Annotated in this window: 105 protein-coding genes, 1 tRNA gene and 1 pseudogene; 41 read left to right on the plus strand and 66 right to left on the minus strand. The window is 37.7% G+C overall.

Going from position 1 to position 114,486, the window contains the following annotated elements; translation table 11 throughout:
• The 19 genes and pseudogenes from H4J70_RS13700 to rlmE form a co-directional block, all read right to left on the minus strand.
• Window positions 1-288: hypothetical protein (locus H4J70_RS13700; RefSeq protein ID WP_182251297.1), on the minus strand; the 288-nt coding region annotated here is incomplete at its 3' end.
• A 456-nt stretch (window positions 289-744) separates the two neighbouring features.
• Window positions 745-924 carry a hypothetical protein gene (locus H4J70_RS13705; RefSeq protein ID WP_182251298.1) on the minus strand — a complete coding sequence of 60 codons (180 nt, stop codon included), beginning with the start codon at window positions 922-924 and terminating at the stop codon, window positions 745-747.
• Window positions 925-1,364: 440 nt separating this feature from the next.
• Window positions 1,365-1,697 carry a DUF6488 family protein gene (locus tag H4J70_RS13710; RefSeq protein WP_182222283.1) on the minus strand — a complete coding sequence of 111 codons (333 nt, stop codon included), beginning with the start codon at window positions 1,695-1,697 and terminating at the stop codon, window positions 1,365-1,367.
• Between the two features lie 63 nt (window positions 1,698-1,760).
• Window positions 1,761-2,312 carry a hypothetical protein gene (locus H4J70_RS13715; RefSeq protein ID WP_182215861.1) on the minus strand — a complete coding sequence of 184 codons (552 nt, stop codon included), beginning with the start codon at window positions 2,310-2,312 and terminating at the stop codon, window positions 1,761-1,763.
• A gap of 50 nt (window positions 2,313-2,362) precedes the next feature.
• Window positions 2,363-3,061 (minus strand): HupE/UreJ family protein, encoded by a 699-nt coding sequence (locus H4J70_RS13720; protein WP_182222281.1) that lies wholly within the window; start codon window positions 3,059-3,061, stop codon window positions 2,363-2,365.
• Window positions 3,054-6,197, minus strand: a complete 3,144-nt coding sequence (locus H4J70_RS13725; RefSeq protein ID WP_182251299.1) for an efflux RND transporter permease subunit — start codon at window positions 6,195-6,197, stop codon at window positions 3,054-3,056. Before H4J70_RS13725 ends, H4J70_RS13720 begins: the two co-directional genes overlap by 8 nt.
• A 72-nt stretch (window positions 6,198-6,269) precedes the next feature.
• A complete protein-coding gene (locus H4J70_RS13730; RefSeq protein WP_182251300.1) occupies window positions 6,270-7,505 on the minus strand; it encodes an efflux RND transporter periplasmic adaptor subunit in 1,236 nt (411 codons plus the stop codon).
• A gap of 2 nt (window positions 7,506-7,507) precedes the next feature.
• Window positions 7,508-8,923, minus strand: a complete 1,416-nt coding sequence (locus H4J70_RS13735; RefSeq protein ID WP_259368058.1) for a TolC family protein — start codon at window positions 8,921-8,923, stop codon at window positions 7,508-7,510.
• Between the two features lie 47 nt (window positions 8,924-8,970).
• On the minus strand, window positions 8,971-9,939 hold the full coding sequence (locus H4J70_RS13740; RefSeq protein ID WP_182251301.1) for a M56 family metallopeptidase: 969 nt from the start codon (window positions 9,937-9,939) through the stop codon (window positions 8,971-8,973).
• Window positions 9,936-10,325, minus strand: a complete 390-nt coding sequence (locus tag H4J70_RS13745) for a BlaI/MecI/CopY family transcriptional regulator (protein ID WP_182215851.1) — start codon at window positions 10,323-10,325, stop codon at window positions 9,936-9,938. The genes H4J70_RS13740 and H4J70_RS13745 overlap by 4 nt, the downstream gene beginning before the upstream one ends.
• Before the next feature lie 102 nt (window positions 10,326-10,427).
• Window positions 10,428-10,640: pseudogene (locus H4J70_RS13750) on the minus strand (transposase); the annotation flags it as partial.
• 216 nt (window positions 10,641-10,856) lie between these two features.
• On the minus strand, window positions 10,857-11,174 hold the full coding sequence (locus H4J70_RS13755) for a VF530 family DNA-binding protein (protein ID WP_182215849.1): 318 nt from the start codon (window positions 11,172-11,174) through the stop codon (window positions 10,857-10,859).
• Window positions 11,175-11,927: 753 nt separating this feature from the next.
• Window positions 11,928-12,012 (minus strand) — tRNA-Leu (locus tag H4J70_RS13760).
• Window positions 12,013-12,024: 12 nt separating this feature from the next.
• Window positions 12,025-12,420, minus strand: coding sequence for a preprotein translocase subunit SecG (gene secG / locus H4J70_RS13765; protein WP_182215881.1), 396 nt, complete (start codon window positions 12,418-12,420; stop codon window positions 12,025-12,027).
• Between the two features lie 4 nt (window positions 12,421-12,424).
• Window positions 12,425-13,195, minus strand: a complete 771-nt coding sequence (tpiA, locus tag H4J70_RS13770; protein ID WP_182215847.1) for a triose-phosphate isomerase — start codon at window positions 13,193-13,195, stop codon at window positions 12,425-12,427.
• Between the two features lie 114 nt (window positions 13,196-13,309).
• A complete protein-coding gene (gene glmM / locus H4J70_RS13775) occupies window positions 13,310-14,647 on the minus strand; it encodes a phosphoglucosamine mutase (protein ID WP_182215846.1) in 1,338 nt (445 codons plus the stop codon).
• Window positions 14,648-14,693: 46 nt separating this feature from the next.
• Window positions 14,694-15,476, minus strand: a complete 783-nt coding sequence (gene folP, locus H4J70_RS13780) for a dihydropteroate synthase (protein WP_182215879.1) — start codon at window positions 15,474-15,476, stop codon at window positions 14,694-14,696.
• 181 nt (window positions 15,477-15,657) lie between these two features.
• Entirely contained in the window at window positions 15,658-17,619 is a 1,962-nt protein-coding gene (ftsH, locus tag H4J70_RS13785) for an ATP-dependent zinc metalloprotease FtsH (RefSeq protein ID WP_070373824.1), read from the minus strand.
• Window positions 17,620-17,750: 131 nt separating this feature from the next.
• Complete coding sequence (gene rlmE, locus H4J70_RS13790) at window positions 17,751-18,377, minus strand: 23S rRNA (uridine(2552)-2'-O)-methyltransferase RlmE (protein ID WP_182215844.1); 627 nt, start codon at window positions 18,375-18,377, stop codon at window positions 17,751-17,753.
• A gap of 117 nt (window positions 18,378-18,494) precedes the next feature.
• Here rlmE and yhbY point away from each other — a divergent pair, with 117 nt between their 5' ends.
• Together yhbY and H4J70_RS13800 are read left to right on the plus strand one after the other, a co-directional pair.
• Window positions 18,495-18,791: a ribosome assembly RNA-binding protein YhbY gene (gene yhbY, locus H4J70_RS13795; RefSeq protein ID WP_070373826.1), complete on the plus strand. Its 297-nt coding sequence runs from the start codon at window positions 18,495-18,497 to the stop codon at window positions 18,789-18,791.
• Window positions 18,792-18,970: 179 nt separating this feature from the next.
• Window positions 18,971-19,324 (plus strand): rhodanese-like domain-containing protein, encoded by a 354-nt coding sequence (locus H4J70_RS13800; RefSeq protein WP_182215843.1) that lies wholly within the window; start codon window positions 18,971-18,973, stop codon window positions 19,322-19,324.
• A 93-nt stretch (window positions 19,325-19,417) separates the two neighbouring features.
• Here H4J70_RS13800 and H4J70_RS13805 read toward each other — a convergent pair whose 3' ends face one another.
• The 12 genes from H4J70_RS13805 to H4J70_RS13860 form a co-directional block, all read right to left on the minus strand.
• Complete coding sequence (locus tag H4J70_RS13805; RefSeq protein WP_182215842.1) at window positions 19,418-19,723, minus strand: helix-hairpin-helix domain-containing protein; 306 nt, start codon at window positions 19,721-19,723, stop codon at window positions 19,418-19,420.
• 142 nt (window positions 19,724-19,865) lie between these two features.
• Complete coding sequence (gene pyrF, locus H4J70_RS13810) at window positions 19,866-20,561, minus strand: orotidine-5'-phosphate decarboxylase (RefSeq protein WP_182215840.1); 696 nt, start codon at window positions 20,559-20,561, stop codon at window positions 19,866-19,868.
• 157 nt (window positions 20,562-20,718) lie between these two features.
• The gene (gene lapB / locus H4J70_RS13815; RefSeq protein WP_182244948.1) at window positions 20,719-21,888 is read right to left on the minus strand and encodes a lipopolysaccharide assembly protein LapB; all 1,170 of its coding nucleotides are present in this window, start codon (window positions 21,886-21,888) and stop codon (window positions 20,719-20,721) included.
• Window positions 21,889-21,893: 5 nt separating this feature from the next.
• A complete protein-coding gene (locus tag H4J70_RS13820; protein ID WP_182215837.1) occupies window positions 21,894-22,136 on the minus strand; it encodes a lipopolysaccharide assembly protein LapA domain-containing protein in 243 nt (80 codons plus the stop codon).
• An 80-nt stretch (window positions 22,137-22,216) separates the two neighbouring features.
• Entirely contained in the window at window positions 22,217-22,504 is a 288-nt protein-coding gene (ihfB, locus tag H4J70_RS13825) for an integration host factor subunit beta (RefSeq protein WP_070373831.1), read from the minus strand.
• A 109-nt stretch (window positions 22,505-22,613) separates the two neighbouring features.
• Window positions 22,614-24,275: a 30S ribosomal protein S1 gene (rpsA, locus tag H4J70_RS13830; protein WP_070376968.1), complete on the minus strand. Its 1,662-nt coding sequence runs from the start codon at window positions 24,273-24,275 to the stop codon at window positions 22,614-22,616.
• Between the two features lie 122 nt (window positions 24,276-24,397).
• A complete protein-coding gene (cmk, locus tag H4J70_RS13835) occupies window positions 24,398-25,078 on the minus strand; it encodes a (d)CMP kinase (protein ID WP_182215835.1) in 681 nt (226 codons plus the stop codon).
• 46 nt (window positions 25,079-25,124) lie between these two features.
• Window positions 25,125-26,468 (minus strand): 3-phosphoshikimate 1-carboxyvinyltransferase, encoded by a 1,344-nt coding sequence (aroA, locus tag H4J70_RS13840; RefSeq protein WP_182215833.1) that lies wholly within the window; start codon window positions 26,466-26,468, stop codon window positions 25,125-25,127.
• Between the two features lie 145 nt (window positions 26,469-26,613).
• Window positions 26,614-27,702 carry a 3-phosphoserine/phosphohydroxythreonine transaminase gene (gene serC, locus H4J70_RS13845; protein WP_182244947.1) on the minus strand — a complete coding sequence of 363 codons (1,089 nt, stop codon included), beginning with the start codon at window positions 27,700-27,702 and terminating at the stop codon, window positions 26,614-26,616.
• A gap of 275 nt (window positions 27,703-27,977) precedes the next feature.
• On the minus strand, window positions 27,978-30,701 hold the full coding sequence (gene gyrA / locus H4J70_RS13850; protein ID WP_182215830.1) for a DNA topoisomerase (ATP-hydrolyzing) subunit A: 2,724 nt from the start codon (window positions 30,699-30,701) through the stop codon (window positions 27,978-27,980).
• A 204-nt stretch (window positions 30,702-30,905) separates the two neighbouring features.
• Window positions 30,906-31,457 carry a DUF962 domain-containing protein gene (locus H4J70_RS13855; protein ID WP_182215829.1) on the minus strand — a complete coding sequence of 184 codons (552 nt, stop codon included), beginning with the start codon at window positions 31,455-31,457 and terminating at the stop codon, window positions 30,906-30,908.
• 203 nt (window positions 31,458-31,660) lie between these two features.
• Window positions 31,661-34,000 (minus strand): S8 family serine peptidase, encoded by a 2,340-nt coding sequence (locus H4J70_RS13860; RefSeq protein ID WP_182251302.1) that lies wholly within the window; start codon window positions 33,998-34,000, stop codon window positions 31,661-31,663.
• 461 nt (window positions 34,001-34,461) lie between these two features.
• Between H4J70_RS13860 and ubiG the strand changes: the two genes are divergently transcribed.
• Both ubiG and H4J70_RS13870 read left to right on the plus strand, forming a co-directional pair.
• A complete protein-coding gene (ubiG, locus tag H4J70_RS13865; protein WP_182215825.1) occupies window positions 34,462-35,184 on the plus strand; it encodes a bifunctional 2-polyprenyl-6-hydroxyphenol methylase/3-demethylubiquinol 3-O-methyltransferase UbiG in 723 nt (240 codons plus the stop codon).
• Between the two features lie 15 nt (window positions 35,185-35,199).
• Entirely contained in the window at window positions 35,200-35,859 is a 660-nt protein-coding gene (locus tag H4J70_RS13870; RefSeq protein WP_220465306.1) for an HAD family hydrolase, read from the plus strand.
• A 147-nt stretch (window positions 35,860-36,006) separates the two neighbouring features.
• Here H4J70_RS13870 and H4J70_RS13875 read toward each other — a convergent pair whose 3' ends face one another.
• The 3 genes from H4J70_RS13875 to H4J70_RS13885 form a co-directional block, all read right to left on the minus strand.
• Window positions 36,007-37,050, minus strand: coding sequence for an NADP-dependent oxidoreductase (locus tag H4J70_RS13875; protein WP_182222261.1), 1,044 nt, complete (start codon window positions 37,048-37,050; stop codon window positions 36,007-36,009).
• Window positions 37,051-37,189: 139 nt separating this feature from the next.
• Window positions 37,190-38,347, minus strand: a complete 1,158-nt coding sequence (locus H4J70_RS13880; RefSeq protein WP_182215821.1) for an iron-containing alcohol dehydrogenase — start codon at window positions 38,345-38,347, stop codon at window positions 37,190-37,192.
• A 76-nt stretch (window positions 38,348-38,423) separates the two neighbouring features.
• On the minus strand, window positions 38,424-39,110 hold the full coding sequence (locus tag H4J70_RS13885; RefSeq protein WP_070373842.1) for a type 1 glutamine amidotransferase domain-containing protein: 687 nt from the start codon (window positions 39,108-39,110) through the stop codon (window positions 38,424-38,426).
• 179 nt (window positions 39,111-39,289) lie between these two features.
• Here H4J70_RS13885 and H4J70_RS13890 point away from each other — a divergent pair, with 179 nt between their 5' ends.
• From H4J70_RS13890 to yfaE, 4 genes are all read left to right on the plus strand, one after another.
• Entirely contained in the window at window positions 39,290-40,201 is a 912-nt protein-coding gene (locus tag H4J70_RS13890) for a LysR family transcriptional regulator (RefSeq protein ID WP_070373843.1), read from the plus strand.
• A 576-nt stretch (window positions 40,202-40,777) separates the two neighbouring features.
• A complete protein-coding gene (nrdA, locus tag H4J70_RS13895) occupies window positions 40,778-43,051 on the plus strand; it encodes a class 1a ribonucleoside-diphosphate reductase subunit alpha (RefSeq protein ID WP_182215820.1) in 2,274 nt (757 codons plus the stop codon).
• Between the two features lie 134 nt (window positions 43,052-43,185).
• Window positions 43,186-44,316: a class Ia ribonucleoside-diphosphate reductase subunit beta gene (gene nrdB / locus H4J70_RS13900; protein WP_182215818.1), complete on the plus strand. Its 1,131-nt coding sequence runs from the start codon at window positions 43,186-43,188 to the stop codon at window positions 44,314-44,316.
• Between the two features lie 82 nt (window positions 44,317-44,398).
• Window positions 44,399-44,710 (plus strand): class I ribonucleotide reductase maintenance protein YfaE, encoded by a 312-nt coding sequence (gene yfaE, locus H4J70_RS13905; protein WP_259364623.1) that lies wholly within the window; start codon window positions 44,399-44,401, stop codon window positions 44,708-44,710.
• 110 nt (window positions 44,711-44,820) lie between these two features.
• On the opposite strand, the gene H4J70_RS13910 is transcribed toward yfaE, so the two are convergent.
• The 17 genes from H4J70_RS13910 to H4J70_RS13990 all read right to left on the minus strand — a co-directional run bounded on the left by H4J70_RS13910 (window position 44,821) and on the right by H4J70_RS13990 (window position 68,083).
• A complete protein-coding gene (locus H4J70_RS13910) occupies window positions 44,821-46,134 on the minus strand; it encodes a diguanylate cyclase (RefSeq protein ID WP_182215816.1) in 1,314 nt (437 codons plus the stop codon).
• Window positions 46,135-46,155: 21 nt separating this feature from the next.
• Window positions 46,156-50,346 (minus strand): response regulator, encoded by a 4,191-nt coding sequence (locus tag H4J70_RS13915; protein ID WP_182215814.1) that lies wholly within the window; start codon window positions 50,344-50,346, stop codon window positions 46,156-46,158.
• Window positions 50,347-50,581: 235 nt separating this feature from the next.
• Window positions 50,582-53,155, minus strand: a complete 2,574-nt coding sequence (locus H4J70_RS13920) for an ATP-binding protein (RefSeq protein ID WP_182215812.1) — start codon at window positions 53,153-53,155, stop codon at window positions 50,582-50,584.
• Complete coding sequence (locus tag H4J70_RS13925; RefSeq protein ID WP_182215810.1) at window positions 53,152-54,312, minus strand: response regulator; 1,161 nt, start codon at window positions 54,310-54,312, stop codon at window positions 53,152-53,154. Before H4J70_RS13925 ends, H4J70_RS13920 begins: the two co-directional genes overlap by 4 nt.
• 46 nt (window positions 54,313-54,358) lie before the next feature.
• Window positions 54,359-55,282, minus strand: coding sequence for a diguanylate cyclase (locus H4J70_RS20915; protein ID WP_182215808.1), 924 nt, complete (start codon window positions 55,280-55,282; stop codon window positions 54,359-54,361).
• 43 nt (window positions 55,283-55,325) lie between these two features.
• Window positions 55,326-57,053, minus strand: coding sequence for a SpoIIE family protein phosphatase (locus tag H4J70_RS13935; RefSeq protein WP_310733516.1), 1,728 nt, complete (start codon window positions 57,051-57,053; stop codon window positions 55,326-55,328).
• 9 nt (window positions 57,054-57,062) lie between these two features.
• Window positions 57,063-57,371, minus strand: coding sequence for an STAS domain-containing protein (locus H4J70_RS13940; protein WP_182215806.1), 309 nt, complete (start codon window positions 57,369-57,371; stop codon window positions 57,063-57,065).
• Window positions 57,372-57,393: 22 nt separating this feature from the next.
• The gene (locus H4J70_RS20920; RefSeq protein WP_182215804.1) at window positions 57,394-58,593 is read right to left on the minus strand and encodes a methyl-accepting chemotaxis protein; all 1,200 of its coding nucleotides are present in this window, start codon (window positions 58,591-58,593) and stop codon (window positions 57,394-57,396) included.
• A complete protein-coding gene (locus tag H4J70_RS13950) occupies window positions 58,583-59,668 on the minus strand; it encodes a chemotaxis response regulator protein-glutamate methylesterase (RefSeq protein WP_182230803.1) in 1,086 nt (361 codons plus the stop codon). Before H4J70_RS13950 ends, H4J70_RS20920 begins: the two co-directional genes overlap by 11 nt.
• A gap of 270 nt (window positions 59,669-59,938) precedes the next feature.
• A complete protein-coding gene (cheD, locus tag H4J70_RS13955) occupies window positions 59,939-60,604 on the minus strand; it encodes a chemoreceptor glutamine deamidase CheD (protein WP_182215800.1) in 666 nt (221 codons plus the stop codon).
• A gap of 28 nt (window positions 60,605-60,632) precedes the next feature.
• The gene (locus H4J70_RS13960) at window positions 60,633-61,478 is read right to left on the minus strand and encodes a protein-glutamate O-methyltransferase CheR (RefSeq protein WP_182215798.1); all 846 of its coding nucleotides are present in this window, start codon (window positions 61,476-61,478) and stop codon (window positions 60,633-60,635) included.
• Window positions 61,479-61,490: 12 nt separating this feature from the next.
• A complete protein-coding gene (locus H4J70_RS20925) occupies window positions 61,491-64,145 on the minus strand; it encodes a methyl-accepting chemotaxis protein (protein ID WP_220470390.1) in 2,655 nt (884 codons plus the stop codon).
• 67 nt (window positions 64,146-64,212) lie between these two features.
• On the minus strand, window positions 64,213-64,701 hold the full coding sequence (locus tag H4J70_RS13970; RefSeq protein WP_182215796.1) for a chemotaxis protein CheW: 489 nt from the start codon (window positions 64,699-64,701) through the stop codon (window positions 64,213-64,215).
• A 15-nt stretch (window positions 64,702-64,716) separates the two neighbouring features.
• Window positions 64,717-65,241 (minus strand): chemotaxis protein CheW, encoded by a 525-nt coding sequence (locus tag H4J70_RS13975; protein ID WP_182215795.1) that lies wholly within the window; start codon window positions 65,239-65,241, stop codon window positions 64,717-64,719.
• On the minus strand, window positions 65,241-67,361 hold the full coding sequence (locus H4J70_RS13980) for a chemotaxis protein CheA (protein ID WP_182215793.1): 2,121 nt from the start codon (window positions 67,359-67,361) through the stop codon (window positions 65,241-65,243). Before H4J70_RS13980 ends, H4J70_RS13975 begins: the two co-directional genes overlap by 1 nt.
• Before the next feature lie 5 nt (window positions 67,362-67,366).
• A complete protein-coding gene (locus H4J70_RS13985; protein ID WP_070373857.1) occupies window positions 67,367-67,729 on the minus strand; it encodes a response regulator in 363 nt (120 codons plus the stop codon).
• Between the two features lie 78 nt (window positions 67,730-67,807).
• Window positions 67,808-68,083, minus strand: coding sequence for a lipid asymmetry maintenance protein MlaB (locus H4J70_RS13990; RefSeq protein WP_182215791.1), 276 nt, complete (start codon window positions 68,081-68,083; stop codon window positions 67,808-67,810).
• A 220-nt stretch (window positions 68,084-68,303) separates the two neighbouring features.
• Between H4J70_RS13990 and H4J70_RS13995 the strand changes: the two genes are divergently transcribed.
• The 5 genes from H4J70_RS13995 (at window position 68,304) to H4J70_RS14015 (ending at window position 72,046) form a co-directional block, all read left to right on the plus strand.
• Complete coding sequence (locus H4J70_RS13995; protein WP_182215789.1) at window positions 68,304-69,131, plus strand: tetratricopeptide repeat protein; 828 nt, start codon at window positions 68,304-68,306, stop codon at window positions 69,129-69,131.
• A 131-nt stretch (window positions 69,132-69,262) separates the two neighbouring features.
• Window positions 69,263-70,495, plus strand: coding sequence for a Xaa-Pro peptidase family protein (locus H4J70_RS14000; protein ID WP_182215871.1), 1,233 nt, complete (start codon window positions 69,263-69,265; stop codon window positions 70,493-70,495).
• A gap of 166 nt (window positions 70,496-70,661) precedes the next feature.
• Entirely contained in the window at window positions 70,662-71,228 is a 567-nt protein-coding gene (locus H4J70_RS14005; protein WP_182230802.1) for a septation protein A, read from the plus strand.
• Between the two features lie 42 nt (window positions 71,229-71,270).
• Window positions 71,271-71,573 (plus strand): YciI family protein, encoded by a 303-nt coding sequence (locus H4J70_RS14010; RefSeq protein ID WP_182215786.1) that lies wholly within the window; start codon window positions 71,271-71,273, stop codon window positions 71,571-71,573.
• Window positions 71,574-71,644: 71 nt separating this feature from the next.
• Entirely contained in the window at window positions 71,645-72,046 is a 402-nt protein-coding gene (locus H4J70_RS14015) for a lysozyme inhibitor LprI family protein (protein ID WP_182215784.1), read from the plus strand.
• Window positions 72,047-72,252: 206 nt separating this feature from the next.
• Here the strand turns inward: H4J70_RS14015 and H4J70_RS14020 are convergent, their stop codons facing one another.
• The 6 genes from H4J70_RS14020 to H4J70_RS14045 are packed head-to-tail and all read right to left on the minus strand — an operon-like array spanning window position 72,253 to window position 76,975.
• Window positions 72,253-72,996: a DUF1461 domain-containing protein gene (locus H4J70_RS14020; protein WP_182244655.1), complete on the minus strand. Its 744-nt coding sequence runs from the start codon at window positions 72,994-72,996 to the stop codon at window positions 72,253-72,255.
• Window positions 72,996-73,700 carry a hypothetical protein gene (locus H4J70_RS14025; RefSeq protein ID WP_182215780.1) on the minus strand — a complete coding sequence of 235 codons (705 nt, stop codon included), beginning with the start codon at window positions 73,698-73,700 and terminating at the stop codon, window positions 72,996-72,998. Before H4J70_RS14025 ends, H4J70_RS14020 begins: the two co-directional genes overlap by 1 nt.
• A complete protein-coding gene (locus H4J70_RS14030) occupies window positions 73,697-74,494 on the minus strand; it encodes a hypothetical protein (protein WP_182251303.1) in 798 nt (265 codons plus the stop codon). Before H4J70_RS14030 ends, H4J70_RS14025 begins: the two co-directional genes overlap by 4 nt.
• Window positions 74,494-74,868: a cupredoxin domain-containing protein gene (locus tag H4J70_RS14035; RefSeq protein WP_182215869.1), complete on the minus strand. Its 375-nt coding sequence runs from the start codon at window positions 74,866-74,868 to the stop codon at window positions 74,494-74,496. The genes H4J70_RS14030 and H4J70_RS14035 overlap by 1 nt, the downstream gene beginning before the upstream one ends.
• Window positions 74,869-74,900: 32 nt before the next feature.
• Complete coding sequence (locus tag H4J70_RS14040; protein ID WP_182222256.1) at window positions 74,901-76,316, minus strand: ATP-binding protein; 1,416 nt, start codon at window positions 76,314-76,316, stop codon at window positions 74,901-74,903.
• Window positions 76,316-76,975, minus strand: a complete 660-nt coding sequence (locus tag H4J70_RS14045; protein WP_182215775.1) for a response regulator — start codon at window positions 76,973-76,975, stop codon at window positions 76,316-76,318. The genes H4J70_RS14040 and H4J70_RS14045 overlap by 1 nt, the downstream gene beginning before the upstream one ends.
• Window positions 76,976-77,502: 527 nt before the next feature.
• Between H4J70_RS14045 and H4J70_RS14050 the strand changes: the two genes are divergently transcribed.
• Together H4J70_RS14050 and H4J70_RS14055 are read left to right on the plus strand one after the other, a co-directional pair.
• Window positions 77,503-77,994, plus strand: a complete 492-nt coding sequence (locus H4J70_RS14050; RefSeq protein WP_182222255.1) for a hypothetical protein — start codon at window positions 77,503-77,505, stop codon at window positions 77,992-77,994.
• Window positions 77,995-78,089: 95 nt separating this feature from the next.
• Window positions 78,090-78,599, plus strand: coding sequence for a YchJ family protein (locus tag H4J70_RS14055; RefSeq protein ID WP_182222254.1), 510 nt, complete (start codon window positions 78,090-78,092; stop codon window positions 78,597-78,599).
• Window positions 78,600-78,805: 206 nt separating this feature from the next.
• Here H4J70_RS14055 and H4J70_RS14060 read toward each other — a convergent pair whose 3' ends face one another.
• Window positions 78,806-79,351, minus strand: coding sequence for a VC2046/SO_2500 family protein (locus H4J70_RS14060; protein ID WP_182222253.1), 546 nt, complete (start codon window positions 79,349-79,351; stop codon window positions 78,806-78,808).
• A gap of 204 nt (window positions 79,352-79,555) precedes the next feature.
• Here H4J70_RS14060 and xthA point away from each other — a divergent pair, with 204 nt between their 5' ends.
• A complete protein-coding gene (gene xthA / locus H4J70_RS14065) occupies window positions 79,556-80,362 on the plus strand; it encodes an exodeoxyribonuclease III (RefSeq protein WP_182215767.1) in 807 nt (268 codons plus the stop codon).
• 16 nt (window positions 80,363-80,378) lie between these two features.
• Window positions 80,379-81,194, plus strand: a complete 816-nt coding sequence (gene rlmA / locus H4J70_RS14070; RefSeq protein ID WP_182230801.1) for a 23S rRNA (guanine(745)-N(1))-methyltransferase — start codon at window positions 80,379-80,381, stop codon at window positions 81,192-81,194.
• Window positions 81,195-81,217: 23 nt separating this feature from the next.
• Here rlmA and yfbV read toward each other — a convergent pair whose 3' ends face one another.
• Window positions 81,218-81,649: a terminus macrodomain insulation protein YfbV gene (gene yfbV, locus H4J70_RS14075; protein ID WP_182230800.1), complete on the minus strand. Its 432-nt coding sequence runs from the start codon at window positions 81,647-81,649 to the stop codon at window positions 81,218-81,220.
• 191 nt (window positions 81,650-81,840) lie between these two features.
• On the opposite strand from yfbV, the gene H4J70_RS14080 reads away from it, so the two are divergent.
• The 7 genes from H4J70_RS14080 to H4J70_RS14110 all read left to right on the plus strand — a co-directional run bounded on the left by H4J70_RS14080 (window position 81,841) and on the right by H4J70_RS14110 (window position 88,553).
• Window positions 81,841-83,055 carry an acetate kinase gene (locus H4J70_RS14080; RefSeq protein ID WP_182222250.1) on the plus strand — a complete coding sequence of 405 codons (1,215 nt, stop codon included), beginning with the start codon at window positions 81,841-81,843 and terminating at the stop codon, window positions 83,053-83,055.
• Between the two features lie 4 nt (window positions 83,056-83,059).
• Entirely contained in the window at window positions 83,060-85,183 is a 2,124-nt protein-coding gene (gene pta, locus H4J70_RS14085; RefSeq protein ID WP_182222249.1) for a phosphate acetyltransferase, read from the plus strand.
• Between the two features lie 546 nt (window positions 85,184-85,729).
• Window positions 85,730-86,110: an ACT domain-containing protein gene (locus H4J70_RS14090; protein ID WP_182215761.1), complete on the plus strand. Its 381-nt coding sequence runs from the start codon at window positions 85,730-85,732 to the stop codon at window positions 86,108-86,110.
• A 14-nt stretch (window positions 86,111-86,124) separates the two neighbouring features.
• Window positions 86,125-86,472, plus strand: coding sequence for an arsenate reductase (locus tag H4J70_RS14095; RefSeq protein ID WP_182215759.1), 348 nt, complete (start codon window positions 86,125-86,127; stop codon window positions 86,470-86,472).
• On the plus strand, window positions 86,469-87,632 hold the full coding sequence (dapE, locus tag H4J70_RS14100) for a succinyl-diaminopimelate desuccinylase (RefSeq protein ID WP_182215757.1): 1,164 nt from the start codon (window positions 86,469-86,471) through the stop codon (window positions 87,630-87,632). The genes H4J70_RS14095 and dapE overlap by 4 nt, the downstream gene beginning before the upstream one ends.
• Before the next feature lie 5 nt (window positions 87,633-87,637).
• Window positions 87,638-88,330 (plus strand): M15 family metallopeptidase, encoded by a 693-nt coding sequence (locus H4J70_RS14105; protein WP_182222246.1) that lies wholly within the window; start codon window positions 87,638-87,640, stop codon window positions 88,328-88,330.
• Window positions 88,323-88,553: a hypothetical protein gene (locus tag H4J70_RS14110; protein WP_182215754.1), complete on the plus strand. Its 231-nt coding sequence runs from the start codon at window positions 88,323-88,325 to the stop codon at window positions 88,551-88,553. Before H4J70_RS14105 ends, H4J70_RS14110 begins: the two co-directional genes overlap by 8 nt.
• Window positions 88,554-88,727: 174 nt before the next feature.
• Here the strand turns inward: H4J70_RS14110 and bamC are convergent, their stop codons facing one another.
• The gene (bamC, locus tag H4J70_RS14115) at window positions 88,728-89,813 is read right to left on the minus strand and encodes an outer membrane protein assembly factor BamC (protein WP_182215752.1); all 1,086 of its coding nucleotides are present in this window, start codon (window positions 89,811-89,813) and stop codon (window positions 88,728-88,730) included.
• Window positions 89,814-90,169: 356 nt separating this feature from the next.
• Here bamC and H4J70_RS14120 point away from each other — a divergent pair, with 356 nt between their 5' ends.
• Genes H4J70_RS14120 through H4J70_RS14135 form a run of 4 tightly spaced genes read left to right on the plus strand, consistent with a single transcriptional unit; the run spans window position 90,170 to window position 92,425 of the window.
• Window positions 90,170-90,697 (plus strand): glycine cleavage system protein R, encoded by a 528-nt coding sequence (locus H4J70_RS14120; RefSeq protein WP_182222245.1) that lies wholly within the window; start codon window positions 90,170-90,172, stop codon window positions 90,695-90,697.
• Window positions 90,698-90,719: 22 nt separating this feature from the next.
• On the plus strand, window positions 90,720-91,193 hold the full coding sequence (gene bcp, locus H4J70_RS14125) for a thioredoxin-dependent thiol peroxidase (protein WP_182222244.1): 474 nt from the start codon (window positions 90,720-90,722) through the stop codon (window positions 91,191-91,193).
• Window positions 91,194-91,253: 60 nt separating this feature from the next.
• Entirely contained in the window at window positions 91,254-91,763 is a 510-nt protein-coding gene (locus tag H4J70_RS14130; RefSeq protein ID WP_182251304.1) for a YgjP-like metallopeptidase domain-containing protein, read from the plus strand.
• A gap of 59 nt (window positions 91,764-91,822) precedes the next feature.
• Window positions 91,823-92,425: an AAA family ATPase gene (locus H4J70_RS14135; RefSeq protein ID WP_182216113.1), complete on the plus strand. Its 603-nt coding sequence runs from the start codon at window positions 91,823-91,825 to the stop codon at window positions 92,423-92,425.
• A gap of 21 nt (window positions 92,426-92,446) precedes the next feature.
• Here H4J70_RS14135 and H4J70_RS14140 read toward each other — a convergent pair whose 3' ends face one another.
• On the minus strand, window positions 92,447-93,520 hold the full coding sequence (locus tag H4J70_RS14140) for an AI-2E family transporter (protein ID WP_182216115.1): 1,074 nt from the start codon (window positions 93,518-93,520) through the stop codon (window positions 92,447-92,449).
• Window positions 93,521-93,529: 9 nt separating this feature from the next.
• A complete protein-coding gene (locus H4J70_RS14145; RefSeq protein ID WP_182216117.1) occupies window positions 93,530-93,775 on the minus strand; it encodes a sulfurtransferase TusA family protein in 246 nt (81 codons plus the stop codon).
• A gap of 153 nt (window positions 93,776-93,928) precedes the next feature.
• On the opposite strand from H4J70_RS14145, the gene H4J70_RS14150 reads away from it, so the two are divergent.
• From H4J70_RS14150 to H4J70_RS14170, 5 genes are all read left to right on the plus strand, one after another.
• The gene (locus H4J70_RS14150) at window positions 93,929-94,564 is read left to right on the plus strand and encodes a hypothetical protein (RefSeq protein ID WP_182216119.1); all 636 of its coding nucleotides are present in this window, start codon (window positions 93,929-93,931) and stop codon (window positions 94,562-94,564) included.
• 5 nt (window positions 94,565-94,569) lie between these two features.
• The gene (locus tag H4J70_RS14155) at window positions 94,570-96,039 is read left to right on the plus strand and encodes a M48 family metalloprotease (protein ID WP_259367738.1); all 1,470 of its coding nucleotides are present in this window, start codon (window positions 94,570-94,572) and stop codon (window positions 96,037-96,039) included.
• A gap of 98 nt (window positions 96,040-96,137) precedes the next feature.
• Window positions 96,138-96,476, plus strand: a complete 339-nt coding sequence (gene arsC / locus H4J70_RS14160; RefSeq protein ID WP_070373889.1) for an arsenate reductase (glutaredoxin) — start codon at window positions 96,138-96,140, stop codon at window positions 96,474-96,476.
• Window positions 96,477-96,540: 64 nt separating this feature from the next.
• Window positions 96,541-96,939, plus strand: coding sequence for a DUF2069 domain-containing protein (locus H4J70_RS14165; protein ID WP_182216121.1), 399 nt, complete (start codon window positions 96,541-96,543; stop codon window positions 96,937-96,939).
• A 52-nt stretch (window positions 96,940-96,991) separates the two neighbouring features.
• Window positions 96,992-98,842 carry a hypothetical protein gene (locus tag H4J70_RS14170; RefSeq protein ID WP_182251305.1) on the plus strand — a complete coding sequence of 617 codons (1,851 nt, stop codon included), beginning with the start codon at window positions 96,992-96,994 and terminating at the stop codon, window positions 98,840-98,842.
• On the opposite strand, the gene hda is transcribed toward H4J70_RS14170, so the two are convergent.
• Both hda and H4J70_RS14180 read right to left on the minus strand, forming a co-directional pair.
• Window positions 98,834-99,550, minus strand: coding sequence for a DnaA regulatory inactivator Hda (hda, locus tag H4J70_RS14175; RefSeq protein WP_182169642.1), 717 nt, complete (start codon window positions 99,548-99,550; stop codon window positions 98,834-98,836). The genes H4J70_RS14170 and hda overlap by 9 nt on opposite strands.
• Window positions 99,550-100,722 carry a DUF2066 domain-containing protein gene (locus H4J70_RS14180; RefSeq protein WP_182230792.1) on the minus strand — a complete coding sequence of 391 codons (1,173 nt, stop codon included), beginning with the start codon at window positions 100,720-100,722 and terminating at the stop codon, window positions 99,550-99,552. The genes hda and H4J70_RS14180 overlap by 1 nt, the downstream gene beginning before the upstream one ends.
• A gap of 159 nt (window positions 100,723-100,881) precedes the next feature.
• Here H4J70_RS14180 and purM point away from each other — a divergent pair, with 159 nt between their 5' ends.
• Genes purM through H4J70_RS14195 form a run of 3 tightly spaced genes read left to right on the plus strand, consistent with a single transcriptional unit; the run spans window position 100,882 to window position 103,372 of the window.
• The gene (purM, locus tag H4J70_RS14185) at window positions 100,882-101,928 is read left to right on the plus strand and encodes a phosphoribosylformylglycinamidine cyclo-ligase (protein WP_070373894.1); all 1,047 of its coding nucleotides are present in this window, start codon (window positions 100,882-100,884) and stop codon (window positions 101,926-101,928) included.
• Window positions 101,929-101,932: 4 nt separating this feature from the next.
• Window positions 101,933-102,604 carry a phosphoribosylglycinamide formyltransferase gene (gene purN / locus H4J70_RS14190; protein WP_259364965.1) on the plus strand — a complete coding sequence of 224 codons (672 nt, stop codon included), beginning with the start codon at window positions 101,933-101,935 and terminating at the stop codon, window positions 102,602-102,604.
• A gap of 27 nt (window positions 102,605-102,631) precedes the next feature.
• Window positions 102,632-103,372 (plus strand): DUF3108 domain-containing protein, encoded by a 741-nt coding sequence (locus H4J70_RS14195; RefSeq protein ID WP_182216127.1) that lies wholly within the window; start codon window positions 102,632-102,634, stop codon window positions 103,370-103,372.
• On the opposite strand, the gene H4J70_RS14200 is transcribed toward H4J70_RS14195, so the two are convergent.
• On the minus strand, window positions 103,369-104,169 hold the full coding sequence (locus H4J70_RS14200) for a class II glutamine amidotransferase (protein WP_182216129.1): 801 nt from the start codon (window positions 104,167-104,169) through the stop codon (window positions 103,369-103,371). The two genes, H4J70_RS14195 and H4J70_RS14200, sit on opposite strands and share 4 nt — an antisense overlap.
• Before the next feature lie 157 nt (window positions 104,170-104,326).
• On the opposite strand from H4J70_RS14200, the gene fadE reads away from it, so the two are divergent.
• The 5 genes from fadE to H4J70_RS14225 all read left to right on the plus strand — a co-directional run bounded on the left by fadE (window position 104,327) and on the right by H4J70_RS14225 (window position 111,552).
• A complete protein-coding gene (fadE, locus tag H4J70_RS14205; RefSeq protein ID WP_182251306.1) occupies window positions 104,327-106,756 on the plus strand; it encodes an acyl-CoA dehydrogenase FadE in 2,430 nt (809 codons plus the stop codon).
• 226 nt (window positions 106,757-106,982) lie between these two features.
• On the plus strand, window positions 106,983-107,696 hold the full coding sequence (locus tag H4J70_RS14210; RefSeq protein WP_182251307.1) for a TetR/AcrR family transcriptional regulator: 714 nt from the start codon (window positions 106,983-106,985) through the stop codon (window positions 107,694-107,696).
• A gap of 112 nt (window positions 107,697-107,808) precedes the next feature.
• A complete protein-coding gene (locus H4J70_RS14215) occupies window positions 107,809-109,176 on the plus strand; it encodes an aldehyde dehydrogenase family protein (RefSeq protein WP_182216133.1) in 1,368 nt (455 codons plus the stop codon).
• A 755-nt stretch (window positions 109,177-109,931) separates the two neighbouring features.
• Window positions 109,932-110,333 (plus strand): DUF3718 domain-containing protein, encoded by a 402-nt coding sequence (locus H4J70_RS14220; protein WP_182230111.1) that lies wholly within the window; start codon window positions 109,932-109,934, stop codon window positions 110,331-110,333.
• 625 nt (window positions 110,334-110,958) lie between these two features.
• Window positions 110,959-111,552 (plus strand): hypothetical protein, encoded by a 594-nt coding sequence (locus tag H4J70_RS14225; RefSeq protein WP_182230110.1) that lies wholly within the window; start codon window positions 110,959-110,961, stop codon window positions 111,550-111,552.
• 725 nt (window positions 111,553-112,277) lie between these two features.
• Here H4J70_RS14225 and H4J70_RS14230 read toward each other — a convergent pair.
• The gene (locus H4J70_RS14230; RefSeq protein WP_182216149.1) at window positions 112,278-114,098 is read right to left on the minus strand and encodes an acyl-CoA dehydrogenase C-terminal domain-containing protein; all 1,821 of its coding nucleotides are present in this window, start codon (window positions 114,096-114,098) and stop codon (window positions 112,278-112,280) included.
• Window positions 114,099-114,486: the final 388 nt, after the last annotated feature.

Genomic DNA, 114,486 nt, shown 5'->3' on the forward strand with positions numbered 1-114,486 from the left:
CATTTTCATCTTCATCTTCATCTCTTTATCTTTCATTTTTATTTCTTTTTTTTCCATTTTAATTTCTTTATCTTTCAATTTACCTTTGGACTTCTCTGCCTGCTTCATACATTTTTTCATCATGGCGATAGCGACAGGATCCTTCATATCAATCTTGCTGTGATCCATTTTGCTACAATCAGCTTTTTCAGCTTTTTTTGCATGTAATTTTGGATCATGTGCTGTAGCCGTCATTGATAAAGTAATGGTTGGTATCAATACCAAAGCTAATTTTGTTAAAGTTTTCATGGTTTACTCCTACGTTAATAAAATATTAATGGGTTATTGTATAAATTCATCAAATGCAATATTTTTTGCATCAATGCTTTGGGTTATCAATAAATCAATGGTTGTGCTCATCATGTCTGATGGCCCATACAAATTAAATTCAACACCTTCGATTTGGAAAATTTTGTTAATATTTGATATTAGTTATTCTTGAACATAACCTTTAGTGCTCAGCCAATCTTTAGTAGCCCCAGATAACACAGTTCTAGTGCCACAAAAAAGTAAATGTCCCTTTTAATTAAACTACCATTTTCAGGGGGTAATTAATTGTTCTTCAATTAAAGACTTAATTGGTGCCATACCAGATCCAGCGCCGATTAATATCATCGTTTTATTACTTGATGGTTTTGCATGAAAATATTAAAAGGGACCTAGCGTCTCTATTTTCTGACCTACGGCTAAGTTACATAAATAACTTTAACCTACATCAGGAAATACACTTTTGTTAGGAGCATTTTGTATCTTAATGTTAAACACCAGCTCTTCTGCACCACCGTTATTTTGACCATTAGCCAAGGAATAACTTAGAATACAGGCATTATTCTCATATTCCAAATGTTCAATATGATGCCAGTAGGGTTTTAATGCTTCAGGCAAACGCTACGGAATATATCCCTCCCTTGTCAGCAAAAATAAATATAATGAAATCCACATTCCCTTTAGAATCAGCAAAGCTTTTTGAGGTTTTTGTCCACTCGAACAATAGAATTAATAACTATAAAAAACTAATTGAACAAGCCTTGGTTGCGTCGAGACAATCTCAGATTTATTTTTACTTAACTATCCTCTCGGCTCTTAGCTACCTCAATTGTGGCCTGAGTACTCATCAGTCTCGTTACCTGAAAACATAACTATAATGGAGTATTACTGATATATTTTATATAAGGTCTCAAAGCATAACCATCAACATCTTTAGAGCAAAATTCCGTTATAACTAACGAATAATCGCTATATTTCATTCATATAAAAAGAAATACGAGCGATTCCATGTAAAAGTACCAAGATAAAAGGAGAATGTTATTCCCCTAATTTTTAAATTAAAACTTCGCTTCAGAATTTACTTTTAATACTTCGCCTGACATTGTCATCAGGAAATAAATTGTTTTATTTTCTGATTTATTGTTAGCACTAACAATATAACGGTTAGCTTCTGCCGCATGTAGTTTGAAACTTTCTGAGGTCAAACTCTTCCAGCTCGAGTCTAATTTTCCAACCTTGAAACCTAAATCTTTAAAAGTCAGTTTTTGGGTAGCTTTAGCTGCAATTTGTGTTGCTACTTTAGGGCTTATTTTTCCGTGTTCAGTATGCGCGAATGCTGAACTTGTGCTACATATCAATGTAATGAATAAGGCTGCTATTAAAGTTTTCATTTTGGTACTCCAATTATTTTAATTAAATTCAAAGTATGTTTGTTTTTTTATTATTTGAGGTGATTATTTGAGGCCATGCTCGGTGTATTCACCTTTTACAATAAGTTGAACAGTGACTGGGGAGTCAGAGGTGTTTTTCCAATACCAACCATGAGAACCAGCAAATGGTGCCGTAAAACTCCCTTTCATTTCACCCAGTGTTGCTATTGCATAACTTTCAAAATAGCCCGTTGTGTCGCCTTCTGGTTCGCCATGTAAATCAAAATACAATGCTGACCTATCTGTTATCCATTCATATTCAAGCTTTTGGTATTGCGCCATGATAAATTTGTATTCAACACCGCGACCAGCAGGAACAATTACTTCAATGGTTTCTGTAGCAACTTTTGATTTTTCGGCGGCTTCTCGTGAAGAGAGTGGAGTAGACGCTTCGGCCTTTACGTTGTGAAAAACGGTTAGTCCAAGTTCATGCCCAATCCCTGTGGGATCAATATTATACTCAGCAGGCAATATAATGGTTAAAAGTGTAATTGCTGCAAAGACTAAGCTAAACAGTGTGTATTTGAGCAATGCTGAATTCGTTAAAGTTATAGTTTGTGGCGTTGTTTTTTGCATCGTTTTATCTCTTAAATTAGGGTAAAGTTTAATAGTAAAAGTTTAATAAATTAGTTAATGAAATAACCAGTTAGTTGAAAACCTACCAACATAAACCCTGCACTCATCAACAAACAATTCGTGTTTGTCGCAAAGCGAGTGAAGCTGCTATGTTTACGCCAAAAATTAATCACTAAAAGAATAAAGGCCAAGGCGGTAAACTGTCCTAATTCAACCCCAACATTAAAGGCAATTAAATTAGTAATTAAGCCGTCATCAGGAAGTTGAAACTCTTGTAACTTGGTTGCTAAGCCAAAGCCGTGAAAAAGACCAAAAATCAGTACAGCAAGCTTGGCATTGGGTGATTTACCAAAGAGTCGATTAAAGCCACCTAAATTATCAAAGCCCTTATAAACAACCGATAGCCCAATAATGGCATCGATCAAATAAGCATTAACTTGTATGTCACTGATCACGCCAAACAATAAGGTTAAGCTGTGCCCTAGCGTAAACATACTGACATACAATAAAACATCTCGACTTCTATATAAAAAGAACAGCACACCTACTAAGAACAATAAATGATCGTACCCCGTCACCATATGCTTAGCACCGATATACAAAAATGGGATAATTTGTACACCAGTGTTTTGTAGTAAAAATGCTCGTGTGCTTTCATCGACACCATGAGCAAAGGCTTCAATCGGTAACCATATAGCTAGTAAAGCGATAAAACTCGACAAGCTATATCGCTGTATAATATTAAACATTAACGGTTTCCTTTGAATGAGTTGTTTCAGTGGAGATTTCTTCGCGATGTAGTAAACGATATAAAGCTGGAAGAACGAATAGCGTCAATATAGTTGAGGAAATCACCCCTCCGATCACCACAGTCGCTAGTGGGCGTTGAACCTCTGAGCCAATGCCCGTATTAAGTGCCATAGGCACAAAACCTAATGAGGCAACAAGCGCGGTTGTTAGCACAGGCCGAAGTCTTGTCAATGCACCTTCGATAATAGCCGTATCTAAAGCAGCTCCTTCGCGTCTAAGTTCTCGTATAAACGAGACCATAACTAGGCCATTTAAAATAGCGATGCCTGATAAAGCAATAAAACCAACAGCGGCTGATATTGAAAAAGGAATATCTCTCAACAGTAAAGCAAAAATACCACCTGTTAAGGCTAATGGAACACCAGTGAAAATAATCATGGAATCTTTAAATGAGCCTAAAGCCAAGAAAAGAAGACCAATAATCATCACCAACGTAATAGGAACCACGATAGATAGGCGCTCTGATGCTGATTGTAATTTTTGGTAGGTGCCGCCATATTCAATCCAGTAACCCGCAGGTATTTCAACAGACTCATTAATTGAAGCTTGAATATCCTTAACAAATGACCCTAAATCTCTCCCTCGAACGTTAGCGGTAACAAACACTCTACGTTTGCCATTTTCTCTATTGACTTGGTTTGCACCTTCAACCAATACCAATTCAGCTAGCTCCTGTAATGGAACATAACTGTTATCGAACATCTGTATTGGTAGGTAAGCCAAGGCATCAACATCAGTTCTTAGCGCTTCTGGAAGACGTACTACTATGTCTGCACGTTGATCACCTTGATAGAACTTACCCGCAATCGTACCGCCTAACGCTGTGGAAAGTTGATCTTGTAGTTGCTTCACGCTTATTCCATATTTTGCTAGCTGGGCAAGTTTTGGATTAATCGTCATTAGTGGTAAACCAGTCGTTCTCTCTACTTGAATATCAGCAATCCCCTCAACATTAATAATAGCTGCGTTTATGCTCTTTCCTAACGCTGCTAAAGTCTCAAAATCATCTCCAAACACTTTGATAGCCAGCTCTGCACGAACTCCTGATAACAACTCATTAAACCGCATTTGTATTGGTTGTAAGAACTCATATCGATTACCCGGTATAGGCTCTACTACGGCTGCTAATTCCTCAACAAATTGTGCTTTAGGTTTATTAGGATTTGGCCATTCACTGCGTGGTTTTAAAATAATAAAATTATCGGCAACACTGGGTGGTACAGCATCTGTTGCAACATCGGCTGTGCCTATTTTTGCAAAGACACGTTCAACTTCTGGCATTTGATTGATTTTTTCTTCTAAGACTTTTTGTAACGCGACAGCTTGCGACAATGATGTACCGGGAATACGCAAGGCATGCATGGCGATATCACCTTCATCAAGGTTTGGCACAAATTCGCTACCAAGTTTATTGGCAGAAAATCCTGCTAAGCCAACAAGTCCAACTGCGAAAACCACAACAAACCAGCGAAGTTTAAGCGCAAATGTTAAAGAGGGACGATAAAGCGCTAAAGATGATTTTATAATGATATTTTCTTTTTCTTTTACAGGGCCTTTGAACAAAATAGCAATAGCTGCCGGAACAAAAGTTACGGATAAAAACATTGCACAACATAATGCTATAACAACGGTTATTGCCATAGGGTGAAACATTTTACCTTCGACACCCGTAAGCGCAAAAATAGGTAAATAAACAGCAGTTATAATAAATACGCCAAATAATGCCGGACGGATGACTTCTTTAGTTGCTTCATAGACCAGTGCTAATCGTTCATTAACTGCCATGGTACGACCATTCGCAGAAGCTGAGCTGAGCTTTCTTAGACAATTCTCAACGATGATAATCGCACCATCAACAAGTAGTCCAAAATCTAACGCCCCTAAACTCATTAGATTGGCACTTACGCCTACTTGTACCATGCCCGTTACGGTCATTAACATCGCAAATGGGATAACCGCGGCAGTAAGTAATGCCGCTCTCATATTGCCTAACAATAAAAACAACACGACAATAACTAATAACGCCCCTTCAAAGAGGTTCATTTTTACTGTATCGAGTGTCTTTTCAACTAAGGTAGTACGGTCATACACAGCGGTAACGGTAATACCTGAGGGTAAACTCGCTTTAACTTCGTCTAACTTTATACCAACCGCTTTAGCAACATTTCGACTGTTCTCACCAATGAGCATGAAAACGGTACTCATCACAACTTCTCTACCATTTTGGGTTGCTGCACCTGTTCTTAATTCTTTTCCTTCTTGTACTTTAGCGACATCAGAAATTCGAATTACACTGCCTTCAGTTGTCCTAACAGGAATATTAGCGATAGCCTCTAAACTTTCTACCTGTCCGGGAATACGTAATAACCATTGAGCGCCATTTTTTTCTATAAACCCAGCGCCCTTATTATCATTATTATTTTCGATCGCTTGAATAATATCTTGCTGATTAAGGCCAAATTCCAGTAGCTTTTTAGGCTCAAAGGCAACAAGTATTTCACGTTTAAAACCACCAATAGGGTTAACTTCAACCACACCATCCACTTGCATTAACTGAGGGCGAATAATCCAATCATGAACCGTTCTTAAATCTGTAGCTGTTATTAACTTCCCTTCATCATTACGTGCATTAGGCTCAGAATCCACGGTAAACATGAATATTTCACCTAACCCAGTTGCTATAGGTCCAAGTTCAGGCTCTAAACCAAAAGGTAAATCTGATTTTGCTGAGACTAAGCGTTCATTCACTAATTGCCTGGCAAAGTAAATATCAGTATTATCACTAAAAATGGCGGTTACCTGCGATAAGCCATAACGTGAAACAGAGCGTGTACTCACTAAATTTGGTATGCCTGCCAATGCGGTTTCTAATGGGTAAGTAACCCGTTGTTCCACTTCAAGCGGTGTATATCCAGGGGCTTCGGTGTTGATCATTACCTGAATGTTGGTAATGTCAGGGACGGCATCGATCGGCAACTTGGTAAAATTCCAAAGACCAAGTCCTGCGAAGGCGAGTACCGCCAACATAATAATTGAGTTTCTACGAATAGAAAATCTGAGTAAATATTCGAGCATTATTTTTCCTTTAAAAGTAAGTCTTTTAGGCGTAAACTTTTTTACTGATCGTTGTAATTAAAAGGGAAACCTTTAGTGGTCATGTGATGCGCCAGATTTTTCAACATCGGCTTTGAGAATATAACTATTCTCAGTGACATATTCAGTGCCTAGGGATATACCGCCTAACACTTCAATTTCATCCCCCACTATGCGGCCTAATTCAAGCATTCTTACTTCATATTCATTACCAACCTTGGCATAAACCACGGTAAAATCACGAAAGCTCTGCAATGCGTTACGCTTTACCGCCATCGCTACGTCAAATGAGCCAATTTCAATTCTTGCACTTACAAAAGAGCCTTCAGATAATAAGGAATCACTATTGTTTACTAAGACACGAAATAGCTTCGCCTGATCATTCCTAACTTTTAATACTCGGCTATCAATTTTACTTGTGTACTGTTCTTCAACACCATTAATGTTAAGCGTTGTTTTTGCGCCAATATTAATTTTGGCTAAATCCAAAGGAAAAACAGCTAGCTCCGCAACTAAGGTTTCATCATTAGTCACCGTAAGTAATATTCGGCCTTTAGATTGCTCACCAGAAGTAACGTTAACCGCACTCACAATGCCTTTTTGAGTTGATGTCACCTGATAAGATTGCAAACTTTCATTACTTTCCAGAGTGAGTAACAATTGACCTTTCTTAATTGCATCACCTAGCTTGACGTGAACTTTTTTAACCAGTCCATCGAATCGAGCGTAAACATTACTGCTAGCATCGGCTGGTAACGTTAAGTTTCCAAACACCTCAATGCTTTCATGGAATGTTGATGGCCCGACAACTTCAGTACTAATTTCCATTGCCTCTGCAATTTTTTCATCAATACTTGTTCGACCTTCAAAATTATCATATTGCCAACTGTAAGTTTTTCCCTGATATTTAGCCGTTAGAGAGACAATAAATGAGTGAGGTTCGTAGATAAACATATCACCACGAAGATACTGGCCTTCTTGAAAAAAATTAATGTTATCGACACCATCACCTAATCGGGTCAATTTTACATTTAGCTCTACTTTCGCAGGGTCGATAGTTTTTCCATTCTCAGTTGCCCACACACGAAACTCAGGGGGCACTCCCGTTTCAAAAATGGATAGTTCAATGGCAAAATTATCTTTTTTCAACAGTCGTCCACGATTCGGCCCTTTCTCTGGCTCCGCTTCTTCTACCTTTTGCTCTGAAACGGCAAGGCTAGAGAAACTTGTACTTAAGCTAACAAAGCACAGTGTGCTGATTAGAGTTAATATTTTAAATGTTGATTTCATGATTATTTCTCGTTATTTTTTTCAATAGATTGAGCGTTAAAAGGTGCATTAGCGTTTTTATTAATGGCAATTAGAGACGTACCCGTTAATCGCTCTATTTCAATATTGTTTAAATGTGCATTTTGATAAGCAGCAATCAAGTCTGACTGCGCATCTAATAATTCTTTTTGAGTATTCGTCCACTCGGTATAGCTATATCGGCCAATTTTGTAAGCTTTTTCAGCTTCAACAAAAGCTTGTTCAAGCACAGGTATAAGGTTTTCAGTCATAGCATGAATGACATGTTGGCTGTGTTTCATTTGTTCAATAAGCACAAACAACTGGGTATTCAATTGATGAACGAGTGCTTGTGACGCTGTTTCTAATTCAGTTTTAGACGCGTGTAACGCATTTATTTTCCCTTGATTTTGATTGCTATCACCAAAAGGAATTGAAATTCCAGCGACTAAACCAAAATCATCGGTTGTTTCGTAACGTCTTAATCCTGTTGTAAATTTCCATAGTGGTTTAGTTTCAATACGAGCAAGTTCAATCTCAGACTGTGCAATTCGCTGTTTTGTAGCGAAAAGACTGACCGAAGGCAATTGTTTTAGATGAGTAAATAGTGAATCAACATCGGTGCTATTGGTTAAAGGTAAGTGGGGTAACGATAATAATGACCCAATGATGTTAGTTTCTTTATGTTGCTCGCTTTGCCCCTGTCCTTGCCACTGAGCCAATAACTGATATTTACTGGCATCTACTTCATGAGTTAAGTCTTCAACAACTAATTCTCGTTTAGCGACTTCAGCTTGTGATTTTAGTTTATCAACTAAAGAAGACTTTCCTGTATTTACACGTTTAGTCACTGCTTCAAATGATTTAACCGCTTGCTTCAAGCTCATTTTTGACAGTTTTAATCGCTCTTCATTGACCAATACTTGGATAAAATATTTTGCTGTTTGTGCGGCTAAATCTAGCGCTTTAATTTCTCGCGCGAATGCAACGGTTGATCCCTGAATCTTAGCATTTGCCACTCTGTTTTTTACTAGAGAGTTATCTAAAATCCATGAGATAGATAGTGTGGATTGCGCACTTTTAAAGCCACTATGATCACCCGTACCCATTGCATCCTCAATGGTAAGTCCAATTTCTGGTCTAACCTGAATACCAGCTTGTTGAGCATACCCCTTATAAATATCAGCTTGATTAGCAAATACTTTTAGCTCTGGGTGCATATGCATTGTTTGAGATATTGCCGTAGATAAGTCAACCGATTTCAGGGGGCTGTCTTCTGAGTATGCATAACCTGAGTATGTATAAGCTGAAAGTGTTGAAGTGATCATCAGTACCACAGCGCTAAATTTTACATAATGCCTTGACAAAAACCGATTGGCGGTCGGTTTTTTATTTGTGAATGATTGAGTAAATAGTTTCATTTTTAATACCTTAGAGTGAGCCTTGGAGTAAGCCTTAAATTATTATTTTAATGATCGAATAGCGTTTCAATAGCGTGATGGAGGCTATCTACTGATGTCATTGATATGACGGCTAATAGTATTATTGTGAGTAAAACCACTTTCATTGGAAAAGGTTTGAGTTGAGTATCATTGAGCAATTCTAATACTCTTTGCTCAATGGATTGACGACAAAAGTGAACGAGTAATTCGCTTTTGAACTGTTCATGTATGGAATATTTAGCCGCTAACTTAGTAAATCTCACTAACGTACTAGCAACATTGTGCGCCTGTTGTTGAGTTTTTACGAAGAAAGAATCAGCCGCTTGCTCCATGGTAATTGCCATCATCGATTTCAATATTTTCTTAACATTAGGTGAAAAATAAGAAGACAATAATGAAAATACCCACTTTTGTAGCGGGTCAGCATAGTGTAAATGAGCAAGTTCATGTTGAATGATGATTTCAATGTCATCTGAATCTAGTTGCTCCATCAAGCCTGTAGATATAAAGCACGATGGTTTAATTAACCCACCTGTGAATGCTGTCGGGATCGATGAATTGATTATAAAGACGTTCTCACTCTTCTTTGTCGCTAAAGTGCGCAACAAAATTATCTGATAGTGATTTTTGTAGGCTACAACTAGACTTCGAACAGCAATAGTGAGACTGAAGCCGATGAAGAGAATTAAACTAATACTATGCCAGCTTAAAAAATAATAAATATTAGGATGATGCCAGTGAGCTAATTCAGTTAACCATACAAACATTGCCCCTGATTGAAAAAGAGGGCTAAATAACAGCGTTACAAATAATGCAATAATCCAAGGTGAAAGCACACATAACCAGAGTAACGATTTACGGGTAGGCACAGTGTAACTTTGAATTTTATTTTTTACCGACCAATATGCAAGCGAAATAAAGCCATTGGCAACGATAAAAGCTAATACGGCAATCGTGAGTAAATTAAATGCTAACGCCCAATGACCATAAATCATTTTTCGGCCTTTGTTTTTAATTTTTTGCGCTGTTGCTCAATCATAGCTTCAAGTTTATCCAACTGATCCTCATCTAGATCAGATGAAATTGAAGAAAAAGCCGCAACAACGCTATTTTCATCTTTAACAACAAAATCATGAGTAACACTTTTAATGAGTTGGCCTATCAATTCTTGACGAGCAACTTTAGGGAAGTATAGATATGCGTGGCCGTTCTTTACCCGACTTAATAGATCTTTTTTAAATAAGCGATCTAACGTGCTTTGAATGGTATTAAGAGAGCCGCCTCGATTTTTCTCGAAATAGCTATGTACCTGCTTAGCGTCAGCAGGCTGTGCCTTCCAAAGGTATTCCAATACTTGTTTTTCTAGTTCACCGAGTTGCATAGACTTTTCACTACCCTATTTAAGTATTGTGATATTGTCACATTAAAAACCGAGTGGCAATCGGTTTTTAGATTTATTCCACTAAATCTTCTACTTTAGATAATGATTACTCATTACAGCATAGGCACGCACGTCAATCGCAAAGACTTCGATAAGAAAGTGTAACTTCTCTTCTACCCACTCTCTGCGGTGATCAAAGCTTTGACCTGACAAGGCATCTTCGCCACATAAAAAAGCAACTCGAACACAACGCACAACACAATGATAATAAGGGGTATCTACTAAACTGATTTGTTGTTTCCTTGGCGTAGCCATAAATCACCTGTGATTATGTCGCTTGGTTATTTCAGTGTAGTGCATCAGTAGGGATGATCAATTCTATTAAAATTACTAGGCTGGGTGTCCTATTAATATTCCTGGGTGTCATATTAATATCCCCCTGTTAATATCTTATTAAAATTACTAGGCTGGGTGTCCTGTTAATATCTTTTGCTGTTAATATATTAAAGTCGCATAAGTCTATTTGTTTTTCTATGTTGGCCAAACGAAGGGAGCGGGCTTGTTGGAAGTCGTTTTTGCTACTGCTGTATTTTGGGCGAGTATCCCCCTTATTAATTTCCCCGTTTCTTTATGCTTACTACAAAATGTTTTCAAGTATAAAATTTCAACTCTACTGCGTGCCCAAGGGGTTGTACGCAGAAATTTCAAACTTGATTTGAGGCGCGGTTTATTGGTGAAACAACGAATATTAAGTAACTCACCCATCTTATCCCAGCCAATTTTCTTCTCTAGATCGGTTAGGATTTGTTCAAGTTTCACGCCGTGGAGTGGATCATTACTTTTATTCATAGTCTACTTAAATTTAAAAATAGCATTGTAACAAGTTTACTAAATATTGACAGAATTATGCGCTTAACTCAGGTAAAAGTGCAGAAAGAACTTTAAGGAAAAGTTAATATTGTCAATGAGCAGACATAGATATTATTCACGACCTAAGTCACCACCCCTTCAAATTAACGCGTTTAGTAATTCAGTTATTTAGCGCAATAAAAAAGGCTTACATTGCTGTAAGCCTTTTCTATAGTATTGGTGCAGATGGAGAGACTCGAACTCTCACGACCTAAGTCAACACCCCTTTCAAATTAACGCGTATAGTAATTCAGTTATTTAGCGCAATAAAAAAGGCTTACATTGCTGTAAGCCTTTTCTATAGTATTGGTGCAGATGGAGAGACTCGAACTCTCACGACCTAAGTCAACACCCCTTCAAATTAACGCGTCTAGTGATTCAGTTATTTAATGCAATAAAAAAGGCTTACATTGCTGTAAGCCTTTTTCATAGTATTGGTGCAGATGGAGAGACTCGAACTCTCACGACCTAAGTCACCACCTCCTTCAAATTAACGCTTCTAGTAATTCAGTTATTTAGCGCAATAAAAAAGGCTTACATTGCTGTAAGCCTTTTCTATAGTATTGGTTCAGATGGAGAGACTTGAACTCTCACGACCTAAGTCAACACCCCCTTCAAATTAACGCGTCTAGTAATTCAGTTATTTAGCGCAATAAAAAAGGCTTACATTGCTGTAAGCCTTTTTCATAGTGTTGGTGCAGATGGAGAGACTCGAACTCTCACGACCTAAGTCACCACCCCCTCAAGGTGGCGCGTCTACCAATTCCGCCACATCTGCATTTTTAAAACTTTACTTTGGAATGTCGTTATCACTCGCTTTTTTAGTCGCTGCAGGAATATCGCTATTCTCTGATGACTGACCTGGCTCTACACTTTCGCTAGGGATTGATGAATCGCCTGGTATAGTTTGCTCTACAGGAGTGTTTAAGTTGTTCCACTCATCGGTAGATTTAATTCTATTTGCCGTCAAGTTACCTAACACTAAGCTGATAACAAAGAACGCGATAGCTAACCATGTAGTCGCTTTAGTTAAAAAGTTACCTGAGCCACTTGAACCAAATATTGTTGCTGAAGAGCCGGCACCAAAAGATGCGCCCATATCTGCGCCTTTACCTTGTTGGATTAGAACTAAACCAATTAAACAAATTGAAACAATTAAATAAGCAATAATTAACGATTGATACAACATTTTAAGATCCTTTGGCTGACGAGCAAATTATTTTGAATTCGTCGACTTTTAAACTAGCACCACCAATAAGACCACCGTCAATATCAGTTTGTGCAAATAATTCTTCACAGTTAGCAGCATTTACGCTACCACCGTATAATAATGGCACTTTATTCGCGATAGTATCATCAGCATTAGCTAAAAATTGACGAATAAATAAGTGTGTTGCTTGTGCCATTTCTGGAGATGCTGTTTTGCCAGTACCAATAGCCCAAACAGGCTCGTAAGCAATAACAACATCTGTAAATTTTTCTATACCTATTTCGTCAATTACTGGCTGTAATTGTGAAGCGAGTACTGTCTCTGTTTGTTCAGCAGTTCGTTCATCTTCACTTTCACCAATACACAATATAGGTGTTAAACCAGCATTCAATGTTGCTTTAACTTTATGAGCAACTTGTGTACTTGTTTCTTTGTAAATGCATCTTCGTTCAGAGTGCCCTACAATAACATAATTTACAGAAACTTCCTTGAGCATATCAGTGGATATTTCACCGGTATATGCTCCACTTTGATGCTCGCTTACATTTTGCGCACCTAAATGGATGTTTGCTTGTAAATTTTCACTTTTAGCACTTATTGTAAATGCTGATAGAAAAGGAGCAGGAGGACAAACAACAACGTCGACATTTTTAGCTAGCTTGACACTATTTAATCCTGAAATCATTTCTTTTATCAGCGAGAAACTTCCATTCATTTTCCAGTTTGCGGCTACTATTGCTTGTCTTTTCATTTATCTTTCCTAATTAAAGCGGCGAGATATTAACTAACCTACGAACAAGATACAAGTGTTTAACTTAATATCTTGTTCATTTGCTTATTATTCAACCGTCTGACGTCTATTTTGTTAACAAGCGGCTTTAACAGCATCAGCAATTACATTTGCTAGCTCAGTAACTTCTATTAATTCTGGTCCTTCAACCATAACGCGTATTAAAGGCTCAGTACCTGATTTACGTAATAACACGCGACCACGCCCTGAGAGTTGCTCATTGACCGTATGTACAGCAGCGACGACATTCTGCGCCGTTAACGGGTCATTGTCACCGGTAAACCTAACATTAACTAACACTTGTGGTAATTTAGTCATTCCTTGGCGGAGTTCATGTAAGGTTTTATCACCACTGCAAACAGCGGTTAATACATTTAACGCGGCGATAATACCATCACCCGTAGAAGTATTTTTTAAATTGATCACATGGCCAGAGTTTTCAGCGCCCAACTGCCAACCTTTTTTGTTGAGCATTTCGGTAACATATCGATCGCCTACTTTGCTGCGAGCAAAAGGTATACCCATATCTGCAAGCGCAATTTCAAGACCCATATTACTCATCAGTGTACCAACAACACCACCACTAATAACGCCGCTTTGTAAATCGTTTGAAGCGATAACGTAGACACATTCATCACCATCAAGCACATAGCCGGTATGATCAACCATCATCAAGCGATCGCCATCACCATCGAGTGCAATACCTAAATCAGCCTGATGTTCAACAACAGCCTTACTGATAGCGTCCATTGATGTTGCACCACATTGGTCGTTAATATTGGTACCATTAGGCGATGTACCAATTTCAATCACTTGTGCACCTAATTCACGAAACACGTTAGGTGCAATGTGGTAAGTTGCACCGTGTGCGCAATCAACAACAATTTTAAAATCTTTTAAGGAATATTGGCTAGGGAAATTACTTTTACAAAACTCAATATAGCGCCCAGCAGCGTCTTCAATTCTTGTTGCTTTACCTAATTTAGCCGATTCAACACAGCCCATTTCTTTATCTAATTGAGCTTCAATAGCCAGTTCTACATCATCGGGTAACTTCTCACCATTTTGTGAGAAAAACTTAATGCCGTTGTCATAAAATGGGTTATGTGATGCACTAATAACGATACCCGCTTCAGCGCGAAAAGTTTTAGTAAGGTAAGCAATTCCTGGCGTCGGCATTGGTCCCAATAAGCCAATATCGATACCTGCAGCAGAAAAACCAGCTTCCAGGGCTGACTCAAGCATGTAGCCTGAAATTCGGGTATCTTTACCGATAAGTACTTTTTTTGTGCCTTGGGCAGCTAGTACGCGGCCAGCGGCATAACCTAATTTCATCACAAACTCAGCGGTGATTGGGTATTGTCCTACTAGGCCTCTTATGCCATCGGTTCCAAAATATCTTCTTTCTGACATTTTATTTGTCCTTTATATTTACTTTTTTAGTATATTTAATGATGAGTTATTTATTTATGGTGGTAGCTTGTAAAACTTTTAAAGCATCGACTGTTTCTTTTACATCGTGAACACGAATAATTTTTGCCCCTTGCTGAGCGGCTATAATGGCTGTTGCTAAGCTACCCGCTAAGCGTTCATTAACCTCTCGATTAAGAAGATTACCGATCATCGATTTTCTCGACAGTCCTGCCAATATAGGCAAATCTAGGCATTGAAATTTAGCCATATTCGACAATAAACTATAATTTTGTTCTAACGATTTACCAAAGCCAAAGCCAGGGTCTAAAATAAGACGCGAAGTATTAATACCCGCTTGTGCACAGGCTAAAATTCTTTCGTGAAAGAAAGTGGTAATGTCGTCTATTAAATTAACGTAGTGAGGATTATGCTGCATGGTTCGAGGTAAACCTTGCATATGCATTAAACAAATACCAACACGTTGATCTTGTGCTAATACCGGTAAGCAACCTTCATTTTGCAGGGCTCGAACATCATTGATGATACCTGCCCCATGAGTGATGCCCTCAGACATTACCGCGGCTTTACTGGTATCAATAGAGACAATGATATTAAAACGCGCATTAATGGCTTTTAATACGGGAATAACACGCGCTAACTCATCTTTAACAGAAACGTCTTTAGCGCCTGGACGCGTTGATTCGCCCCCGATATCAATAATGGTGGCGCCATCGGCTATCATCTGTTCAGCTTGTCTTAACGCAGAGTCAATACGAGAGAATTGTCCGCCGTCAGAAAATGAGTCTGGGGTTACATTTAAAATCCCCATCACCTGCGGGGTTTCAATATTAAGAAAATGTGTACCGCAAGGTAGATTTTTCAACAAAACTTATGCTCTTTGTGATTATTCTGTATAGAAATTTATTTTATAAAAAACAACTTACTGTCAGTAAAGTAAATTAACTTTTATAAAATAAAGCCTCGTTAATCGAGGCTATATTTAAAGGCTATTAATCAGCAGAGGCGTCACTAGGTTTATCTAGATCTGGCGCTACTTCTTTTTTCTCAGCTTTATCTTCTTTAGTATCAGAAGAGGCATTGTCATCAGCTTTAGGTGGCTTCTTTGAATCAGAGTGATTATCCCACTCAGCCATTGGCGGACGAACTTCTCTGCGTTCCATTAAGTCATCGATTTGTCTAGCATCGATAGTTTCGTAATGCATTAACGCATCTTTCATTGTCTCTAAAATATCACGGTTCTCGTTCAATATCTTTTCTGCACGTTGATAATTACGGTCAACAAATGCTTTGATTTCAATATCAATCGCTTGTGCAGTTTCGTCAGACATGTTCAACGATTTAGATGATGAACGACCTAAAAACACTTCACCTTCTTCTTCAGCAAATAACATTGGACCCAATTTTTGTGAGAAGCCCCACTGAGTAACCATTTTACGAGCAAGTTGAGTCGCACGTTCAATATCGTTAGATGCACCGGTAGAAACTTTCTCAAAACCGTAAATCATTTCTTCAGCGATACGACCACCGTAAAGTGACGAAATATTACTTTCTAAATGCTGTTTACTATGACTAAACCTGTCTTGTTCTGGTAAATACATAGTGACACCTAAAGCGCGGCCACGAGGAATAATACTTACCTTGTAAACGGGGTCATGATCTGGCACTAAACGACCAACAATCGCGTGCCCTGCTTCATGATAAGCTGTCATGGCTTTTTCTTCTTCGCTCATAACCATCGAACGACGTTCAGCACCCATTAATATTTTGTCTTTCGCTTTTTCAAATTCATCCATCGATACAGTGCGGCGAGCCGAACGTGCAGCGAATAATGCGGCTTCATTAACTAAGTTAGCTAAATCTGCACCTGACATGCCCGGTGTACCACGTGCAATAACTGATGCTTTAACATCGTCACCCAAAGGTACTTTGCGCATATGCACTTTAAGAATTTGTTCGCGACCACGAATATCTGGTAGACCAACCGTAACTTGACGGTCAAAACGACCAGGACGAAGTAGTGCTGGATCTAAAACGTCTGGACGGTTAGTTGCGGCAATAACGATAACGCCTTCATTACCTTCAAAACCATCCATTTCAACCAACATTTGGTTAAGTGTTTGTTCACGTTCGTCGTGTCCACCCCCCATACCTGCGCCACGTTGGCGACCTACCGCATCGATTTCATCGATGAAGATGATACAAGGGGCTGATTTTTTAGCTTGCTCAAACATGTCACGCACACGAGATGCACCAACACCAACAAACATTTCAACAAAGTCAGAACCTGATATAGTGAAAAATGGTACTTTAGCTTCACCAGCAATAGCTTTTGCCAGCAAGGTTTTACCTGTACCCGGTTGTCCTACAAGTAAGACACCTGAAGGAATACGGCCACCAAGTTTTTGGAATTTAGTTGGCTCTTTTAAGTAATCAACAAGCTCAGAAACTTCTTCTTTCGCTTCGTCGCAACCAGCAACATCAGCAAAAGTTGTTTTTATCTGATCTTCACTTAAAAGTTTCGCTTTAGACTTACCAAAAGACATCGCTCCTTTTCCACCACCGCCTTGCATCTGACGCATGAAGAATATCCATACACCTATCAACAAAATCATTGGGAACCAAGAGATAAAAATAGTGGTTAGAAAGCTAGTTTCTTCCGGCAATTCACCAGAAGCATTAACGCCTTGTTTAACTAAATCGTTAATTAAATCACGATCGAAACCACCAGGAATAACAGTAACAAAGGCTTCACCACTACGTTTTGTGCCTTTGATAACACCATTACGATCAACATTTGCGTCACGGATCTGTCCTTGACGGACATCTTTAATGAAACGCGTGTAATCAACTTGTTGTTCAGTAGTGGTGCTCGGAGTGAACCCTTGGAATACCGACATTAAAACAACCGCTATTACCAACCATAAAATAAGATTTTTTGCCATATCGCTCAACTTAATGACCTCTTGTACTTTGAATGAACTTTTACTTAACCGTCAACTAGCACAGATAAACGGCTAGTTCTGAAATCAACCTAAACTTTTAAGTTGATGAGTCGTAATTTACTATAATTTAACGCTCGGAGCTATTTAAATCCGGTAGCAACCAAATATACTTCGCGTGAACGTGCACGTGACGAATCTGGTTTACGGGTTTTTACTGTTTTAAATGCTCCTCTTAAGTCTTGCATAAATTGCTCAAATCCTGCTCCTTGAAAGACTTTAACAACAAATGCGCCATTTTTCTTTAATACCTGATTACACATGTCTAATGCTAATTCAACAAGATACATACTTCTTGCGGCATCGGCACCGTCATTACCGGTAAAATTAGCGGCCATGTCAGACATAACAACATCGATATCTTTGCCGCCAATACGGTTTAGTAATGCATTAAGTACCGGTTCTTCTCTGAAGTCGCCTTGTAAAAAGTCAACACCAGCAATAGGGTCCATTGCCAGGATATCACAAGCAATAATTTGCCCGCCACTTCCAACGGCTTTGACCGCATATTCTGACCAACCTCCTGGTGCAGCACCTAGGTCGACCACTTTCATGCCTTTTTTAATCAGCTTATCTTTAACGTTTATTTCTTCAATTTTAAAGTATGCTCTAGAACGCACACCGAGTTTCTGAGCTTTTTTTACATACTCATCATCAAAGTGTTCTTGCATCCAACGGGTACTACTATTACTTAATTTCTTTTTACTCATTAATTTAACTTAATTAATTTGTTAATAATGCAAAACGATTTAACGTTTTATTAGTATTACAGAGTAGATGGAGGTAAAATAGTATTAATTCAAGCTAACTTGTAACGAAAATTGTTAATGAGCCTAAATAAAAAACAAATACAGTATTTAAAAGGTCTTGCGCACCCATTGAAACCAGTGGTTTTATTGGGTAACAACGGCTTAACAGAGGCAGTAGTTGCCGAAATTGATTATTCATTAAATCATCATGAATTAATTAAAATTAAAATCCCAACCGATGATCGTGACAGTAAAGCATTAATTGTTGAAGCTATTTGCCGTGAAACAGCGTCAATTAAAGTTCAAGTAATTGGTAAAACATTAATTATTTATCGTCAGTCACCAGAAAAGAAAATAAGAATTCCAAAAATTTAATTTTTACATTCTTATCTAAAAGAGCTTCGGCTCTTTTTTTATGTCTAAAATTTATGACTACACGCAGACTGACATTTAAAGATTACATTATTGACAACTATATTAGGATATCCTAATGTAGCTGTAATAGAAAAACGATATTGACTCTTTTTAATCATTAAATATTAAGGCATTTATAAATGTTGAAAACTATCCCGACACTGATAGCTGAAATTAGAAAAAACATTCAAACTACATCGGCTCATGATGCTTACCTAAGTGCGAAAAAAGAGAAAAGCCTCTTTATTGACGTGCGTGAAGCGCAAGAAGTTGCCACTAGCCCAGTGATAAATTCAGTTAATATTCCACGTGGTGTTTTAGAGATGAATATTGGTAGCTGCACGACTGATGAAGACCAGCGTATATATCTTCATTGTGCAACCGGCGGCCGGGCGAGTCTTGCTGCTGAACAATTAAACCGTTTAGGCTATAAAAATGTTTGGGCTATTATATGTCAGCATAATGATGTTTGTTCTGCACAAGAAAAAAGTTAGCATCGCGACAATAACCCTACATTTTACTTAAGAGTAAAACTGAAAAGGCTAAACAATTGATTTGTTTAGCCTTTTTTATCTCTTCAAGGAATACTAGATCGTTAGTTTTGATTTATTTAACGCTAATATTTGCCCGCCAATACCTTTAACATTCAACAAGTCTTCGACCGAGATAAACTTACCGTTTTCATTTCGGTATTTGACAATGGCTGCCGCTTTTTTCATGCCTATGCCTTTTAATAAGGATAAGGTCTTAATATCAGCATGGTTTATATCAATACGCTCGTCAATTTGATTAACATTGGCATTGGGCTCATTACCACCGACACTTTCAGCAAAGCTTAATGACGAAAAAGTAAAGGTCAGGCAAATAAGTAAGATTTTTGAAAAATTAATCATGATTATATCCTTTTATTGTAAATTCCATTACGCCTCACAAACAATAAACTGTTAATTTATTATTAATAAGACGTTAATAGGTTTAGGATAAAATTTTACTTTTGTCAATTTATAGCCATTAATAAAATTATGCTAATTGACCTTAATTAAGCGATAAATTAATCGACTGCAAAACTTGCTGTGGGTTTTCAGCTTGAGTAATAGGTCTGCCAATAACTAAATAATCAACACCAACGGCCATTGCCTGCTCTGGCGTCATAATACGTTTTTGATCATCACTGGCGGCACCTGCAGGTCTAATACCTGGCGTGATAAGCTTAAAGTCTTTACCTAAAGCGCTTTTCAGGCTTTGAGCTTCCTGTGCTGAACAAACAACACCATCAAGGCCAGCTTCTTTTGTCAACTTTGCTAGCAGCATCACTTGCTCGGCTGGCGTTCGCGTAATACCTAAGCCCAGTAAATCTTCTTCACTCATACTGGTTAAAACAGTGACGGCAATAAGTAATGGGGCGTTATCACCGTATTTTTCTAATGCCTGTTTAGCTTTAACCATCATTTCATGTCCACCACTGGCATGAACATTAACCATCCACACCCCCATCTCTGCAGCAGCGGTTACCGCTTTTGCTACGGTGTTAGGAATATCGTGGAACTTTAAATCTAAAAAGACATCGAAGCCGCGACCCGTCAATTCTTTAACAAACGCAGGTCCAAAATGAGTAAACATTTCTTTACCCACTTTTAAACGACAATCCTTTGGTTGAATCTTATCAACGAATGCAAGCGCATCCGCTTTTTTATCGAAATCTAGGGCAACAACTACTTTTGCATCATTCATACTCAATCCTCAATTCTTAATTCTTAATTCTTAATTCTTTAATAATTTTTGAGTTCAAAGTCCTAAGGTTCAAGAGCAAAGAAAAAGCACGGAGCTGACGAAAGTCAATGAGTACTTTTGAAGACGCTATTGAGTCTTAGGGCGAAGAAATCGGTAATTATTCTCCTTCAAGGCCCCGCACTGGTTTCAATTGTTCCCAGTCATGGCATGAAGGACACGCCCAATAATGTTTACTGCTATTAAAACCACAGGTTCGACAACTATAACGCGGTTTTAGATTCAAATAAGCGCCAATCAATTCTTTGATCATATCTAAATTTTCGGTGTTGTCATGCTCGGTAGAGTTAACCATTTGCATCTTAATAAAATGCTTAAAGCCTTTAATGGTTGGACGCTTTTTCAAAGCAAGTAAAATAAATTCTTTCGCTTTTTCGTTGCCATATTTAGCTTCAAGGTGACTTAAGTATTTTATCAGTGCGCTCGAACCACCGGTTTCATCATAAACTTTTCTAATAAATTTAAAATATTCATCGTCGGCATCTAACTGATGATAACAATTTTGCATTTCATCAATAACATCAGGAAAGAATTCTTTATCCTGAAGATAGATGTCTTGATAGCATCCGCAGGCTTCATTGAACTGTTGATGCTTTTCATAAATTTGAGCTAATAACCAATTAGCACGACAAGAATTAGCATCATAAATCAACGCCAACTCTAATAACTCTATGACTTCAATAAAGTTATCTTCTGCTAAGGCTGTTGTCGCTAATTCACAATAAAAATTAGCTAAGTTATGAAGAAGTTTTTTATCTTTAGTTTTAACAATGGCTTTTTTATGACTGATGCCTTTTGACCAATCTTTAGTAGACTGGTAAATACGCATTAAATAATCAAGGGATTTTAAGCCATAGTGTTTTGATTTAAGTAGCTTTTCAAACATGGTTTCAGCGCGGTCGTATAAGCCGGCACTAAAAAAATCTTTACCTAGCTCAAAAGCAGCTTGTTGCTTATCTTTAGCGGGTAGATGTTTCTGTCTAACTAAGTGCTCATGCACTTTTAATGCGCGGTCGAGCTCACCACGGCGACGAAATAAATTAGCCATGGCAAAATGTGCTTCAACAGTATCATCTTCAACTTTAAGGGCTTCTAGTAAGTAGTCGATCGCTTTATCTTGTTGATTTGATAGGAGGTAATTTAAGCCTGTTGAATATTTTATCGACAAGGCTTGTTTAGCTGAGTGATCATTTTGTTTAACACTATTACGACCCATGAACCAGCCATAGCCCATTGCAACAGGGAGTAATAAGAACAATAGTTCTAACATATAATTTACACTGATTCTTTAGAGGATGATTTTTTAGGTTTTATCATTCGAACAAACTTCCACAATAATGCAAAGAGTAAGCCCAGTACAAAGCCCAAAGTGGTAAATAAACTGACAGCCGCAGCAACTGATAATTCAGTTCGGGCGATGAGATAATTCAATGTTAAGGTCTGCTCATTTTGACTACCAAAAATAAAAGCGATGACTAGTAAGCTGAACAGGAAAAACGCTGTAATATAAATACGCAAAATAAGTTACCTATGATGAAAATTAAGTTAAAAAAAACGGCATACCATTATAGCATGCCGTTTTATTGATAATTTATCAATTACGCTATTGAAAGATTTACTCTTTCACGTAACTCTTTTCCAGGTTTAAAATGAGGAACGTATTTACCTGCCAACTCAACGGATTCGCCAGTCTTAGGGTTACGTCCAACACGAGGAGCACGAAAATGTAATGAAAAACTACCAAAACCACGAATTTCAATACGCTCACCTTTTGACAAGGTTTGTGCCATCATTTCTAAGATTTCTTTAATAGACTGTTCAACATCTCTCGCTGATAAATGACTTAATTTATCGGCTAATCTTTCAATAAGTTCAGATTTGGTCATTTGACCTCCTGTGTTCACTAGTTTGAAGTTAATAGTACCTTCTCGCCAATGGATTTTAAACGAAGAGAAGCGTTATATTTCAAACACTTCTCACCTTCAAGTGTCTAAATTAGTTTTTAGCGTTTTTAAACGCTGCAGCCATTGCACTTAAACCAGTTTCTTCAACTTGGTTTAGGTTATCCATAGCTTCACGTTCTTCAGCTTGGTCTTTAGCTTTGATTGATAAGCTGATAGCACGGTTCTTACGATCCACACCCATAAACTTAGTCTCAACACTATCACCAACAGATAATTCAGTTGACGCATCTTCGATACGCTCACTAGAAATATCAGATACGCGTAGGTATCCTTCAACGCCTTCGGCTAATTCAATTTTAGCGCCTTTAGCATCTACTTCGATAACCTTACCTGTAACAATAGCACCTTTCTTAGTATCTGCAAGGTACTGATTAAACGGATCATCTTCAGTTTGCTTAACACCTAAAGAAATACGTTCGCGCTCAGGGTCAACTTGTAGAACTACAGCTGATATTTCATCACCTTTCTTGTATTCACGAACAGCTTCTTCACCGCCAGCCCATGAAATATCAGATAAGTGAACAAGACCATCAATGCCGCCGTCAAGACCAATAAAGATACCAAAGTCAGTAATTGACTTGATCTTACCTGATACTTTGTCGCCTTTGTTGAAGTTCTTAGCGAACTCTTCCCAAGGGTTAGCGATACACTGTTTAAGGCCTAAAGAAATACGACGACGTTCTTCGTCAATTTCTAATACCATAACTTCAACCGTGTCACCTAAGTTAACAACTTTAGACGGGTGGATGTTCTTGTTAGTCCAATCCATTTCAGAAACGTGAACTAAACCTTCAACGCCTTCTTGGATTTCAACAAAACAACCGTAGTCAGTTAAGTTAGTTACACGACCAGTAAGTTTAGCGCCTTCAGGGTAACGCTTAGCAATTGCTACCCATGGATCTTCACCTAACTGCTTCATACCTAGAGATACACGAGTGCGCTCACGGTCAAACTTCAATACTTTAACTTGTATTTCGTCACCAACATTTACGATTTCACTTGGGTGCTTAACGCGCTTCCAAGCCATATCTGTAATGTGTAGTAAGCCGTCAATGCCGCCTAAGTCTACGAATGCGCCGTAGTCAGTAAGGTTCTTAACGATACCTTTAACTTCTAGGCCTTCTGCTAATGACTCTAACAATGCATCACGTTCTACGCTGCTTTCAGATTCGATAACGGCACGACGAGAAACAACAACGTTATTACGCTTTTGATCAAGCTTAATAACTTTAAATTCTAATTCTTTGCCTTCAAGGTGAGTTGTATCGCGAATTGGGCGAACATCTACTAATGAACCCGGTAAGAAAGCACGAATATCGCTAACTTCAACCGTGAAACCACCTTTAACTTTACCGTTGATAACACCGATAACAGTTTCTTTTTCTTCATATGCTTTCTCAAGCACTTGCCACGCTTCATGACGTTTAGCGTCATCACGTGAAAGAATAGTTTCACCAAAACCGTCATCTGTAGCTTTAAGAGATACGTCGACTTCATCGCCAACGCTTACATCAACTTCACCAGCGTTGTTTTTAAACTGGTTAATGTCAATAACACTTTCAGATTTAAGGCCAGCATCAACGATAACATTGTCTTTAGTAATAGCGACAATCGTACCTTTGATAATTGAACCAGGGCGTGTTTCGATTTCTTTTAAACTTTCTTCAAATAGTTGTGCGAAATTTTCAGTCATAACTTGCATATAAACTCAGTTATTAATCCAGTCAACATCAATGTTTCATGGGGTTATTTAATAGTGCCCAGTGCATCCGTACAGTAGGCTATAGGTTGATTTTTGAAGCTATATAGCTTCGTTTACGTTAACTTGCCATTGGCAAATGTTAAAATCTTAGCGACCACTTCATCAATAGAAAGATCAGTAGAATCAACAATTAACGCACCTTCTGCTGGGATAAGGGGAGCGACCGTACGGGTCTGATCTCGCTCATCTCGCTGACGTATGTCATCCAAAAGGCGCCCGATTTTAACATCAAAACCTTTCTCTTTCAACTGATTAAATCGACGTTGTGCTCGTTCTTCTGCAGAAGCGGTTAAAAATACTTTAACCGGTGCGTTACTAAAAACGATTGTTCCCATGTCTCTTCCATCAGCGACAAGCCCAGGAGCGACTTTAAAAGCACGTTGGCGACGTAAAAGCGCTTCACGCACTCGAGGGAAGGCTGCTATTTTAGAAGCGATAGCACCGACTTCTTCTGTGCGTATGCTATTACTAACATCTTCGCCTTCTAAAATAACTTTTCCTTCACCTTGACTGGTTATTTCAAATTGCACGTCTAAATGAGCAGCAATGGGGATCAAGGATTCTTCATCTTCGATAGTTAAATGGTGATGCAATGTCGCCACTGCAAGCACACGATAAATAGCTCCGCTGTCAAGCAAGTGCCAGCCAAGTTGCTCTGCAACTAAACGTGCGGCTGTGCCCTTACCTGCTCCACTAGGTCCATCTATAGTTATTACCGGTATTTGTTCTATCATATTTTTATCTACACTAAAGCTAGTTAAACTAAGTTAGTCACTTAATTTAAGCTTGATTGAGTGTTAGTCCCACTTGGTTTGCTAAGGTGACAAAATTAGGGAACGAAGTCGCTACATTGTCACACTCTAAAATTTGAATTTCGCCAGTAGCTCGTAATGAGCTAATCGCAAAAGACATGGCAATACGGTGGTCATCATGACTATGAATAGTCCCTGATGTTAATTGCCCACCAACAATATCTATACCGTCATCATAAACAGTACAGTCAATATCTAATTCTTTTAAGCCATCAGCCATTGCTTGGATGCGATCGCTTTCTTTCACTCTTAATTCTTCCGCGCCACGTAACCGTGTTGTACCTTCAGCACAAGCAGCCGCAATAAATATCGCCGGGAACTCATCAATGGCAAGCGGTACATCACGTTCGTTAATATCAATACCTTTTAATGGTGATGATTTAACCACAACATCAGCAACAGGCTCTCCGCCCGCCATACGCTCGTTAATGATGCTCAAATCGCCATTCATCTGCTGTAAAATATTAATAGCGCCAATACGCGTTGGGTTCATACCCACATTACGAATAGTCAACTGCCCTTCTTTAGCAATTAAACCCGCAACCATAAAAAATGTTGCTGATGAAATATCGCCAGGTACTTGAATGTCGCAAGCCGTTAATTGATGGCCGCCTTCAATGGAAACCTTTTTACCCATCGGGGTATCTTCAACCTTTACCGGATAACCAAAAGCGGTCAACATGCGTTCAGTGTGATCGCGAGTAATACCGGGTTCGGTTACCGAGGTAATGCCGTCGGCATAAATTCCCGCAAGTAATACACAAGATTTTACTTGCGCACTGGCCATTGGCAAGTCGTAATGAATCGCGGTTAAGGTTTGACCTTCATCAATACCTTGTGAAATAACCGGTGGCGTACCGTTTTCGGCAGCAGAGATATTTGCACCCATTAATTTTAATGGGTCAACAACGCGTGCCATAGGACGTTTATTTAAAGAACTGTCACCAGCCATTTGCCAAGCAAAATTTTGTCCGGCGAGTAATCCCGACATTAATCGGATAGTTGTTCCTGAATTACCAATATTTAAAGCTTCTTGAGGTGCGGTCAAACCACGCAAACCTTTGCCATGAATAACAACATTTTGTTGCTTGTCAGGGCCTTCTATTTTTATGCCCATCGCCTTAAATGCATTCATTGTTGCTAAACAATCGTCTCCAGGTAAGAAACCCGAAACATGCGTGGTACCTTCAGCTAAAGAGCCAAACATAATAGAGCGATGCGAACATGACTTGTCACCTGGTACAATGATATCTCCGGATACTTTTCCGGCAAGGCCTGTGGTGATAGTTAATGTTTTATTTACTTGAGACATTTTTTTTCCATTAAATTAATGTTGTTTTATGACAATTTTTCAATCACTTTTACTAAATATAATTACTTATGTTGCTCGCCAGCACTATAAACGAGCGATGAAACAAAGATAAAACGATTACTTTGCCTGTTATTACTTGCTGTTATTACTTGCTGTTTTTAGCGGAAAATTCTTTCATAAAAGCAACCAACGCAGTTATACCTGCTAATGGCATAGCATTATAGATACTGGCACGCATACCACCCACCATACGATGACCCTTTAAAGCCATTAATCCCTGCGCTTCTGCTTGTTTTAAAAACTCATCATTCAAGCTTTCATCTGTTAACCAAAAGGGAACATTCATTAGACTACGATACTTTGCTTCAATATGATTTTGATAAAACGCGCTTTCATCAATATAACCATATAAAACATCAGCTTTTTGTTTGTTTATCTTTGAAATTTCTTTAACACCGCCACGCTCTTTTAACCATTCAAACACTAAACCGGCTAAATACCATGCATAGGTTGGCGGCGTATTGTACATTGAATCGTTCTTTGCTAACACCTGATAATTCATGATTGACGGGGTTGTTAATTGAGCATTGCCTAATAAGTCATTACGTACAATAACAATAGTTAGACCAGAGGGACCAATATTTTTTTGCGCACCGGCATAGATAAGACCGAATTTTTTAACATCAATTTCATGAGACAAAATGGTTGACGACATATCAGCAACCAGTGGCACCCCATGAGTTTCTGGAATATCAAACATCTCGATACCGTCAACGGTCTCATTCGGGCAGTAATGTACAAAGGCAGCGTTAGGGTTTAAGCCCCACTCGTTACTTGATAATACGTGAGTTTCGCCATCAACCTTACTGACAACATTGATCGCGTTTATTTCACCATAATGCTCAGCTTCTGCAGCGGCAGCTTTTGACCAAGAGCCCGAAATAATATAATCGGCTGATTTGCCTTTTGGTAGTAAATTTAAAGGGACCGCAGAAAATTGACCTCGACCACCACCATGACAAAACAAGACACTGTAATTTTCTGGTATTGCCATCAAATCACGTAAATCCGCTTCGGCTTTTGCTGCTACTACCAAAAACTCTTTACTGCGGTGACTCAGCTCCATCACTGAACTACCGGTATCTTGCCAATTGACAAATTCCACTTGTGCTTTTTTCATTACCTCTACAGGTAACATCGCAGGACCGGCACAAAAGTTAAATACTTGAGACATATAACACAACACCTTCTATAAAGTTTTAAATACGTTTGTCGATGCACTTGGTCAAACTGTTTTAATTATTTTTATTATAAACATCAATTTGGTCAACATTCTCTTGGGTAAAATAAGACTGCTCATCAAATGGAGATATGCTCCTGCATTTGCTTAATACCGTTCGTCCTGAACATCGTCACTCATTCACATCCATGTGATCGTGACATACCGTTCGTCCTGAACATAAAAAGGGCGGTGATTAGCCGCCCTTTAAACTGAATTTTTAGCGGTAACTATTCGTTATCACTTTCGATGAGTTGTTCTTCATCACTATCAGCTTCTGGCAATACCTCTGTTGAAGTACTGTCAGTTGTCGAATCTATTAACTGCTCAGAAGTTTCTTCCGCTCCTTCGAGAACGTCTTCTTCTTCTATTTCGTCAATACGTTGCAATGCAACAACATGTTCGCCTTCAACCGTTCTAATAATACGAACACCTTGAGTATTACGACCAATAACACTGACTTCATTAACACGAGTACGCACTAAAGTACCGTTATCAGTGATAAGCATTATTTCATCTAAATCTTCAACCTGAACAGCGCCAACTACTGGGCCATTTCGGTCGCTGACTTTAATAGAAACAACACCTTTAGTCGCACGACTTTTCGCTGGGTATTCCGTTAACGCGGTACGTTTACCAAAGCCATTTTCGGTTATTGTTAATATTGGGCCATCATTAACTGGCACAATAAGTGACACAACCTTTTGATCACCTTCTAACTTAATACCACGAACACCAGTGCCGGTTCGTCCGATAGGTTTTAATGCCCAGCGTTCTTCACCTGTTTCTGCGTCTAATTTAATTTCACCCGTTTCACTGTCACGAAGTTTCTCATTAAAACGAACAACTTTACCCGCATCCGAGAACAACATAATATCGTTGTAACCGTCGGTAATAGCAACGCCAATTAAGGTGTCATCATCACGTAAGTTAAGGGCTATAATACCGTTAGCACGTTGGTTTTTGTAAGCGGTAAGTGCTGTTTTCTTAACAGTACCTGAAGCCGTTGCCATGATAATAAACTTGTCTTCTGCATATTCACGAACCGGTAATATTGCGGTAATACGTTCACCTGCATCAAGCGGTAAAATATTAACAATAGGTCGGCCACGAGCAGTACGACTCGCTAAAGGTAATTGGAACACTTTCAACCAGTAGAGTTTTCCGCGATCTGAGAAACACAAAATAGTATCGTGAGTATTGGCAATTAATAAACGTTCAATGAAATCTTCTTCTTTCATCTTAGTCGCTGCTTTACCTTTACCGCCACGGCGTTGTGCTTGATAGTCACTTAACACTTGGTATTTAACATAACCTTCATGCGATAACGTAACCACAACATCTTCTTCTGTGATCAAGTCTTCCATCGATAAGTCATGCGAAGCATTAGTAATTTCAGTACGACGTTCATCACCAAAATCATTACGGATAGTTTCTAGCTCTTCACGAATAATTTCCATTAAACGTTCAGGCGAACCTAATATATGCAATAACTCAGCGATAATATCGAGTAATGCTTTGTATTCAGATAAGATTTTTTCGTGTTCTAAACCAGTCAACTTATGTAAGCGAAGATCTAATATCGCTTGTGCTTGTTGCATAGTTAAGAAATATTGACCGTCTTGAATACCGAAACCTTCTTCAACCCATTCAGGACGTGCTGCGTCATCACCAGCGGCGCTGAGCATATCGGCAACATTACCTAAATCCCAACCACGTGCCAGCAGTTTTTCTTTTGCTTCACTTGGCGTTGGTGAATTTTTAATTAATTCAATAATCGGGTCAATGTTCGCTAATGCAATCGACAAACCTTCTAGTAAATGCGCGCGTTCACGTGCTTTACGTAATTCAAAGATAGTACGACGAGTAACAACTTCACGGCGATGAAGGATAAACTCTTCAAGCATTTCTTTGATATTAAATAATTTAGGTTGGCCGTTAGTTAACGCCACCATATTTAAACCAAAAGAAACTTGCATTTGGGTAAGTTTGTACAAGTTATTTAAAACAACTTCACCGACTTCTCCACGTTTAATTTCAATAACCATGCGCATGCCGTCTTTATCAGACTCATCGCGTAGCGCTGAAATACCTTCAAGGCGTTTTTCTTTTACCAGCTCCGCCATCTTTTCGATAAGGCGCGCTTTGTTTACTTGATAAGGTAACTCATGAACAACAATCGTTTCTTTACCGGTTGTTTCATGAACTTCGATATCGGCACGGGCGCGAATTTTAATTTTGCCACGACCAGTACGGTAAGCTTCTTCGATACCGGCACGACCACTAATAATACCGGCTGTCGGAAAATCAGGACCAGGTATATGTTCTAATATCTCTTCAAAGGTCAAATCACTATTTTCAATCAGTGCTAAACAACCGTTTATCACTTCTGTTAAATTGTGAGGAGGTATATTGGTTGCCATACCTACCGCGATACCTGAGGTACCATTCACTAATAAATTAGGAATACGCGTTGGCATAACAACAGGTATATATTCAGTACCGTCATAGTTAGGTACAAAATCTACCGTTTCTTTATCAAGATCGGCTAAAATAGAATGTGCTATTTTTGACATTCTGATTTCGGTATAACGCATTGCTGCTGCAGAGTCACCGTCAACCGAACCAAAGTTACCTTGACCATCTACTAGCATGTAGCGTAATGAAAATGGTTGTGCCATACGTACTATTGTATCGTAAACGGCAGTGTCGCCATGTGGGTGGTATTTACCTATTACATCACCAACAACACGTGCTGATTTTTTGTAAGGTTTATTGAAGTCATTACCAAGTACATTCATCGCGAATAATACGCGGCGATGAACAGGTTTTAAGCCGTCTCGTACATCTGGTAATGCACGACCTACAATTACGCTCATGGCGTAATCTAGATAAGAATTTTTTAGCTCATCTTCAATATTGACAGGTACAACATTGTTTGACAAATCGGTCATAAGTCGATGGTATCCCTTAACTTAGCAAGAATTTTGAAAGTTTTTTCGAAATTATAATTATTAATTAACACAGCATACTAGCATAGTTTTAATGAGATGCCATACCGCTTTATTATCTAAAAAGCACTAAAAATGGCCGTGCTGAAAAGTCACAAATCCCCAAGTGGTTATTTATTGTTCAGCATTTTATCTGCCTCAATATTGTTAAGATTTTTGTTGTTCAAAAACACGGCGTTTTGCAATCGCTTTTTCAGTAATAGTTTTATCTAAAACTTTACCCAAGCCAAGTAAAAAATAAACTTCAGCGATAACAAACAATGGACCAATAAGTAATTGATTAATATCATCGAGAAAAGCAGGTTTTGCTTTTTCATAGTGATGACCAATAAATTGGATAACCCAACCAATAACGAAAACGCCGATAGCAATTAGAATATGATGTTCTGCTGTCACAACTTCATGAACACTCCACATTAAAGGGCCAAATAAAATAAACGCGAATAGTGCCAGTGGCAACGATAACAATAGATAATAAAACAGCACAATAACCGGTACTATGCCTGCCAAAGTAAAGTTAACCTGTTCAATACCTAAGTAATTATTAATAAATGTTGATTCAATTTCAAAGGAAACACTGGCCAGTAATAAGGCAATTGACCAAATAATCATCGGCACACCAATAAAGTGGCTGTTAATGTTTTTTCTATTTAAATGGACACTTTTATAAGTGGATAGTTGTTCTACTACTGATTTCATTATGACCTCTTAGGGTTTATCTCATCTTACTTGTTAAGCAATAATTTATCGCTATAGCTACTCAACATCAAGATACAATTACAATGCATTTTACGCCAAGTCGCTATATTGTTCTATTGATTCGGTTGCTCATAATAAAAAACCCTGCCGAAGCAGGGTTTTATTTATCAACATAAAGTGAACGGGTTGCCCCTTTCTTTAGGTTATTTGGGTGTAGCTTGTAGATTTAATGTCATACCTGAAGCTGCTGAATAACCGTAGATATCGACATACCATACACCTTTAGCTGGGTCGGTAAAGTTACAAGCTTCATTGTTACCATTTTTATAAGGACGACAATCATAAACAGACGTTGTTGACTGTTTACCTTGTGTTACATATAAATCTGCATCACCTGAACCACCTGAAAGTGTAACCGTTAGATCGGCATAACCATCGGCTAAGTCAAGGGTGTAACGTTTCCATGTTCTTCTTGCAACAGTAACATTATTAATTGTGCTATCAATCGGATTAATCGTATTACCACCACCCGTAGTAGGTTCAGTGTAACTACCCGTTAAACTAACACCAGCAAAATCACTATAGGCTTTAAGTCTTACGTAGTAAGTGCCACCGGCTTGCGTACTTGCACACGATTCAACATTACCTGATTTATAAGGGCGACAATCGTAAACACTGTCGGTTGGCTCAGCACCAAACTTCACATATAAATCTGCATCACCACTACCACCTGTCATAGCAAAATTAATATCTGTTGCGCCAGCAGGTACTTCCATGGTGAAAACTAAATCATTACCCGTTGCAGCCGTTAACTCAGTTTTAACCTGACCATTTTCAAGGACAGTATCTGGTATTGTTCCACCACCACCGCCAGTGTCACCGCCAGAGCCATCACATCCATTCGCGGTAATGTAATCGATCGCATCTTTAGTTTGGGCTAAACCATAACCAAATTTGACATCGCGACCCGCAGCACCTAAATCTTGTGCACTACTATTTAATACGTTACGAATTTCAACGTTAGTACAGCTTGGGTGATGACTCCACACCAAGGCAGCAACACCAGCAACATGAGGAGATGCCATTGAAGTACCACTCATTTTGCCATAATTACCCGCGCCAATATTTATACTGGCGCTTAAGCCAATATTATTTTTCATCGCTGCGCCGTCCGTATCAGATACGGTAACACTTGGGATAGAGGTTGCGTTTGCGTCACCTAATGTGCCACCAAAGCTTCCCGGTGCATTGTTATAAAGAATTGCGCCTACACCCCCGCTGTCTTGACAAGCTTTAACTTTATCGTAAAACGAAATATTGCCACGTTGAATTAAACAAACACTACCTGCAGCGCCTGTATCTATAGTTTCGCCCGTGGCAAAATCATAGAGAGAACCCGTTGCTTGACCTTGGTTTTCCATCGCATTAGCGGTATAACCGACATTAGCGACAGATACTTCAACGACTGAACCTGAACCTTCAGGATAAATAGAATAAACATCAACACCTGGACCAGATATCTCTACTTGGCTATTTTTTTGTGAAAAGTCAGCTAAGGCTTTATTACTGTCAACAGCAGCAACTGACATCACTGCATCGTAAGAAGCAGGAAAGCTTTCTAAATCAGTAGTTGCTGTAGCAACACCATCATTACCGGCTGCAGCTATAAGTAAAACGCCTGCATCATAGGCCGCTTGAATACCATTTTGTTCGCTGGTACTTGAACCAGAACCACCTAAGCTCATATTAATAACGTCTGCGCCGTTACTGACACAATCATTAATAGCACTAACAAGTGTTGAAGAATATCCCCAGCCCGCGGCATTAAATACTTTTATAATGTGCAAATTAGGATCGGTGCCAATAACACCGCGAACACCAATACCATTGTTAAGCGCGGCAATTGTTCCTGCTACGTGAGTACCGTGTGGACCACCTTGATCATACCAGTTACCTGTACCACTATTGCTTGTGCCAGTTATTGTGCCTCCTTGTGCCCCCATGTCTTCATGAGGTAGGTCTAAACCTGAATCAATAATACATATTTTCTTACCGCCAGCATTGGCAGAAGCAATCATATCGTCAACTTGATCGGCTTGAACCATACCAATACCATAAGGCACCGTTTGTGCCATAAAGCGACGTGGTAGATCTTCTTCTACGTATTCGACATTATCGTCCATCGCTAAATTCATCGCTTGTGATGAAGATAGCTCAGCACTGATCATATTTACATCTGGAAATTCGGCTTTAACATTGACCCGCAATTTCTTTAATTTTTCCTTAACAGCGGCAAGACGAACAAAGGCGTTTTGGCTACCAATGAAACTCGTTGCTTGATTGCTGGCTGCTTGGTTATTAGCTGCTTGCTTGTATTTGATAATAAAGCGTTTGGGTAAAGGTGAACTGGTCACTTCAGATAATACATTATCTGCGTTTTGTACGCTAAGCGGTTGGGCAGCGTAAAGTGCTGTCGATATTGATACCGACAATATACTAGCAGTGGTCAATATTAATGATTTCTTTGTTATCTTATTCGACATCTATATTCCTACCTATTAAGTTAATTTTAATTATTATTTTTTTGCTGGGGGAATTTCAAATGAGAGTGATACATCATTATCGAAGCAGCAATGACCATAACATCAAGGTTTAATATATTACAAGTATGTTATTTAAATGTTAAATAAAAGAAACAACAATAAGAGTGATAATTACATAAAAAGCAACGAGTTATAATATTAAACTTTCTTTTTACTGCTCGATGTTAGTGGATAAAGGCTTAAATCAAGGGTATTTATAGCCGATAAAAATCAGTAGTGAGTAAGATAGTAGCGATAAAAAGTCTTAATGTGCCCTACTTTTCTCAGCCTTGGCTCGTCTGCATTAGCATATGACTTATCCACTTTTAACGAGGATAACAAACTCAACGTTCAGTACTAGGCGAACCATTTACTTTAGTTTAGAATTACTGACAATAATTGATTAAAATAATGAAAATGTAATGTCGACAACTAACAACACTAAAGCTGTTAACGTAAATGAAGAAGAAATTGCCAAATTTGAAAAGGTTGCAAGCCAGTGGTGGGACCTTGATGGTGATTTTAAACCATTGCATCAAATAAACCCTATTCGACGACAATTTATTTGTCAGCATGTCGGCGACATTTTTGGTAAAAAAATTATTGATGTTGGCTGTGGTGGGGGTATTTTAGCTGAGAGTTTAGCCAAACTTGGTGGCGATGTTACTGGGATTGACCTCGGCGAAGAACCATTAAATGTAGCAAGATTACATGCGCTGGAGAGTGGATTAACGGTCAATTATCAAAAAATACCTGCCGAAGACAAAGCGATTGAGCAACCCGAAAAATTTGATGTAGTCACTTGTATGGAAATGCTTGAGCACGTACCCGATCCCGCTTCAATTATAGAAGCTTGCGCTCAAATGGTAAAACCCGGCGGTTATGTCTTCTTTTCAACCTTAAACAAATCAATAAAGTCATATTTATTGGCTATTGTTGCCGCCGAAAAAGTCCTTAAAATAGTCCCTGACGGTACACACGACCACAAAAGTTTTATTCGTCCATCGACCTTAATTGGCTGGGCTGAATCATTTGATCTCAAATGCATTGATGCCGCAGGCATTCATTACAACCCGCTGACAGAGAATCACAAACTTATTTCATCACTAGATGTGAATTATATTCTTTGTTGTCAAAAAATATAAATAAGGGAAAGTACATTGCAAAATACTAAAATTTCAGGGGTATTATTTGATCTTGACGGTACCTTATTAGATACCGCCAATGATTTAGGTGCTGCACTTAACTACGTTTTACGAAAATATAACTTAGCAGAAGTAGCCCGTGAAGATTATCGTCCAATCGCTTCTGATGGCGCATTAGGGTTATTAACACTGGGTTTTGCACAAGCTTTGAAAAACTATGATTACGAAGTGTTACGTGCGGAATTTCTCGCTTATTACCAAGAAAATATTGCGGTACATACCTGTCTTTATCCTGGCGTAGCTCAATTACTGTTGACGTTGAATGAACGAAACATTCCTTGGGGTGTTGTCACGAATAAGCCAGAAGGTTTAACAAGACTATTATTGCCTTATTATAGTGAATTCGAAAAATGTTTATCACTGGTTGGTGGTGATACTTTCACCAACCGAAAACCACACCCAGAGCCTATCCTCAAAGCTTGTGAACAAATATCAGTGCCAAGTGAGCTATGTTTGTATGTCGGAGACGCTTTGCGTGATATTGAAGCCGGCAATAGTGCTCAAGCAACTACCGTCATTGCAAAGTGGGGCTATATTATCGCTGGTGAAGATTGTAAAAACTGGCAAGCGGACTATCACGCTGAAACCCCCTTAGATATCTTATCATTACTGTAATAATGTTAAGCCAAACGCGAATAAAGTAACGGTTTAAATCCAGTGATATAGGTCCTTAACTTGCTATAACCAACACAGAAAAAAGCCACTCAACAGTGGCTTCTTTCTTAATAAAACACCCATAATAAAGTAGAGCTTGGTTAACTGTTAGTCAATATTGTCAGGGCCTACTCGCACAATTAACTTACCAAAATTCTCACCTTCTAATAAACCAATAAAAGCATTTACTGTATTTTCTAGCCCGGCAATTAAATGCTCTTTATAGTTAATCTCACCTGCTATTAACCATTTTACCATTTGCTCGCTAAACTCGTTATAACGATGACCATAATCATCAAAGACAATAAAGCCTTGCATTTTTATACGCTTAACAAGTAATGTTCCCATCAATGAAGAAAGTCTGTCAGGCCCACTAGGTAATTCTGTCGCATTGTACTGAGAAATTAAGCCACACAAAGGAATACGGGCACAGCTATTTAATAGTGGCATAACAGCGTCAAAGACTTTACCGCCAACGTTTTCAAAATAGACATCAATCCCTGATGAACAAACGGCCGCTAATTGCTCAGCTAAATCATCACTTTTATGATCAAGACAATGATCAAACCCTAAACTGTCAACTGCATAGGTACATTTAGTCTCACCGCCAGCAATACCGATCACTTTACAGCCTTTTAATTTAGCTATTTGACCCACTAAACTTCCAACCGCTCCTGTTGCCGCAGCAACGACTACCGTTTCACCTGCTTTTGGTTGACCGATATCCAATAAACCCATGTAAGCCGTTAGCCCAGGCATACCCAAAACACCTAAGGCATGAGACGGGTTAACCATATCATTATCAAGCTTGAGCAATTCACTACCATGAATAACGCTATAATCCTGCCAGCCACCAAAAGCGACAACCCAATCACCTTTTGTGTAATCATTGTGATTTGACTCTTCTACTCGACAAACACTTCCACCCACCATCACTGCATTTAAAGCGACGGGATCGGCATAAGACTTAGCATCATTCATTCGCCCTCGCATATAAGGGTCGAGTGAAAGAAAAACCGTACGAAGTAATACTTCGTTAGCTTGAGGGATGGGTTTATTACTAGTAACGAGATTGAAGTTTTCTGCTTTTGGCGCGCCAACGGGTCTTGATGCTAGCACCATTTGGCGATTGATATCTGTTGTTTGAGTCATAAGAGTTACTCCTGTAAAGAGCCAGTAAAAGCGCTAAGTGTGTTGGGATTAAAAAAGGCCAATATAAGAGAAATATATCGACCTTTTATGAATAAGGGCAGCGTGTCAATTAAACAAGCCACTCATTTTTATTTTATCTTTACAAAGCTTGCGTTAAAATCTCTCGGCTTATTGCTAGAGTAATATCACTGTTTTCACCTAGTGCTGTCATGCCATGTTGCTCTAATCGTTCGACAAGGGAATCAATATCAGCGCTACCAAGATCAACGTGAGATAAGCGCGTTGGTACCTGCATCTTTTCAAAAAACTCTTCTGTTAAACGGATAGCTTGATCAATACGTGCATTATCATCACCTTCAGTTATCTGCCAAACACGTGTTGCATATTGAAGTAATTTTTCACGCTTTTGCTCACGACGTACTTTCATCACGGCAGGTAACACAATAGATAAGGTTCGAGCGTGGTCAATACCAAAGGCACCTGTTAATTCATGGCCTATCATATGTGTTGACCAATCTTGTGGTACTCCAGCACCAATAAGACCGTTTAGTGCCATAGTGGCCGACCACATAATATTTGCTCTAACGTCTAAATCATCTTTAGTTGCCGGGGCTAAGGCTTTAGGTCCTTCTTCAATTAAGGTTTGTAATAAACCTTCACTGAACCTGTCTTGTACTTTGCCATTAACGCTGTAAGTTAAGTACTGTTCAATGGTATGAATAAAAGCATCAACAACACCATTACCAATTTGACGATCTGATAATGAGAAGGTCACACTTGGGTCTAACACCGCAAATAATGGACGCACTAAAGGACTAGAAAAAGGGAGCTTATTACCGTCTCGTGTTACCACGGAATTACCATTACTTTCTGAGCCAGTGGCAGGTAAAGTTAACACCGCGCCAATGGGTAAAGCTTTAGTGAACGCTTGCTGTTTGGCAAGAATATCCCAAGGGTCATCACCTTCAAATAATGCCGCAGCGGCAATAAATTTAGCGCCATCAACAACAGAGCCACCGCCAACAGCAAGTAAATAATCAATGTTTTCAGCTTTGATGATCGTTTGCGCTTTCATTAAAGTGTCGTAAGTTGGGTTAGGTTCAATGCCTGAAAATTCAAAGTAAGTGTGCTCTTTAAGCGCATCAATAACTTGCTTATAAACACCATTACCTTTGATTGAACCTCCACCGTAAACAATGAGTACTCTTGCATCTAATGGTATTTCTTTTGAAATGGTTTGAATTTCTCCCGGCCCAAAATTAATTTTAGTTGGGTTTTGAAAATTAAAATTTAACATTTATATGTCCTTAAAGGTAAAGTGTTAAATCGATTAGCTAAACAGGTTAGCTAATCGAGTTGTCTGTTCTAAGTAACTATGCTGAAAGGTGAGTTAATAATTTTTCAGCGGCTAATGCCGAGCTAGCTGGGTTTTGACCGGTAATAATGAGGCCATCTTGAATTGCAAAGGCATGCCAATCTTGAGCCTTTTGGTATTCGCCGCCACGTTTAATCAATTCATCTTCTACTAAAAATGGCACAACTTCAGTTAGTTGAACCGCTTCTTCTTCACTGTTAGTAAAACCGGTTACGGCTTTGCCTTTAACAGCAAAATCACCAGAAGGTTGTTTTACATTTAACAAGGCAGCGCTTGCATGACAAACTGTTGCAACAGCTTTTCCGGCGTTAAGAAAGTTTTCAATCAAGGTAATTGAGTCAGTATTGTCGGTAAGATCCCATAATGGACCATGACCACCAGGATAAAATACTGCATCAAAGTCAGCTTCATTAACAGAAGCTAATATTAGCGTATTAGCGATTTTAGCTTGTGCTTCGCTATCTGCATCGTAACGGTCTGTCGCAGCTGTTTGAAAGTCTTCAAGTGTGCTGGTTGGGTCTATTGGTGCTTGTCCACCCTTAGGTGTTGCTAAAGTAACTTCGACACCAGCATCGATAAAAGCATAATAAGGGGCGGCAAATTCTTCAACCCAAAAACCGGTTTTTTGGCCTGTGTTACCAAGCTCATCATGTGAAGTAAGTACCATTAATATTTGTTTAGTCATTATCATTCATCCGTTTGGTTATATAAGTGAGTTTAGGTGTTCGTTTATTCAATGTAGCTAGTATATGCCTAAGAACAAAAATGAACAATGCAGATAAAACTGACATCATTGTATCAATAATTGATACAATGATTAGCAAAGTAAATGATTAACTGGTTATTACCTCAATAGGTGCTGTTATGGATATCTCATTTGAACAACTCAAAAGTATGGTTGTATTCGCTCAAGTCATTGAACAAGGTAGCTTAAGTGCAGCCGCTAAACATTTAGGACTATCAAGAGCAGTAGTAAGTTATCATTTGAAGAAGCTTGAAGCGCAGCTCGAGGTAAAGTTACTTAATCGTTCAACACGTGCGATTAACCTGACCGAAGCGGGTCAAGCCTATTATGAACGCTGTCGAGTTATTGCTGAGCAAGCCAGTGCCGCTAATCAGCAAATTGAAAATTTCAAAAATGAACCTATCGGCTTACTTAAAATAACGTGCCCGGTAAATGTTGGTTTGCAGACCGTTGTGCCGGCGCTGAACGAATTTAAAAAAATTTACCCCAAAATAGCACTCGATGTGATGTTAACTGATGAGGTCGTTAATATTATGAAAGAAGGTATCGATTTAGCGATTCGCGGTGCCCCCTTACCTGACTCTGGTTTACAAGCAACTAAACTGGCGACGCTACAAACATGCCTTTGTGGCGCACCTGAATATTTTCTGCAATTTGGCCGCCCCACTAAACCGGCTGATTTAAGCGACCACCAATGGGTTATTTATAAATTAACCTCTGGAGTGTTAACCTTGACTAAGGGCAGTCGTTCGTTCAGTGTCACCACAAAAGGCAGTATTAGTACCAATAATGCCGCCGCACGTACTGCCTTTGTTGAAGCAGGACATGGTCTGGGCCGTATTCCTATTTACGATGCTTGGCCAAAAATAAAAGCAGGCACTTTAGAAACAGTGCTAGATGATTATGCTTTTAGCGACATTAATGTCTTTGGTGTATTCCCGCCTGGTACAGCCAATTCCAAAAAGCTGCGCTTATTACTTAACTTCTTAAAAGAGTATTTCACCAGCCAAAGTATAATAAAAAAGCAATAACCCCACTTATTAATGTATATATTTTTGTGTGGACCAACCGCTCTTATGATCTACTAATAACTAGCGGATAAACTTTATACAAGTTGTCATCGTAACGCTTAACCTAAACAGTCATATCAGCATTATTGTTCATTTAGTGCCCTTCCTGCTTAAAAAAAAGCAACATGTTGTTTTTATTAGAAATTAAGTTTTAGCTGACAAAAACAACCAATAAACGGGTAATTTTATTTAAAAATAAATTACCCACAAAAATTAATTAAAATAAACGTTGCGTTTTTGTAATATCAAAAATAAAAAGCACTACTAAGTTAGTCGTTACTAACTGAACTTTTACTCTAAAGAAAGTTATTAAAAACTATGCTTTTTATCACTTGCAAAAACAGCAAAACCTCATTATCTTGTGATCAGTTTTTAGAAAACCCCTATATATAGTGTATTTGTTGTTCAGATGTTTTTTTGTGCTAATTTACATTTTAGGGAAATATAATACTGATAAGTGTTCACTTAACGTTTTCTTTAGTTGACAACGTTAGGTAAATAAAGCGACCAGCATAATTAATAAATGACAGGCTCTTCATGACTAATAATCTTTTTGTAAGTAAGCGTAACGGCAAAAAAGAACTCATCGATTTAGAAAAAATTCATCAAGTTATCACTTGGGCTGCTGAAGGCCTTGATAACGTTTCGGTGTCACAAGTTGAGTTGAAATCTCATATTCAATTCTACGACGGTATCAAGACTGCTGACATTCATGAAACTATCATTAAAGCCGCCGCTGATCTTATTTCAGAAGAGACACCTGATTATCAGTATTTATCAGCACGTTTGGCTATTTTTCATCTACGTAAAAAAGCCTACGGCCAATTTGAGCCGCCTAAATTATTTACCCATGTTGTTAGTATGGTAGAAAATGGTAAATATGATGAACATCTTCTAGCTGATTACAGCGAAGCAGAGTTTGAACAAATGGAAAAATTTCTTGTTCATCCTCGCGATTTAGACTTTAGTTACGCCGCAGTCAAACAATTAGAAGGTAAATACCTTGTCCAAAACCGGGTAACGGGTGAAATTTACGAAAGTGCTCAGTTTTTATATATCTTAGTGGCCGCTTGTTTATTTGCTAAATATCCTGTTGAAACACGTTTAAAATATGTTGAAGGTTTTTATCACGCGATTTCAACCTTCAAAATATCGTTACCTACACCTATTATGGCAGGGGTACGTACGCCTACTCGTCAATTTTCATCTTGTGTATTAATTGAATGTGGTGACAGTTTAGACTCAATAAACGCGGCTTCTAGCTCTATTGTTAAATATGTTTCACAACGAGCAGGCATTGGCATCAATGCTGGCCGTATTCGCGCTTTAGGTAGTTCGATACGTAATGGTGAAGCCTTTCATACCGGTTGTATTCCGTTTTTCAAGCATTTTCAAACGGCTGTTAAAAGTTGTTCACAAGGGGGAGTTCGAGGCGGCGCAGCAACGTTATTCTACCCACTTTGGCATTTAGAAGTTGAAAGCTTACTGGTCCTTAAAAATAACCGAGGTGTTGAAGAAAATCGTGTCCGTCATTTAGATTATGGCGTGCAATTCAATAAGCTTATGTACACACGCTTAATTAAAGGAGAGTCTATTACTCTCTTTAGCCCGAGCGATGTTCCTGGCCTTTATGATGCTTTTTTTGAAGACCAAGAGAAATTTGAAGCCTTGTATGTAAAATATGAAGCGGATGATTCAATTCGTAAAAAATGCATTAAAGCTATTGAGTTATTCACCTTATTTGCTCAAGAGCGTGCCAGCACAGGTCGAATTTATTTACAGAATGTTGATCACTGTAATACGCACAGCCCATTCGATCCGAAACAAGCACCAATTCGCCAAAGTAATTTGTGTTTAGAGATTGCGCTACCGACACAACCAATGAATGATATTAATGATCCAAATGGCGAAATTGCCCTTTGTACTTTGTCAGCCTTTAACTTAGGCGCAATAGAAAGCTTAGATGAATTAGAAGGTTTATCAGACCTTGCAGTTCGAGCGCTTGATAGTTTACTTGATTATCAAAACTACCCGATGCCAGCTGCTTACAATGCCACTATAGGCAGAAGAACATTAGGTATAGGCGTAATAAACTATGCTTATTACTTAGCTAAAAACGGCGTGTATTATTCAAATGGCAGTGCTAACAATTTAACTCACCGTACCTTTGAAGCCATTCAATTTAATTTATTGAAAGCATCAAATGAATTAGCAAAAGAAAAAGGCGCTTGTCCTAAATTTAATGAGACACGTTTATCACAAGGTATTTTACCGATTGATACTTATAAAAAGACCATTGACGACATTACCGGTGAACCCCTTCATCTTGACTGGGAAACTTTGCGAGAGAGTATCAAGACACATGGCGTAAGAAATTCAACGGTTTCCGCGTTAATGCCATCTGAAACTTCATCACAAATTTCAAATGCTACAAATGGAATTGAACCACCAAGAGGTTTAATCAGTATAAAGGCTAGTAAAGATGGTGTTTTAAAACAGGTTGTACCTGAATATCAAAGATTAAAGGGTAACTATGAGTTACTTTGGAATATTCCAAATAACGAAGGTTACTTGCAGCTAGTGGGTATCATGCAGAAGTTTATTGACCAAACCATCTCTGCAAATACTAACTACGACCCTGCACGCTTTGAAGGCGGAAAAGTACCGGTGAAGCAAATCTTAAAGGATATTTTAACCGCTTATAAATTAGGCGTTAAAACCATGTATTACCATAACACCCGTGATGGTGCGTCTGAGAATATGCTCGGATTAGAAGAAGAAGACTGTGAAGGCGGCGCATGTAAAATTTAATTGTGCGCACAAAAAAAAGCTTCATTGTTTTTTAACAATGGAGCTTTCAGCATAATCAGTCATACCTATAATTTTTAAAAACAAAATTTCGATAACAGGCTGTGACTTTCATGCGTGTTATCAAGGAGTAATAGATGTCCTACACCACGTTTAATCAAGTTCCTAATAATGCGCTACTCGAGCCAATGTTTTTAGGTAACAGTGTCAATGTCTCACGATATGACCAACAACGTTTTATCGCCTTTGAAAAACTTATTGAAAAACAGTTATCGTTTTTTTGGCGTCCTGAAGAAATTGATGTATCAAAAGACAGATCTGATTGGCAAAGTTTAACGCCTTCAGAAAAGCATATTTTCATTTCCAACCTAAAATATCAAACTTTGCTTGATTCTATGGCAGCACGCTCGGTGAATGCGATGTTTTTACCGCTGGTTTCATTACCAGAAGTAGAAACTTGGATAGAAACCTGGGCTTTCAGTGAAACCATTCATTCTCGCTCTTACACGCATATTTTGAGAAACTTGTTTTCAGATCCAAGTGAAATATTTGACGACATCGTTGTTAACCCAGCTATTTTAAAGCGTGCATCCAGTATTTCTAAATACTTTGATGCCGTGATCATCACCACACAACTACTCCAGTCACAAGGTGACGGTACCTATGAAGTCGATGGTGAAATGATTGAAGTATCAACTCGCAAGCTTAAAGAGCGCTTATACTTGGCTGTTTGTTCGGTCAACGCTTTAGAAGCCATTCGCTTTTATGTCAGCTTTGCCTGTTCATTTGCTTTTGCCGAGCGTGAGTTATTAGAAGGTAACGCAAAAATTATTAAGCTTATTGCTCGAGATGAAGCTTTGCATTTAACCGGTACTCAACATATTTTAAATAACTGGTTATCCGGTAGAGATGATCCTGAAATGAAAATCATTTCTCAAGAAATGAAAGAGCAAGGATTACAGATATTTCTTGATGTTGTTGAACAAGAAAAAGAATGGGCTCAGTACCTATTCAAAGACGGTTCAATGATTGGCTTGAATGCGGCAATATTAAATCAATATATTGAGTACATTAGTAATCAACGCTTAACGGCTATTGGTTTTGATGCACCCTTTGATATAAAAAGTAACCCATTACCATGGATGAATGCTTACTTAGTATCAGACAATGTTCAGGTCGCTCCACAAGAAACAGAGATATCGAGTTACTTAGTTGGTCAAGTCGACTCTTCTGTATCAAGTGATGATTTTGATGGCTTTGACCTTTAATGGTTTTAACCTCCAGATAAAGAAGCGATTATCATGCTTTCTTATCACATCATTAGCACATTTTGCGTTTAAGCCTTTTTAAATGAAAAGTGCTAATGATATGGCTATGTGCCCGCAAAAATTGTCTGAAAGTAAGAAAGCTCATCGTATTTTTGTCGATAATAAAACCATTACCTTTCAAGCCAACGATAAAAGTTTACTAGAGTGTTTAGAAAAGGCTAATGTGGAAGTGCATTATCATTGTCGTGACGGTTTTTGTGGGGCGTGTCGAGTAACCTTAGTTGAAGGCGAAATTAGCTACCCTCAAGGAGAGCCACTCGCTTTTATTGGCGATGGAGAAGTGCTCTCTTGCTGTTGTGTGCCAAAGAGTGACATCAAACTTATCGTTGAATAACTTAATACTAGCATTATTAACGGGTCTTTAAAGATTGGAGAATCAACGTGTATAGATGTTGAGCGACAAATATACCCGTCACTCATCATCAACATCTATTAGTCTTATATTTATAATTGCGCGCTTAACCTAACTTCTATACCGCCTAAAACCTTAGTTAACTCTGCGGCAACCGGTTGATACAATTGTTGATAACGCGCAGTATCTTCGACACTTACCGCTTCATCTAGCGCTTTAGTCAATTCAAACAGTTGCATAGCTCCTACTGAGCAAGAAACACCTTTTAAGGTATGTACTAAGTGTTTACAAGCAGTTTGATCATCAGTACTGATCGCTTGTTGAATCTTTTCACTGTCTTTTGAATGGTCTTCATAAAACATCACCAGTATTTCAGCAAAAAGATCTTCATCTCCAAGCACATTACCAATACCTATTTCAGCATCAATACCTGGATATTCGTCTTCACTGGTCACCGGTAACTCATCGATAATACCCTCAGCGGCAACCGTATTTGATTCTTGATGCACCTTCACTTTATTTCTACCACTGTGCTTTGCTTCATATAGGCTAAGATCCGCTTCTTTTAATAAGCCTTCTAAGTTCATCTCATCGCCCTTGCCTAATGATAAGCCAATACTGACTGTTACAGACACCTTTTCATCATTAGTATCATCAATATATATTTTACTATGTTCTACTCTTTCTCTTAAGCGTTCGCAGGCAACAAGCGCATTCTCTGCAGAGGTATTTGCCATACATATCGCAAATTCTTCGCCACCAACTCGACCAATAATATCATTATCTCGAAAACAATCGCAGATGATATCAGCAAATTCAACTAGGACTTTATCACCGGTATCATGACCATAATTATCGTTAACCGCTTTAAAAAAATCTATATCGAGCATTGCCACAGCAAGTGGTTTATTAGTGCGTTTTGCTTGGCTAATCGCTTTACCCGCTAAGTCTTCAAAAGCGCCTCTGTTACGAATACCGGTTAAGAAGTCTGTATTAGCTAGAGACTCTAGCTCTAAAGTTTTCTCTAAAAGCCGCAGCGAGGTTCGTATTCTAGCCAATAACACTTTCGGAATATAAGGTTTAGTTACGTAGTCATCTGCGCCAAATTCTAGAGCAGCAACAATTTGATCTTCATCATCTGAAGCCGATAACATAATGACCGGCGTATTGAAAATAATAGGATGATTTTTTAATTTGTGTAACATCTCTAAGCCTGAGATACCCGGCATATACATATCTAATAAAATGAGGTCTATCGCTTGCTCTTCTAAAACCTCTAAGGCTTTTTCTCCAGATTCGGCGGTAAACACATTATAACCTTCTTCACCTAAATCAAACTCTAATAGCATGAGCGTGTCTTTAGCGTCATCAACAGCGAGAATGTTATATTTTTTCTTTGTATTCATAGTTTATTCCCATTGGAAGGCTTATTCGTCATCTTTAGCTGTTAGGTGTTTTTGTAAGATATTAATTAACAAATCATATTCCCTTGATAAATCATTTTGAAGCGATAACAATTCAACGCTATTTTTTATTCTAGCCGATTGTTCAATTTGTCGCGTTAATTTTCCAAGATTAATGCCACCTAAATTTTTTGACGAACCACTAACTTTATGTGCTAAAGCTATAATATCATCAAATAATTTATTTTCCATAGCGATAGCTAACTCATTTTTAAGCGCAGGCATATCCTCAATAAATAAACTGATAAGCTGTTTACTTAATTTGTCATTATTTCTAATACGCTTTAAAAAACCTGTTTTATCCCAAATGATATCTTCATTTGTCTTTGAATGACTACTTTTGGAGTTATCACCATGGCTAGTCTGGGTTAGGGGCTCTACAATCTCGTTACTGTTATCATCAGACACGGTTTCAAAGCTATCTAGCCCAACCCATGCCGATATTTTTTTAAGTAAAATATCGGTATCTACCGGTTTAGTCGCGTAATCACTCATGCCTGCCGCTAAACATTTTTCTTTATCACCTTTCATCGCATTGGCAGTCATGGCAATAATTGGAATGTTACGATGAACAACACCAGCCTTTCCTGCCCTTATTGCTTTTGTTGCATCGTAGCCGTCCATTTCAGGCATTTGACAGTCCATAATAATGATTTGGTAGGGAGAATCGTCTGGTGAAGAATCTAAAGCAGCCAGGGCTTCGATACCATTACCAGCAACATCAGCTGACAAACCAATATTGGCTAGTACACCTAAAATGACCACTTGGTTAATACGGTTATCTTCAACCAATAAGATGCGGGTTTTTTTGGCAATGACGCGATTAGCATTTGAATGTTTTAACTTATGCACGTTATGTTGGGTAACAAAGGGTTTATTGACATTCAAAGTGCCTTCTTCGTCTAAAACAAGACTTAACGTAGCAAATAAATCTGCGGTTGTTGCTGGCTTGGGGAAATACGCAGAAAAGCCGAGTTGTTCAAAAAAGTTAGCATCTCCTCTATCACTCATCGACGTCATCATAATAAGTTTAGTTTTTTGTGTATGTCGATGACCCTTCAAGCGCTCACCTAAAGTAACGCCGTCCATGCCAGGCATTTGCATATCAAGAATTGCCGCATCAAAAAAATCAACCGGGTGATTATCAACCTGCTCGATAGCACAAGCGCCATCCTTTGCTTGCGTAACCTCTGCCCCCCAAATAGCTAACTGTCCTTTTAATACCGCCAAATTTGTCGCATTATCATCAACTATTAGTATTTGCTTACCTTTTATGTCTACCTGAGGCATGACTATTTGAGAATTATCACTTTCGTTAAGTAGTATGGTAAAAGTAAACACACTGCCCTGACCTTCGGCACTTGTTACGCTAATATCCCCTGACATCAGTTGGGCTAATTGTTTAACAATGGCCAAACCTAAGCCTGTACCTCCATATTTTCGTGTAGTAGAGGCGTCTACTTGGGTAAAAGAATCAAACAATGTAATCATTTTATTTTCAGGAATACCAATACCCGTATCTGATATGCTGCATGTTAATTGCAACTGATGTTGATGTTTCTTAATCGAGGCTTTAATGAGTACTTCACCGGTCTCGGTAAATTTTATTGAATTACTGACTAAATTTGACAGTATTTGCCGTAAACGACTAGGGTCACCCTTAACTAAAGATTGTTCAACACCGCAAACATCCAGTATCAATTCCAAGCCTTTTTCCTGCGCTTTTATCGCCATCGACTCAGCAAAGTCGCCAAGCTGACTTCGAATATCAAAATCAAGTATTTCAAGTTCTAGTTTTCCTGCCTCTATTTTTGAAAAGTCCAAAATATCATTAATCAAAGATAATAAAGATTGAGCACTTGAACTGGCTAATTGCAAATGATGAGCTTGTTGTTTATCGATATTACTTTGCTGAAGTAAACCTAACATCCCTAAGACGCCATTCATCGGGGTACGTATTTCATGACTCATACTTGCAAGAAACTGCGAGCGCAGCAACAGAGCGTGCTCTGCCATATCTAAAGCGTCCTGTTTTAAAGTACCTAAGTTTTTTTGCTCGGTTATATCACGATGAGTTCCCACCACTCTGAAGTTTTTTTGATCTTTATGATTAACCATTTGACTATGTGTTTCAATATATCGAATAGTTCCATCAGGCAAAGTGATACGATATTCAAAATTAATTACTATGCCTTTCTTAACTTCACGGATAAATTGTTCTTCGACAAATTTAAGATCGTCTATGTGTATAGCAGTTCGCCAAATTTTTTCTGTAGGTACTGTTGAATCTTTATCATAACCAAACAATTCATACATTCGACTGTCCCAAAGACTTAGCCCTGTTTGAATATCATAGTCCCAAACGCCTATTCTTGGGGCTGACAAGGCAAAGTTTAAACGCCATGCCATATCTTTAGCTTCTTCAATACTGCGGATACTTTCTGCTGCCAACAACTTGTTTTCAGTGATATCACGTATTAATCCGGTAAAAACAACATCACCAGAAATATTTATTTTACTGACACTTAAATGCATAAAGAACTTTTCGCCATTTTTTCTTAATGCTGTCAGTTCAAGGGTGCGGCCTTTTACTTCACTTGAAGTATGTTGTAAAAAACATTTAAATTCGTCCACTGGGTTAATAGTATTATCTACGGGCACTAGAAATAGTGCGTTTTTACCAAGGACCTCATTGGTTTGATAGCCAAATATTTTTTCAGCCGCATGATTAAAAGCGAGAATATTACCTTTCCCGTCAATATTTATAACACCATCAGCAATTGAGTTTAAAATAGAATAAAGCTTTGCTAACGCATCTTCTGCACGTATTGTTTCACTTTTTTGGACAATCGACTTTTGCTCTATTTGCATTAATAAATTTTGAAAACTTCTTGCTAAAGCGCCAATTTCATCATTTTCTTGCACCGGTAACTTACCGATAACACCCTGCTCTTCAAATTGGGCAACACCTTTAGTCATCAACAACAAAGCACGTGTTATCCGCTTAGACGCCATAATACAAAACACTAGACTTAATATGGCTAAGATAAAGCTAAATAATATTGCCCGGTTTTTCATACTTTCTAATGATTGCAAATAAATATTACTTTTATTTTCAATAACTAAGTGTAATGGATTTACTTGGCCAAATTCGGCAAACTGAACAGTAGAGTAATAGGCTAATTTATTATCAACATCTATCTCTTTATCTTGCACTAGCTTATCGCTAGTGAGTATTGAGGAAAAAATAACACTCAGCGACGGAAACTTTTCAATCACCTTGATATTGTTTTTATCAACTTTTTGATCGGCTGGAAAATAAATAAAATCACCCGCTGAATTAGCAAGATAAAAAGTAACTTTTTCTAAAGCATTTTCCTTAAGCCGTTCAATAAATAAAGAAAAATCAACTTCTATTGTTATTGAGCCAAAAAGTTCGTTATCAGCCGTATAAATAGGGGTAGCGATAAATAAAGAACTCTGTAAAGGCTTGCCCTGAGTATTTTTTTGATAATATATCTCTGAAAAATACACTTCACCTTTTTTAACTAATAATGCCGCTTTTAATGAATCAAGCGCTATATTTTGACTAGATTGCTCAAAAGGAATGACCTTCACTTGGTCATTTTCATGGTCAACACTGACAATACTGCGAACATGTTTCTCTGTTGTTAAATAACTTATATTTTTATAAATAGGTTGGTTTTTGATAAATTCTTTGAATATCCCCTGTAATTTTTTCCGCCATAACAGGTTTTGTTCATCATCAGATTTGATAGACTCCATAACACCTTGTATTGACGCGGTCTTACTGAGGAAGATTGAGTCGTTGGCACTTTCTCGATAGAAATAGGCTATTAATGGTTTTACAATTTTACTTTTAATATTGAGTTCATCAAACGCCTGCTCTTTAACCAACTGCTGGCTTTCAATATAAAATACAGTGCCAACCGCAAAAGCAATAAGGAGTGATAAAGAAAAGCCAGCAAATGGAATTTTAAAAGCTAATGAGCTAAAAACTTTTCCGATAGAGAAGCTTTTACTGGCTTTAGTTAATGGCTGCGCAGTATGATGATGTTCTTTAGATGCGCCATTATTATCTTGTAAATGATTGTTTTTGATAAGTGCTACTTCTCTTTTGGTGAATCTATTCATACGCCGATAAAAATAGAGTCTGAAACAATATTTTTGAGAAAAGGCTAAATATTCAATTGGCTATCAAATAACATACTAGAACCAACGCTTATATGCAATTGTGGTAGATCAACAACAATAACACTGATAACTAAACCTTAGGATATTACAGAGCATTTACTGATAAAATATCACTAAATTAGTCACAATTACTTGCTAAGCGGCTAACAATCATTAGAAATATTCGAGCTGCAATTTAATTATTTTCAATTAAAAAATTTGCCAATTCTTTTGAATTAAACGGTTTTCTTAAAACGGGGTAATGCCATTGTTTATCTTCCTCAGCAATATAACCACTAATTGAAAAGATTCGAATATTAGGAAACTTTGCTTTCACTAATTCCACAGCCTCTCGACCTGAAATATCGGGTAATATCATATCGGTAATAAAAATATCAAAAGGTTGCTCAGTCGCTAAAATGTTCATTAAACCCATTTTATTGTTGGTATGTTCAGTTTTAACGCCTTCGTTTTCTAAATACAAGGAAACAAACTCAGCAATACTTATCTCATCATCTAAAATAAGTACGCGCTTTCCCTTTATATTTAATTGGCTTTTAAGCGTTAAGGGACTTTTTTTCGGGGGATTTTTTAAAATCTGGCACTTAAAGACTAAGGTAAAGTGCGCCCCACCCAAACTGCCATGTCCTGAAACTCGTATATGACCATTATGCTTATATATTGTGCTATAAACATTAGCTAATCCAATACCGTTGCCCTTATTAACTGATTTACTGCTGTAAAAGGGATCAAACACTTTAGTCAAATTACCTTGCTCAATACCCACACCACTATCTTTGACATGAATTTCTAAATTTTGCTGATCATTAATGTTGGCTGATATTTCTATCTGTCCAATTAAGCCTCTTTCGCGGATCGCATCCTGAGAATTTAACACTAAGTTAAGCAATATATTAATAAATTCACCTTGAGGAAACTTTATTTTACAGCATAGTTCATTGGTATGAATGCTAAAGTCTATGGTAGGAAGTAACAATTGCTTAAAAAGATATTGGTTATCAATAATATCCTGTATCGGGTCAAACCGAACCACTTTGATGGTAGGTTTACGCGTAAAAGCTAATAAACGCTCGGTAACGCTTTTACCTTTATCTATCGCATTCTTGACCCGCTCAATATACCTTGAAATATCACGTTCACCTTGGGCGAACTTAATCTCTAACATTTCGGTAGCGCCTAAAGCGACGCCCAGTACATTATTGATGTCATGTGAAACATTGCCAAAAGTATTACCCAGTAAAGCGAGTCGATTACTAATAAGTTGTTGTTGGTCTTTACGAAATTGCTCAGTAACGTTTTCAACAATCCAAATAAATATTCCTTCATCGGCTTCATAGGTTACCGATAAATCAAAAACACTATTGTATTGATCAAAACTAATATGAGTTTCTTTAAGTTGACCACACTTTTTTGCTTTTCGTTTAAACGCAAGATAGTCGGTAATACTGAAATTAATATAATTAAAAAGCACGGCGCTACTGTGGGCAGTTTTTGGTGTTAGATCTTGATAAACGACATTATCTTTGTCATCAATAAAGAAAACCGGTACCTTTATTGTATAATTGACCATAGCGAGCAGTTTTAATTTTTCAAAAATAGTTTCTGATTGGCTAATATCTTTAAATACGCCGAAAACACCAACAACGTCACCCGCAGTATTGAGTTCAACCTCACCAAAACACTCCACTTTCACTTTATTGCCCTGTTTATTTCTTATAGCACTTTTAAAGTAGAAGCCTTGTTTATTGACAATGGCATTATCTAAATAATTTCGTACCTTAACCTGTTCTTCTACCAGGTAAAAGTCTAAGGCCGAAACTACCTTTGGTTGGTAATTAGTGGCGTCTACACCATGAATTTTATAAAGCTCAGTTGACCAATATAAGGTATTATCAATACAATCTAGACGCCAATGCCCTGATTTATTTAAACTTTCCGCTAGCAACAGATAATTATTTCTTTCTTTTAGCTTTTCGACTAATTGATGTTGCGCGGTGATATCTTTAACTGAGCCAAACATTTTATAAGCACGCTCAGCCCTGTATTCGATAATTTTACCAAAAACAGTTACCCACTTCGTAGCACCTTGCTCTGTAGTCATTGACAGCGTTAAATTTATACTGGGTATTTCACCAAGACAATGCGCTTTGGCTTCTTGGTTAAGGCGGGCTAAATCTTCTTCTTTTAACCATTTTTGACCAAAAGAAAGTGGGCCTAAGAATGCTTCTGCAGAATAATCCAACATAGCCATAAATTGTGCGGAATAAAGTAGCGTTCCTTCAATAATATTCCACTCCCAAAAAGCTTCTTCTATGGTGTTTAATATTTTATGGGTGTGTTTTGATAACGCTGCAGATTCTATTTTTTCTGCTAGCTTTTCCCGCTCATTAATCGTTTTATCGTCAGAGCTATCGTTTAACAATGAATCCGAAAGGTAGACGGTATAACCGCCAGCAACTTCACTTGTTTTTATTGTACAATTGAGCATCTCATCTGATTTACTCAATAAGACAACATCTCTAACACCTGATCCACGTTGGAAGTTATGACAAAACTTTAGATGCGAATTAGCAAATTCCTTGGGCAAGAGCATTTCTAGCGGTTGCCCTTTAATTTCTGCTAAACAATAACCAGAAAAACTTTCTGCCCAACGATTACAACCGGTAATAATCCCTTGATGATCTAATTGAATAACCGAAAAAGGAATACTATTGATCGATACCGTTAAATCGTTAGAGGTAGCGTTCAAAATAGTTCATCTTCATCATCAAAATCAACTACTTCCTCTTCTTGTTGTTGATTAAGGACTTCAAGTTCATCAACACTGGCTAAGGCGCCATCAAGTAAATCGGTAACTTCAAGAAAATTTATATCATCTTGTGAGTGTTTTTTTAAAGCACCATGAACCAAGTTGGTCAGATATTGTTCTTGTTCATCTGACATCTCTAGGACATGGAAGCTCATACCTATGTTAGTGACTATCTCATTCATCACTTCCTGTTGATGGTGCTTAGATATGGCAATCATATTTTTGGTAGTAGAAACAGCTTGCTGAATTTTACTTTGTACTTGCACCAGTGAATTTTTATAGGTAATAAAAGCAATACGAGCACCGATGCATTCAATAACAGAGGCGAGTGCATCAATATATATATCAGTATCAATAGCGCCATCTACTAAATTTAAAATAAGGATTGAGCACAGTGGGTGGTTAAAAATAGTTCTAGAACTAAAGCGATATAAGCGAGGTTTAACCCTTAACAGTTTCATTACATCGATTTCTACCGGAGAACAAAAGCCATTTTTAGAACTAAAGAAAAGTGATTTTTCATTGATCGGGTAAAAAGCAATACAGCCATCTAAGTTCATTGTATAAAGAAATGAAAACACTTCATCTCTAATTTTTTCTAAAGTAAAACAATGATTAAGTCGAGATGTTAGCTGCATACAGCTGCCATATTTAGCCGCTTGTGCCATTGAAATATTAATAACTCGATCTTTTGAACTAATTTCTGTTTCAAAGCTATGAATTTTATCTTGATAAGAAATAAGTTTTTTTAGCTTTTTATCCAAAGCTAATAAAGAAATAGGTTTTGCAAGGAAATCATCGGCACCACACTCTAAACCTTTAAGTACAGCATCTTCGGTGGCTAGGCCAGAATACAAGACAAAAGAGGTTGCGACGGTATGTTGTTCAACGTTACGTTTTATCCATTGTGACCCTTTGTCTTCGCCAATATTTTCATCAACTAAGGCGATGTCAAAAAGTTGATTGTCGCTGACTAACTTATCCGCATCTTTAATATTAGTCGCGCACGTTACTTCAAAACTTTCGGTTAATGCTTCATGAAGCAGTTCAAGGTAATCTTTGTCATCATCAATAATTAACAAACGGGGTTTAGGCATAATAATTCCTTTTTTTATGAGATTTCAACCTTAGTAAAGGCAGTTGTTAAGCACTTTTTTGAAAAACACTAGAACGATTACGCCCTTGGTCTTTTGCTTGATATAAAGCGATATCAGCTTGTTTTATTAATTCACTTGCATTGGATACGTGATCGGCAGCGCTTGTTGTTGCAATACCAATACTTACCGTCACATAAGGAAATATTGATGAATATTCGTGTTTTATTTTTTGGCTTAATAGCGCTAAGCTTAATTCTTTTGCTTTAAATCTAGCGCCCTCGACTGGCGTAAAAGGCAACACAACAATAAATTCCTCTCCCCCATAACGAGCTAATGAGTCAGTGGCTCGATTAAGCGTTTCATTAAGCGTATTAGCAACCTGAACTAAACACTTATCGCCTTGTGGGTGACCATAGTTATCGTTATAAGGCTTAAAAAAGTCAATATCTATCATCAATATTGATAATTCCCCTTGTTGTCGCTCATTAATTTGCCAAGCACTAGCGAGGACTTCTTCTAACCCTCTTCGGTTAAGTATCTGCGTTAGCGGGTCAATACTACTGAGTATTTCTAGTTGTTTATTGGCGCGTTCAAGCGCTCCTTTCATTTTGGTAATACGTTCCATCGCTCTTAATTTTGCGCTCAAAATCACTTGTTTTATCGGCTTTGTTAAGTAATCGTCAGCACCCGCATCAATACCTTGAGTTAAATACTCTTCGCTGTCGTTGGAGCTAAGAAAGATAATAGGGAACCATTTGGGGTATTCTTTTCTTATCATTTTTGTTAGCGCAAAACCGTCAACCTCGGGCATTTCTATATCCATAAGCACTAAATCAATGTTTTCTTTCTTTAATGCTGCCATCGCCTGCACATGACCATTAGCAACGACGGCAATATGGCCGCTGTCAATGATCATCGCACTAACAACTTCTCTGATAAACTTATTATCATCCACAACTAAAATGTTCACATTAATGCCTTATTACATGGGCCATAAATTAAAATATTGATGTTTACGATGCCCAAACATATGATGCTTCGACAACATTACCATTATCTTGGAAGTCTAAGCTGTCACACAGCTGCTCAACTAACTCAATACCACGACCGCTAAGCTCGAGTTTATTTGCTGGCTTGTTCACTCGTTGCTCATAGTATTTTTTTATATCAAATCCTTGCCCACTATCTTGTATTTTAATCATAATTCGACCGCCATTTGGAAAGGGGTAATGGCATATTTGTAATTCGATAAAGCCATGCGCTAAATTTTTCAAACGCAATTCTCGTTCTTTATAATATTGAGAGAAACCATCTGCACTGGCTTTTAACTTAGAGCTTAAGCCTAAGACACCATGGTCAAGTGAATTAATAAATAACTCAGTGAGTATGCTGTATAAACTTTGCCAATGCTCTGCATGACCTTCTATATCATTTATTTGATTCATAGCCATAGGAATTGGGTTTATAGAGGCTAAGCGCTTACCACTTAAGGTTAGTTGCCAGTGCCATGCTGGCTCTGTTGCCAAATAGATATCGTCAAGTTGCTTAGCTGAAATATTGGTAATGCCATGACTGGCGACCAGCACGTGCTCCCAACCTCCGCAAGGAATGTCAATCAATGAAATATCATCTTCTTGTGGCATAGCTTGGCAAAAGTCATTAACCGCGTTAAGCACACATTCACTAACCTTATGCGTGATTACGCCATGCTTTGCCGCCTGTTCGAATCGGTCAAAATCAAACATTTCCCCGTGTTCATTTCTCGCCTCGACAATACCATCACTGATTAAGATCATCCGATCGGTTTCTTCAATACCAAATACGGTTAATTTACTATCGGGTAAAAGCTTTGGAAGCACACCTATTGGTGGGTGACTTGACGATATTTGATGTTTTATTTTTCCTTGTTCAGAAAACAAGTAAGCATCGGGTAAGCCCGCATTAAAAACATAAACAGATTTATCATGGCTAGAGATACTGGCAAACCCCGCCGCAAGAAATAAATCTGCAGGCAGTAAATCATAAAGTTGATGATTAATTTGATTAATAATTTCAAATAACAAAAAACCTTTTTTGGTCATTGCTCTAAAGGTTTCCGCTAAGGGAATAGCACCAATAGATGAACGCAGTCCATGGCCAGTAAAATCTCCCAACATAACATTAACGTCACCATTAGGAGATAAAGCCGTTAGTTGTATATCACCACTAAATAACGCGGCGGGTTTTTTAATAATGCCAATGCGGTCAAGCGAGAAGTTTCTTGCCTCAATAACGCCCGACATTAACTGTTCAGCAAGCTCGGCATCTTTTTGTTGTTCTTGTTGTAAAATCTTAACTTGTGCGTATAAATCACTGATTCGTTGGATTGACTTTATTTTAGCTTTAAAAACTTTGGGTGAAAACGGCCTGACCAATATACCGTCACCGCCAGCATCAACACACTCAATAAAGGCTTCATCTGTATCCATACTGGTAATAAAAATCAGTGGGCACAAGCTATTATCTTGCGATAAACTTTTAATTTCTCTTGCTGCTTCATAGCCGTTCATAATGGGCATATTAATGTCCATTAACACTAAGTCAGGCTTATATTTAACATACATTGCCACGCCACGAGCACCATCATTAGCTGTAAAAACACGATAACCTTGCTCTTTTAATAAGACGCTTAAGACTTTGCATTGCATGGCAGAGTCGTCAACAACTAAAGCTAATTTAACATCATTTTTTCCAGCTAACACGGCTATAACCTATAATTCTATGGTGAGTAAACGGTGAAATTGCGCGATTTCTAAAATTTTATTCACTGAATCGCTTGGCTTACTAATCACAACTTTTCCTGAATAGTTTTCAGCATGATCTTTAAGTAATAAAATCATGCCTAAAGCAGAGCTATCCATATAAGTCGCTTTTGATAAACAGATAGTAAACATCGAGTTTTTTTCTTTACAGTTAATATAGGCATCTCGAAAGTGTTGATGCAGTGAGAAATCAAACCGACCTTCAATACTAATTTCTATATTTTTTTTATCTTCTGATACTTGCTTTATAACATTCATAGTCGTTCCTAATAATTTATAATTAAAACAACTCAACAACACCCTCATCCATAGATGACTGAGATACGCTGCGCTGCTCATTTTGATGATGAGATTGTTCGATAAGCGATTGACATTGATGCTGTAATTTTTGTAATGCTTGTGGAGTATTACTATTATTGATTTCAAATTCCATTAAAACTTGATTGAGAGCCGTAATAGTTTCAGTATTATGTTTAAGGGTTGCAAGGGCTTGACACGTTAAGTCTTCAAATTGTAGCGAGCGAATGCCTGTAGCGACTGTTTCAGCAATTTTTGGTGATAATCCAGCAAGCTCTTCAACAATGGCATTGGTTTGTGAAGAAGATTCACCCACATGCTCAACCATAAGACTGACTCGACTTTTAGCCTCAAGTGTTGCGGTCATATCAGCTGAAGCCATAACTTGAATTGAGTTTCTTAGCTTTTCAATGATAATTTGTGCCAATGATATTTCTTCACGAATATTATCATTGAGCTCGGTAGAATTAACTGATAACGCCCTGACTTCATTGGCCACTACAGCAAAACCTCTACCGGCATCTCCGGCTCTCGCTGCTTCTATAGCGGCATTAAGGGCTAATAAATTAGTTTGGCTCGCTAAACTTTCTACTTGTCCCAATAAGCTAAAAATACCGTCGAGCTGTTTACTCATTTCATCGCTAAATGACACGGCGGCTAAACTTTGCTTGCTAGTGGTCATAATCACCTGTAAAAAATCATCTAAAGTCTCACTGGAGTCGTGAACAAAAGACTCTATCGTGGTACCGTTTTCATCAACAGCACCTCGATGATTACCAATAGCAACATTAAGCATGACTTGTTGTTCATCCGTTAAGCTTTTTAAAGACTTGAAACTATCTGCAATCCCAGTCGTAGCCTCTTGAATTAAGATACTGGCCCGGTCAACTTCTGTATCAACGATGGCTATTTGCTGGCTAAGTAAGCTAACAATTTTTGTCAGGGTTATTTTTATTTCTTTTTCATTGTTGTTTACATTAAGCCCATTGCGCCCCTCAACATCACTTGCACTAGATAATGTTAGCAAAGCATGATTATTTTTATATAAGATAATCAAGACAAACGACAGTAATAATGTCAGCGTAATTGATAAGTAACTCAGTTGAAAAAATAAAAGGTCCATCAGTATTACGCCAACAATCACCAGCCCAGTCTTTAATAACAGCATGGCTTTATTTTTCATAAAACACCTCTTTTTTACTCTGTCGAGCCAGTGCAGCATGAGCTAAAATTTCCTTAGGTATATTAACTAATGAGCACTCTTTTACCTGAGCATTTAATGCATGAGCACTGCCTGGCATACCCCAAATTAAACTACTTGCCTTATCTTGGATAATAGTCATAGCGCCAGCATTTTTTAAATTTAATAAACCTTTGGCTCCATCTTGTCCCATGCCGGTTAATAATACCGCTTGAACATTGTTAGCAAGTGGTAGTAAGGAATTAAACAAAATGTCAACGGCAGGCTTGTGGCGGTTAACATCAGGTGAGTCTTCTAAAATACAAAAAAGTGCTCCACCTTTACTTTCTACTTTTAGATGAAGATTACCTGGCGCAATATAAACATTACCCGCTTTAATCTTTTGGCCATGCCTTGCTTCTTGCACATCAACGGCACAAATTTCGTTCATCCGTTGTGCATATCTCGCACTGAATGTTTTTGGAATATGTAAGGTGATAACCACAGCTGGAGAATTACTTGGCAAAGCGGTAATAATCGCTTTAATTGCTTCAGTGCCTCCTGTTGAAGCGCCAATAGCCACTAAATGATTCGAGCGCTGGCAACCTTTAAAGGGTAGTAGACCAGTCGCTAGAGGTTTTGATAACGTGCTGTTAAGTCGAAAATTTTTATTATCAACCGTTGCGGCAAATTTTATTTTTCTCAATAAAGTCTCTTGAAAGGTAGACTTATTAGCAATCAAGGCTTCAAAACTAGGTTTTGCAATAAAATCAACAGCTCCTATTTCTAAAGCTTGTAGGGTGATATCAGCCCCTTTAGTCGTTAATGTTGATAGCATCACTACCGGCATAGGATGCAGTCGCATTAAGTTTTTCAAAAAGGTAATACCATCCATCTTTGGCATTTCAATATCTAAAGTCAGTACGTCAGGATTTAGCTTTTTGATTTGCTCTCGAGCGATCATAGGGTCTTTAGCTTCGCCAACTACTTCAATTTCAGGATCATCTTTTAAAACCTCATTAACAACCGCTCGGATAACCGAGGAATCGTCAATAATTAATACTTTAATTGGCTTCATATAAATAACATCCTAAGCTCGATAGTGGCTAATAAATAGCGCTAAGAAAATTCTACTTCACCTTCTACAGGTGTTTGGTCTATACGGTTTTACTATTCAACACTTTCATCGGTTGATTATTATCGCTAAAATAATTCTACATCACCCTCTACAGGTGTTTGGTCTATACGGTTTTAATATTCAACACTTTCATTGGTTAATTGTTATCAATAAAATAATTCTACGTCACAAGCTCAGCATGTGCTTGGTTTATATGGATTTTAATAATCACTAAAATAATTCCACATCACCTTCTACAGGTGTTTGGTCTATACGGTTTCTGTAAGCACTTTCACGGCGCGCAATAGTATCATTATGTAAATTATCAATCGTTTTAACAAAAGCTCGGCCACTTAGCGGTTCAAACAAAATTTTGCGAGGAAAAAAAGAACCTAAATCTGAACCTTCAACGGGTATCCCTTCATCTGCAAGATATTTCATCACAAAGCTAATATTTCTTTCGCCAATATCAGACATATGTTTTAAGACTTTACCGCCACCAAATACCTTAGCGCGTAAATTTACTTTTCGACCACCATTTTTCAATATCATATTAATGAGGTGTTCCATTGCAAAGTTACCATAACGCGTTGCATCAGATGCCATACCACGTTGTCCCCAATCAACTTCATGGGCTTCTTTATCGGTTAGCGGTAGCATAAAATGATTCATGCCACCTATTCCGCTATGTTCATCCCAAATACAGGCTGAAATACAAGACCCTAACGTGGTCGCTATAGCAACATTTTCTCGAGTCATATAAAACTCACCCGGAAGAATTTTAGCGATAACTTGTTGTCTTTTTGCATCCCAGTAATGATTTATATGGGCAAACTCTGCTAAACATTGTTTTAAGCATTGCTTAACATAAATATTATCTTGTCGATTTAAAACCATGATTATTTGTTCACTTATTATAGAACGGCTAAAATGCTTTTCTAAAAATGGTACGTCCGACACTTTCAAAATGTTGTTGATATTGACCTAAATTTTCACTATGCCCTAAAATAAGCAAACCGCCTGGTGCTAACATTTCATAATACCGGGCAAATAATTCTTGCTGCGTTTTTTTGTCAAAATATATAATCACATTTCGACAAAAAATGATGTCAAATGGCCCTTTCATTGGCCATTCATGTAATAGATTCAATTTTTTAAAGGTAATAAGTGCTTGTAACTGTTTACCTACCTTTACTTTACTTTCGTTAATGCCAATGCCTTTGGTAAAATATTTTTCCTTAAACTTCCTGGGAACATCTTCTATGCGGCGTTCATCATAAGTCCCTTCTTTAGCAACAGCTAACACATTACTGTCAATATCTGTTGCTAATATTTTTACATCCCATTGACTTAATTGGCTTTTCATTGCTTCGAGCACCGTAATAGCAATACTGTAAGGTTCTTCTCCAGTGGAGCTTGCAGACGACCAAATTCTCAGACGTTTATCATGCGATAGGCGATTACCGAGTAACTTAGGTAGTTCATCTTGCGTCATATAATCAAAATGATGTTGCTCACGAAAAAAACTGGTTAAATTCGTGGTAATCGCATTGATAAAGTAATCTTGCTCTTTTTCTGTATCTGCCTTTAATAAGTTGCAATAAGCCGTAAAGGAGGGAAGTTTACGCTCACGAATAATACGAGTAAGACGACGGTACACCATCTCTTTTTTACTGGCATTGAGTACAATACCAGCTGTGTCATAAACAAATTGACAAAGATAATCAAAGTTATCGCCACTTAATTGAAACGCTTTATCACGCTCTGTCATTAATAGTATGCCCTAGAACTCTTCCCACTCTTGATCAGATTCAGTTTTGGTTCTAGTCACCCTTGCTCTGGGCGCTGGTCTGGTTGGTTGTCTACTTGCAGGCTGTCTACTTGCTGGTCTTCTACTTGTTTGTTGTGAGCGACGAACGGGGGTTTGAATCTCTTGTTCATCATCTTCGCCATTATTAAAGAAGGCAACTTGATCAAGGAGTGCTTGTGACTGTTCTTCCATTGACTTACTCGACGCTGCCGCTTCTTCGACTAATGCAGCATTTTGTTGAGTCATTTCGTCCATTTGGCTAACGGCTGCACTGACTTCGCCAATACCGGCCGATTGCTCTTTACCCGCACTGTCAATATCGCTGATCATTTTACTGACTTCTTCAATAGCATTAACCAATTCAGTAAAAGTTTGACCGGTTTCATCAACTAACTTAGTCCCTTGACCTACCGCTTCAACACTGTCGTTTATTAAACCTTTAATCTCTTTAGCGGCACCGGCTGAACGTTGCGCTAAGTTGCGAACTTCTGCAGCAACCACCGCAAAACCACGACCTTGTTCACCCGCTCTTGCCGCTTCAACTGCAGCATTTAAGGCCAACAAGTTGGTTTGAAAGGCAATTTCATCAATAACACTAATAATGTCAGCTATTTTTTTACTCGACTTATTAATATCACTCATCGCCGTGATAGCATTTTTTACTACTGCGCCACCATTAGTTGCTTTGTCCATGACCGAAGCTGACAACTTACTCGCTTCAGATGCATTCTCTGCATTTTGCTGCACAGTACTGGTTAGTTCTTCCATAGCAGAAGCTGTTTCTTCAAGGCTAGAGGCTTGAGATTCTGTTCTGTGGCTAAGTTCATTGTTTCCTTCAGCAAGTTCACGAGCCGAATCAAAAACATTGGTTGACGCGCTGCGAATATCACCAACCATATTACTCAATACATCAATAAATTCATTAATAGAAGTGCCAATAATATTAAATTCACCTACCAACTCTGTTTCAATGTATTGCGTTAAATCACCGTCGGATAAGGTCATTAACGTTTCTTTAATTTGAGCAATAGCTTGCTTTCTTCCGGTGATATCTGCGGCATATTTAACGACTTTCATGGTCTTGCCATTTAAATCTAAAATAGGGTTGTAAGACGCTTGAATCCAAACTTCTTTTCCGCCTTTGCCTATGCGTAAATATTCGCCACTGTCGAATTCACCGCGATTCAGTTTTTGCCAAAATTGTTGATATTCAATAGTCGACTTATGAGCAGGCTCAACAAATAAGCTATGGTGTTGCCCCTGTATTTCACTAAGTGTATAACCTAACGCCGATAAAAAATTGTCATTGGCGGTAATAATAGTACCGTCCATATTAAATTCAATCACCGCTTGAGATTTGCTTATCGCGGCAATTTGTCCAGAATAATCAGCACTTATTAATTTTTGTTTGGTGACATCTGAGGCGAATTTCACCACTTTAAAAGGTTTATCATTTAAGTCTAATATAGGATTGTAAGAAGCTTGTATCCAAACTTCTTTACCACCTTTACCGATGCGTTTATATTCTTTTGAGTCGTATTCACCGCGATTTAAGCTTTCCCAAAAGAGTTTATATTCAACACTCCCTTTGAGCTCTGGCTCAATAAACATGCTGTGATGCTGGCCTTTTACTTCTTCTAGGGTATAGCCGAGCGTTGATAAAAAGTTTTCATTCGCGGTGATAATTGTGCCGTCCATATTAAATTCAATCACAGCTTGCGCTTTACTTATCGCTTCGATCTGACCTAAAAAGTTTGCGTTGGCTAATTTTTGTTCAGTAATGTCCGTTGCAAATTTCATCACTTTATAAGGAACACCCTCTGTATTAAGAATAGGGGTATAAGACGCCTGTATCCAAACTTCTCTGCCGCCTTTAGCAATGCGTTTATAAGTTTTTGATTCAAACTCACCACGATTCAAGCTTTCCCAAAAATTTTGATATTCTTCACTTATTTTAAAACTATGTTCGACAAACATACTGTGATGCTTACCTTGCACTTCTTCTAAGCTATAACCTAAGGTCGATAAGAAGTTTTCATTGGCGGTAATAATAGTACCGTCCATATTAAACTCAATTAGCGCTTGAACTTTATTCAGTGCTTCTATCTGAGCTAACATGTCTGCAAATTGCAATTCTTTAGCCTGCTCAACTGAAATTTCGGTATCTTTACCCATGGTAGTATTCTTCCCTATCGATTGAATGTTATCTTTTATTTTTATAGAATTAAGCACTAACTCAATAACAATGCTTCCTACTAAACGTTTAATTGTCGAGATCCAAGCTCTTTTGAGCGCAATTTTTAACTCTTTATCTAGTATCATTGTTAATGCTAGCAACAAGGCATTTTCAACATCTGCTTGATAATTTTTAACATCATTAATAGTGACTGATGTATTAATTTTTTCTTTAGTCAGTTCAATTGGCTGTAATAAATTTATTTCATGGCTTAATAAACAGATAAAGTCTTTATTAGCCCGGATTTTATCTTGCTTATCATTTTTTAATAATGCTGCTAATTCCGGTCGTAATACAAATAATTGTTGATAAAACAAATCGCCAACATTGGGTGAAAGTGTCAGTATTTTTTGCCAACTTTGCTGAACTAAATTGATCTGTTTACCTGTCATTATATTAATGCTCTTATTTATTGAGATTGTCGTTTATTCAATAACTATCAACAATTAACGCTGCTTTCTATGTGTTTTGCTGTGAACTTTTTAGGTGATTGTCTACGTCGTAGAGTTCGTCCTGATCTAATAAACTATGACTATCAAGTAAAATAATAAGCCTGTCGTCAATTGACACTAAGCCCTGTAAAAAACAACGATCTATTTTATTACCAAAAGTAGGAGGGACCCGTATTGATTTTTTGTCAAACTTGTACACTTCTGACACGGCGTCGACCACAATACCGACTACCATGTTTTTTTGACTATTTGGCTTTCGTAAAATAATGGTCACTGTTTGCTCATTATATACGAGCGGTTGTTGACCAAAACGTTGGCGTAAATCTATGATAGGTACAATAATGCCACGTAAGTTAATGACCCCTTTGATATAATTTGGCTTGTTCGGTAACTCAGTAACTGAACTCCACACGCGTATTTCTTGTACGCATAAAATATCAACACCATACTCTTCGCCATTTAACATAAAGGTGAGATATTCTTGCTCTTGTTCCATGGTATCTTCCTTTATTTATATTAACTGATGTTTTTCAATTTCTTGTAAAACGTTAACATTGAGTAAAATGACAACATTTTCGCCAACATTTACTAAACCTTGTAAGTAATTTTGTGGTACATAGCCACCAAATGCTGGGGCAGGTTTTATATCGCTAGCTTCTACATTGAGCACATCTGAGACGGCGTCAACCACAAAACCTATAGTGCGCGTTTTGTCTTCGGTTTCCACAGTTAAAACAATCACTACCGTTGTTTCACAATAAATAGCACTACCGATATTAAATTTCATTCGTAGATCAACTATCGGTACAATAATACCGCGCATATTTATAACCCCTTTAATATAACAAGGTGAATTAGGGATGCGGGTTGGGTTTTCCCAACTACGTATTTCTTCGACACATAAAATATCAACCGCATATTGTTCATCGGCTAATAAAAAAGTGAGGTATTGGTCACCACTGGTTATAAAGTCGATGCCCTCTAAGGAATACTCTCCCTCAACTGGCACCTCTGCTGCTAACATTTGAATATCCATTAAGTGTTCACTCCTGTCGATATTGACTGGGTAATTTGAGATTGAACACTTGACTGGTGGTGTTGATTTATTTGTGCTTTTGTTAACGCCATTTCAATAATACCTGGTACATCAAGAATCATAGCCACAGAACCGTCACCCAAAATAGTGGCTCCTGAGACACCTTGAACTTGTTGATAATTATCATTTAAGCTCTTAATGACGACTTGCTGCTGGGCAAGTAAATCATCAACCATTAAACCAATTTTTTGTCCGTCTGCTTCAACCACAACCAACAAACAACTTTCGATATGTTCAAATTCACAAGGAATATTAAATAACTGATAAATAGGGATAACCGGTACATTATCTTCCCTGAGTCGATAAAGCAGCATGTCACCTGAAACACGATTAATAAGCTCTTTTTGTGGCTGCAGAGATTCAACAATAGTAATTAAAGGAATGATATAAACTTCCTTACCCACCCGAACTAACTGACCATCAAGTATCGCTAAGGTAAGGGGTAGGTTTACCCGAAAGGTACTCCCCTTGCCTTGTTCAGACTCGACTTGTATTCGTCCACCTAATGATTGAATATTCTTTTTTACCACATCCATACCGACGCCACGACCAGAAATATCACTGACTTCTTTAGCAGTAGAAAATCCAGGTTCAAAAAGTAAATCAAAAACTTGGCTATCAGACAAGGTGGTTTTTTCATCAACGAGGCCTTTTTCAAGTGCCTTATTAAAAACAGCTTGGCGGTCAATGCCGCCACCATCATCACTAATTTCAATACAAATACTGCCACCTTGATGAAAGGCATTAAGCACAATAGAACCCTTTTCAGGCTTACCATTAGCGAGTCTAACTTGTGCAGACTCAATACCATGATCAACGGCATTACGCACTAAATGTACCAGCGGATCGCCAATTTGTTCCATAACAGTTTTATCGAGTTCTGTTTGCTCACCTTTAAGAATAAGCTCAATTTCTTTTCCTGTTTTTTTAGACAGGTCATGTACTAACCTTGGAAAACGATTAAAAACGAAACTAATCGGTAGCATGCGAATTCGCATAACACTTTCTTGTAATTCTTTAGTATTTTGCAGTAACTGCTCCAACCCCGCATTTAGGCGCTCAACTTTTGATAAGTCAAAATCATTGCCTAACTCAGACAGCATAGATTGAGTAATTACTAATTCACCAACCAGGTTAATTAAACTGTCAACTTTATCAACACCGACTCGAATAGAGCCGAGATCATTTTTAGACTTACCTGCCGGCTTATCTGGGGTGTTTTTTGGCGTAGGCTCAGGAAAGCTGTCTTCGATTGGCGTTGTTATATTAGCCGCTTCATCTTGGCTTGACTCGTCAAGGGTATTGGCTTCAATCACCTCTTCAACGTTGACTTCTGGGATGTGATCTTCTTTGGTAATAATTAATTCACATTCATCTTCAACCCATTCAAAGACTTCTTTTATATCCGCTTCACTGGCATTTGAGCACAATGTTAACTGCCAACTTAAATAGAGTTCTTCGGCATCAATATCACTTAATGCTGGTAGGTCTTTAGCATCAGCCACTAAAGAAATTTCTCCTAAATCAGCCAAGGCATTAAAGAGGAGTAGAGGATCATTACCGGTTTGCACTAAATGATGCTCTGGTATAAATTTTATCTGCCACCTTGTTATATCATTGTTATTGTCTGTGGTGTCATCAACATTTATAAGTAGTGCTTCAGTATTCCCATTGCCACTTGAGGCTAATGTTTCCTCTAAGCGCGTTGAGTTTTCAGCTATTTTTTCACTATCACACTCTTGTTCATCTCTTATTGCCTCAATTAACAAGCGCATACAGTCAACAGACTCTAATAATAATTCAACGTCATCTTGTTCAATATTACGCCTGCCATCACGCATTTCATCAAGAAGTGTTTCAACCAAGTGGGTGAACTCTGTGACATGATTAAAGCCAAAAGTACCAGCACCTCCTTTAATGGAATGGGCAGCACGAAATATTGAATTAATCGTTTCATCATCACCTTGCTCTAAATTTAGCAAGCTCGACTCCATTAATTCGAGACCTTCAAAACTTTCTTCTAAAAAGCTTGGAATAAACTGTGTGAGATCTACGCTCATAATAGCTACCTAACAACCCGTTTAATGGTTGCTAATAATTTTTCAGGATTAAAAGGTTTAACTAACCATCCGGTAGCACCAGCTGCTTTGCCACGCATTTTCATATCACCAGAACTTTCGGTCGTTAGCATCAAAATAGGAGTAAACTTAAAAGGGGGTAACTTACGTAACTCTTCGCATAAAGTAATACCATCCATAATCGGCATATTTACGTCAGAGATCACTAAGTCAAACGCCCCACCCTGAGCTTTGCTCAAACCTTCTTGTCCGTCTCTTGCTTCAACGGTTTCATAACCGGCACTTTTTAATGTAAAACTAACCATATCGCGAATAGAGTTAGAATCATCAACAACCAAAATTTTGGTCATAGGTATTTCCTTTTTAAGGTAAATATAAACAGCAAAAGCTTAATAATATTTAGAGGATATCTCACTAAAAAATTGATTCTAAGCATTTAGATATTGATTTAAAATGGCTTCATTAAGCCCTAATTGCTTAACGCTTTCTTGAATAACACGGGAGGTAGAATTCCAATTGAGTACTTTATTTTGTGCTGCGATGTAGGTTACCGCCGCTAATAATAATTGCACACCAACGGTATCTATATGGGTAACAGCGCTGTCGTCAAAAGTTATAACATCATTTTTAGCAATTTCATCGAGTAACTGATTTTTACAGTCATCCACTTGAGCAATGGTTAGCAGAGCCGGTAATATGAACATTTAATCCCTTATAAATTCGTATAAAAATAGAATTCTTAGCAATAAAGATAAACCATAAAAAATTAACTGCAAGTTTATTTTAATAGAAACCCGCCATTTTTTAGGTGTTTAGCATAAATTTATTGCTTTTTTTTTAAATAAACATAAATAAAGTGAGCTTTCGTAATGAATATATTGCTTTCCCTGTTTACAATTATTATGGTTAAAAAAAGGATATGTTTTGAGAACAGCTATGCCAGAAGATAATCAAAAAGTGCCCAGCCAAATATTTCGTTGGTTTGAAAAAATGAAAACTAACTACGAGCAGAGTGTTCAAGGTGTATTAGAGCGATTCGAAAAATATAGTCATAGCCAACAATTAAGAATTGATCTCGCTAATCAATCAAACATTGATAACTTAAAGCAGTCTCATCAAAAACATCTTGACCAACAAAATGCTCATATCAAACAATTAACTGAAGATGCAAGCTATTACAAAAAACAAATCAGTAAACAACAACAAACCATAGAGCAACTTAATAGTCGCTATGATGCAGTGATGAGTTGTTTGTTAACTGAAAAAAGAAAAGACATAGACATTAAAGATATTTTTTCAGACGACGAAGATGAAAACAGCGAGCTTATTGAAGACTTATACTTAGAAACTCACCATAACAAAGCTGTTGATGACCCCTTTAAACAGCAACGGCAAAATGAGTTAAATAATGAGCCCGACATAACGACTTCGCCCTTAAGCGAAAGTGATAACGACTTGTTTGATAAAGCTCTCATAAAAAGACAGTCTGGCGATGTTGAACAAGCGTTTCAATTGTTTGAACAAGCGGCAAAGCTTGGTCATGCAAAAGCGATGGGCGCGATGGGCCGTGCTTTTTTCTTAGCTGAAGGCACAGAAGAAGATCATGGCCTTGGACTTGCCTGGCTTATTCATGCGGCAAATCAAGATCTACCGCAAGCGGTTGCTCGGGTAAAGTTTTTTCAAGACAATAACCCTGAGCTTTACTTACAGGCACTTAATCTATCAGCAGACCCAATATTCCTTAAATATTAATAGCGCGATAACTTGGCTTTTATAACATGTAAAAATAGCCACTTTAGCAATGTATATTGTATAAAATAAACAATTCATGTCATAATAACGAAATAATATACATTACTTTTGGGACGCTAATGACACAAAAAATGACTATAGGTGTAGGAGGCTCTGATGCACAAACAGAGCTAGCCAAACTTAACAATATGACCGGCGATGTTGAGCCTATTTCTTCAAACGAGTTTCAGTTACGTATCGCTAAAGCTCAGCAATTAATGAAAGATAATAATATTGAGGCAACTTACTTAGATGCTGGCACTAACCTCTATTATTTTACGGGCACAAAATGGTATGCCAGTGAACGTATGGTTGGGGCAATAATCCCACAGCAAGGCGAAATTCAATACATTACCCCCTTCTTTGAGGTCAATACCTTACGTCAGTATATGACCATTAAAGGTAAAGTTAATGGTTGGCAAGAACATGAAAATCCTTATCAATTATTTATTGAAACCTTAAAAAATATGGGGATTGACTCAGGCAATATTGCGCTTGACGAGTCAACCGCATTCTTCATTGCTGATGGTATTAAACAATGTGCCGACAGTAGCCCAAACAATTACCAACTGATCAATGCAAAAGCAATTACGGCTGGTTGTCGTAGTGAAAAATCGTTAGCTGAAATAGCGTTGCTACAACAGGCTAAAAATATGACGATGGCAGTACATCAAGCCGTCGCTAAAATATTATATCAGGGGATCAGTACGCAAGAAGTTACTGACTTTATCAATCAAGCCCACATAAAGGTTGGCGCCGCTGCAGGATCTTACTTTTGTATTGTGCTCTTTGGTGAAGATTCATCTTTTCCACACGGGGTAAAAAACCCAAAAACTTTAGACATTAACGATATAGTGCTTATTGATACCGGTTGTCAGTTAGAAGGATACAATTCAGATATCACCAGAACCTATGTTTTTGGTGAAGCTAACCCACGTCAGCGTCAAATGTGGTTGATTGAAAAAAATGCCCAAGCAAGTGCATTTAACGCAGCAATACTTGGCGTACCTTGTGGTGATGTTGATATTGCCGCTCGCGATTATTTAGCCAGCCAAGCAATGGGACCTGATTATCAAACACCGGGTTGTCCCCACAGAACCGGCCACGGCATAGGTTTAGATATTCATGAATGGCCTTATCTAGTTCGCAGTGATAAAACCCCCTTGTCGGTAGGTATGTGTTTCTCTAATGAACCGATGTTAGTGGTGCCAGACGAATTTGGTGTTCGCCTAGAAGATCATTTTTATATGAGTGAGCATGGAGCAAAATGGTTTACTGAACCATCATATTCTATCGATGACCCGTTCGGATTAATGAAGGGTTAGTTAATTTTAATTAAAAAAGTTAATCCTTTCAGTTAATAATTTGTAACGTTTTCGCTTGTATTTCACGTTATTAGTTCACATTAGCCAAATAATTGTTTGGCTAATGCTTAAGCATTGAGTAGAATTAACTCACTTATAAACGAAGGTTGGTTGGAGATTTAATACTATGCACGCTCTGTTTGAATATCTCCCCCTCGTTGTTTTTTTTATTGTTTATAAATTTGTTGATATATATTGGGCAACTGGCGCTTTAATTATCCTTGGCGCCGCGCAAATAATTTACTATATTTACAAAAAAGAACCCATCCCTAAACGTACCTTAATATTTTTTGTCCTTATTGCGGTGTTTGGTGGGCTAACAATATTTTTACATGACGATACTTTTCTCAAATGGAAAGTCACCATCATCAATTTATTGTTTGCAATCGCACTTATGGTCAGTGATAAGATTTTTAATAAAAACATCATCAAAGACTTCCTCGATGAGTCATTAACTTTACCTGAGAATATTTGGCGTAAATTAAACTTAGCTTGGGCGCTCTTTTTCACATTTTGCGCGATATTAAATTTATACGTCGCTTTTAATTTTGACCAAGACACTTGGGTCAACTTTAAAGTATTCGGTTTAACCGGCTTAATGTTTGTTTTTTCAATCGCCTCAATTTTATTATTATCAAAACATTTACCCGATGATGATGAAGAAAGTGACAGACCAATTGAAGAAAAAAAGTAATCACTTAACCTATATATAATCCTCAAACTTTATGGAAACGACATGTTTTATCTTATTTATTCAGAAGACGTAGAAAATAGTTTAGCTTTAAGAATGTCAGTACGTGAGCAACATTTAGCACGTTTACGAGAATTACAAGACCAAGGGCGATTATTAATGGCAGGTCCTTGTCCCGCAATCGATAATGAAAACCCTGGTGATGCAGGCTTTACAGGTTCGCTTATCGTTGCTGAATTTGATAGTTTAACGCAAGCCCAAGTATGGGCAGATAAAGACCCTTATATTGGCGCGGGTGTTTATAAAAAAGTGACCGTAAAACCTTATAAAAAAGTACTACCCGCATAAAGTTGAGCTATTATTACTTTACCTATGATCCGATGATTAACTATAAACTTATAAATATAATGAAAAGTATCATGAGCAAAACTTCTTTCTATTGTTTAACCTTAGCCCTTTGTTTTTTATCCAATGTTAGCTACGCAAAAAAGTCTATTGATGAATGTGAGCTGACCCAAAAAACAACCTCAGGCTTATCAGGCTGTCTAGACATAGTTAAACAAGCGGTAGATAGAGAGTTACAAACATGGATAAACAATCAAGTGTTCATCCTTGAAGAGTTTGCCTCTGTAACCGGAAGAAAAGCGGCATTAAACATGTTTAAACGCTCACAACGTAATTTTATTACCTTTAGAGAAAATGACTGTCGATGGCAGTACCTTGCTATTTCACCGGGAACGGGTGCGGCTTCTGCCTACAAGAAGTGTTATATTTTAGTGAGTCAAAGCCGTATTAAAGAATTAGAATCAATTAACCCCTAGTACTACTATTTCAGCCCAGTACACTGTTATATAAACCGTTGCTTGGCTGAAATATAACCCGCCTTACCACCAGCGGTAATCGTCTGAACATTGATGATTTCATGCTCGCCAAAACTTGCTTTTAGTTGCTGACTTACAAACAATTCACTTCAATGCTCATCAACATTTGTTCCATATATAACCTGTCAACGCACCGACGAACACGATTAGCTGCTAAAGATTTTTGTCATTAATAATCGATAAATTAACATATAAATCCCCGCTGCGATAACACTGAGCGACAATGCTATTGCAGCAAATAAGTCGGGTGCTTTCATTAGGCTACTCATTAATGACTCTTGATAATAAAAAAACCATTGATGATTATCAGGAAAGACCACCGTATGCAGATAGTAAAAGACATCGGTAAAACCAAACAGTGAAAACACAGCTATAAATAAAACAGTGGGAATAATTACCGCCATATAGCGCTCTTTTTTAGCTGGCTTTGGCTGTTTGAAACGAGATACACCAGCAATCGTAATCAGTAGTAATAAGATATTAATCACTGATATTGTACGTAATTGGTTAATTAAAACACTGACATCTTGTAAATGTACGACCTCAGGTTTGGTCAGTAAAGCGCGACGCTGGTTATCGTTATTGAGATAACTTAACCTTGCCAGACCCTCGCCGTTATTATGAATTTCATCAACTATTTCGCTAAAGCTTTGTAAATGTTGCTCACGACTTGTCTGGGCAAAGTCCTGTTTACCTTGTGTATTCTGTGGTGCATAAGTTTTTATCGTTTGTTCAATATTTAATGGTGAGTACCAAAACTTATAAAAAAAATTAACACTTTTATTGACTTGCCAACTTAGCCCCAGCGAAAAAAGTAATAAAAAACAACAACAACATAGCCATAAGAAGGTCGCTGAGTGGCGTCTATTTAGTGGTAAAATGCGGTTCATTAAAATTCAAACTCAATAGCCGCGCGCAAAATATGATCTTTGCTTTCGCCATTCAGTCCAGTGATAAAGGCGAGTTCCCATTTCAACTGCTTTTGTCGGTCAAAGCGTTGAATTCCCATGAAAGCTGGACCAATACCGACATAATCTTCACCTGAATATAACTCAATTGCGGGTTGAAATTGCGGTAGCCAGCGATAACGATACTGAGCGCGAAACTCCATTTCTATTTCATTTTTAATGTCATTTCCCCACTCGTAAATCAAAAATGCATTAATACTTAAACTGGTCCGCCCTATTTCTTTCTCAAACAGCAAGCCTGAAGTCACTTCCCAACTGTCTTTATTATGTTCTTTTTCAAATTCAAAAAGCATGCCCCAATCCGCCCAATACTGACCTTGCTCCGTTAGCATCCAACGGGTTTCTATTTCGTAAGCAGATAAACCAAAATTTCCATCAATATCGCGTTCGCCAACGATATAAAACTCTACCATCAGGTTGTCAAGTACAGACTGCCCGTAGGCAAAGCGCTGCGCTAAGTCATTGGTCTTTTCCGTTTGGTGAGACAGTAACCGCCATTCAACTTCTTTTTCATTGGGTAACACGTACGGATGATACACTTTATCCACCACTACCCCATCAGCAAAAGCAATAACGCTGTAAAGGTTGTACAAGAGTAACGTTAAAACATAAAATATTTTTTTCATGATACAACCTGCTTAAAGCGAGGGATCCGCCAAAGTTTTTGGGGAAACTGACACCAATAAAGTGCGATAAATAAAGCGCAAAGATAAAGTCCAATTTGTAATAGGGTTGGGCTTGCATCGTAACCAAATAAAGCTTTCAAAAAATGTCCTAATTCAGACTTTTCTCTAACAATAAAATTAACATCAAAAATCATACGACTACTGGGTAAAAAATCAATTTGTAGTAATAAATCGCTGGTTTTATTAAATAAACCACAAGCAAAGAAAACAAAAATAATTTCGGTGCTTCGACCATACAAACGCTCATTGAGAAACAAGCAAAAAAAGTACAATAGTATACTGATACTAATACAAATTCCTGTTCCTAAAACAACGCCAATAAAAAGTGAATTAACCATATCGGTTTGCGACCAATATCCAATAAAGTAAATGAGGAAGTTAGTACCCTGTAGCATAATAACTAACGCGAGTATTGCGCCAGCATACCAAGATAGCTGACTGTTATTGGCGGTACTAACGCTGATATGGGAGCGATGAATAAAATGTAAAATTAGAATATATACAAGAACATGTATACTCGCATAGAACCATTCAAGCCCGGTATCATCAAACATTTGGCTGATCACATCGATATAAATCCAAAGCAGTAACATAAACAAAATACCCAATATCGCACCACTTATAAGGGTAAGACCACAGAGTTGAAACTTATTTTTAATCGATAACAACAAGGCTAACACCATAAAAATAACTAAACTGTTACTCAAAAACAAAAGCACGGTATTAATTAACATTAAGCACCTCCTGTTATGTTTTGAACAGTAGCTTTACTTGCTTTTTTACGCTCAGGCAACGGGGTAACGATAATGGTCCCTTTGGCACTATTAGGATTAAACTCACCAAAAAAGTTATATTTTCCTTCGGGTAATGGACCAATAAAAATCACCGCTCTTTTATGGGGGAAAATAACCTTTTCTCGATTTAAGTCAAAACTGTCAAACTCTTCAGGGGTTGTATCTCGATTATAAATAACAAGTTTAACTTTTTTGTTTGGTGGAATTTTTATAACCGCAGGAAAAAACAAATGATCTTTCAATTCTACGACATACTCAGCTCGTTCAGCCCAGACACTTGGGCTAAAGATTAAAGAGATAAAGAGGCTAATAATGCTGGTTTTTTTTATAAAAATAGCAGGTGCTTTCACTTATTGTCCTCCCATTCTTGTTCAAACTGATGTAAATGTAAGTCAATCGCTTGAGTCTTTTGTGGAAACCTTACTGACACGCTAAGGCCACCTAATTTCGTCGATTTTGCTAAAATAATACTCGCATGATGTAATTTAACAATATGCTGAACAATCGCTAAACCTAAGCCACATCCTACCACAGTAGAGTGATGGCTATCTCCACCCACACGATAAAAACGATCGAAAACTCGCTGGTATTCGCTGGAGTCAATACCGGGGCCAGAATCTTCAACAATCAGGGTGAAACTGTCTTCATCAATCAACGTTTTTACCAAAATATGCCCGCCTTTAGGAGTATATTTACAGGCATTACCAATTAAATTTTTCACTAAGGTCAATAAGGCAAATTCATTAGCATAAATAATTTGGGCTTCACTTTCTAACGAAATATCATGCTGATGCTGCAATATTTCAGGGTATAAGTCGCTGATCACTTGTTGCAACAATCCTTGTAATTCAAGCTTAGTGACTGCCATGGTGAGTTGATCAGGATTAGTACGATTTAACGTTAATATTTGATCGACAACATGAGCCATTCGGTCAACACTTTGACCTAATTGCATTAACGAAGCCTGCCCGGTGCTGTCAAGGTTTTCACTTTGGGTTATTTGTAAATTGTGAACATTAATTTTGAGCACACTTAACGGCGTTCTTAATTCATGAGCGGCGTCAGAAGCAAAATAACGTTCCCTTGAAAAAGCTGCCGACAAGCGTTCAAATAACAGATTTAGTGTCTGAATAACCGGTTGTAGTTCTTTTGTTGATGTCTCACTAGAAAGCTTTGATAAGTCATTAATTTTCTTTTCTGACAATTCTCGGCGCAAAACAGTTAACGGCTTTAAGCCTTGACGAATCGCCATAAAAATAAACAAGGCAATCAAAGGGATAACTAAAATAATAGGAGTCACAGCAGATAATATAACTTGTTCAGCCAGTGAAAATCTTTGTTCAAGCGGTTGGGCAACCAGCACTCTTAATTGACTTCTTTGCGCCTGTTCGTTTGTTGATGTTTCTATATATACTCGCCAACGCTGTCCAATAAAATTAAGGTCCGTAAACCCTGCAGGTAACTCAGTAATTGACTGTTCAGGAGCATTATCTGTGCGTAGTAATAAAGTATTATTGCTAAAGACTTGATAAGCAATATGGTTAGAAGGGACCACTGTTGCTGCACTTAATCGATTTTCGGCACCCTTGTCAGAAAGAGTCGCAGAGGTCGCTAACAAGGTTTTACCGACGATAACTAATTGCTCATCAAATAAGCTAGTTGCTTGTTCCATACTGGCTTTATAGCCCTGTATGGCAGCAAAAAATGTCATCAAAGTGATGATGGATAGTAAAATAAGGACTAAGTAGCGACGAATCGACATTAGGTTTTATTAACCGTATAACCAACGCCTCTGACTGTTTTTATAAATTGTTCTGGCAATTTTTTTCTTAAGTTGTGTATATGTACCTCAACAGCATTACTGGCCACTTCTTCTCCCCATTCATATAAACGCGATTCAATTTGTTCCCGAGATTGGATTCGACCGGCATTTTCCATCAATGCTTTTAATACCATGTACTCTTTTTTTGACGTTTTTAATTCTTCATCTTTAATAAGGATTTTATGTGCTGCGGTATCAATTGCCACGTCTGAGCAAATAATCAATGCCGACTTTGCCGTGCCTAAACGCCGTTCAATCACGCGAAGGCGTGCTAACAATTCGCTAATTTCAAAAGGCTTTACCAGGTAATCATCTGCACCAAAATCTAAGCCTTTAACTTTATCTTCAAGCGCGTCTCTTGCGGTTAAAATAATAACAGGAATACCTAGCTTACGATCACGAGTACGCTTTAGCACTTCCAATCCGTCAATATCAGGTAAACCCAGATCAAGAATAACTAAGTCTTGATCTGACACAGACAATGCTGAAATTGCCGTTTTACCATTATCAACATGGTTAACAACAAAGCCTTCATGACGAAGTGACTGCTGCAATCCCAAAGCCAGGGGGATATCGTCTTCAACTAACAATATGCGCATATTTTTCCTATAACAATTTAAAATGACTATTAACGGTTTTTATATTATCTAGCCTTTTCCAAGGCCGGTTATTAATACTTGACGGTCGAAAACCATCAACAGTGAAGATAAGACTTAACAATGCCATAGGTATGAACGACTCAAGGTGTTTTATCTCAAAGTTATTGTCGGTTATTACAGAAATATTCGCCATAAAAAAATGAACGTTAATAGCGGTTATTCATCAAATGACCTGTTTATTCATAGGGGGATATTTACCTTAAATATTCAGTGAATGAAAATAACAAACTTTTATTAAGGAAAGCTTAAGAGCTAACAATTGTTTATCGCTAAAATCCCCTAGCATAGCATTGGGCCAACAAATACTAGTGGTATCTTCAATACTGTTGGTGCTATTCCCCTCATTTACTGGCGTTTATTACATTAGATCCTTCAGTAGGATCAATTAATATTAATCATAAAAAGTGCTTGAATAAACACCAAAAACGATATACTGTACATACATACAGTATATCGAGGTTTTAAAAATGAATTCAATAAATCACATTAATACCAACACCTTAGCGTTAAAAACTACAACTATGGCTATCAAAAAACACAAATGGTGTGATGTTAGAAGTATTGCTAATGCCATAGAACTATCTCAGCAGTATACTGAAATCTTCAAAAATCATGATTTAGATAACAAATGGATCCTGATGATAAACCCTGAAGAGAAGCCGCTTCAGCAATTGTCTGATCAAGGAAAAATAGACCCTAAAAGAATCTTAAAAGTTAATCTTCATCAACGTAATATCTCACTAAATACCATTAAAGATGCTTTAGAAAAAGGTCACTGTTCGGCTGTTATTTTGTGTAATGCCACCTTAGATAAATCACAATTAAGCCAACTCACTCAATTCGCAGAAAAAGGACAAACTCAATGCATTATTTTAACCAAGCAAACTCAAAAACGTTTAAACCAGCAACGACTAAAAAATTACGTCACTCTTTCGGATTCTTCTTTATTGTTACATTAATTGAGTTTGAAGCGATTTTGCCGTTATTAAAACAGAAAATAAAATTTTGCTCTGCTAAAATAGATCAACTACTTTTCTAAAATAATGTCGACTTTATGCAATGCCCATGTGGTTCAAATATTAGTTTTCAGCAATGCTGCTGCTTATTAATAAATCAAGAGACCTGTGCACAATCACCAGAGCAATTGATGCGTTCTCGCTATAGCGCCTATGCAACAGAGGCTGCTGATTATATTTATCAGACTTATGCTCAAGCTAGCAGAGCTTTACAATCAATCGCTGATATATCAGCATGGGCCAAAGAAACCAAATGGTTAAAACTAACCATTAATGCTGCCAGTGATTATACCGAGCTTAATGATCAAAATGCTGTAAACGCTGACAATAAAGAGCAACACTTACCGACGGTTTGCTTTTCGGCTTATTACCAACATCAAGGTGAGTATTTTCTGATGAAGGAAACATCACGCTTTGTTGTTGAAAAGGGGCAATGGCGATATTTAGATGGTGAAGTCAGTAACAATGAAGCGCTGATAGCACCAAAAAGAAACCAAGCTTGCTTTTGCGATAGTAATAAAAAATTTAAACAATGCTGTGGCCGGTAAATTCGACAATTAACAATCAAGTTCTTCCCAAAAGAAACCAGCGATGCTTTTGTCATAGCAATAAAAATTTAGACAATGCTGTAGCAAGTAAACTCAACAATTAACAATCAAGTTTAAACATTGCTCAGGCCAGTAAACTGAAAAAGTTAATCACAAATAACGTCAACACAAACGCACGATTTTATTGGCATGCTAATGCAATAACCTTATGCTATAGCATCAAGTAACGGCGCTTTAACGATAGTGTTATGCACGGCGTTAAGCCAACCTTTAGTATCGAATGATAATCTTGAACTGTCGGTGTCTTGCGGCGTATTATTCTTTGTATGATTAAATTTTTTCTGGCAGTACAGCGAGGTATTATTTAATACTTCTTGTCTGATATGCTTTTTATCATCTCGAAAAGCAAGCGGTTTAGGCAACAAAGCATTTGATAAACGTAATTCTGCTAGGTTATTCTGCTGAATAAGTTCTGCTTGATCAAATATTGCTGTGCTGTGATTTTCATTCAGAGATAAAGGTGCTTTATCAGGAAGGTCAAACTCTTTACGTAAGCTTGCATCATTAGTCGTTTTAGTGTCAACGACAGTTTTTGGCAAAGAAAATTGACTATGGCTAGGTACGTCATCACTTAGCATTGCCAATAAGAGTGAAAAGTCAGCTCGTCGAGCGCTGTGCACACTTACATTAAGTTGTTCACCTAATTGTAATTCGTGTACCAGAATTTGACTGTCAACTGACTCTGTAAGCAATGTACTTCAACTTTATTATTTTCTCTAAAGCTTATATCGGCAATCCTTTAATTTAGTTGAGTTTAATTTCTATTTATTTACACATTTACCTGTCTATTAAAAAGTTGATGTTAATAAGTACCTAATTCACTTCACTAGCAATTAATAATAACCTTCTCTGATAACTTCTGGTAGCATGTGGAAAAAATCAATATCGAGTCTTTTATGAAAATCATTAGCTTTAACATTAACGGCCTTCGTGCGCGTTTACACCAACTTCAAGCCATCATTGATAAGCACCAGCCTGATATTATTGGCTTACAAGAAATCAAAGTTCATAATGATGCTTTTCCCGTTGAAGCTGTTGAAGCTATGGGTTATCACGTTTATTTTCATGGTCAAAAAGCACATTATGGTGTGGCTATGTTATGTAAAAAAGCAGCCAATATTGTTAAAATGGGCTTTGCTAGCGATACTGAAGAGTCTCAAAAACGTATGGTGATGATTGAGACCACCAATGAACAAGGTGAAAAAGTAACGGTATTAAACGGTTATTTCCCGCAAGGCGATAACATCGCTCATGAAACAAAATATCCCTATAAGCGTCAATTTTATAAAGACTTGATGACCTATTTAAATGATAACCATACCCCAGATGAGCACGTAGTCATTATCGGCGATATTAATATTTCACCTGCTGATTTAGATATTGGTATTGGTGAGCCTAACCAAAAGCGTTGGTTAAAGACTGGTAAGTGTAGTTTTCAACCAGAAGAAAGAGAATGGCTTGCAACTTTAATGGCTTGGGGATTTAAAGATACGTTTAGAGAATTGCATCCAACAAAAGCGGAACGTTATTCTTGGTTTGACTATCGTTCTAAAGGTTTTGTTGATAATCGTGGTTTACGCATCGATGTGGTTTTGGCAACGCACAAGATGGCGGCAACGTGTATCGAAGCCGATATTGATTACGAACTACGTGCTATTGAAAAACCTTCAGATCACGCGCCGATTTGGTCTACTTTTAAGTAGCTGTTGAGTAAATACTATGTTCCTTGCTCAATACGTTTGCCCCATTTGTAAAAAATCATTAGTGTTAGCTAACCAAAGCTATCGTTGTCAGAACAACCATAGCTTTGATGAAGCAAAAGAAGGTTATGTAAACTTATTGCCCGTTCAACATAAACATTCAAAAGACCCTGGTGATAACAAAGCCATGGTTAACGCACGTCGTCAATTTCTAGATAAAGGCTTTTATCAACCGCTCGCTGATGAATTACAATCTCTATATCAACAATATGGTGATTTAACAAAGCCGGTATTTGATGCTGGCTGTGGTGAAGGTTTTTATACTCAACAGTATGTAAGGCCTACCAACCGTGTTTATGGTATTGACATTGCAAAAAATGCGGTTAAAAATGCCGCTAAAAAATATAAAGATTGTCAATTTAGTGTTGCCACCTTGTCGCTGTTACCTTTTAGTGAAAACTACTTTTCTTGGATCAACTCTATTTACGCACCAATTCTTGAAGAAGAATTCACTCGGGTACTAGCTAATAATGGCTATTTAGTCACAGTAACGCCGGCAAAAAATCATTTAATTGAACTAAAAGCATTAATATACCGAACAGCGCAACAACATGATATGACTAAAAGTCCTATTGAAAATTTAACATTGATTGCACAAAAAGAAGTGAACTATGAGATGAAATTTGCTGAAGGCGAAGATATTATTAACTTATTAGCAATGACCCCTTTTGCTTTTAAAACGACTGAAACCTTACTTAACGATTTAAAAACAAGAAATAATTTCACTTGCCAAGCTGATTTTTTGATACGTCTTTATAAAAACACGGTCAATTAACGTTTAACTCAATTGTTAAGCGGTTAGAATTTAGAATTTTGTGACTGATGACTGATGTTAAGTAGTTTTGCTAAATCAATAAAACGTGGCTTGTGCAGTGATAATTTTATCGAACCACCCGCTTCGTTGACTCTAGCAACACTTTCTTTGTACCAAGAGGCGAGTGCCAGCGGCAAAAACTTATCGGCTTTAACGCCAAGCATTAACAATGCCTGTAGCGGAATACTTAAAATAAATAAGCTATAAACTAACGCTTGTGGTAATAATGTTATCGATCCTAGGTAAAGTTGCATAATAAAAGAAAACAACGCAATACCCGGTAAATAGCGAAAAGCCAAACGGCAAATTTGAACAGCTTGATACTCGGCAAAATAATTGCCTAACTCTGCTCGCTGCGGCCAAAGTCGCATATACTCTCGACCTAGCTTAATTAGTTCTACTAAACTCATATTCATAAACGACACACTATAACAACGGTTATTTAAAAGATAGCACAAAGTTGTAACTAGTTTTAATCAAGTCTCCCTAAAGTTAACTTCCTTAGTTCATATCAATATTTTAACGCTATATTTGGTCTATAATCATTCCAATTAACGTATTGTAATAAAACAATTAACCACCTAATAAATGAGCATTAAATAAAACCATGAAAAAAAATCTAATTTTAGTGTTAAATTGCGGTAGTTCATCCTTAAAATTTTCTTTAATTAAACCAGAAAACGGCGAAACATTACTATCAGGACTCGCTGAGCGCTTATTGTCCGAACAAGCAAGCATCAAGATTAACGTTAAGGGACAAAAAAAGCACACGGCTATACCTCATCCATTTGATCATCGAACAGCGATAATGGCTTTAGTTGACAGCTTAGTTTCACAACAATTAAATTTACAAATATGTGCCATAGGCCACCGCGTTGTCCATGGTGGTGAACACTATTGTATGCCAACGTTAATTACTGATGAAGTAAAAAACACCATCAGTAACTTGTCTCAGCTTGCCCCATTACACAACCCAGCAAATTTGATGGGTATTAACGCCGCGGAAACGGTTTTTACTGATGTGCCGCAAGTTGCCGTTTTTGACACAGCTTTTCACCAAACGATGCCAGAAAAAGCTTACATTTATGGTATTCCCTACGCTCTCTATCAAGAGCATGGTATTCGACGCTATGGTTTTCATGGTACAAGCCATTATTTTGTTGCACAACAAGCGGCTAAAACACTCGATAAATCCATTAATGAAAGTAATTTTATCAGTGCTCACTTGGGCAATGGTTGCAGTGTTACTGCGATTAAAAATGGTAAGAGTGTCGATACTAGCTTAGGTTTAACACCGCTCGAAGGAGTGATGATGGGCACACGCAGCGGCGATGTTGATGCGGGTATTATTTTTCACCTAATCAATCAACTCGGCTATACCACAGCGCAAGTGAGCCATTTGTTACATAAAGAAAGCGGCCTATTAGGGGTTTCGGGGTTAAGCAACGATTGTCGTGAAATAGAAGAAGCTTGGTTAAAGGATAAAAATCCACGAGCAAAGTTAGCATTAGATATATTTTGCTACCGTGTTGCAAAGTCCGTTGCTTCTTTTACTGCCAGCTTAACATCAATCGATGCCTTAATATTTACCGGCGGTATTGGCGAAAATTCGACGCTAATTAGAGCCAATATTATTGATCAATTGAGCCTACTTAATTTCTTTGTTGCTACTGATAAGAATAATGCCTGCTGCTTTGGCAAGGCAGGTAATATCGGTACAGAAAACTCTCGTCCTATTTTAGTCATTCCAACAAATGAAGAGTGGGTTATTGCAGAGCAAACCTCACAACTTTTATTTAATAACAGCTCAACTAAGGAATAAAGTCATGTCACATAGAATCATGTTGATCCCAGTAGGTTTTGGCGTTGGACTTAGCAGTGTTGTGCAAGGCTTACTTCATGCGTGTCAGCAAAAAGGTATAAATGTCGGCCATTTTAAACCAATAAGTCAACCCGCTCGTCGTTTATTAGCTCACAAAAATAATACGGTTCAAAGTAAGCTCAATACTCCAAATTTAGGGACTTCGGTATCATTAGCTTATGTTGAACAACAAATGGGCGATGGCAAGCATAATATTGTTTTAGAAAAGATTGTTGGAGATTTCAATCAATTTGAAAAACAACATGATGTGGTGATTATTGAAGGACTGATACCAACGACACGCCAACCTTACGCGGGCAGAATCAACCGAGATGTTGCTCAAGCCCTGTCAGCAGATATTGTCTTGGTGGCAGCGCCCGATAACGATAGCGCTGAAGAGTTTGAGGACCGTTTAGAAGTTAGTGCGGAAACTTTTGGCGGAATAAAAAACAAACGCCTTATTGGTTGTATTATTAATAAGATTAATAGTCCCGACAAAGATGAGTATGGATTACTGCCTCGTGAAAGTGATTTTAATAGTGAGTTCGATCTTGCTACGCTAATTAATTTATCGATATTTAAAAATCGTCATTTTGACTTGTTAGGTACTGTCTTATGGGAAATGGACTTAATCGCGCCACGGGTCATGGATATTTGCAATTATCTCAATGCTGAAGTATTAAATGCAGGTGATATGTCGCATCGCCGTATCCGCAGTATTAGTTTTTGTGCACGCAGCGTTGGCAATTTAATGAGCCATTTACAACCAAGTCGATTAATTGTTACTCCTGGAGACAGAACCGACATTATTATCGCCACCTGTTTATCGGCTTTAAATGGTACAAAAGTGGGCGCATTATTATTGACTAACGGCTATAAACCCAACGAACAAGTGATGACACTTTGTCAACAAGCTTTAGACGCTGGCCTACCGGTGCTTTCTGTGCCTTGGGATACTTGGCAAACGTCTCGTCATTTAATGAACTACAACCCAGAAACCCCTGCAGATGATATTCAACGTCATGAAAAAGTAAGAGAATATATCGCTGATAACTTGTCTGCGAATTGGTTACAGCAACTGTCTGAAAATGTAGCACAAAGTAGCCAAATGTCTCCACCAGCATTTAGGCATAAGCTCACAGAACTTGCTCGTAGTGCAAATAAACTCATTGTTTTGCCAGAAGGCACAGATATCAGAACCATTAAGGCTGCTGCAATATGTGTTGAACGTGGCATTGCTCGTTGTCAGTTACTGGGCGATAAAGAAAGTATTTTATTGATTGCAGAGCAACAAGGTATTCAATTACCAGAAGGACTATTAATTACCGACCCCAACTTAATTCGAGACCACTACATTGCTCCTTTAGTTGAGTTGAGAAAACATAAAGGATTAACCGAAGTGGTCGCAAAACAAGAACTACAAGACAACGTGGTCTTAGCAACAATGATGTTGCAACTCGGTGAAGTGGACGGTTTAGTCTCTGGAGCTATTAATACCACTGCAAATACGATTCGCCCTGCCCTGCAATTAATTAAAACGGCTGAAGGAAGTTCATTAGTTTCATCTGTTTTCTTTATGTTATTACCTGAGCAAGTTCTAGTATATGGTGATTGTGCAATAAACCCTGAGCCAACTGCGGAACAACTCTCTGAGATAGCGATACAATCTGCCGACTCAGCAATAAAGTTTGGCATTGACCCTAAGGTAGCCATGATAAGTTACAGCACTGGCAGTTCGGGGGTTGGTGCCGATGTAGAAAAAGTAGCAAAAGCAACCAAACTCGCGCAAGCAAAACGACCTGATTTGATCATCGATGGACCGCTGCAATATGATGCCGCCATTATGGAAAATGTTGCCAAGAAAAAAGCGCCTAACAGCCCTGTTGCGGGTAAAGCCAATGTCTTCATTTTTCCTGATTTAAATACCGGTAATACCACCTACAAAGCGGTACAACGTTCTGCACACTTAGTCAGTATTGGGCCAATGTTACAAGGCATGCGAAAACCGGTTAACGACCTTTCCCGTGGTGCTTTAGTCGATGATATCGTCTATACAATTGCCTTAACAGCCATTCAAGCAAAAGTATAGTTTACTCAGCTAAAAGGTTAGTTTATTAACCTTTTAGCTTATATTTTTATTGGCTTGAGACTGCTTTTATATACAGTTGACTATTTTAATAACTATTTATAATTCAATCAATTTTTAGCCACTAGACAAAAAACAACCAGCTAAAATTAACCTTTAAAAACATAAAGATAACCATTAAAGCAATAGTTACCCACAATGATACCCACAGCTTTTGTGGATATCATTAATAACTATTGATGAGGATTTAACAGGTTAACCAGCAAGAATACATTAACTTTTCCACGTTTGATGCTGTTTTTATAAATAACAAGTTATTATTGCCATAAAATACAATAAAATCTAAATAAACATCATATTATTTATCTATTATCAAGCGATGGGGAGTCGCGAGACAAGATCAAGTAAACTTGCTTTATCTTATTAATATCTGCTGTTCATTGCTAAAGCAAGGCATTGACGATACTTAATCTGTTTAAGATAACTATCCTTGCTTTAACAATTAGCCAGTAAACGCTATAGTGACCTTTTTCCTAATGGTCACGTTCAATGAGCACTCTTACCCTCAAATTACTTGAAGAAACGTTTGCTATTCATAGTTTAGCCAGCGATATCGAAATACCAAAAGCTGTGTTTGATGCGCCAATTTTTTTTATTGCAAAAACCTATGAAGAAACATCCATTGTATTACCTCAAAGTATCAACATTGTGAGTGATGAGGTTGAAAAAGACTGGCAAGCACTTGAAGTTGTCGGCCCATTGGATTTTACGCTAACGGGTATTTTATCGAAAATATCAACAATTTTAGCCAAAGAAAAAATCAGTATTTTTGCTATATCTACTTTTGATACTGATTATATTTTAGTAAAATCAAATAATGTATCTCTTGCAACCACTGCATTGATATCTAACGATTACCAAATAATTTAGTTTAAGGGATGTTCATGACCACTATTTACGGCATAAATAATTGCGACACGGTTAAAAAAGCAACGAAATGGCTTGATAAGCAAGATATTGAGTACACTTTTTTTGATTTTAAGAAACAACCATTAACGCCTGAGTTACTCAATGAATTTGTCAGCAACAGCTCTTGGGAAGTTTTACTCAATAAACGTAGTACCACTTTTAGAAACCTACCCGAAGCGATTAAGAGCAATTTAACTGATGATGTTATTTTCCAAGCAGTTTTGGCTCAACCGACCTTACTCAAAAGACCTTTAATCGCTCACAACAACGCCTTTGAAGTGGGTTTTAAAGAGCCTGTATATCAAGCACTATTTTTATCATGAGTAAATTAAAGGCAGAACATGACGTTATCATGTTAGCGAAAGATTTAATTGCCCGCCCGTCAGTAACCCCTGAAGATTTTGGTTGTCAAAAAATGATGTCAGAGCGTCTAGGCGTTTTGGGATTTAACAATGAAACTATGGTTTTCGAAGATACGACCAATCTATGGTCGAGACGCGGCACAACTGAGCCAGTATTTTGCTTTGCCGGTCACACTGATGTTGTTCCCGCAGGTAACTTAGCGCTTTGGCATACTCCCCCTTTTGAGCCAACCATTATTGATGGCATGTTGTACGGGCGCGGTGCTGCAGATATGAAAGGCAGTTTAGCCGCAATGCTCATTGCTACAGCACGCTTTGTAAATGATCATCCCGACCATAAGGGCTCAATAGCTTACCTTATTACCAGTGATGAAGAAGGGCCTTTTATCAATGGCACCACCCGTGTTATCGATACCCTTGAAGCTCGTCATGAGAAAATCAACTATTGTATTGTTGGTGAGCCAACCAGCTCAGATAGGGTCGGTGATATCGTTAAAAATGGTCGCCGGGGCTCTATCTCTGGTGAACTAATCATTCACGGTAAACAAGGCCATGTTGCCTACCCTGATCATGTAAAAAACCCTATCCATCTAGCTATGCCTGCTTTAGCCGAACTTAGTCAAATGCACTGGGATAACGGTAATGCTTATTTTCCTAAAACAAGTTTTCAGTTATCAAACATCGAATCGGGTACTGGCGCAACTAATGTTGTACCTGGTCATTTAACCGCATGGTTTAATTTACGTTTTAGTACCGAATTAAATTTTCAAAATATTATCGATAAAATTGATGCTGTCCTTATTAAACATCAATTAACCTATGAAATTAAATGGACATTTAATGGTAAGCCGTTTATTACTGAACCTGGCGCTTTGCTTGACTCTGCGGTAAAAGCTATAAAGACAGTCACCAATATTGATGCTGAATTATCAACATCTGGTGGCACTTCAGATGGCCGTTTTATTGCCCCTACGGGTGCACAAGTGATTGAACTTGGGCCGTGCAATGCCACTATTCATCAAGTCAACGAGAGTGTTAGCTGTAATGATTTAATTTTACTTACTGATATTTATTACCATACACTGGTTAATGCACTCACTGACCCAACAACCACAGCTTAACTTTAATGATTGAAATATTAACTAACAGACAATTAACTGGCCACGACAATAGCCATATTACTTGGTTAGATGACCAGACAGGAATTCATCGCCAAGCGTTAACTGCATGGCAAGCTATGTCTGATGAAGCAAAGTTGGCTGGCTTTGAACTGAAAATTGCCAGTGGTTATAGAGACTTCACTCGACAATTAACTATTTGGAACCGAAAGTTTTCAGGTCAGCTCGCGATTAAAGATATGCAAGGGGCAACCCTAGATATTAATAAAATAACAGAGCAAGAAATTGTTCAGGCTATTTTATACTTTTCGGCACTTCCTGGGGCAAGTCGACATCATTGGGGATGCGATATCGATATCTATGCTAAAAATTTATTAGCTGACGATGAAAAGCTACAGTTAGAACCATGGGAGTTTGCTGTTGGGGGGCCTTTTTATCCATTAAACCAATGGCTAACTCAACATGCTAGTCGCTTTGGCTTTTACTTTCCTTACGATAAATTTCGCGGTGGAGTCGCTATAGAGCCTTGGCATTTATCTTATTGGCCAATAGCGCAACATGGAGAAAGGTTATTAACTGAGAACCTGCTTAATTCGGTTCTTTTAAGCTCAGATATCTTGGGGAAAAAAGAGATTCTTCAGAACCTATCAACTATTTATCAGCAATATATTCAAAATGTTGGGAGTATTCACTATGGATAATTGGTTAGTCATCGTTATTATTATTGCAGCTTTCGCCTTAATAATTGGTAATTTTAGTGTTGTTCAACAAAATGCTAATACACCTTTACGAAAGCAAGGCTTAAATGATTTAGAAGAAACACTGCCGCGCAGTCATAACAAAGCCCATAAAATGCCAACTATCGTTTCAGCTGAACCGATAGAGTCAAAAGAAAAAAAGCGAAATAGCCATTTAAATCGATGAAATAGCCAAGCAGTCTATTTTAAGAAAGATTAAGTCTTGATAAAGACTGACTTGAACAACTACCTTTATAATTTCAAATACCATTAAGATACACTGTAGATAATTGACTTGTAAAAAAAACGCCGCTAAAAAATTTAGCGGCGTTTTATTTTAAATAAGCACGATTAAAGCAAGTTAAAAAGCATCTCTAAAAGATAAGCCTCTTTCCATTACTGGAAAAATACGTTCTAGTACTTCAACGGGTAAAGGATTACCATCAGCATCATAGATAGTTACCGAGGTTTTACCTTGTTCGTCGTTAAGTACAAATTGGTACTTAGCTTGGTCAAGATCAATAACAGGAACGTCATCTCCCCATATAACTGACCATAAGCTATTTTCAGGCTTCGCAAAATCAACAAAGTATATTTTCTTACTTTCATTAAGATCTGTTATCTCAAAGCCATAATCTGTAAAAAACAATGGCATATTTGACCAAAGCATTTCAATATCAATTTCAGCAATATATGCTGGCTCTGCTTGAGCGTTTTCACCAATAGTGACAAATTTTTGATTAGCTCGCATTAAACGGTTTTCACGTTGCTGCAATCGATATTTAAAATCAACCTGAGCAACAACCTCATTAAGCATCGCCATTTCTGCGCGTTGTTTGTCAATGATGTCCATTGTTTTACTTGCGCCGTTCTTGTCGGTACGCATGTAATCAATTAATTTAACACTTAAAGCGACACTTCGACCATGAGGTTTACTTTCAAACTGATAGTTAAAGCGCATGCTCTCACTGCTATCTACCGTTTTAAATAACCAATAACCAGAAACGTCTTCTTCATGGTACCAAGCCGACTCAAATACATTATCATCAGTACCGATAGCCGTTAACTCTACACCATCACTCGCGAGTTGCTCACGCAGTGCTTCAGTGATGAAGTCTTTCAAATCGGTATCTTCTAATATTTGGTCAAACCAAATCTTAGCGTTCATTGTACCTGGAACAACACGTGAAGATGAAGCGACAGGAAGAACCAATGAAGGCGCTCTAACATCAACATCTTGGCCAATTGGCCCTTTATTATTGATGGCGTCTGAGATAAAAAACTTTGCATTAACTTCAGGCTTATTCAAACCTGTAGGAACACCTATTTGTTTAGCTTCTTTAACTTTGGCGTATTCAAAATCGCCCATAGCGCTTTTGTTATTAACACTGCCACAACCTGTTACTGCAAGACTTAACAAGGAAAAATAAAATATACGACGATTCATTAACACTCCTGAGGATACAATCTGAATCTTTAAAAGTTGGTTCTTATATTGAACTGACCATAAAAGTTAACTTTGAAACCATTAAATGTAGATTAAATGTAGACAACGAAAACTTTAATCTGCTCTTTGAGTAAATTATCTGTATTAAGTTCCAATATTATCTATAGATTTTATTGATCAGCATATACAAGTATACTATCAGACAAATTAATGGGCACCATGGTACTTGGCTGTTTTTACAAACACAAGAATTCAACTCGAAAAATAACAAATAAATATATTCTCGCTTTAATAGCGGTTTTTATCTGCTTTAAATACGTTACAATAGCCACTTTTTTAAACTACTTAGGCTAACTATGTCTCAATATTTAGTACTCACAGCAATGGGCGCAGACAGAACAGGAAGTGTAAGTGAGCTCACTAAGCTGGCGAGTAAATGCGGCTGTAATATTATTGACAGTAGAATGGCGATATTTGGCCTAGAGTTTTCTTTGATTATGTTATTAAATGGTAGTGCGAAAGCGATTAATCAAATTGAAAATAAGTTACCTGCCGTGGCAGTCAAGCTTGAATTAACCACCATGATGAAAAGAACCTCTGGTTATAAAAAAAGAGAGTTCACCCATCATTATCAAGTTGATTATGCCGGTATCGACCAACCTGGTTTATTAAAAGCGGTGACCGCATTTTTTGCCACCCGCAATATTGACTTATCATCGTTAAAATCAGAAATTGACCCCGTCACTAATCAAATGCGCGCGACCATTTTAATAGCCTTAACCGAAGACACAAGTATTGCACAGCTAGAAAGCGATTACTTTGAACTATGCGAACAAGTTGATGTGCAAGGCTGCATTAAAAAAGTGAATTCAAACCTTATATAAACTACATACAAGCAGGATACCCATGAAAACAATAACTGTTGGCGAAACCGCACCACTATTTACTTTACTTGATGAAAATAGCGATAAAGTCGCTTTAGCTGATTATATTGGTAAAAAACAAGTACTGGTCTATTTCTACCCTAAAGCCATGACCCCAGGGTGTACTGTGCAAGCACAAGGCCTAAGAGACAGTAAAAGCGAACTTGAACAATTAAATACAATAGTCTTTGGCATTAGTCCCGACGAACCGAAGAAGTTAGTTAAGTTTTGTCTGCGCGATGCATTAAACTTCACGTTATTGTCAGATGTTGATCACAGTGTTGCTGACGCCTTTGGCGTATGGGGATTAAAGAAGTTCATGGGAAAAGAATACGACGGCATCCATCGTTTAAGTTTTTTAATTGGCTTAGATGGCAAAATTAGCCACGTATTTAATAAATTCAAGACAAAAAACCACCATGAAGTTGTTTTAGACGTTTTAAACACTAACGACTAAAAATTAACCGTAACGGTTAGCTTATTTGTTTTAGGCTAGCCGCATAAATAGAATGCTATAATGCCTGCTCCTTTAAAATACCTTTCAGCCTATTCTTTAGATATTCAACATAAAGTACAAGCAATGATAACGGCCAAGAAGTTATCTGCCTATTTGTTGGCAAAATACCCTGTTACCCATCAAATATATAACGATAAAGCCCTGCGCAGCTATGTAATAGATATTAAAAATCAGTACTTAAAGAAGTCTGAACCATTAAGCCAGATAAAGTACGACGATAAAATTCATGTTATTAATAACGCATTAGGCTTGCACACTTATGTATCAAGGGTGCAAGGTAGTAAGCTCAAAAGTAAAAATGAAATACGCATTGGCGCTTTATTTAAAAAAACGCCCGAAACATTTTTGCAAATGATCGTTGTTCACGAACTTGCCCATTTAAAAGAAAAAGATCATAACAAAAATTTCTATAAACTTTGTCAGCATATGCAAGCAGATTATCACCAAGTAGAACTAGATTTACGCATTTACTTGACCCAAGTAGAGTTATTTGGCGATATTTACAATTAAGCTTGAAGCCTATTTTAACGCAAGCTACAGTAATGAAAATATCCTTATAATAAATGCTGATGAATATTACTCATGTAAAAAAACGTATCGTACTTACTGGCGGCCCTGGTGGCGGTAAAACCACAGCCGTTGATCTTATTCGCCGTGAATTTTCAGGGAAAATAGCGACCGTCCCCGAAGCAGCAACGATGATTTTCAGTGGCGGCATTGCTCGTTCAAATAATAATCATGTACTAAAAATACAACAAACTGCTATTTTTAATTTACAAAAAAATTTAGAAGATATTCAGCGAGCGACTTTTGAGCACAGTATTATTTTATGTGACCGAGGCTCTTTAGACGGCCTAGCTTATTGGCCAGGCAATGATGATGAGTTTTTCCAAGCGATGGATACCACGCTTGCTGATGAGTTGGCACGTTACGATGCGGTCATTTTTTTTGAAAGTGCAGCAAAATCAGGTGAAAGTATCAAAAGTAATAATCCCATTCGCAATGAATCAGAAAAAGCGGCTATCATTCTTGACGATAAACTACAGACTATTTGGTCACAACATCCTAATTTTAACTTAATCCACAGTGCTGAATCTTTTATCAATAAAGTTATGTTTGGTATCACGACCATTGAAGAAATTATCGAGCAGTATCAAAAAGACTCAGGGTAAAGTTTACCTTAGAGCACCTCTTTAAGCGGTACCCTGTTCAGGAAAGTCACTATTTGATGGCCAAGCATTTAAAACGGCCTTAACTAAAGTTGCTAGGGGAATAGCAAAGAATATTCCCCAGAAACCCCACATGCCGCCAAATAAAATAACAGCAACAATAATCGTTACTGGATGGAGATTTACCGCCTCTGAAAATAATAATGGCACAATAATATTGCCATCAATAGCTTGAATAATACCGTAAGCTATCATTACATAACCGAATTCGCTACCTGTGCCAAATTGAAATAAAGCCACCAACAAGACAGGAAAAGTGACGATAGTAGCGCCTACATATGGCACAAGTACCGACAACCCCACTAAAACACCAAGTAATACCGCATAATTTAGGCCGAGGACGATAAAGGCTATGGTCGATGCAGCACCAACAATAAGGATTTCAATCACCTTACCACGAATATAATTCATAATTTGTTGATACATCTCATCGCCTACTTTCGTCGCCATTAAACGTTCTTTAGGAAGAAATGAGGTAAAATTTGAAATTAATACTTTTTTATCTTTTAGAAAGAAGAACACCATTAACGGCACTAAAATTAAGTAAATCATCAAAGCAACAATATCAGAAATAGAATTAAGAGACGCTTTTAAGGCAACTTGTCCCCATTCAATTAACTTATCATTGACGGCAGAAATTAATGTTTCTATTTGTCCGGCATTAATTAAATCAGGATACAACTCGGGAAGCGTCAACAAATAGGTTTGTCCCTGAGACACCATTTGCGGTACTTCTTGTAATAAATTACTACTTTGTTGCCAAATAACCGGCATTAGCCCAAGAATACCGACTAAAGAAATGCCGATAAACCCCGCTACAACGATACCCACGGCAAATGTTCTTGATAAGCCAAGACGGACTAGACGATGGACAGGTAAATCTAATAAAAAAGCGATCGCAATAGCAACAAAGACCGGCATAAGTAAGTTATTAAATAAAAAGACAAAAAGAAAGGCACACAAAAGAATAACCATTAAAGTTACTGCGTTTGGATCAGAAAACTTACGTTTATACCATTGAGAAAATAATGAAACCATTTATATAACTTACCTGTTGGATGAAAGGGGTTGAGGGGCTTTACTAATAAAAAGTTCAAGGGTGTCTTTTTCAAGCCAAGACTCTTTATAGTGGTAACCTTGTTTCGTTAATAGTTTAGGAATATCCTTGATAGAGCCTTGGTCAGATATTCTCAGTAAACAAAAATCAGCATTCGACATTTTTTTTAACAATAATCGCAATTGTACTAATGGCACAGGACATTTTTCCGAACTGGCATCATATTCATAGATCATCACTACATACCACTTAAAAAATCATCAGATAACAATAATTGTCACCAATAACAGTAAACAAACCTTTTGTTTGATTATCTAATTTGCGACAATTGATTACAATGTTATTGTATTATTTATTTTGATTTGTTGGCAAATAAGTACTGAGGTGAAATGAAAGAGTTACCGATAACAGCTAGTTTAAAAGAAATTACTGCTCATAAAAAGAAACTTAATTGGGGTGATGTACCTGCTATCTATCATATGGCGGCATCTTCAATTAGTGATATGGACGGGATTTTAACGCATGGTTTTGATAGTGCCTATAAACAATTATTTGATAAACGTAATTGGAACTATGCCTTTTTAGAGGCGACGGCTGATAACGATGGCACTATTAACGTTACCCAAAAGCCAAAAATAGCCTTACGCCATTGCTATGATGAACAAAATTATGAACTTCACTGTTATCCGATAGTCAAAGGTGAACGACTCTATACACCATTATCACAAAGTGCCTTATGTCCATTTGTGCAATGGTCACCCGAAAACATGCAAATGCTATTTAGGATCAGTAGTTTAATTTCCTTTATCGTTTTTACTTTTAAAAGTGGTGATCCAGCAGATTTAGCGTTAATAAAGTACTCACATAAACGTGTGCAAGAGCTAATAGCTCAACTGAGCCAATCATTTGAAATAGTCGATGTAGTGGGTTATTCCATTGCAGATTTTTGTAAAGAGTTATATCGAGGAAAACCAAATTTCACGATAGCTGATTTACTTGATACACCGGATATAAATACGGAATAATTAATTTGCCTTATAAACATAAGCTTAAAATAAAATCATTATTATTTACCTGCGCATTAACAACATTAGTTGCTAGCCCATACGGCTTTTCCCAAGAAAATAATAAAAACAAACTTCCTGAAATTGGCACGGCTGGATTTAGCGTTCTATCTGTTGATAAAGAACGCCAGATAGGTAACGCAATGATGCGTCATATTCGCGCTTCTCAGCCGTTGGTCAATGACCCTGTTTTAATCGAATATATTAACGATTTAGGCAACCGTTTAGTCAAGAATGCCCAAGATGTTAATTACAGCTTCGAATTTTTTATCATTAGAAATAAAGAAATCAATGCCTTTGCCTTTTTTGGGGGCCATGTTGGTATTCATAGTGGCTTAATTACCCTCGCTGATACAGAGAGCGAACTAGCCTCAGTAATCGGTCATGAAATATCTCATGTAACCCAGCGTCACTTGGCCCGAAGGCTTGAGGCTCAAAGTAGAAATCAACCACTAGCCACTGCAGCATTAATTTCAGGGGTATTACTGGCATTAGTTAACCCATCTGTTGGTATGGCTGCATTAACCACAACAATGGCGGCGTCAAAACAATCAAGTATTAATTTTACCCGTGGCAATGAGCAAGAAGCCGACCGTGTTGGCATTGCCCTACTCGCACAAAGCGGTTTTGATCCGCAAGGTGCCCCCGATTTTTTTGGAAAAATGGCAGTGAAATATCGTTATACTTCAAAGCCACCAGCAATGCTATTAACTCATCCGGTGCCTGAATCTCGCATTGCCGAAGCGCGTGTCCGTGCTCATGGTTTAGAAAGTCGTCCTTCAGCTCCTAGTTTAAACTTTGCGCTCGCAAAAGCGCGTATTCAAGCGCGTTACGAATCAACGGCCCTGGAAAACATTGCAACTTTTGAAGATAGTATAAAAAAACAAAACTACACTTATAGAGCCGCTGTTGACTATGGCTTAGCTTTATCATTATTTGAAAATAAAGAGTATCAAGCGGCTAAAAAAATACTTGAAAGATTGCTCATTGAAGATAAAAACAATCTATTCTATGCAGATGCACTAACCGATGTTTATATTAAAACAAAAGAAGTAAATAAAGCGCTGACTATGCTCAGTGCCCTTAATTTATTGATGCCAAATAACCAAGTTGTTACCTTAAACTTTGCCAACGCTCTCGTTGAAAACAGTCAATATTCAGAAGCTGAAGTGCTTTTACAAGACTACCTGTTAGTTAAACCAGGTAATTTTATCGCTTATGATATATTAACGACTGTCTATGAAAAACAAGATAAAAAAGCACTGATGCATGCGACAAAAGGCGAAATCTTTGCACTTTTAGGTGCATACTCTCGCGCGGTCGACGAATTGCAAACAGGCTACAATTTTACAGATAATCAACCGTTAGTCGAAAAACGTATCAAAGCACGAATATTGCAATTTCAAGATCAAGAACAAAAACTTAAAAGACTATAATCCATATTACAGAAGCGTTTAGAATAGGTGCTATAACGGCCTATTCTATCGATTAACCCGTAAAATTATTTAATTTTAGCACCCATTGAGATCTAACCATGTTAACGATTTATCATAACCCTCGCTGTTCTAAAAGCCGCCAAACCTTGGCGTTGATTGAAGAAAACAACCAAGAGGTTTGCATTGTAGAATATTTAAAAAAACCACTGGATGAAAGCACTATCCAGTCACTTTTATCACGTTTAAATGTTTCCCCTATTCAAATGATGCGCACTAAAGAAAGTGAATTTAAAGAACAAGCATTAGCTCAAGCAACCGACAAGCAACTCATTGAAGCTATGGTGAACACCCCAAAACTTATTGAGCGACCAATTGTTACTACGCAAACGAAAGCTATCATTGGCCGACCTCCTGAAAACGTTTTAACACTCTTTTAATTTCAATTTAAAATTTAATTCAACAAGTTAGTGAAACAATTTGCTAACCAACAGGATACCTTTCATGACCAAGCCACAAAGATTTTCAACTTCAACATTTAAAAAAATAACCTTAATTGGCTATTTTTCTTTATTATTTTTTATGCCGCTTTGGCTAATCTATTTAAACCCTTCACAAGGTTTGTCGCCGATATTAAGCTTATGCTTATTCACAGTACCACTGTTATTTCCTCTAAAAGGATTACTGGCAGGTAATCCTTATACCTATGCTTGGTCGAGCTTTGTCGTTATGATTTATTTCCTACACAGTTTAACCACGCTGTGGGTATCTCCAGCAGATGTAGTTTGGGCATCATTAGAGCTTATATTTGCCACAATGATGTTTATTGGTGGCAGTTATTACGCGAAATATAGAGGTCAAGAACTAGGCTTGAGTATTAGAAAGGCTAAAGATAAAGCGTAACGCTTCAATAAGAATTTTATAACGTAACCACCATTATAGTTAAGGGCTGAAAATGAAAAATATTCTGCATATATTACTGCTAATACCTATTTTATTTGCTTGTAACAATAATGGTGAGGTCACTAAAATTATCACCGTCGACGATGAAGTGAAAATTGCTCAGGCGATCGAATTAGTTTTACTCGCTCCCTCGAGTAAGGTGACTGACATTATTTGGACGCAGACGGCTGGCGAGCCCGTGGTGTTTTTAGCCTACACCAGCAAGGTTATCGCTTTCACACCTAACACCGCAGGCGCATATAGTTTTAATGTTTCATTTACACTAGAAGATGGTAGCAGAGAGTCACTTAACCACTCTCTTAGTGTAACCAATGAACAAGGAGAGATTTCTGCGCGTCTGGGTCATGCTGCTCTAGAAGGTAGTAAAGTGTCATTGCGCGCTTCGTTAACAAATAAGCTTTTAAGCGATAGTTTAGTTTGGCAACAAACTGCCGGTCCAGAGGTCAATTTTACGGCTGAAAATACCCAGGGTGATTATGCAGTATTCTTTAATGCGCCGGAAGTTACTAGGGATACGGTAGTAGAATTCACCGTATCCTCAGGGAGCTATTCTGACAAAGTAGCGGTACTTATTGAAAATGCTGAACCTGTCCCAACTTCAGATAATACCGCTTATACTGAGCGTTTAGCACGGGTATTCCCCTTTGTTGCAAACTCGTCTTATGCCGATGTACTCGTCGATTGTGTTTATAGTAATAAAATTAACTTTGCGCGAACATGTGCATTTAATACCTTACCATTAATTGCACATGATACGACCACACCAACGGTTGATGACATAATGGACCGAGTGATCGTTTCTCATTATTGGATGGGAGAAAGATTTCGAGAATTTCTTGAAAATTACGACCCCTACAATGATTTCAAAAACTTACTAAGAGCAAATACTGCCATTGTAATTTCTTATGACATCAGACCCTCTTATTACTGGGTGGTCAGTGGCGCTATTCACTTGGATGCTAATTATTTTTGGATGACCCCTGATGAGCGAGATACCATAAATCAAGCACCTGACTATAGAGCGTCCTTTGGTGGAGATCTTAATTTTGCCATGCCTTGGCGTTATGTAAAAAATAATAATTACACCACTACTTTTATATCTGAAAATGACAGGGTTACTCGCCAACCTAGCGATGTTTTATACAGTTTAACGTCTTTGATGTACCACGAACTTGCCCATGCCAACGATATTTTCCCAAGCACTAGTTGGTCAGCTTTAAACAGAGACCAAACAATATTATCAGCCGCACAACAGATAGCAGATAATAGTGGCTTTAAATCTGATCAGCTAAACAACACCCTTCCCTTACTGGGTGAGGAAATGTACGCCTTAGCTCAGGTACGTTTTCAGGGGGTTGACGCATCAAAAACACAAAACGCTTATCAACCCAGCGATATTAAAACGTTTTTTAGTGGCGAAGCTGCGCCTCAGTTTTATAATTACTCAAGTATTCGCGAAGATTACGCTATGCTTTTTGATGGTTTTATGATGAAAACTCGCTTTGATATTAATCGAGATGTCGCTATAACTAACGCCCCTAAAATTGCGAATGAAAATTATATCGTTAATTGGGGACAGCGCGGCCGTATTGGCGATGAAAATATTAAACCTCGAGTATTATATGCCGTAAGTCATATATTGCCGGAAGTAAGTGACATTGAAAACTTAGTAAATAATTTACCGAGTCCAATCATGATGAACGCTGGTGAAAGTTGGGCTAATAACTTAAATATAAGCCCCGTTAACAAAGAGCAAGCAGGATTGCAAAACGTTTCTGCTCAACCCAAAGATAGACGCTTTATTCAGTATGAGTTTTATGAAAAGCCCAGCCCTTTAAAATAAAATAGCTTTAATAAATGGGATGGTGATTTTTCGTTGTTCTCTTATTGATGCTTCGTCAAGCTCGGCTAAAGCTAAGATCAAGTGACTCATTTCACGTGATAAGTGACTCAGTAAGTATTTAGCCACTTCATCACTTAATAATAAACCTCGTTGTTGCGCTCTAAATTTTAAGGCGATTAACTTTTCTTCATCATCTAGGGGTTTGATTTGCTCTGTCATTCCCCAAGATAATCGAGAGACTAAATCGGCTAAGCCAAGTTTCAATTGTGAAACACTTTGATCTCCAGTAATAATCAAGCGTTTATTATGCTCAATAACACGGTTAAATAAATCAAAGACCGCTTGTTGCCAAAGCTTGTCCCCAGCAATTAATTGCACATCATCTAAGCAAATCAAATCAATATTTTCTAAACCATCAAGTACTTCAACCGACAACTGTTTTAATTCAGAAAAAGATAAACAAACGGATGATAGACCTAATTTCTCAGCAAAAGTACAACTGGCATGAAGTAAATGTGATTTACCAACACCTGACAAGCCGAATAAGTAAAAACTATTGACGTGCGCAGACTCTACCGAATGTTGACTGGCTTTAATAAACGACTTTAACTGCTCAGTTGCCGAATAATTAGCAATACTTTGGAAACTTGAAAACGTTTCATCATCGGGTAATTGAACTGACAAGGTTAATTGAGAAGTGACTTTCACTAGGGTTTCCAATAAAAAACAGGGACAGCACCGACCACTTTTTCGGCAAGCGGGTCATCAAAAAGGTCTAATTGCTTATTCAGCTTTAATGAAGCGAGAAAGGCTTGTCCTGAACTCTTTAAAACCAATTCAAAGCGGCGATTTTTCCCCGAAGCGCTGAGTAATTTTACCGATTTAACTGATGATAATTGTTCAAGGAATCGCTCTAATTCAATAAAGCTTTTTAGTGATGATATATTGGCAACATCAATAATATAATTGTTATCAATATCACTATTTAAAGCATATTTTTGATAAATTATATCACTAATAAGAGAAAGCGCAGTTTTTAATAACTTGTCAGGAGCGTCACCGTAGCTGATTTCACCAAAGATTTGTCCGGTGATTGTATCGCGATTGTAGTCTTGGGCATCGGCGATAAAACTCCAGTCTAGTGCGTATTGTTGACGTTCTTTTTGGCATAAAAAACAATCATCAACCTGTTCATCACTTTCTTGTTGAGGTAATAAACTACTGTTTGATAAACGAATAATTATTATAGATTCTGGATTATAGCGCAGTGATGCCATTTGTACTTGTTTGGCAAAGCGTCCCCAAACATCAAAAGTAGAGATGGTATTTACATCGGTTAAGTCCATTAAGGGCATTAAAATAGGTAAGCCCCTTAACGCTGAAAATTTTTCGACACTATTAGGTAAATTGTAACTCACTTGTAGTGTTGCATTATTGGAAAAAGACGAGTGGCTTGCATTAGAAATAGTCGTACGGCGTAAACCATTCTCTTCAACGAGCCACAATAAAATTTGTGGCCGTAAACTTCCCCAAATTGGGGCGTTGGCATCTTCAAACAACTGATTAATTTTGCTTTCGTCAAAAGTAACTAAAAGCTCAGTCTGCTCAGCATTACGTTGATAACGGTATTTTACAACATAGCCACTGACATTTCTAAGGCCACTTTTTATGGTTGAGTTGGACAACAGCGCTTGTTGTCCCCCCACTTTAAGCACCACCGCGCTCATTGCTTGTTGCAAGGCGAGCTTTCGCTCTGAGTCGGTTTGTGAGTTAACGATAACCTTTGCGTTGTATAAGTTTTTAACTTCAACAGCCAAAGCGGTCATTGAAGCAAAGAAATTACTTAAAACAACAACTAATACAATAAGATATCTAAGCATATTTTTTAAGTTGATTATTTTTATGTATAAGATCTTATCATAGTGTTAATCATTTTAAACACTAATAAAAAATAATTTATTATAAAGATTTTCACCACGCCATTGCGCTGGTAGAATGCGCCATTAAAGTTCTTATGCTAATTAATTGAGGTTTCCCCCGTGAGCGAACAAAAACAGTCTCTAAGCTATAAAGATGCTGGCGTTGATATAGATGCAGGTAACGCCCTAGTAGAAAACATTAAAGGTGCAGTAAAACGTACAACTCGTCCTGAAGTGATGAGTGGCTTAGGTGGTTTTGGCTCAGTATGCCAATTACCAACCGGTTATAAAGAACCTGTAATGGTTGCGGGAACAGATGGCGTAGGTACAAAACTACGCTTAGCAATTGATTTAAACAAGCACGATACCGTAGGTATTGATTTAGTGGCTATGTGTGTCAATGATTTAATCGTTCAAGGCGCTGAACCTTTGTTCTTTTTAGATTATTACGCGACAGACAAACTTGATGTAGATGTTGCTTCGGCAGTTGTTGCTGGTATTGCTGATGGTTGTGTATTATCAAACTGTGCTTTAGTTGGCGGCGAAACCGCTGAAATGCCAGGTATGTATCACAAGGGTGATTACGACATCGCTGGTTTTTGTGTCGGTATCGCTGAAAAATCCCGTTTAATTGACGGTACAAAAGTAGCATCAGGCGACCAATTAATCGCTTTAGCTTCTTCTGGCGCGCATTCAAACGGCTTTTCATTAATTCGTAAAGTATTAGAAGTTAATAAGACTGATACCAACGAATTATTAAATGGTAAGTCAATCGGTGATCATTTAATTGAGCCGACTAAAATTTATGTTAAATCTGTTTTAGAATTACATAAGCAAGTTGACATCCATGCCTTATCACATATCACTGGCGGTGGTTTTTGGGAAAATATTCCTCGTGTATTACCAGAAAGCGCTCAAGCCATTATTGACGGTAACAGCTGGGAGTGGCCAGCGATCTTTAACTGGTTGCAAGATAATGGCAACATTACTACCCACGAAATGTACCGTACCTTCAACTGCGGTGTTGGGATGATCATTGTTGTACCTGCTGCTGACCTTGCAAAAAGTATTGAAATTTTATCGGCTCACGGTGAGAATGCATGGCACATTGGTGAAATCGCTGATATGCAAGCAGGCGCTGAACAAGTTGTGATTAATAAAGGTTAATTCTATGCCATCAAGTAACATGCAAGACAATAATTTAACCAGCAATATTGTTGTGCTAATCTCTGGTGGCGGCACTAATTTACAGGCGATTATAGACGCCTGTAAAGCTGCAGATTATCCAGGAAAAGTGGTTGGGGTTATTTCAAATAAAGCCGATGTATTCGGCTTAACTCGCGCTAAAAACGCTGGCATAGCCCATTGCGTACTTTCTCATAAAGATTTTAGCAGTAGAGAAATTTACGACCAAGCGTTGATCAAGCAAATTGATTTATACCAAGCTGATGTTGTTGTTCTGGCTGGTTTTATGAGAATATTAACACCTGAGTTTGTGCAACACTACCAAGGTAAGTTAATCAATATTCATCCCTCTTTATTACCTAAGTATCAAGGTCTACATACCCATCAACGGGCGATTGATGCCGGTGATACTGACCATGGTGTTAGTGTACATTATGTTACAGAAGAACTTGATGGTGGCCCAGTAATATTACAAGCGAAAGTACCTATTTTTGCCGGTGATACCGCTGAGGAACTTGCGCTAAGAGTTCACGAACAGGAACATAGAATTTATCCCTTAGTGGTAAAATGGTGTTGTAATCAGCGCATTTCTATGCACAATGATACTGTACTTTTTGAAGGTAAAGCGCTCCCTGCTTCTGGCTATGCGAGTGAATAAATAAAATATTAAATGATAGGTAATTAAATGCTGAATAAATTATGTTGTATTGCTCTAGTATTAGCCTCACAGAGTAGTTTAGTTTTCGCCAATGAAGCAAAAACCACTCAAGCAGAGCAACATGTTATTCAGCCTTTTACTGCTAAATATAATTTGATACGTTCTGCTGATATTTTAGGTAGTGCGACAAGAACGTTAGAATACTTAACACCTGAACAAGCTAAATATAGTTATAAAACAGATATTGAATGGTTAATATTTTCAGATAACCGTCAAGAAGTATCACTCGTTAAACTCGATCACCATAAGGTGACACCTCAGCAATATAATTTCCAACGAGACGGCACCGGACCTGATAAAGAATATGCTTGGCAGTTCAATATTCAGAATAATATTGCGAAGAACCTCAAAGACAATTCAGAGGTTAATATTGATTTTCCTGTCAATATTCAAGACTCACTCAGCTATCACTTGCAGAATCGTTTAAATTTAATTAAAAATCCTGAGCAAAAACTTTTTGTGTATCCGGTGATGAATCATTCGGGTAAAGTTAAAAATTATGTTTACCAGTATGATGGTGAAGATGAATTAATGCTGCCTTTTGGTATGATAAAAGCGGTTAGATTAAAAAGAGAAGTCATTGAAAAGAAAAAAATCACCTACGCTTGGTTCGCTCCAGAGTTAAATTACTTGTTGGTTAAAATACAACAAATAAAATCTGATGTTGAACAGTTTGATGCACAATTGACTTCACTTGAAGAACATTAATATTCAACCTTCAACACTTCTTGCCCTGAAGCAATAGACTCACCCAGACAAAATAAGTGCCACTGCCCTTTGGTCATTTTGTGCCAAGTTTCATTATCCGTTAATGGCTGAGTGGCGATAACCGTAACTACATCATTTTCTGTGGTTTCTTCGGTGAAATTAATAACTACTTCAGCATCAATCAAACTGGCTTTACCAAACGGCGCTCTACGTGTTATCCAATGTAGGTTATTTGCACAATAAGCAAATAAATACTGGCCATTGGTGATATTGACATTAAATACACCCAGCGCATTTATTTTGACACTCAACTCGGCGATAAATTTAAAGAGTACCGTTGCTGCTGGTTCTTTATCCGCAAACTTAAAATGAAGTTGGTCTAAGATCCAACAGAACGCGTGTTCGCTGTCGGTAGCCCCAACAGGAATGTGTAATTTAACAGGCAGTTCAACCTGGACATTCTTCAATTGTCCATTATGTGCATAAGTCCAATTTCTTCCCCACATTTGACGGGTAAAAGGATGAGTATTCTCCAAAGAAATACCGCCAGAGTTTGCTTGTCGAATATGACAAATAACCGCTTCACTTTTTATTGGATAATTGGTGACTAACTCGGCAATCGGTGATTGTGAACTTGGTAAAGGGTCTTTAAAACTTCGACAGCCTTTACCCTCATAAAAAGTAATGCCCCAACCATCCTTATGCGGCCCAGTATTTCCACCACGCTGCATTAAACCACTAAAGCTAAAGCAAATGTCAGTGGGGACGTTCGCACTCATTGCCAGTAATTCACACATAAATTAATTTCCGAATAGATAATTAACGTTATTATCCTATAAATAAGGTTACAACGATAAATATATTTGTAATTTATTGTACATAGATTTAAGCTAAATACATGGTCAGACCTCTTTATTTTTATCTTTAGGTTTTTATTTTTTAAAAGGAAAATTAATGGAACAATTTACATGGTTCATTTATGCCGTTATTTTAACCGGCTTCATGGCATACACCCGTGCCGCGCTCTCAACTTTTACCTTAAGTTTTGCCGCATTAATGGCGGTAGGTACTATCTTTGATGCACTGTCATTTTTCAGTTGGATAATATTTGCAATCATTGCATTGCCCTTGAATATATCTGACTTTAGAAAACAGTATATTACTCACCCTTTACTAAAAATGTTCAGATCTATCATGCCGCAAATGTCGAGAACTGAGCAAGAGGCTATCGACGCTGGTACTACATGGTTTGAAGCAGAGCTATTTCGTGGTAACCCTGATTGGAAAAAACTGCATAACTATGAAACACCCCGCTTAAGCGTTGAAGAGCAAAGTTTCTTAAATGGTCCCGTAGAAGAAGTTTGTAAAATGACCAATGATTGGCAAACGACTCATGTCGATGCTGATTTATCACCAGAAGTTTGGCAGTTTTTGAAAGATAATAAATTCTTCGCAATGATTATCAAAAAGAAATATGGCGGCTTAGAGTTTTGTGCCTATGCACAGTCACGAGTTTTACAAAAATTATCAGGGGTGAGTGCCGTACTAGCAAGCACCGTTGGAGTTCCTAATTCTTTAGGCCCAGGTGAATTATTACAACTTTATGGCACAAAAGAGCAGCAAGACCATTACCTTCCTCGTTTAGCGGTTGGTGATGAAATTCCCTGCTTTGCGTTGACTAGTCCGGAAGCCGGTTCAGATGCTGGTGCGATCCCCGATGAAGGCATTATTTGTCACGGTGAGTTTGAAGGTAAAGAAGTGCTTGGTATGAGATTAACTTGGGACAAACGTTACATTACGCTAGCGCCCATTGCCACAGTACTAGGTTTGGCTTTTAAACTAAAAGACCCTGACCATTTACTGGGTGAAACGGTTGATTTAGGCATTACCTGTGCATTGATCCCTACAGACTTAGAGGGTGTTATCACTGGCCGTCGTCATTTCCCACTTAATGTTCCTTTTCAAAATGGTCCAACACAAGGTAATGGTGTCTTTGTGCCGCTTGACTATATTATTGGTGGCGCAGAAATGGCAGGTCAGGGCTGGCGCATGCTTATGGAGTGTTTGTCTGTTGGGCGTGCTATTACACTTCCTTCTAATAGTGCTGGTGGTATAAAGTCACTTGCACTTGCTACAGGTGCTTACAGTAGAATTCGTCGTCAGTTCAAGATCCCTATCGGTAAAATGGAAGGTATTGAAGAACCCCTTGCTCGCATTGGTGGCAATGCTTATTTAATGGATGCGGTAACTACCATGTCTACAGGTGCTATCGATTTAGGTGAGAAACCTTCGGTAATTTCAGCCATTATCAAATATCATTTAACTGAAAAAATGCGTATTTGTGTTAACGATGCAATGGACATTCACGGCGGTAAAGGTATTTGTATGGGCGAAGGTAACTACCTTGCTCGTGCCTATCAAGGTGCTCCGATTGCAATAACCGTTGAAGGCGCAAATATTCTGACACGTAGTTTAATTATTTACGGACAGGGAGCTATTCGTTGTCATCCTTACGTTTTAGCGGAGTTAGCCGCAGCAAACCAAACTGATGATGTTATTGCATTAAAAGAATTCGATCACGCCTTGTTTGGCCATATTGGCTTTGCCATTAGCAATGTTGTCCGCAGCCTTTGGTTTTCATTAACTGGCGCTAGAATTTTAAAGGCACCTTTTCGAGACGAAACCTCTCGTTACTATCAGTTGCTCACTCGCTTTAGTAGTAACTTAGCTATGCTATCAGACATATCGATGCTGACACTGGGTGGCGATTTGAAGCGCAAAGAGAGAATTTCGGCGCGTTTAGGTGATGTACTTAGCCATTTGTATTTGTCTTCGGCAACCTTAAAGCGTTTTAACGACGAAGGTCGTCAGCAAGATGACCTACCGCTTGTACAATGGGCACTTGAAGATAGCTTGTATGAAACACAGCAAGCTATTGACGCGTTGATCAGTAACTTTCCTAATAAGATAGTGGCACTGTTCCTAAGAGCTATGATCTTTCCAGTGGGTAAATGGTTGAAAAAACCTTCTGATATTACCGACCATAAAGTTGCACAGATATTACAAACACCTGGTAAAGCTCGAGAACGCTTAGGACAAGGTCAATATTTAAGCCGAGATCCAGAAAATGTTTTAGGTCAACTTGAGCAAACGTTAGATGACATTATTGCTTGTGAACCAATATTTAAGAAGGTTTGTCAGGCTATTGGTGAAGATCTGCCTTTTTATGCCCTCGATGAAGTTGCTAAAAAAGGCTTAGCCGTTAATGTTATTAACGCTGTAGAAGCCGAGTTGTTATGCAAGGCTGAATTGGGCAGAAAAGTCGCTATCAATGTAGATGACTTTGACTCTGACGAATTAAGAGCACAGTCCGCTAGTCATTAATTTATCAACACGCCATAGAAATCGCCTACAAGGATGTAGGTTTCAATGTGTTTAAAGCCGTATTATCATCATAAATGAGCCCAGCAAACGTGTTGGACTCATTTTCTTTATCGTTAATGTCTTCACAAACTTTATAATTCTAGCGCTCACCTATTACTTTTTGTAACAAAAAATGCTGATAATTTTCCTGCCTAGATTGAAATACCATTAAAAATAAGTTAACTTTATGTTAACTAAAATTATACGACAAAATAATATGTTTTCTACTGAGGAAAGCCCCACTGTAAAAAGACGGAGCAAAGGTGAACAAACACGTTTACTGATATTACAATCAGCCATTGAAGTATTAGCAAAAAATGGAATAAAAGGCACGACTCATCGAGCCATAGCGAGTCATGCAAATATTCAACTCTCTCTTACCACCTATTATTTTAAAGATATACAAGAGTTAGTTCATCAAGCATTTACCTTGTGTTCTTCACAAATCACCACAAAAACAAGCTTAGCTTGGCAGCCTGCCGTTGAACTACTCGCCAATGTAAATAAAACAAGTTTACGTAAAATAAGTGAAAAAGAAAATTTACGTAATAAACTTGCCATAATGGCGACCCAATACTTAGTAAAAAGAATAATAGACTCACCCGTAGAGCTCGCTGTTCAACAATTACTCTTTACCGAAGTACGCGTAAACCGTAAATTAGCCCCTTTAGCTGAGATACACCGTGCGGCCTCGTTAAAACCCATTATTAAGTTATGCGAATTTTTTAATGCTCATGACCCACATATCGATGCTGATATTATTGCGACGGTTTTTACGCAAATAGAATACCGCAATATCAATGTGCCTGTTGAGCAATTAGATACTGATAACATTCAAGCCATCGTTAGCCGAGTCATTGGTTATGCAATGAACTTAAAAAGTTTAGCACTTACCTCTTAACAGATAATTATCTGATTGTTTTGTAGATGAGCTGTAAATGTTGTAAATTTGTTTCTATATCTGGTCGTACCAATAAAGCTATAAGACTCAATAACAACAATAAGGTTTAAATATGCCCTACCAAGCATTACTCACAAAACACAGTCAGTATTTTGATACTAATGTCACTCGAGATATTTCATGGCGTAAACAGCAACTACAAGCAATAAAAAAACTTGTTATTGAAAACGAAAAAGATATTTTACAGGCTTTACAAGATGACCTTGCAAAACCGACTCTAGAAGCTTGGATCACTGAAATATCATACATAACCAGTGATGTTGACCACACGTGCAAACACCTCAATAAATGGGCTAAACCAAGGGGCGTTAGTACCCCCATTGTGGTACAACCGGGGAAATCATTTATTAAACCCGAGCCACAAGGCACTGTATTAATTATTGGCGCGTGGAATTATCCTTTACAATTAGTATTGGCCCCTTTAATTGCCGTTATTGCTGCCGGTAATTGTGCCATCATCAAGCCTTCAGAGCTTGCTCCTGCTATTTCTGCACTTATTGGCCAACTTATTCCTAAGTATTTAGATAATAACGCCGTTAGTGTGGTTGAAGGCGGTGTTACAGAAACAACCGCATTACTTACCTTAAACTTTGATCACATTATGTATACTGGCAATGGTCAAGTCGCTCGTATTGTCATGGCCGCAGCCGCAAAGCACTTAACGCCAGTGACATTAGAGCTTGGCGGCAAAAGTCCTGTTTACGTCGATGAAAGTGCAGATTTAACAATAACAGCACAGCGTATTGCATGGGGCAAGTGGATGAATGCAGGGCAAACCTGCATAGCGCCTGATTATCTATTAGTAAAAGAAAACCTAGTTGAGCCATTAACACTAGCGTTGAAAGCTCAAATAACCGCTATGTTTGGTGAAAACCCAAAAAATAGCGACAGCTATGGCCGTATAATTAACCAGCGCCATTGTCAGCGTATAGCCACTTATTTTAACGATGGTAAAATTATGGTTGGCGGTGAAAGCGATATTGAAAGCTGCTATATCGCGCCAACTATTATCATTAATCCCGCTTTAGATAGTCCTTTAATGACAGAAGAGATTTTTGGCGCCATTTTACCTATTGTCACTATTGAAGATTTTGATCAAGCAAAATCATTTGTCAAACAAAGAGAAAAACCACTTTCTGCTTATATCTTTAGCCGTAATAACGAGCAAGTAGCACAATGGGTAAATGAAATAAGTTCGGGGAGTCAATGTATTAACGATGTCATCATGTTTAATGCAGTACCTGACTTACCTTTTGGTGGCACTGGCCCTAGCGGTATTGGCCAATATAGTGGCAAAGCCGGTTTTGATAATTTTAGTCATCTAAAGTCAGTACTCAAACGCCCTTTTATTAAAGATATCCCGGTACGCTTCGCACCTTATTCAAAATGGAAACTTAAATTCTTACGTTTCATCCGATAAAAATCTCCCTAAATGTTTCTCAGAGGATGAAAAATCTTACATCCTCTGCCACCATTTTTAATCTATCTACTCACTAAAGATAATAAAAACAAAAACGCTTTTATCTGCTCGTATCTAGTTTAGCTAGATGGTTTAATTACCCGAATTAGATGATAGTGTGAATAGACATGACTAATTAGATTTTCAAACACTAAATGAGATTGAAGAATTTTTCTTATATTCACTAATGCCACTTTGAAGACATTCGCATTTTATAATACATACTAAAATTTTTTGTATATTTTGATATACGCGGACATGATTGAACATTCATATTACTTTGGAGTGTGCCCGATAGCGGTCGTTGACATGTTTGTATTGCATGATTTATTGCAGCTCGTCCACCTTGTATAAAGTAGACTAAAATGTCAGCTTTTTTTACAGCATATAATACATTGCACTGCAAATATGTATATTTCCGAGGTGTAAATATGTATATTTCCAATCTAACATTAGATTTTGCTCTATATTTTGAGTTTTTAATTAGCTAGTGTCCATTTTTTTTACACTTATTATTTCAAAATTAATATTACTTTTAGTTACACATTTTAATCGCATTTTATTCATACAATTAGGCTTTACCAATTCTGAATGGCGCAAAAAATGCCTATAACCGTACGGATGAGGATGTGTTAAATAGCTTCCTATCTCCCGTTAACTATTCGAGAGTTTTAGTTAAGTTGTACCGGGTACTTGCAACTATAAAGGAGTCAATTATGAAAATTTTAACTTTGGCAGTAGTGTTCGTATTATTAGCTTTCAATTCTAATGCTACCAAGTACGAGTTTATTGCAACAGATAGTAATATTGAGACAAAAATGTGTGTGTTTGCTGGAAATAATAATAAAGATGGATTAAAAAATGCACTGAGATTGCGTATGATTAGTTCTGCGATTAATTCAAAACGCTTTGCTGTTAATTCTGTTACTTGTAATGATATGGTAATGGCGCATTTTGCCCATAAATATGATGCGTTAGATACTTTTTCGTATTTAAACCATTTTACCTCCAAAAAAGATAAAATACCTACCACAAGTGTTGAAATAAAAGATATCGCAGCCGTTTTTAATCACAAAAATGAAGAGATTAAAATCATTTATGTCGGCTCGGCTAAATAAATAGCATATTGAAAATTTAGAGTTAAACTTTTATAACTTACTATAAAGTTTAACTCTTCATTCAATAAGTTAATGTTAAGTTTAGCATACAAATATCTGCTTCTTACCATTGGATATAAATTACTGAAATATCTATCTGTCAGTTTTCTTACCCAAAAGCTGAGCAGTAATTAGAATCTATTTAATAATCCAGAATGACTATTTTGTAGCAGAATTTAGCGTCTATATATTGAATGCCAAGTAAAACTATAAACTTGCAGACGTTATGGTTTTGTTTTCATTATATAATTTTATTTTGTTTTTTATACCGTGAAATCAGTCTCAAAACTGATTTTAGGTATGTCCGCTATGGCAATGATTATTTAATTAGCTGTTTGCCTGCTTAAGACAACTAACGGGTGTATAGTGACATCAACAAACATTCAACATTTTAAAATTTTACTCCTTATTTGCGCACAAAGTGATCCTAAATATTCCGGTTTATCTCAAGTATTATGACTGAACCGTCGTCTTTTCAAAAGTTATCAAGACACCCATGATAAATTTGCTAGAGTATAATAATTACCAATATCATCTGAACTTACAATAAACGGTTGAGTTAAAATTAAACTAATTGAGATATAAAATGAAAATTAACAATCTTTTGATACTTGTAATTATCTGTTTTATTACTGCTTGTCAGGGGGATTCAGAAGAAAAAGCAGAGCCAATAGCTGAACAAAAATATTTACTGGCTGTGGTTTATGATAACAACGCATGGGGGGCAAGTCATGCTGGAATTTTTGTTGATATTCAAGGCAACTTTTATCATTATTATCATAATAAAGGGAAGAATGACGGTTATCTTTCTGTAGATGATGTGGCAGAGCAGTCAGAAATTGAACTCACTAAAGTGATGGGTGGGGCTGGTACTTTACTTGAAACTATAGATATTGAAGCTGTCAAGGACATTCAAAGTATTGCTAGCCAGGTGACTTCTCAAAATTTTACTGAATTGCAAAAACGTTGTTCTGACGCTGGAAGTATTCGTTTTTTGAGCTTTAAGTTTAATAATGAAACAGAGCTTTATACCCCCTACCTTTTGGAAAGGAGAGGGGGAGGAGCTGAAGTCAACCTTTCACCTGCGGCCAAAGAGTTAGTCGATTGGTTAGAGGGAAAATCAAAAGACTATCAGTTAGGTCTTGATTCAGATGATTGCAGTTATATACATGAAGATTAACATTATATGACCTTGCTTTCGGCAAAGTTATTATAAGTGCTATGGCGCAATGGGGGCGTTAGCGCCATAGAAATATTCCTCTAATGTCAGTTACCTTTGAATATAGCTGACATAAAAGCTGGGTCATTGGGGTAGCTATTTCAACAAAAATTTATCAATTAAAAATCAATCCAAAATTGTCCGCTTTTGGCTAATCAGTGACCTAAAGAACAAACCATAGTTAATGTCAGGAATGCGCACAAAGTGATCGTTAATACTTTTCAGTCTCGACAACTTCTCAGCGAGCATCAACCCGTTGACTAAAGATCGATTTGGTTCGAAAATATCATCTATTGAAGGTGTTGATTCTAATGGTCCTACTTGCCGAGATAACCTCATTTGTAATGTCTATTCACATAGCGTTTTCTAGTAATCGCTGGATAAATAAAGAGCGACGACTATTATTCGCAGTTTAACAAGTTCGTGTGCCAATCAAAATATAAGCTCAACAGATAGTCGTTCTAATGTATTCCATCTAATGATGAAAAGTAAAATAGCAACAGCCACGGTAACTTCAGAGATACGACAGTTAAAATACTTCTCGATGACATGAAGTTGCCATAATGAAGATAAAGGGTTATCGCTATTTAAAGGTTTTAGAGGTCTTTAGAGGTCATTTAAAATGATAAAACCTTTTACAGAAAACTGTAAAAGGTTTTATTGGTGGTTATCTTAACAGTCAGTGTTTATAAAAATGACAACAACTCTTCGTCTAACTGCATTAACGTTTTAGGGTCTGCCATCATGGTGATTGCTAACGATTTAGTTCTTGGCAACATGCGCTCAAAGTAAAACTCTGCGGTTTTAATTTTTGCACGGTAGAAGTCTCTGTTCTCAACATCAGTTGCTAATTTTTCATAAGCCGCCTGCGCCATTTGTGCCCAGAAATAAGCCATAACGATGTAACCAGAATACATTAAATAGTCAACCGAAGCAGATCCGACCACATCGCGGTTTTTCTTTGCTTTTAATGACAAACTTAACGTGTTTTTCTGCCAGCCGGCAACAGCTTTGCTCAATGGCCAAATAAATTGATTCATCTGACGTTTATGAGGGTTACTTGAAATCATACTTTTTTCTTTACAAAAGCCTAAGACTTCCATGGTAAAGTGTTTTAAATACTTACCGCGATTTAATAAGATTTTACGTCCTAATAAATCAAGTGCTTGGATACCCGTTGTTCCTTCATACAAAGTAGCTATACGTGTATCACGAACAATTTGCTCCATACCCCACTCTTTGATAAAGCCATGACCACCAAATATTTGTAAGCCATGGTTTGCACTTTCTGAACCTAGTTCAGTGAGGAATGCTTTTAAAATCGGTGTAATAAAACCTAAACGGTTATCAGCTTTACGGCGTTGCTTATCATCTTTCAACATTTGGATGTCGTCAACTATCTTCGCCGTATAATAAATCATAGCACGGCCACCTTCAGTGATCGCTTTTTGCGTCATTAGCATTTTACGAACATCAGGGTGAACAATAATTGGGTCAGCAACTAATTCAGGTTTTTTAGCACCGGTAAGTGAACGCATCGATAATCGTTCTTTTGCGTAAATTAACGAGTTTTGATAAGCAAGTTCTGCAGCACAGATACCTTGTAAAGCGGTACCAACACGTGCGGTATTCATAAAGGTGAACATACATTCTAAACCTTTATTTTCTTTACCGATAAGTACGCCTTTTGCACCATCAAAATTTAACACAGCGGTAGCTGAACCTTTGATACCCATTTTATCTTCAATAGAGCCACAAACAACATTGTTACTTTCGCCAATGTTACCTTGTTCATCAACTTGCATCTTAGGAACAATAAATAATGAGATACCACGCGTACCTTTTGGCGCATTGGGTAATCTTGCTAAAACGATATGAACTATGTTTTCAGTTAAGTCATGCTCACCAGCTGAAATAAATATTTTAGTACCACTAATACTAAATGTACCATCATCGTTTAACTCAGCTTTTGTTTTAACTTGACCTAAATCTGTACCACATTGTGGTTCAGTTAAACACATAGTGCCGGTCCAAGTACCTTCGGTAAGCTTAGTTAAGTAAAGCTGCTTCTGTTCTTCAGTACCGTGTAACTGTACCGTATCCATAGCACCGTGGCTTAGACCAGGATACATAGCCCACGACCAGTTTGCCGTACCCATCATCTCTGACTTTACCATACCTAACGAAGCAGGAAGCCCTTGGCCACCATGTTCAACAGGGTGAGACAAACTCTGCCATCCACCGTCAACATATTTCTGATAAGCTTCTTTAAAGCCTGTAGGCGTGGTTACTTTACCGTTATCAAAAGTACAGCCTTCTTTATCGCCACTTTGATTTATTGGTAATAATTCATTTTCACAGAATTTTGCACACTCTTGGAATATCGCATCAACCAAGTCAGGTGTCGCTTCTTCAAATTCTGGATACTGCTTATAATGGTCATAATAATTAAAGACATCTTCAAATAAAAACTTCATGTCTGTGATCGGTGCTTTATAACTGAGCATGTATCTCTCCAGTGCTTTTTAAACTATTTATTTAACTTCTTTCGAATATAACAGAAAAACAACTGGTCATACCACTGTTTTTTGCTAATAAATATTTATATATTTGTAAATAGAACTTAAGTGTAGAAGACAACTGAATTTATTGAAGGGAATAAGTGTGTGCAATTTTAATTAATAATAAAAATTTAAGCTTTTCTATATAAGAAATAAATAGCATATTAACAATAATATTAGCTCTGTAGCTTGTATTTTAAGCCGTGATAACAACAATCGCTGCAACAGGCTGCTTCGTATATAGGAAGGAAATCAAATTGAACGGTTATAATGTTTAGTCATTTGTTTTATAGAATTTGAGGTCTTGAGGTCTTGAGGTCTTGAGGTCTTGAGG

The sequence above is a fragment of the Colwellia sp. BRX8-9 genome (assembly GCF_014077245.1).
Taxonomy (GTDB): Bacteria; Pseudomonadota; Gammaproteobacteria; order Enterobacterales; family Alteromonadaceae; genus Colwellia_A.

Bases quoted from the DNA above. Each gene is read 5' to 3' on its own strand.
- H4J70_RS13990 (WP_182215791.1), bottom strand. From the start codon at position 68,083: ATGTTCATATTACCGGCTCTGCTAACCATTGCTCAAGTGGATGACTGT.
- dapE (WP_182215757.1), top strand. From the start codon at position 86,469: ATGAGTAAATTAAAGGCAGAACATGACGTTATCATGTTAGCGAAAGAT.
- H4J70_RS14230 (WP_182216149.1), bottom strand. From the start codon at position 114,098: ATGCTCAGTTATAAAGCACCGATCACAGACATGAAGTTTTTATTTGAA.
- ubiG (WP_182215825.1), top strand. From the start codon at position 34,462: ATGTCGACAACTAACAACACTAAAGCTGTTAACGTAAATGAAGAAGAA.
- H4J70_RS13910 (WP_182215816.1), bottom strand. From the start codon at position 46,134: ATGAATACAAAGAAAAAATATAACATTCTCGCTGTTGATGACGCTAAA.
- H4J70_RS14135 (WP_182216113.1), top strand. From the start codon at position 91,823: ATGAATATTACTCATGTAAAAAAACGTATCGTACTTACTGGCGGCCCT.
- H4J70_RS14055 (WP_182222254.1), top strand. From the start codon at position 78,090: ATGCAATGCCCATGTGGTTCAAATATTAGTTTTCAGCAATGCTGCTGC.
- H4J70_RS13725 (WP_182251299.1), bottom strand. From the start codon at position 6,197: ATGCTCGAATATTTACTCAGATTTTCTATTCGTAGAAACTCAATTATT.
- H4J70_RS13720 (WP_182222281.1), bottom strand. From the start codon at position 3,061: ATGTTTAATATTATACAGCGATATAGCTTGTCGAGTTTTATCGCTTTA.
- H4J70_RS13940 (WP_182215806.1), bottom strand. From the start codon at position 57,371: ATGAATGTTATAAAGCAAGTATCAGAAGATAAAAAAAATATAGAAATT.
- pyrF (WP_182215840.1), bottom strand. From the start codon at position 20,561: ATGAATGATGCAAAAGTAGTTGTTGCCCTAGATTTCGATAAAAAAGCG.
- H4J70_RS13890 (WP_070373843.1), top strand. From the start codon at position 39,290: ATGGATATCTCATTTGAACAACTCAAAAGTATGGTTGTATTCGCTCAA.
- rpsA (WP_070376968.1), bottom strand. From the start codon at position 24,275: ATGACTGAAAATTTCGCACAACTATTTGAAGAAAGTTTAAAAGAAATC.
- H4J70_RS13855 (WP_182215829.1), bottom strand. From the start codon at position 31,457: ATGAAATCAGTAGTAGAACAACTATCCACTTATAAAAGTGTCCATTTA.
- H4J70_RS14195 (WP_182216127.1), top strand. From the start codon at position 102,632: ATGCTGAATAAATTATGTTGTATTGCTCTAGTATTAGCCTCACAGAGT.
- H4J70_RS13800 (WP_182215843.1), top strand. From the start codon at position 18,971: ATGTTGAAAACTATCCCGACACTGATAGCTGAAATTAGAAAAAACATT.
- H4J70_RS14215 (WP_182216133.1), top strand. From the start codon at position 107,809: ATGCCCTACCAAGCATTACTCACAAAACACAGTCAGTATTTTGATACT.
- H4J70_RS13915 (WP_182215814.1), bottom strand. From the start codon at position 50,346: ATGAATAGATTCACCAAAAGAGAAGTAGCACTTATCAAAAACAATCAT.
- H4J70_RS14080 (WP_182222250.1), top strand. From the start codon at position 81,841: ATGAAAAAAAATCTAATTTTAGTGTTAAATTGCGGTAGTTCATCCTTA.
- H4J70_RS14000 (WP_182215871.1), top strand. From the start codon at position 69,263: ATGACTATAGGTGTAGGAGGCTCTGATGCACAAACAGAGCTAGCCAAA.
- yhbY (WP_070373826.1), top strand. From the start codon at position 18,495: ATGAGCCTAAATAAAAAACAAATACAGTATTTAAAAGGTCTTGCGCAC.
- H4J70_RS14120 (WP_182222245.1), top strand. From the start codon at position 90,170: ATGTCTCAATATTTAGTACTCACAGCAATGGGCGCAGACAGAACAGGA.
- H4J70_RS13960 (WP_182215798.1), bottom strand. From the start codon at position 61,478: ATGACAGAGCGTGATAAAGCGTTTCAATTAAGTGGCGATAACTTTGAT.
- H4J70_RS14020 (WP_182244655.1), bottom strand. From the start codon at position 72,996: ATGAACCGCATTTTACCACTAAATAGACGCCACTCAGCGACCTTCTTA.
- H4J70_RS14220 (WP_182230111.1), top strand. From the start codon at position 109,932: ATGAAAATTTTAACTTTGGCAGTAGTGTTCGTATTATTAGCTTTCAAT.
- H4J70_RS13875 (WP_182222261.1), bottom strand. From the start codon at position 37,050: ATGACTCAAACAACAGATATCAATCGCCAAATGGTGCTAGCATCAAGA.
- H4J70_RS20920 (WP_182215804.1), bottom strand. From the start codon at position 58,593: ATGAAAAATAAAGCCATGCTGTTATTAAAGACTGGGCTGGTGATTGTT.
- H4J70_RS14010 (WP_182215786.1), top strand. From the start codon at position 71,271: ATGTTTTATCTTATTTATTCAGAAGACGTAGAAAATAGTTTAGCTTTA.
- H4J70_RS14150 (WP_182216119.1), top strand. From the start codon at position 93,929: ATGAAAGAGTTACCGATAACAGCTAGTTTAAAAGAAATTACTGCTCAT.
- H4J70_RS14165 (WP_182216121.1), top strand. From the start codon at position 96,541: ATGACCAAGCCACAAAGATTTTCAACTTCAACATTTAAAAAAATAACC.
- cheD (WP_182215800.1), bottom strand. From the start codon at position 60,604: ATGGTTTTAAATCGACAAGATAATATTTATGTTAAGCAATGCTTAAAA.
- H4J70_RS14200 (WP_182216129.1), bottom strand. From the start codon at position 104,169: ATGTGTGAATTACTGGCAATGAGTGCGAACGTCCCCACTGACATTTGC.
- H4J70_RS13755 (WP_182215849.1), bottom strand. From the start codon at position 11,174: ATGAATAAAAGTAATGATCCACTCCACGGCGTGAAACTTGAACAAATC.
- H4J70_RS14015 (WP_182215784.1), top strand. From the start codon at position 71,645: ATGAGCAAAACTTCTTTCTATTGTTTAACCTTAGCCCTTTGTTTTTTA.
- H4J70_RS13740 (WP_182251301.1), bottom strand. From the start codon at position 9,939: ATGATTTATGGTCATTGGGCGTTAGCATTTAATTTACTCACGATTGCC.
- H4J70_RS14025 (WP_182215780.1), bottom strand. From the start codon at position 73,700: ATGAAAAAAATATTTTATGTTTTAACGTTACTCTTGTACAACCTTTAC.
- arsC (WP_070373889.1), top strand. From the start codon at position 96,138: ATGTTAACGATTTATCATAACCCTCGCTGTTCTAAAAGCCGCCAAACC.
- aroA (WP_182215833.1), bottom strand. From the start codon at position 26,468: ATGTCTCAAGTAAATAAAACATTAACTATCACCACAGGCCTTGCCGGA.
- H4J70_RS13735 (WP_259368058.1), bottom strand. From the start codon at position 8,923: ATGAAACTATTTACTCAATCATTCACAAATAAAAAACCGACCGCCAAT.
- H4J70_RS14170 (WP_182251305.1), top strand. From the start codon at position 96,992: ATGAAAAATATTCTGCATATATTACTGCTAATACCTATTTTATTTGCT.
- H4J70_RS14180 (WP_182230792.1), bottom strand. From the start codon at position 100,722: ATGCTTAGATATCTTATTGTATTAGTTGTTGTTTTAAGTAATTTCTTT.
- H4J70_RS14040 (WP_182222256.1), bottom strand. From the start codon at position 76,316: ATGTCGATTCGTCGCTACTTAGTCCTTATTTTACTATCCATCATCACT.
- yfaE (WP_259364623.1), top strand. From the start codon at position 44,399: ATGAAAAGTGCTAATGATATGGCTATGTGCCCGCAAAAATTGTCTGAA.
- H4J70_RS20925 (WP_220470390.1), bottom strand. From the start codon at position 64,145: ATGACAGGTAAACAGATCAATTTAGTTCAGCAAAGTTGGCAAAAAATA.
- lapB (WP_182244948.1), bottom strand. From the start codon at position 21,888: ATGTTAGAACTATTGTTCTTATTACTCCCTGTTGCAATGGGCTATGGC.
- H4J70_RS13805 (WP_182215842.1), bottom strand. From the start codon at position 19,723: ATGATTAATTTTTCAAAAATCTTACTTATTTGCCTGACCTTTACTTTT.
- H4J70_RS13745 (WP_182215851.1), bottom strand. From the start codon at position 10,325: ATGCAACTCGGTGAACTAGAAAAACAAGTATTGGAATACCTTTGGAAG.
- H4J70_RS14095 (WP_182215759.1), top strand. From the start codon at position 86,125: ATGACCACTATTTACGGCATAAATAATTGCGACACGGTTAAAAAAGCA.
- H4J70_RS14045 (WP_182215775.1), bottom strand. From the start codon at position 76,975: ATGCGCATATTGTTAGTTGAAGACGATATCCCCCTGGCTTTGGGATTG.
- H4J70_RS14140 (WP_182216115.1), bottom strand. From the start codon at position 93,520: ATGGTTTCATTATTTTCTCAATGGTATAAACGTAAGTTTTCTGATCCA.
- yfbV (WP_182230800.1), bottom strand. From the start codon at position 81,649: ATGAATATGAGTTTAGTAGAACTAATTAAGCTAGGTCGAGAGTATATG.
- H4J70_RS14145 (WP_182216117.1), bottom strand. From the start codon at position 93,775: ATGATCTATGAATATGATGCCAGTTCGGAAAAATGTCCTGTGCCATTA.
- bamC (WP_182215752.1), bottom strand. From the start codon at position 89,813: ATGAATCGTCGTATATTTTATTTTTCCTTGTTAAGTCTTGCAGTAACA.
- bcp (WP_182222244.1), top strand. From the start codon at position 90,720: ATGAAAACAATAACTGTTGGCGAAACCGCACCACTATTTACTTTACTT.
- H4J70_RS14225 (WP_182230110.1), top strand. From the start codon at position 110,959: ATGAAAATTAACAATCTTTTGATACTTGTAATTATCTGTTTTATTACT.
- fadE (WP_182251306.1), top strand. From the start codon at position 104,327: ATGGAACAATTTACATGGTTCATTTATGCCGTTATTTTAACCGGCTTC.
- nrdA (WP_182215820.1), top strand. From the start codon at position 40,778: ATGACTAATAATCTTTTTGTAAGTAAGCGTAACGGCAAAAAAGAACTC.
- cmk (WP_182215835.1), bottom strand. From the start codon at position 25,078: ATGATAGAACAAATACCGGTAATAACTATAGATGGACCTAGTGGAGCA.
- ihfB (WP_070373831.1), bottom strand. From the start codon at position 22,504: ATGACCAAATCTGAACTTATTGAAAGATTAGCCGATAAATTAAGTCAT.
- H4J70_RS13730 (WP_182251300.1), bottom strand. From the start codon at position 7,505: ATGAAATCAACATTTAAAATATTAACTCTAATCAGCACACTGTGCTTT.
- H4J70_RS14005 (WP_182230802.1), top strand. From the start codon at position 70,662: ATGCACGCTCTGTTTGAATATCTCCCCCTCGTTGTTTTTTTTATTGTT.
- H4J70_RS13950 (WP_182230803.1), bottom strand. From the start codon at position 59,668: ATGAAGCCAATTAAAGTATTAATTATTGACGATTCCTCGGTTATCCGA.
- H4J70_RS13860 (WP_182251302.1), bottom strand. From the start codon at position 34,000: ATGTCGAATAAGATAACAAAGAAATCATTAATATTGACCACTGCTAGT.
- H4J70_RS13970 (WP_182215796.1), bottom strand. From the start codon at position 64,701: ATGGAACAAGAGCAAGAATATCTCACCTTTATGTTAAATGGCGAAGAG.
- H4J70_RS13880 (WP_182215821.1), bottom strand. From the start codon at position 38,347: ATGTTAAATTTTAATTTTCAAAACCCAACTAAAATTAATTTTGGGCCG.
- rlmE (WP_182215844.1), bottom strand. From the start codon at position 18,377: ATGAGTAAAAAGAAATTAAGTAATAGTAGTACCCGTTGGATGCAAGAA.
- H4J70_RS13710 (WP_182222283.1), bottom strand. From the start codon at position 1,697: ATGAAAACTTTAATAGCAGCCTTATTCATTACATTGATATGTAGCACA.
- H4J70_RS13980 (WP_182215793.1), bottom strand. From the start codon at position 67,361: ATGAGCGTAGATCTCACACAGTTTATTCCAAGCTTTTTAGAAGAAAGT.
- purN (WP_259364965.1), top strand. From the start codon at position 101,933: ATGCCATCAAGTAACATGCAAGACAATAATTTAACCAGCAATATTGTT.
- H4J70_RS13975 (WP_182215795.1), bottom strand. From the start codon at position 65,241: ATGGATATTCAAATGTTAGCAGCAGAGGTGCCAGTTGAGGGAGAGTAT.
- H4J70_RS14030 (WP_182251303.1), bottom strand. From the start codon at position 74,494: ATGTTAATTAATACCGTGCTTTTGTTTTTGAGTAACAGTTTAGTTATT.
- nrdB (WP_182215818.1), top strand. From the start codon at position 43,186: ATGTCCTACACCACGTTTAATCAAGTTCCTAATAATGCGCTACTCGAG.
- rlmA (WP_182230801.1), top strand. From the start codon at position 80,379: ATGTTCCTTGCTCAATACGTTTGCCCCATTTGTAAAAAATCATTAGTG.
- glmM (WP_182215846.1), bottom strand. From the start codon at position 14,647: ATGTCAGAAAGAAGATATTTTGGAACCGATGGCATAAGAGGCCTAGTA.
- H4J70_RS14105 (WP_182222246.1), top strand. From the start codon at position 87,638: ATGATTGAAATATTAACTAACAGACAATTAACTGGCCACGACAATAGC.
- gyrA (WP_182215830.1), bottom strand. From the start codon at position 30,701: ATGACCGATTTGTCAAACAATGTTGTACCTGTCAATATTGAAGATGAG.
- H4J70_RS14110 (WP_182215754.1), top strand. From the start codon at position 88,323: ATGGATAATTGGTTAGTCATCGTTATTATTATTGCAGCTTTCGCCTTA.
- H4J70_RS14130 (WP_182251304.1), top strand. From the start codon at position 91,254: ATGCCTGCTCCTTTAAAATACCTTTCAGCCTATTCTTTAGATATTCAA.
- folP (WP_182215879.1), bottom strand. From the start codon at position 15,476: ATGGGGATTTTAAATGTAACCCCAGACTCATTTTCTGACGGCGGACAA.
- H4J70_RS13715 (WP_182215861.1), bottom strand. From the start codon at position 2,312: ATGCAAAAAACAACGCCACAAACTATAACTTTAACGAATTCAGCATTG.
- H4J70_RS13985 (WP_070373857.1), bottom strand. From the start codon at position 67,729: ATGACCAAAATTTTGGTTGTTGATGATTCTAACTCTATTCGCGATATG.
- pta (WP_182222249.1), top strand. From the start codon at position 83,060: ATGTCACATAGAATCATGTTGATCCCAGTAGGTTTTGGCGTTGGACTT.
- tpiA (WP_182215847.1), bottom strand. From the start codon at position 13,195: ATGAAAAGACAAGCAATAGTAGCCGCAAACTGGAAAATGAATGGAAGT.
- H4J70_RS14050 (WP_182222255.1), top strand. From the start codon at position 77,503: ATGAATTCAATAAATCACATTAATACCAACACCTTAGCGTTAAAAACT.
- H4J70_RS13925 (WP_182215810.1), bottom strand. From the start codon at position 54,312: ATGCCTAAACCCCGTTTGTTAATTATTGATGATGACAAAGATTACCTT.
- serC (WP_182244947.1), bottom strand. From the start codon at position 27,702: ATGTCTCAAGTATTTAACTTTTGTGCCGGTCCTGCGATGTTACCTGTA.
- xthA (WP_182215767.1), top strand. From the start codon at position 79,556: ATGAAAATCATTAGCTTTAACATTAACGGCCTTCGTGCGCGTTTACAC.
- H4J70_RS14210 (WP_182251307.1), top strand. From the start codon at position 106,983: ATGTTAACTAAAATTATACGACAAAATAATATGTTTTCTACTGAGGAA.
- H4J70_RS13885 (WP_070373842.1), bottom strand. From the start codon at position 39,110: ATGACTAAACAAATATTAATGGTACTTACTTCACATGATGAGCTTGGT.
- H4J70_RS14090 (WP_182215761.1), top strand. From the start codon at position 85,730: ATGAGCACTCTTACCCTCAAATTACTTGAAGAAACGTTTGCTATTCAT.